Below are 115,343 nucleotides of genomic sequence, written 5' to 3' on the forward strand. Positions count from 1 at the left end.
TAAAACCATAAACAAGCCCATTACTCCACAGGCGAATGGTTTTTTTAAACCCGAAGAAACAAGCCCTTATGCCCTGTTGACCAGGCTCTGCGAGGCTTTTGGCTTTGACGAGAAGCGAGTAATGAATAAGCCTGAGACTAATCACTCAGCCGGTAATGCAGAGGTGGCCGCGGCGCCACCGTGCTAAGCCGAAGTTCAGCGTGCAGCCTGAGTCACTGTGGAAAGCTGCCTTAGGTCAGCTTATTGCGGTCTTGGAAAACGACCGTTTTTGAGACTAATCATTCATTCATGACTTGTTACTCGCGAAGTAGTGATAAAGACAAATATGTAATGGTTATGAAGGTAAAGTCAGTGCCGATGCAGCAGGAATTATTGCAACGTTGTTAGTGCTTTGCAGTCTCTCGAATAGTACACGCGAAGTCCGGTTTACTTGTGCCTATCACCTTTTGTATTTCGTAGCACAGTATCCTGAGGCTGCGGCAATCTTTGCAGCTATTGATAACGAATGCCTCGAAAGAGGGTTTACTAAAGCGTATTTTCCCCGGTTCATGATTTTGTTTCATTGGTGTTTTAATGAGGCAAAGCAGCAAAGGAAGGTGTTCTATGTGGATCAGCATCGTGGCTATTTACTTTATTGGCTTCGTACTTGAAGTGTATACATCCCATTGGCAGCAGTGGGATTGAGGCAATTAAACGGTTGACTCAGGGGTGGATATCTTTTCATTGAACGCGAATATTAAACGGTGTTCATCTTAAAGCCTTTACTATGGCCCTTTATTTCGTAACCGAAAAAATTCTTTGGAGCAATTTTCAGAATGTTACTTTAAGCATTACGGTGACAAGGGGCACACTTATTTTGGCACCGGCGGTTTAAACAATTTTTGCAATGACTTGATTCACAGAAAAGACCGCTACAGTCGATTTAAACCATTTATTTTCCATTGGCCTATTACCAATCCAGCGTGGTTTCAGGGAGTGGAGCTTAAAGACACGGAGAACAAAATCAGATACACCGCAGTCTAAGATTGTGAAGTCGATTTGAATTGGATAAATGCAATACGCTGTCTAAATCATGCTTCAATGAGTAGAGAAGCATCTATCTGAGAAAACAGAGGTATTTTTGAGCCATTTAAACAGGTAATGGCATTATCAAATCTTGAAATATAGAACCTAGTACTATACAATATAAAGAAGAGGTATGTCCGTGCGTGTATTTAAAAATAAGTGGTTTGATCGATTTTGCGGAAAACAGCTTATTGATGATGAAATGCTATGCGCACTCGTGAAAGAGATTGAAGCAAACCATATTGATGTTGATTATGGTGGCTCAGTTATAAAACAAAGAATGGCTCGAAAAAATCAAGGTAAATCCGGCGGTTATCGGTGCATTATATTGTATCGAATGCAAGATAAAGTGTTCTTTGTCTATGGATTTGCAAAAAATAACAAAGACAATATAAGCGACGAAGAGGTTAATGGGTTTAAGGCTTTGGCCTCCCAATTACTTGAATTATCAAATGAGGCTTTGAAAAAGTTAATTGAAGCAAAGGTTCTTATTGAGGTGCCATATGACAAAGAGTAACAAAACCTATAAAAGTGATGTGTTTGAAGCCATCCATGAAACGGCCAATGATTTATTCGAGGCCGGTATCATTACTAAACAGACGATGCGTCAATTTGACAAATCCTGTTTAACGGAAATACACGAATTTACGCCACAAGCGATTATCGCTCTGCGCGAGCGAGAAAGAGTGAGTCAGCCTATTTTTGCACATTGCCTAAATCTGTCTAAAGACATAATTAGCCAATGGGAGAGGGGGATTAAAAAACCTTCTGGTGCTTCGCTAAAGCTGCTTGCTCTTATTGAAAAAAAGGGCCTGGATGCTATTTTGTAGAGCGTGAAAAGTAAATTTCCCCATATGGATTTGGCAATGAGCCTCTTACTACGGTCAGATATAGGATAAGCTCGCCGTACTTAATTAGCGCAATGTATGGATTCTTGCCGCTAACAATCAGATAAATCACCATTAGGCAGCACCGTATTACATAGTATTTTAGCTGATTTTAATTGTTCTTCTGAAATATTAGAATTATATAAATTGGCTTCGGTAAAATTAACTCCGGATACATCTGTTCCTGTGAAATTAGACCCAGTCAAGTTTGTTGCTACAAATGCCGCATTTTTTAAGTTGGAAAAACTGAAATCACTGTAAGATAAATCAAAATATGAAATATTGGATACCATTCCCTTACAATTTTTAAAATTAGAAAACTGATGGTTAGCATTCATCGAAGAAAATGAAGAACGAATAAAGTTGGACTGCTCAATGTTTAAAGAACCAGAATGGTTGGTCTCTAAAAAATCTACGCTACTGAGATCACATTTTATACAATGACCAGTTAATTTAAACTGCTCTACATCTTTAGGAATTGATACACTGTTAGCCGATGTATACAGAAATATAAGCGCAATAGACAGATTTAGTTTTTTACTCATGAATAATTCCTTCATTCTTAAATTCATGAGATTGTATTTATTTTTTCAGTAATTGCTAGGTGTAATATCAATTATGGGTAATCCCACCACCATTAAATCCGGGGGCACGAATAAGAACAGAACACGTAACCTTCCGCTCGTTTATGTTCATACCGCTGCCGACCGGGTAGTTAGGAAAGATCCCAAGGATACTCAACTCTGGAGTGAGGTGTTCATTCCCGGAGCGTCCATGCTTGATTGTTCAGCATGCCGCATTTTAAAGAAACCGGCGTATTGCATAACCATTTTGAGAAGATCGTGATTAGCCCCGTCTTTGAAAAATAAATGGCCTGGGTTAGGGTTGGATTTATCCGCCTGGTTATCGCCAACTATGGCTAAGAATTGCAAGGAGGGAGCAAGCGCTGCGCTTTGCAATAGAGTATGAATTTCTTTCAATCGCGCAAGGCTTTCCTGATGAATCCTGGCCATCTCATCGGGCGAGGGGGTTGCAATGTAAAACTCAGGCATGTATACCGCCCTGTATTCTTCGAGAGCGTTCAAAAACATCGGTACGTTTTCAAGGTGTTCGGAAATGGTTTGACCAATCAGGCGAATTAAATCAAGTACAGGATCCAGATTGCCATTGCGCAAGGATTCAATTGCATGCTCAATTTGTTCAAAAGAAACAGAATCCCTTAATCTGGTAAAATCGTTGACTTGCCTTTTGTCAAGCGCAGGCATAGGGACTTGATAAATCGCTTCCATAAGTAAAGAAATAATATAATTTCTATTTTCAGTGCTTTTCTCTTCTTGAGTTTGCTCAGTTGCAATCGTTAATTCCGTTTTTAATTGAGCAGAAATGGCTTTTAATCGTGCCAGGTTTGTTTGATGAGATTCAATAAGTTGTGCTGGCTTATGAGTATAATAGTTAACTGGTCTATGGCGCGCCGCATCATAAGCAAGCTGGTATTGATATAAATGTTCATGAAAGACAGCAACATCTTTTTCGATTTTCTTAATGGATTTATCAATTTTTTCAAGAAGTGAAAGCATGGGGTTGATATCGCCGGCATCCAATGCGCCCATGGCTTTTTTAATTATCTTTGCACCGTCATACCCGTACAGAGTATTTTCACGCCATTCATGCCCTTCGGCAACGTAGTGTTTAAATCGCGTAGTGACCAGCGCTTCGTTAAGTAATTGAGCAATAAGTTCTCTGTTCATTGGTTCTTCCTTATAATCTAAGAGCATTTATTGTACTAAATGAATATTAAGTAATCATTATGTGGGCATGTGAGGCAAAAACATGGAACAAAACGAGCATGGCATTTCCACTTGTCCCTGGCTGTAAATGCGGACGCACCTGCGGTAACCAACTGGCAATGCTATCCAATAGAAAGTTGCTCGTTGTAATGTCAATGGGGCTTTCATGGCCAATAGCAAGTCAGCCATTTTCAAAACCACGGTCGTTTAAAAATTTGAAATTGCTTAACTTTATTGCAGTATTATGAAAAAATTGGCTGCAATGAACGAATTTGAACGCGTTTGGATATTAAGGATTGACAGCTATGCTCCGTACAAGGTCCACCAACGATTTACCGCCTAAAGCAAAATTGCAAGCTGACATAATGGCTTCGGAAGTAAAACAATCGCTAAAATCAGACAATGCTTTCTGCGAGTTAACTTACCGTAAAAAGCCATGGTTATTTGGATTTTTTGGGGAAAAAGACGGCACCAGTGATGCAAAATATTACAGTTTAAAAAGTGAAATAACGGCGTTCGCGAGTGAATATTATCGTCTCTTTACCGATGGTCATAGTCCAAAATACCGTTCTGTCTATACTAGACGACGCGCTTTAGTATTTGGCACCTACAGCACGCACTATCACCTGTTTGATGATTATGTTTCAGAAGGCTTTATTACTCAAAAAATTGAGAATGCGCTTACTCTTGAACAAGTTTTTATTTTTCTGAGGTCTTTGACAAAATACGATGTCCCATTTAGCGGGCCATACGTCTGGTTCTATTACGGTGAGGTTGATAAGAAAAACCATTGTGCCCATGCCAGAAAACAAATCAATGAGTGGTATGAACGTGCAATTCAGAGTACCCATGAAAAATTGGATCCCTATAAAAGGGTGATGGAGGAAAGCGGTTTCCTGGCGCTTAAAGCGAAGTTTTTGGATTATCTGGAAAAAATAAAACAGGCGTCTTTGTTAATGTTAGCGGAATATGAAACTGAGATTACCCAGGAGTGCAATTTTTCTGCTTACGAAATAAATGAAAAGTTGAGAGCATATTATAACTCCACGTTGGAGGACTTTTGTCAGAAGCAACTCGATCCCATTAAGGTTGAACTGATAAAAAACTATGAACATTACTTATTAAAAAACGGTCTACCTGAAATTATGGCAGTAAGTTACGCTTTGGGTGAATGGAGTTTTAAAGCGCGTGATATTCTTGTTGATACCAAAGAGTATAAGATTTTAAAAATTGATCACGAACGTTGCCTATGGGAAATTAGTCATAGTTTATTAGTCGATATTGGTCTGTATGAGCCAAAGAGTAGGGCAGCCATTACTAATCACCAATCCCTTTCATCCCAGGATATTGATGAGTTTCCCAAGCGAACCAATCCTCCCCGGTTTTGGCCTTCCCGTGAGGATGATAATTTTTACCCGGATTGGTTCCATAAGTTGCTTGACCAGGAAGAATTTAAAAAGCGAGCTTACACAACCTGGCTTGCTATCGTAGTCACGCCTGATCAAACGATTCGTTCACTGGGAACGCTTTTTTTTAAACCAAGCTACAGCGAAAAGATCATTGAACATGTTGTTAGGCGTAAAAATAATTTGTTGAGAGCACTCAAGCATTCAAAACAATTTGCTGAATTTATGATGCTTATCCCAGAGACAGAAATCGAATGCTTAGTTAAAGCACATAATAAACGTTGGCATAAAAACAAGGATGTTTGTGTTCCTCTGGAGGGTATGAAGCAACTTTTATCCGAGCTTAAAGATGATTTACAGCGGAGAAAAAACAAGTGTGATTCATCCATTAACCATCTCTACACCATCGAAGCACCGAGGTTATATAAGTAAAACGCCGGTGCTGTCATTCAGCACCCTAATGGGACCACTTTGTCATCACCTAAAGGGACCACCCCATTAGCACTTAATGGGACCACCTAGTCATCACATAAAGGGACCGGGCTGTCAGCAGCTAAAGGGACCACCCCACCTATCAAACTTTGGTTAAAAATGAACATAATTTTTCTCTGTTTATTCATAAATGGGGAAATGGATGTCAAACCGGAGATTTGAGATGCACGAATATATCATTATTATTAGCCAATTGCGTCAAGGCGCTACGCTCAGAGGGCTGTCCCGTGACAAACTTGCCGATAGAAAAACGCTTAGGAGGGTGCGTGACATTGCGATAGAGCAAGGCTGGTTAGAAAAGGATAAGTCAATCCCCACAGAACAGGAACTGGCGTTATTTTTTGAAAAGAGCAGTGCCAATAGCTTTTTGAGCATACAGCCATACCGGGTGAAGATTGAAGAATGGACCAGACAGGGCGTTCAGGCCAGCACTATCTATGCTCATTTACAACGAGAACATGGTTTTAAAAGTAGTTATAGCGTTGTTCAACGCTATATCAAGTCTTACAAGGAAAAACAACGAGCGGTCACCACGATATTAGAGTTTAAACCGGGCGAATCAGCACAGGTTGACTTTGGGCAAGGACCTAAAATTACTGATGGCAAAGGAGAGGAACAGAAGACCTGGATCTTTGTGATGGTGCTCTCCTGGAGCCGTCATATGTATGCAGAAATGGTCTTACATCAGGATGTTGAGACATGGCTTGCCTGCCATCGGCGTGCCTTTGAATGGTTTAATGGTGTTCCAGAAAAAATAATTATAGATAACGCGAAGTGTGCGATTACGAAAGCTTGTTACCACAACCCTTGCGTTCAAAAGGCATATGGGGAGTGCGCATCAGGCTATGGTTTTATTATTTCCCCATGTCCTCCGTATGATCCCCAGAAAAAAGGCCGAGTTGAATCCGGGGTTAAGTACGTTAAAAACCGCTTTGTTCCACTGCGCCAGTTTAGAAGCTTAAACGATGCGAACGAGCAGTTAAAGATCTGGTTAATACAAGAGGCTGGCGCGCGCAACCACGGCACTACTCATGAAAAGCCTTTGGTTCTATTTGAAATTGAACAACCTCTTCTTAAAAAACTGCCTAACCATCCGCCCGAGTTTGCGGCGTGGGAAAAGGTCAAGCTTCATGGTGATTGCCATGTGCAATACAAGAAATGCCGATATTCAGGTCCATATCGCCTCGCACGGCAAGAGCTTTGGCTTAGAGCAACGGATACAACTATCCGACTGTATTTCAATCATCAACTGGTAGCACTCCATCCGAAACTCGAAATACCAGGCACCAAACATACAATACCAGAACACCTTCCACCGAATGCTTTGGCTTACTCGATGCGAGATGCCCAGTGGTGCCTAAAGCAAGCACATGAAGTTGGAAGCCAATGCGTGATTGCTATTGAGGGACTATTAAATGATTCAGTCGTAGATTATCTTCGGGCTGCACAAAGCATTCTCGGTCTTAGGAAAAAATATGGCGATGACCGTCTGGAGGCTGCTTGCCATAGAGCGCTTGTTTTTCAAAGCGTGCATTATAAAACAATCAAGACGATGCTAGAGGTTGGGGCTGAAAAGCAAGCCTTACCGCATGAGGAAGAACCGACAACATTGGCCAAACCCTATTCGGTAGGGGGAAAGTTCTGCCGGAATACGTCCCACTTATTACACTAATACAAACAACAGGAGACAAATGATGATAAACCCGATGCCCGAGCTATCTTCGCAGTTAAAACAACTACGGTTATCGCATGTTGCTGAGAACATCCCGCTGCGTAACCGTGAGTCTATAGAAAAGAAGCTAAGCTACCCTGAGTTTCTGGGATTACTGCTTCAAGATGAGTTATTAGGAAGGGAAAACAAAAAATTAAGAACACGAATGAAGCGTGCACGTATCCGTGGTGACAAGACGATAGAATCATTCGATTTTGACTTTAACCTTAAAATCAATCGCGCTCAAATACAGGAGTTAATCTCGTGTTCATTTATTGCAGAAAAAGTTCCCATTCTCATCGTAGGACCTTGTGGAACAGGGAAATCTCATATTGCTCAAGCCATAGCTCATTGTGCGATACAAAGAGGAATCGATACACTCTGGCTTTCGCAAAATCAACTCTTTAATGAGTTGCAAGCAGCTAGAGCATCAGGTCGATTTGATAAAAAGTTCTCAGAACTGGTGAAAATGCCACTACTAATCATCGATGATTTTGGACTAAGACCATTACGCAACCCCCAGGATGAGGATTTTCACGACCTAATCTCGGAAAGATATGAGCGTGCATCAACGATCATTACATCCAATCTGGACTTTAGCGAATGGGGTTCTGCTTTCCCTAATCGATTACTTGCTGCAGCCACTATCGATAGATTAAGACATAATTCATATCGGGTTACATTAGATGGTCCCAGTTACAGAGGAGAGCGAGAAACAAAAAAGCGAAAATAACATGTATAATTAACTAAAAGTGGACAAGTTTGATAGGTACCGTTTTGACATTTTAGGCGGTCCCATTAGCTGCTGATCGACGGTCCCTTTAGCATGCTGAATGACACAAGAAAATAAAGAATTAAAAAAACGGCTGGAAATAGATGAAGAAGAACCGGTGAAAAAAATAAAGCTTCGGTGATGGATGAAATGTCAAAAGACCCTGGTAACTTATGGAAAATATATCTATTGAAATAACTATTGGAGTTATTGTCACCATTTTCGGCGGCTATTTGTTTTTTAAATTACAGAACCATATTCAAAAATCTGAGGTCAAAAAACAGAATTATCAGAATATTAAAAATTTATTTAAAAGTTATTATTCGATAATGATGGAAATGAAGGAGGATATTTGTAACCCTCAATTCCATGATGTTAGAGAGTTTTTCGTTATAGAAAAAATTGCAATTTTAACTTTCAATAAGCCAGTATTTCGATATGATTATACTGAAAAATTTTTACCATTATTAAATAGATTAGAAGAATTTAAATACATTACCAGCGTTTCTAATGAATTTTTACATTATAAGATGAGCGAAAATTTCGTAGAATTAATGAAAAATTTTAAAATTTAATGCAGTAAAACATCTACCGCTTAGATAGGAAATTTAGGCTTGATTCGACATGGCAATCCCCCGCAAAATAACTGATGCCAAAAGTAGAATTTTCTCATAATCTATGCGGGAGGAGATTCTTCATGAATCATACATATAAGAATCAGAGGTTGTTATTAGTGGTGTTAATGTCGTTTTCATGAAATGAGTCGCATTGCTAAAGGGCAGATCAACCTGCCCCGTTGCTATATGCTTAATCTGTGAGATAAATTTTTAAACAAATCCCGAAATAGCTCACAAGCCTCTTGATGAATCCCCGGACTATTCGATTCTCTGGGTCCACCAATGTTTAACACGCGAATATCATTGTCATTTATCCAGGCTTTTATATTCTGCACAGCCTCATCTTTATTATCCAGACTAATAATTAGATGGTGTTTCTTTTGACGCTCTGCATCCTCAATGGTTAACTTTGTGCCATCCTTTACCCTTTCAGGCAAAGGCCAGCTTGGCACAATAATTAAGGTTCCGTCCGAATCACGGATATTTAATTTCGTCCGCTCATCGGGATCACTGGTTGTTGCTTCTTTTAAGGCAGGGAATTGCTTTAAGACATTAACGTTGTTCTCATCCAGGCCGCCTTTCGGACACCAGCCACCGATGTCGATACCCATTTCAGTAGCAATTAATAAGGCTGCTTGATCAACGCCAGTTTGTCCACCTGAGACTATTTTCTCAATCATGCAATGATCTCCTGATGTTCTTTTGAATACTTAAAAGGGGTAAATTTCTTGGGAAAGTCATAAACATCCATTCCCGTTTTATTTTTAATGCAGTTAACAAAAAGATTTGCAGGACCTGCAAACACAATGCTGTAAATCGCTTTTATTGAAAAACTTATCGCCACCACTTTTAAGATACTGCTTAAAGGAATAGAGGCCAGTTCCATCATTAAAATGGCGAAAAAAGAGTAAAGGAGTTCTGAGAAAGTAGACGATCCCAAACTCCTTAACCAAAAATGCCGACCTTTAAGGAGTACTTTCCATCGGGTTAAAATATAAGAATTGGCTAAATTGGCGACAATATAGGCAATAAAACCACTGATGGTGATCCGCAGTAACGATAAGCCCAATACATAATTATAAAAGCCTTGTTCTTTAAAAAAGACAGGATGAGGTGAAATTAGAACGAGTTGGCATACTAGAACAAAAAATAATTGTGCCAGAAATCCAGAAACGATTAACCATTGTGTAATTTTATAGCCATACACCTCTGCAATGATATCGTCCAAAATGAATACTAACGGGGAAGTAAAGGATCCTCCCAAGACGAATAAGGCATCAGTACCTATATAGCGATTGGTTAAAACAGCATTGCAAAGCATGATGCTCATATAAAGCATGCTCAGTAACAGGAGCACTTTATAGGCTATAGGATTGTCTATAAATGTTTGTTTTCCACTTTTAGTGCTCATTAAAACTCTCTCGTTTGACTAGTCGCAGATGGCTAATTTTCGCAGGAGGCATTGGATTTAATGGAGCCGTGCTCATTTTTAAACCGGCAAGAAGGCCAATATAAAAGGCCTGTGCTGCATCAAATTCCTTAATTAACTCTCTGGATAAGGCCACCTCTTGAGGATGCATAATGCTCTGCTTTTGTGTTGGCCAATGTTCAATACCAATCAGGCCGTCCCTCGTTTGAAAAAGAAGGTTATAGCTGCCGTATCGGGATACAGAATAAGCACCAAAGGTATTTTCCTGTTTAAGTTGGCGTATTTCAGTGGAATTGGATTTAACTGTTTTTGAGTATTCGATACCGATATAGCAGCTTTGTACAGGGTGTAAGCCATGGAGAATATCTAAATCAAAAACGATATCGTTTATCGTCAGATCAATAACAGCTTTTGAATTGATGTATTGGACTTTGTAATACCCTTGGTCGTGGTAAGGATAGAAATCAACAATTTTGTAGAGGATAAACGATTTTCGCGCGCGTTTATTTTTTCGTTTAGGGTACAGAAGATTTGAAAACGTTTCAGTTAACGGCTGCAACAACATGGTACATCATCCTTGGGAGCGTATTTTCCTATTAAAAAACAGTGTTAAGAACACTACAGCGACTATCTCATGTGCATTTTTATCAAATTTCAGAATGGGTGCGCCCTGATTAATGGGATGTAGTTCCCATTCGGGGGGATCGATATATAATCCTCGTAACGTTAGTTCGTTATTTTCCCGTAAATTAACCAATACTAAATCACCATCAGCCGGGGTTAACTCCGGATCAAAAACAAAAACCGTTCCTGGCGAATAGCGCGGATACATCGAGGGGCGGCTTTCAAGAGCAAAGGCTTGAGCACTTAAACTCTGATTTTTTTCAATGGTAATAGGCAGCCACTCTTTCCACTTCTTTAGATCAACAGCGCCAGCATTTTTCGCAGTATCCCAATCAAAGACAGGAACAAAAGTAGGCCGAGAATGATTAAGATGGTGAGGATTGGTTTTAGAGTTGGGCGCAAGCAATGTATCAACAGTAACACCGAAGTAATCAGCAAGCGTTTTTAATGTATAGACTCTCGGGTCTGTGGTTTCACCGGATAGTAACCGTCTAATAGTCATTACAGGAATATTCAACTCCTGAGCGACTTTCGTTTCCGTTGTATTGCGAATCGCCATAAGTTCACTAAGGTTTTGAGCAATCGCGCAACGCTGCTCATGGTCAAGGTCTAGTTCCTCAATCTCCATAAAACACCTTAGTTTCTTCCAAAAACAAAATTGTACAGTAAGAGCAGATTTAAACAAACACTAATTTATTTACGGAACACAATCCAACAATAATGTTTGACTTTAATAACAACATTGTTATTATTTAAATCATTGTTGTTATAACAAATGACGACGATTAGCCTCAATAATTAGAAAGGAGTTCTCAGTGAACAGGAATTCACGGTTGAAGGTATATCAGGGTATGATTCAATTTTTACTTGAATCCACCAATTATACTTTTGAGACAATCGCAGACTTTACAAGCTATTCCGTTAAAGAAATCCGCTCCATCTACTTAAACCAAAAATTGCCAGAAAAATTATTATCTGAGAAGCAACTGATTAAGCTTTACCGAATTATTCTCGATATCCACACCTCCAAAACCAACGTTCAAAAATTGTTTGAATAGGAAAATTACATGAAAACACTCGATCTTGAAAAAGCAGCCGAGTTTCTGGGAGCGCATAAAGAAACCATCAGACGTTTAGTAGCAACTGGCCGATTACCAGGTGTAAAAATTGGCAGTGTCATTCAGCATGCTAAAGGGACCGTCGATCAGCAGCTAATGGGACCGCCTAAAATGTCAAAACGGTACCTATCAAACTTGTCCACTTTTAGTTAATTATACATGTTATTTTCGCTTTTTTGTTTCTCGCTCTCCTCTGTAACTGGGACCATCTAATGTAACCCGATATGAATTATGTCTTAATCTATCGATAGTGGCTGCAGCAAGTAATCGATTAGGGAAAGCAGAACCCCATTCGCTAAAGTCCAGATTGGATGTAATGATCGTTGATGCACGCTCATATCTTTCCGAGATTAGGTCGTGAAAATCCTCATCCTGGGGGTTGCGTAATGGTCTTAGTCCAAAATCATCGATGATTAGTAGTGGCATTTTCACCAGTTCTGAGAACTTTTTATCAAATCGACCTGATGCTCTAGCTGCTTGCAACTCATTAAAGAGTTGATTTTGCGAAAGCCAGAGTGTATCGATTCCTCTTTGTATCGCACAATGAGCTATGGCTTGAGCAATATGAGATTTCCCTGTTCCACAAGGTCCTACGATGAGAATGGGAACTTTTTCTGCAATAAATGAACACGAGATTAACTCCTGTATTTGAGCGCGATTGATTTTAAGGTTAAAGTCAAAATCGAATGATTCTATCGTCTTGTCACCACGGATACGTGCACGCTTCATTCGTGTTCTTAATTTTTTGTTTTCCCTTCCTAATAACTCATCTTGAAGCAGTAATCCCAGAAACTCAGGGTAGCTTAGCTTCTTTTCTATAGACTCACGGTTACGCAGCGGGATGTTCTCAGCAACATGCGATAACCGTAGTTGTTTTAACTGCGAAGATAGCTCGGGCATCGGGTTTATCATCATTTGTCTCCTGTTGTTTGTATTAGTGTAATAAGTGGGACGTATTCCGGCAGAACTTTCCCCCTACCGAATAGGGTTTGGCCAATGTTGTCGGTTCTTCCTCATGCGGTAAGGCTTGCTTTTCAGCCCCAACCTCTAGCATCGTCTTGATTGTTTTATAATGCACGCTTTGAAAAACAAGCGCTCTATGGCAAGCAGCCTCCAGACGGTCATCGCCATATTTTTTCCTAAGACCGAGAATGCTTTGTGCAGCCCGAAGATAATCTACGACTGAATCATTTAATAGTCCCTCAATAGCAATCACGCATTGGCTTCCAACTTCATGTGCTTGCTTTAGGCACCACTGGGCATCTCGCATCGAGTAAGCCAAAGCATTCGGTGGAAGGTGTTCTGGTATTGTATGTTTGGTGCCTGGTATTTCGAGTTTCGGATGGAGTGCTACCAGTTGATGATTGAAATACAGTCGGATAGTTGTATCCGTTGCTCTAAGCCAAAGCTCTTGCCGTGCGAGGCGATATGGACCTGAATATCGGCATTTCTTGTATTGCACATGGCAATCACCATGAAGCTTGACCTTTTCCCACGCCGCAAACTCGGGCGGATGGTTAGGCAGTTTTTTAAGAAGAGGTTGTTCAATTTCAAATAGAACCAAAGGCTTTTCATGAGTAGTGCCGTGGTTGCGCGCGCCAGCCTCTTGTATTAACCAGATCTTTAACTGCTCGTTCGCATCGTTTAAGCTTCTAAACTGGCGCAGTGGAACAAAGCGGTTTTTAACGTACTTAACCCCGGATTCAACTCGGCCTTTTTTCTGGGGATCATACGGAGGACATGGGGAAATAATAAAACCATAGCCTGATGCGCACTCCCCATATGCCTTTTGAACGCAAGGGTTGTGGTAACAAGCTTTCGTAATCGCACACTTCGCGTTATCTATAATTATTTTTTCTGGAACACCATTAAACCATTCAAAGGCACGCCGATGGCAGGCAAGCCATGTCTCAACATCCTGATGTAAGACCATTTCTGCATACATATGACGGCTCCAGGAGAGCACCATCACAAAGATCCAGGTCTTCTGTTCCTCTCCTTTGCCATCAGTAATTTTAGGTCCTTGCCCAAAGTCAACCTGTGCTGATTCGCCCGGTTTAAACTCTAATATCGTGGTGACCGCTCGTTGTTTTTCCTTGTAAGACTTGATATAGCGTTGAACAACGCTATAACTACTTTTAAAACCATGTTCTCGTTGTAAATGAGCATAGATAGTGCTGGCCTGAACGCCCTGTCTGGTCCATTCTTCAATCTTCACCCGGTATGGCTGTATGCTCAAAAAGCTATTGGCACTGCTCTTTTCAAAAAATAACGCCAGTTCCTGTTCTGTGGGGATTGACTTATCCTTTTCTAACCAGCCTTGCTCTATCGCAATGTCACGCACCCTCCTAAGCGTTTTTCTATCGGCAAGTTTGTCACGGGACAGCCCTCTGAGCGTAGCGCCTTGACGCAATTGGCTAATAATAATGATATATTCGTGCATCTCAAATCTCCGGTTTGACATCCATTTCCCCATTTATGAATAAACAGAGAAAAATTATGTTCATTTTTAACCAAAGTTTGATAGGTGGGGTGGTCCCTTTAGCTGCTGACAGCCCGGTCCCTTTATGTGATGACTAGGTGGTCCCATTAAGTGCTAATGGGGTGGTCCCTTTAGGTGATGACAAAGTGGTCCCATTAGGGTGCTGAATGACAGGCAGAAAATGGATTTTTATTGAACAAGACCTTGCGATGTATATTCGAAACAAGTACTTTTACGTTGACGCATCGCAGGGTGACCATAGGAGTAATACAAAATGGCACTCTACAAAAGAGAGGGAGTTTGGTGGGTTGATATCCATCACAAAGGAAAAAGAATACGAAAAACTACTGGGACTGAAATAAAAGAAGATGCCCAACGGTTTCATGATCAGTTCAAGCATGAACTGTGGGCTCAGGCAACAATCAAATCAGTACCTAAAAAATCATGGATGGATGCTGTAGTTCGTTGGTTAGAAGAATCTACACATAAGCGCAGTTTGGTAACCGATAAAATTCATCTGGCTTGGCTGGATCAATTTTTTCGGACAAAAAAGTTGTGCGAGATCGATCGTGATTTGATTGATTGGATTGCCAAAAAGAAAGAGCCTGAAAACGTTTCTCCGACTACTGTTAATCGAGTACTAGAGCTTGTTCGAGCTATTTTAAATCGTGCCCATAAGGAATGGGGCTGGCTCGAAGCAGTACCATCAATCCGAATGAAGAAAGTTGAAAATAAAAGGATTCGTTGGCTAACAAAACAAGAAGTGAATGGTTTACTGAGGGAATTACCTTCCCACTTGAAAGCAATGGCTTCTTTTACCTTAGCCACTGGCTTAAGAGAATCCAATGTTACGCAATTGAAATGGAGCCAGGTTAACTTGATTCAAAAGCATGCCCTTATCCATGCTGATGAATCCAAATCAAAAAGACCCATTCCAGTACCGCTTAACAAACAGGCCCTTACTATTTTAAAGTCACAGTTAGGTAAGCATCCCATTTTTGTGTTTACTTATCAGGGTCATCCAGTAACACGATGTAATAATCATGCCTGGCAAAAGGCGGCTCTTTCTCATTTAAGGGGGCACTTTAATCAAGTTAGTTTAAACTAACCCATTGATTTAGCGATCGAAATGGAGATTAAAGTGCCGAAACATGATCTTATCTTAAATTTACCTGGCTTTTCCATAAAAAAAGTACGGGGTTATCAACCTTTGATATTGGAACTTTCTTACAACCGATTACCAAGATGTGGCCATTGTCAAAGTAAAGAAGTGCGCAAGAAAGATTCCTACATTCGTACTGTTCATCACGAACTAGTAGGTCACAGACGCAGTCTCTTACAATTCAAAGCCTATAAGCTTTATTGCAATCGTTGTCATCGTTATGGCAACCAGCAATTTCCTGGTATTAATAAGTATCAACGTTCCACTTGGCGTCTACAAGCCGCTGTTTTTCATAAACATACCTCGGGGATTTCTCAAAGCGAGTTAGCCAGTCTATTTAAGAAGGGTAAGGCAACCATTGAACGATGGTATCAACGCCACTATAAAGAACAAGATAAGGAGCGGACCAATGCATACTGCCCATCCGTTTTAGGAATTGATGAACATTTCTTTAACCGAAAACAAGGATTCGTTACAACACTCTGTAACTTAAGAAAGAATAAAGTATTTGATATCGTCAAAGGGCGAAGTGAAACCGACCTGGCCGCTTACCTCGCTGCTTTACCGGGTAAAGAGCGGGTTAGAGTCGTCTGCATCGATTTAAGCACTACCTATCGTTCCATCGTTAAAAAGCATTTCCCCAACGCCAAAATAGTCGCTGACCGATTCCATGTCATTCGCTTAATGCAACACCAATGCATGATGACTTATAGGGAACTTGCAAGCAACGTCAAAAGCAATCGCGGCATCATGGCGCTCTTAAGAACCAAGCCTGAACGATTAACACCCTTAAAAAAAGCCAAGCGCGATGCTTTCCTGGCAGACAATCCAGCTATTGAAGCCGTCTATCAATTCCAACAACAGTTACACAATATACTCATGAAAAAAATGCTTACCAAGAACCGAGCACGTCAGTTAATCCCTCGCTTTTTGGAAATGCTCGACGAACTGAAGCAAAGCCCCTTTAAACCTCTAGCAGCTCTAGGTAAAACGCTCGATAACTGGAAAGAAGAAGTTGTTTGTATGTGGCGATTTAGTAAATCAAATGGTATCACTGAAGGCTTTCATCGGAAGATGAAACTGATTCAACGTCGTGCTTATGGTTTTAAAAACTTTGAAAATTATAGAACAAGGGTTAGAGTACTATGCTGATGATTGAGTGCCCCCGTAATTGGGAAAGACCCGAGGTAAGTGCTTGATTTTAAATGGCGCGCTCGGAGGGACTCGAACCCCCGACACCTTGGTTCGAAGCCTGATACTCAATAATAGAAAACATTATAAATCAACAACTTACGATGCATCAAATCATCGAATTACTGCCTAGAACTGCCACAAATACACTACAAACGGTCACTGTTACGGCACGATTTCGTCACTGTTGTGTCAGGCAGCGCTAGGCAGTCCCAATCAATATTTCCCTGTGCGACATACAGCCACATTAGAGTCCTATTGTTGATTATTAGTATTTTGATTAGACTGACTCTGAATGGTATAATCTCTTATTACCTGAGTTAATAAAAATACAAAACGCGTATTTGAATTTGAGAGTGGTTGCGCTATAATATAATTAACCATGCCCGTCACGCCTCTCAATGATGCGCACCACGACGGGTTATTTTTTTATGGCTGAAAAGAGTTATACGAAACCTGCACTTACTGTTAGTCAACAGCTGGAGTTTTTATTTTCTCAGGGTTTGCAGATTGAGGATCAAAAACTAGCTATTCGTGCATTGGAAACAGTAAGTTATTATCGCTTATCATCCTATCTTTTGCCTTTTAAGCAATCCCACAATGCAAAGAACCCTCGCCAGTTTAAAGAAAACGCTACATTTGAACAAGTTTGGCAGCTTTATCAATTTGACAGAGAGCTAAGGTTACTTGTTGCTGATGCAATTGAAAAAATAGAGGTGGCATTTCGAGCGGCATTAACCAATGTGACAAGTATCCGATTTAATCCTTTTTGGTATGTAGAACGAAATTATTTTAAGGCTAAAGCTGGTGCAAATAGAGAAAGAGATTTTTTTGATGATTATCTAAAAACAATTAAAACGATTAGTACCAATAAGCAGGAACTATTTATTCAACATTATCATAAGAATTATGATAAACCATATTTTCCACCAATTTGGATGATGGTTGAGGCACTCTCCTTTGGTGTCTGTTCTAAGATGTTTAATAATATCCAGTCGAAAGATGTGCGTAATGAGATTGCTTCTTTTTTAGGTCAGCATACAACTGTAATTGAATCTTGGATAAAAAGTTTAACCTATACAAGGAACCTCTGTGCTCATCATTCAAGATTATGGAATAGATGGCTTGTTATTCCTCCGCTAATACCTAAGAATGCGCCTATTAAAACCCATATTGATGGTAACTATCGTTTTCAATTAATCGCTTTTATCATAGATCAATTATTAGAAACAATTGCACCTGAATCTAATTGGAAAATAAAGCTCTTTGAGCTATTTGAAAGAAATGAGCAGTTTTCAGGAATTGAAATGGGATTTATAAATAATTGGCGGGATGATCCAATATGGCATTGTTGAATAAATCAAAATTAGGCAACATTTCACCTAACCGAATTGGTTTTACTTCACTTTCACAGAGACTGGCATACCCAGTGAAGTGATTCGTTTAAAGCACGCGTAGCAATCCCACATTCTGTTTTTTGCTGAGGTAATTCCCTTGCTTTCATGGCTGTCCCCATGACTTTTTTGTAACGCAAAATAGCTAACTCTATATGGCTGCGCAAACCATAATTGTTTTTCTTTTGCCATACCATATCCCCCTCGTCCTGCAAAAGGCGAATATGATCGTCGCGCTGAGTGTTCGCTTTCCAGCTAATCACTGCAACTGATGGAGGAGGAATGACGATCTTTGCATCAGGCTGTTTCGTCAGTATAGCCTTATTAAAAGCAAAGCTTATTAAAAGCAAAGCTTGCTTCTTTAATTGCTTTTCCAGGAGAATTATGAAATTCAGCATTATCTACAATAAAGCTCTCGTCTGTTCCTTGAAATCGACCCGCTTGAATCCATGCATCTGGAAATATTTTGGCTCTGTCCTTACCAAATAATATTAACCCTGAACTGTAGGTACTTTTTTGCCTTGATAATCCATTAAGATAACGACCGTTTCTAGATCTTTCTTATCGATCTTCCTAATTTTTTCGAATTGCTCTAAAGCAGCTCTGAAGTCTATCGCTTCGGAGTTCAATGCAGTTAAGGGTTGCTCATCAAAAGTTTGATTGCTGACTATGCGATTTAACTCTTTAATCATTTCTGTGTCAGCTTTTCTATTTGTGGTTCCAGCACGAATATATACTCCTTCTTCTGGTCCTGATTTTTTTATAATAATGATGTCTAGTCTAGCTTGGAAAGACACGAACAATTAAAAGATAAATATCCCGCCATAGAATAGTATCTATTTCGGGAAAAATGTGTGGGGCAATTGATCGCTAATAAGAATGGCAACTTTTTCTCTGATGTTTTTTGTTCTAAAATAAAAACGTAGATACCAAAAAGCTTGTCCATTGAGTCAATTGGTATTTCGAGATCTCTGGATCTTCCAGTTCAACCGCTGTAAATCGACGTTCTATAAAGTCAAGAATAAAAACTTGAGGATTGAATCTTAGGGTGGTTTGTATTTGGGGCAAAATATAATTTGGATTTTCTATTAAGGAGGTGGTTTTTAAGCCACCCCTTAGAATAATTTATGCTGCAGTACGTCCTTTATGGGTATCAACGACAGGGAAGTCGATGTCCGTCTTGAATGCTTCGTTGAAGTAGTTAGTGAAAGTGTTCATCGCTACATGCGCTAAAATTTCAACCATTTCTTCATCACTAAATCCAGCTTCACGGACAGTCTTGATGTCGAACTCACTCACCCCACCACGACGTTCAATCAGTTGAGTAGCAAAATTGAGAGCCACTTGTGTTTTCTTATCAGACGATTTTCCTGAGAGGTTTTCTTTAAGTTCATCTTTATTAATCCCTGCTTTTTCTCCAAGATAGGTATGAGCGGATGCGCAGTAGTTACAGCCATTATAACCTGCTGAGACCAATGCGATTTGTTCGCGTAGTTTAGGGTTAAGAGCACCTTTGCTAAGAGAGGTCATAATCCCAATGTAGGCTTCCAGTGCCGCTGGTGAGTTGGCAAATGTGCTGAATAGATTTAATTCAGTGCCCATAGCTTTTTTTGTGCCTTCGAGTAGCTCTTTAGCTTTGCCTTGTGCGTTAGCGATAGAGATTTTTTTAATACGTTGCACGATACCTCTCCTTATTTTTGGATAGATTGGAATACGACAGTATCCTCTTGCCCTTTATATTTGTAGCAGACCATATAACTTACGTCAAGGAAATTGACAGTTGTTCGGAATTCTGTTGTTCGGAATTCTGACTATACTTAAGAATAGAGCATTAATCAGTGAGAAACCACCATGAAGAGTATTATCAAAGGTTTGTTATTTTTTTTCATGAGTGTTGCCTCTTTGACAGCCTATGCAGAACAAGCCTATAAACGACCTTCAGATGCTGTCATCAAACAAAAATTATCAACAATTCAATATAATGTTACTCAACAACAGGGTACAGAATCCCCGTTTAATAATGCTTATTGGAATAATGAAGAGCAAGGTATTTATGTTGATGTTGTTACCGGTGAACCATTATTTATTTCGCTCGATAAATATGACTCTAAGACTGGCTGGCCGAGTTTTACCAAACCGCTAGAACCTGGAAACATAATATATAAAGATGATAGCAGCATGTTTACTAGTCGGACTGAAGTGATTTCCAAACATGGAAAATCACATTTGGGGCATGTTTTTGGTGACGGCCCTCCGCCCACCAATAAACGTTTTTGCATGAATTCTGCGGCGCTGGAATTTATTCCAGTCAAGGATCTGCAGAAAAGAGGTTATGGTAAGTATTTGCCACTATTCAAAAATGCAGGAAAATAACGTGAAGTAATATGCCATGTTTATGGCTCACAACAAGATTTGCCTTTGATAAACAGAGCTTAGGCAGTTGAGTGGTTTTGCCTGGTTTTTGCAATTTATCAATTAATCAGCTACCTTTAAGCTGGATAATATTATCAACAGGGAGCTTAAACCTGACATGAAGTTTTATCTTCATCCATCTTGTCATTTATTATCAATGCATTGGAACAGTTTTGACCTCATTAAAGCATCAAGAGATGGTTACAAGCATCCTCCTCGTCCTAAAAAAATGGCTCATTCACAATCTTTAGTCATTTGGCGCCGCCAACTTCAAATAAGATATTATCTAATGGATAAGTTAGAGCAAAATATGTTAAGCCAATCCAAAACAAGGCTTCTTTCATAGAAATTTGTGAACAATTAAGCTATGAAATGAAGGATGAGAAAGCGGCAAGCTATTTGGTAAAAAAATTGTATGTTTGGCTTGAGGAACAATTGTTTGTCCATCAATTGAATCCTTTTGTCTAAAACACTATTATGCCTCGTTTCTAGTCATTCATTAAAATCATTGGTTTTTTCTATCTGTATTTCTTTTTCTTAATGGAGGTAATAAGTAAATTATTTGCTCTAAAAGTAAAAAAGGACCATACTCAATCGGACAGCACAGAGAATTTATTTCGTGCTCCTACAAGGAAGGATACATGGACAACTCCTCAAAACCACCAGGCAAGCGCTCCATAAAAGCTGAAATGATTTAATTCAACTATTGATGCTTTTCTAATAATGGTCGCCAGGCTGCCTAAATGTGTGTAATTAAAAGTAGCATTGGATGGTTTATTATAAACAAGAGCCGCAATTTTTTTGGCAACAAAAGCGCCGCTTTGTTATGCGGCAGGTGCAAGTCCAGGGAAAGATTTTCCGTACCACTTCAATGTAAAAAGATTTAAATATGGTTAACAATTTTATAAGGATAGCAGCGATGAAAAAAATTAAATCATTGTATATACCGCAATTAATATTTATTTTTATGATGCCAGTTCTTGCCTGGGCTTCAGATATTTCCTACAGTTTGGTGGGTATTCAGGGGTATGATCCTGTGTCTTATTTTCAACAAGGTGGGCCTGTACGTGGTAGCGGAAACTACACGGGATATTATGAAGGTGTGAGTTATATTTTTTCTAATCAAGAGAACAAAAAAACATTTCTTGCAAATCCTGAAAAATATCTTCCCGCTTATGGAGGATATTGCGCGTATGGCGTATCCGTTGGGAGCAAAATAGTGAGTGATCCTTTAGCTTGGAGAATTGTGGATGGAACACTCTATCTAAATTTAAACAGCAAAACACAAGATGTTTGGGCAAAAAATATACCTGGCAACATAAAGAAGGCAAATATTAATTGGCCAAAAATTAAAGGCATCGACCCTAAAGACTTATAATAAGTTGCACTGTTTTAATATAATTCTCCTTCCCACTTAGTTTGCATCCGGATTTGTTTTGCGGTTCGAATTAAGAAGTTTGGAAGGGGAAATGATGTAATGAGTATGTATTCATTAAGTAAAGATTCGGGAAATTGTGGTGATTAATACAGACTCTATAGCCTTTAAACAGACTACCGTCAGCGGTAAGCCAGTAATCGTGGCTGGGAAAGCCTTGACATCTTTTAATATTCACCTAAACTTTTCATTAAAACGTTGAGCTTAATATATCGATAATATCATGTTCATTAGCTGAAGAAGGAATATGAAAGAAAAAAAGGAGTAAAACAAGTAAATACCTAAGTAATTTAGTTTTAATTCTTGCTCTCTCCATGATGGTTAGCTCAGCTGTGATTTCATATTTCTTTATCAGACAAAATGAGCTGCTTATATCTTCTTTGAAAATGCAAGCGCAGAACAAACAAATTCTCATTAAAGATGTATGGAACAATATAGTAAAAAAAGAAACCAGAGCTGATATCGCGATACTTCTGTCTGTTTTACCTGTAAAAGATGAGGTCGAAGTTCAGGCCATTAAAAAAGACTATTTGAGAGACTTTTCTGAGTTAACAGGAACATCAAGTACAGCGGATATTGTCAAAGAGGTTAAAAAGGAAATTGAGCGTTATGGTGAATATATTGATAATTTATATCTTGATCAAGTGACTATTCAAAATAAAGCAACTGCAATCGAAGGTAGTAATAAATTGTATTCTGAAATAGCGTTTTTCTACAAATATTTAGCGTTGTATTGATTATTTTAAGGAAGGATTTTACAGAATAATAATAGTCTCAACGATGGATCTTAATCCCAAGTTACTCCTTAACACGAAAGTTTATAAACTTGTTTAACCTTGACAGCGAATTGATCGGTGCTATATTTAAAAGATAACATATCGGATAGTCCTGAAATAATATGATTGTTTTCCAATACCATGTTATGTAACTGTTATATTAATCAAGGGGCATTAAAATGATAAAAAACGGAATTTTTACAGCAGTTGCAGCAGCGATAACTTTAACAACTAGTGTTGCATTTGCTGAAGGTGAAATGGAGAAATGTAGCGTTGTTAAAGATGGCAAGGGATTAATTAAGGAAAACAAAGCAGATTGCAAAGGTTCTTCCCACTCCTGTGCTGGACAAAATAAAGCAGGTGATTCTGAATCGTGGATCTTAGTACCAAAAGGTCAATGTGATAAAATAAATGCGGGTGATTTTAGCGCTGTTGGGCAAGACATTAAAGATAAAATCGAAGTTTCAAATTAATCGATTCGTATATTATGACTTTGAACCCGCTAATAGGTATTGGACTTCGGTACCCTCATTACACACAAGTTCTAGAGGAGCGACCTTCGATTGGCTGGTTTGAAGTTCATAGCGAAAATTTCTTCTCCAACGGCGGAAATGAGATAAAAGCTCTTTTAAATATTTCCGAATATTATCCGATAAGCCTTCATGGTGTTGGGCTATCTTTGGGTTCATCCGATGGTATCTCCAAAGTCCATTTGGATCGCCTATCGAATCTTGTTCATCAGGTGCAGCCTAAATTTGTTTCTGAGCATCTTTCATGGGGACATGTTGGTGGCATACACATGCCTGATTTACTTCCAGTGCCTTATACAGAAGAAAGTTTTAACACCTTTAAGCGCAGTATATCGATAGCACAGGATTTTTTAAAACGAGAAATTCTTATTGAGAACCCATCTTCCTATATAGAATATAAGTCATCCAGGCTCCATGAATCCTATTTTTTGGTGGAGCTTTGCAATCAAACAGGTGCCAAGATTCTGCTCGATGTGAATAACCTATTCATCTCATCCTGGAATCACGGATGGAATACCAAAGAGTACATTGATTCTATTCCATTTAATTTAGTAAAAGAAATTCATATTGCTGGTCATTCCATAAAAGAATTGTCAAACGATAGTACTCTGCGTATAGATACTCACAATAATTATGTGTGTGATGAGGTGTGGGCTCTATACGATTATACTGTTCAAAGATTTGGCCCTATACCAACTTTACTTGAATGGGATGCAGACATCCCTTCTCTCAATGTTTTAATTGAGGAAGCTTCAAAATGCGAGTCATACCTCTCGTCTTACAAAGTCAATAGGGGGGTAGCAAATGCATGAATTACTTAAATTACAAGAGTCCTTTTATCGAAATATCTTTAAAAAAGACGTTGATTTAAGTTTTATAAGCTCGGATTTCTCCCAAGAACGGCTAGATGTTTATCGTCAGACTATTTTTGAAAATATGATCAATGCTTTGAGGATTACTTATCCAGGCGTTTGGAAATTAATCGGCAATGAGTGTGCCAATAGTGTTGCCTATACTTATTGCAAAAAGGATAAGTACTTACCAAAGACAGGCTGGCTTGATGATTTTGGTGGAGATTTCCCTGACTTTCTTTCCACATTACAGCAACTGTCTGAGTTGCCCTATTTAAGTGATTATGCCCACTATGAATGGCTCAAACATTTGGCGTATGGGGCTGTAGACTCTAAGTCCATTTCCCCTCAAGATTTAATGACCATCCCCGAAGAGGAAATAGATCATATCAAACTGAATTTTTGTCCTTCAGTTTGTATTTTTCAGTCCAAATACCCGTTGTTTGATATTCATGATACCATTGAGAATTGTAGTTCAAAAGCAATTACCCTTAAGACAGAAGCAGCTTATGGTGTTATTGGCTGTAAGGAAAACGAAATACATACCTATTGGATTGCCGAAGATCAGTGGCATTTCATAAAGAAATTATTTGAAGGTGCAAAGCTTTTAGAGAGCGTCCAGTATGCACAAACAATCAATCAAAATTTTGACTTAACTTCAGCAGTTGCTTTTGTGTTACAGGAGCAGCTGGTCGACAATATCATTAAAACCGGAGGCAATAATGCTCAATAATTCGGTAGAAACTTCTATAAATAAGCCGTTCATTTCTAAAATTATTCAAATTTATCTATCAGTTACAAAGGTTTTGGAGAAAATTGCCCTTCCTGTGCTTGTTTTATTCATGCGCTTATGGATGGCTAAAATCTTCTGGTATTCTGGCATGACTAAAATATCAAACTGGCAGTCGACCGTCTTCTTGTTTAGGGAAGAATATAAAGTTCCTTTTGTGCCTCCAGAAATTACTGCTTGTCTTGCAACCTCTTTTGAGCTCGCTTGCCCTGTACTTCTTATCTTTGGGTTTGCAACAAGACTTGCAACATTGCCTTTACTGGCTATGACCGCTGTCATTCAGTTTACCTATCTCGATTTAATAGACCATCGTTACTGGGCTATGCTGCTTGCTTTGATTTTATTTTATGGCCCGGGTTCACTATCTCTTGACCACTTAATTTCTAAGAAATTTGGATTATTGGCATCTTCGCGTGGCGATGTTGCCTAAATCAAATTTGGTGTGCATAATGCTTCTGAGTATAATAAGTCCAGCGATCTCAATAATTCTTTTTCTAATAGATTGCCCGCTCAGAAAAAGTAAATACTTTGAACAGATTTATGCAGGGTAAAAAAATAATTGTTTTATCACCCGAGTTTAAAAAGTATTAAACTAATGTTCAACACCGCAAGGAAAAAAGTGCAGAAAACGTCAGAACCATTCCCCGCACACGAAATTTGAAATGCTTTTTATTATAAATAAAAGCATAAGCATGAAGAATTCTTCCCAGAATAAAATATAAGGCCAAGATGAATAGAATTACCCAATGGGCTTGATTTGCTTCAGTGCAAAGCATCAATATCAATGCAACCCGTATTTAGGCGAACGCTTACGTATATCTGCCTGTATTTAAAACTTATATGGGACACGACTCTTTTCACGAAAGGGCCTATTACCTTCGTATGACGATCGATGTGTTTCCCGATATAAAGTTGAAAATGGAGACTAGGTACCCAGGAATAATCCCTGATTTGCAAGGCGATAACGATGAAACCAACTGATTTTGCAGAATATTTTACTGAATTTCTTACTGTTTATTTACCCAAACAAAAAAATGTAAGCAAGAACACCATTTACTCTTACAGAGACACATTGAAAATAGAAAAATATTTTCAGTCCAACAACTACCACTAATTTAAGAGAAAAATGATTACTATGAATAAAGATAATTATAATTGGATTGACTTGAGCCATTTTTATAGGCAAGTTTATAGAAACAATTCACGAGCCTTTTAAACTAATGTCTGAGATCAATTACAGTACAGTACAATATTACTTAGTACTCATTCTTATTTTTATTTATTTGTCATTGTTTGTTTTAGAGAAAAAGTGGCCTTTAAGAAAAGCAACTCGCCCATTATTGCCGCGATTAGCAATTAATTTCACCTTTACCCTCTTGGTTTATGTCATCGCAAGTCTGTTTATTAGCCCCTTAGCAAAAGCCACCGTCCTTTTCACCTTTAGCCATGATTTCGGCCTTCTATCTATGCTTCCCTTTAATCAATGGGTAGTGTTTATACTTGGGTTTTTGTTAATGGATTTAAGCTTTTACTACTGGCATGCTCTAAATCATAAACTTCCGTTGTTGTGGCGATTCCATGTCGTGCATCACGCTGATCCTGACTTAGATGTTTCAACCGCCATGCGTTTTCATTGTGTGGAAATTATGTATTCGAGTCTCTTTAGGTTGGTGCAATTAGGGTTGATTGGAGTGAGTCCCTTACTCTTTTTTTGCTATGAATTTTTTTTTCAAGCACATACTTTTTTTCAACACAGCAATATCAAATTGCCTTTTCGCTTTGAACGGCTAATTAATAAAATTATCGTTACTCCAAGAATGCATGGCATTCATCATTCCAATTATCTCAATGAAACCAATAGTAATTATGGGGTTGTATTTTCATTTTGGGATAGGTTGCATCAAACAATCAAATTAGATATTCCCCAACAAGCTATAATAATTGGTGTACCTGGGTATTCCAAGCCATCAGATAATAGTCTTATACGGTTACTTTTGATGCCAATTAAAGCTCAACGCCACTATTGGCAAATAAAAAAGGATTTTCATTTTAGTCGAAAGTCAAAAACTTCTGATAAGAAAGTAAGAACGTTATGTGAATAATGAAAAGGGCATCATCTTATGAAAATTAGTGCAATAAAAACTTGGCTGCCCTTATTAATTATAATAGTTTTATTAGGTCTTTTTTTGGGTTTAGGCTTAAATAAATACGTAAGTTTTGCCAGTTTACGAGACAATCATGAATGGCTTATAGCCATAACAAAATCACATTTTTATCTGGTCTCTTTCGTTTTTATAATAATTTATACAGTGGCTGTAGCACTCTCTATCCCAGGTGCTATCTTTTTGACTTTAATAGGCGGCTTCTTATTTGGAATACTTTGGGGAACTTTTTTGGTGGTTCTAAGTGCCACTTTAGGTGCAACGATTCTTTTTTTTGCAGTCCAATCGTCCTTAGGCGAAGTGTTTTCCAAGCGTGCTTCAGGTTGGGTTAAGCGGATGCGTTCTGGGTTTAAAGACAATGCATTTTCTTATTTGCTCACCTTGCGACTTATCCCATTATTTCCTTTCTGGGTGATTAATATCGTTTCTGCCGTATTGGGTGTGAGCGCTTCTACTTTTATCATAGCCACTTTTATAGGAATTATTCCTGGCTCTATTGTCTATGTGTCTGTTGGTAATGGATTGGGCGAACTATTTGCAGCAAGCCTTCAGCCTAATCTGGGGATTATTTTTGAACCCAAATTTATTCTACCTTTATTAGGATTAGCCGCTCTTTCTTTGATTCCTGTTTTTTACAAAAAAAAGGGTAAACAGGGTACTGAAAAAATGAAAGATAAAGATTTATTTTGTGATTTGGCCATTATTGGCGGGGGTTCTGCAGGCTTAAGTATCGCTGCAGGTTGCTCTCAATTGGGATTACAAGTGGTATTGGTTGAACCAAACAAAATGGGAGGTGATTGTTTAAATTACGGTTGTATCCCTTCTAAAACGCTATTGAACACTGCCAAAATCTTTTATCAAACCAAACATTCGACTGTTTTAGGTATTCAGGCAAAATCGGTGAAAATTGATTTTTTGCAAGTGATGCAGCAGGTGCATAATGTGATAGCGTGTATTGCAAAAAATGATTCGGTGGAACGTTTTACCTCTCTAGGTGTTCAGGTTATTCAAGAAGCAGGGCATTTTATAGGGCCAAAACAGTTTAAATTAAAAAGGAAAATTATTCGGGCCAAACATTTTGTGATTGCTACAGGCTCATCTCCAGCCATCCCTCCTATCCAGAACTTAAACAAGGTCTCTTATTTAACTAATGAAACCATCTTTAACCTAAAAGTACAACCTGAGCATTTGATTGTTATCGGCGGAGGTCCTATAGGCTGTGAATTAGCTCAGGCTTTCGCAATGCTTGGGTCTAAAGTCACTATTTTAGAAGCCTTTACTATTCTTCCTAAGGATGATGCCGATTGCGTGGCTATTATTCGAAGTCAACTTGAGTCGATGCAGATAGCACTTTATGAGCAAATTAAAATTAACAAAATAGAAGAGAGTGCTGATAAGACCATTAGTGTTCATTTGGAAAACCAGGACAACCCAATTACTATCACAGGCTCGCATTTGTTGGTATCAACAGGTCGTGTGGCTAATGTGGACGGGCTCGGTTTGGAAAAAGCAGGCGTTCAATACACCACCAGAGGGATAAACACGAATGCCAGACTTCAAACCACTAATAAAAAAATCTATGCCATAGGCGATGTGACAGGGCCTTATCAATTTACGCACATGGCTAGTTATCAAGCGGGTATTGCATTGAGAAATATTGCTTTTAAATGGCCTGCAAAAGTAGATTACAAAGCGGTGCCTTGGGTGACTTATACTGAGCCCGAATTAGCCCACGTGGGCCTATTGGCGAGTGAGGCCTTAAAAGATCCTACATTAAAAATCACAGAATTTGCCTTCGCCGAGGTGGACAGAGCCCAAGCGGAAAATAAGGTAAATGGCAAAATAAAAATCATAACCGGTAAAAAAGCTAAAATTTTGGGTGTGAGCATAGTGGGCGCTCATGCGGGTGAATTAATTTTACCTTGGGTTATAGCCGTTAAAGAACGGAAAAGTTTGCGAACTTTTACCGATGCGATTGCAGCGTACCCCACTTTTAGTGAAATTAGTAAGCGAGTTGCGGGAGAGTATTATAAGCCGTTTATATTTTCTTCTAAAATTCGAACTTTCGTTCGTTGGCTAAATAAATTAGGATAAATCTATGATAGAACAACACCTTAGGCCACTGTATCAACGCCTTTGTGTCAATCCAATTACTCCTGTGTTGATAGAGCGAGTGACCCCAAATCAAGTCACCTTCTTTTCTGGCGTATTGGGTCTTTTAGTGATACCCGCACTGTGGCTAAATCTACCCTATCTGGCCATTAGTTTACTATTACTGTCTGGATATTGTGATACCCTCGATGGTACTATTGCTCGTCTAACTAACCATAGCTCTGACTGGGGTAGTGTATTGGATATTATGACTGATCGCGTGGTTGAGGTGGGTGTTGTGTTTGCCTTATGGGCTATTAATCCAAATGAGCGGGGTCTTGGGTCTTTGTTAATGATGGCGAGTATACTACTTTGTATCACGAGTTTTCTTGTTGTGGGTATTTTTAAGACTAATGATTCAGAAAAAAGTTTTCATTACAGCCCAGGATTAATAGAAAGAGCTGAAGCCTTTGTTTTTTTTATAGCCATGATGCTTTGGCCAAACCACTTCCTAAGTTTAGCAATGATCTTTTCTTTGTTAGTGATAGGGACAGCGATGCACAGGCTTTATGAATTTCATAAGCAATCTATTTAAAAAGAGTTAAATACTCTTCATAGCCTTCTTTGCTCATTTGATCTTTTGGGATAAATCGCAATGCCGCCGAATTCATGCAATATCGTTCACCGGTGGGTTTTGGGCCGTCATTAAATACATGCCCTAAATGAGATTGCGCATTTTTAGAAAGCACTTCAGTTTGCACAAAAAACAAATAGTGTCTCGCGGGTTTTAAAATAACATTTGCGGTATTTATGGGTTTTGTAAAACTAGGCCAACCGGTTCCTGAGTCGTATTTATCCAGAGAACTAAACAGAGGCTCTCCTGAAACTATGTCCACATAAATTCCGGCTTGTTCATTATTCCAATAGGGATTATCAAAAGGTTTTTCTGTAGCAGCCTTTTGAGTCACTTGGTATTGTAGAGGCGTAAGCTGTTTTAGTTTTTCGGATTTGTTAAATTCAGGCGTGTAAGCCAGGGCAGTATTTAGCATAAATACGCTTACAATAAAACTAACTAGACTTTTCATCCCATAACTCCTTGATACGAGCATCACGACCACAATTGTAACGGTAATATTTGTAACGAATTGGATTTTTTTGATAATAATCTTGATGATATTCTTCTGCAGGATAAAACGTTGTAGAGGGAATTACCTCTGTATATACCTTAGGAAATCGTTTTTTTATTTCATCAATACTAGCTAAAGCTGCCTTTTTTTGATCGTCATTTAAATAGAAAATGACGCTGCGATATTGCTTACCAACATCGCAAAATTGCTGGTTTTGTACTGTTGGGTCGATATGACGCCAATAAAAATCTAGTAATTCTTGATAGGTCACTTTATCGCTATCAAAGACAACACGCACAACCTCTACATAAGCAGTTTTACCCGATGAGACCAATGCATAACCAGGCCTAGGCTCAGTACCACCATCATAGCCTGAAATAGTCTCTAAAACCCCAGGAACTTTATCAAAATCGGCTTCAACACACCAAAAACAACCACCAGCAAAGATGGCTTCGGATGGTTTAGCAAAAAGTGGTTGGGATAGAAGAGCTATCAAAATAAAGAGGTAGCGCATACCTAACCTTGGAAGACAGTTTGTATTTTAAGTGTAGCAGAAAATTACTTTAAGGTTTTAGCTCAAATACTCATGTTACCCACGATCAATTTTAAGCAGCCATATTTTTAAGCCCCTGCCAGGCAATTTGGTTCGCTCTAACAATTAGTTTGTACTTAATGGCAAAGTGATTTAATTGGGTTTTTATCTTCAGCATTTCGAGCTTGCAGTAAGCAATAATAGACGCATAAATATGATTGCACTGTGTTATGACGATTCGAGCTGGGGACTTGGTTAAGCTTGCATTTTGCTTAATTGACTTGTGATACTCTTCAATCCGCCAGGGTACACTTCATAAAGACGTTCGGCACTACTTTGCATGTCATTTGAAACAAGATAGAGAATTCCTGTTGAGCCATTTTCGTTTTTGAAAACCTTTTTCAGGAGCCTCACGGGGAGGTCTAGGCCTTTAAGCCAGTATATCCTCTTCAAGTTCTAATGCTCTTACTTGTTGGTACCGCCCGTTTTTGGCATCGTTTTCAGATAAGGCTAATGTTAGGTTAGACTTGATTCCAATGATAAACGACTTTTGAAGGTCTTTATGGATGTGAACCATATTGGCCTTCGAGCCAAACCAGTTGTCAGCTAGCACATAATCAAACATCACCTTATTGGTAATAGCCTGTGCAATCAAGCTTTGAAATAATTGATTCTTGTTCACTGATGATTTTCTTCTGGTTTGTCTGGTTTTAATATCACAATAAGCGATATCTTTTTTAATCACCTTATATCCTATGGATACACTGAAGTCAGCGTAACGAACCATGCAATACAAGATGTTTATCCCTTTGAGTACAGCCCCTTTAGCATGAGAGTAATACCAGCAATTCACTTCATTCTCATCAGAGTAGGGCTTCTCTTCGATGGAATCATCAAGTATCAATACTCCTCCTACTGTTTCTTGTGACCTAACTGGCTTTTTGACATAGTGCCAAAGTGATTTTGAACCAAAATGTTCAAAACGAAGAAATCGTGTTACTTTGTTATGAGCAAATGCTCCATCAACCAAATCAGATAACCCGGTAGCAGTCGCATATTTGTTTTGGAAAATTAAATAATCACAATAAAGATCAAGCATATCCATTGAATTCACTCCCTAAAATTAAGGGCAAAATTCTAATGCTTTTTATTCAAACTGCAAGTTCACGTGCGTAACATGAGTGGTTTATAAAAAATCTCAGAACTATCCGTTAACATTTCACTGGTAAATCGAATTAATTAGGTTAAATGTATTAGTATCTCCCTGTATACCTCACAACACACACAATAACGCCGATAATTATAGCGTCAGTTACTTTATCAATTTTTATATTCCCCCAATTATCATTTTCGGCCCGCAATTCAAATGGATTAAATTCTTTTGATAAGGTTAGTTGTTTATATCTACGCACGATAACCTCATTTTCTTCGTTAAGCTGTGCTGCAACTAAACTTCCTGGATGCAGTTCAGAATTGGGATCAATAATCAAAATATCATTAACTCTTAATTCAGGGTGCATACTCTCATCTTTCATTTTTAGAGCAAATGCATTTTCTCCAAGACGAGTACTAAGCTCAGAAGAAATCGGTATAAAGCTTATTTCATCTGAATTATGTTCGTTCCTAACCCTTTGAATGAATCCTTTAGGATCGCAGGCTTGTTGATGATCGAGCAGTGGAACCAATGACCCTAATCCTGGAATTTTTTTTGGACGTTTCTCATCGGTTAGGCACATCAAATAAGCAGGTGAAATATCTAGTGCTCTAGCAAGTTGTTTTATTTCTTCAGGCCCTGGAGTTCTATCACCTCGCTCCCAATTGCTAATTCTTGATTGTTTAAGATCATCAGTTAACTCCTCAAGGGCCTTTCTAGTTAATCCTTTTGCTATCCGTTCTTCTTGAATTCTTTGACCAATTTTTTCTTTTATATTCATATTAACCAACCCAATTAATCCCATATTGTGAAAATATATATTGACAATGCACCAAATAGTGGTAAATTAAAATAATTATTTACACGAATCGTACGACTCAAGTAGTAGTTAATAGTAAATATACCATATAAAAAAAATAATAACGAATTTGTACACGGATTGAGAGTGAATAGTGGATTTTTTAATTAATGACAAAGAACTTGCTGCTTTATGTGGGATGCCACACCTTCAGCAACTGGCTTACCTAAGAGGGATAAGGCCATATATGGATGTCAAAACAGGATTAGTCGGCATAAAGCGCGGAATCAGCTATCAATCGATAGCAGAGCAACTTTATATTGAGCCGCATCAAGGCATTAAAAGCGGGAGCTATTCACGCATGCAAATACGCCGTGCCTTATCTGCTTTGGGGCGAGCAGGGCTTATTACACCACAATCCGAAGGTTTAAAATTAATTTTAAGATGCGAATTAGCTACAATGGGTTATTCCGTCCAAAATAAACTAGACCTAAACCAGACACAGCAACTAGACCCAGCTAAAAATCAGCAACGCCTTATAAATACTGGCTTATCAAAGACAGACCCACTAAAAGCCGGCATAGATAAATCTCCAAAAGCCGACACACCTCTAAAAGAAGATAATTATTATATTTTTTTATTATCACAATTCGAAAAATTTTGGGATTTGTACCCGCTAAAAAAATCAAAGCAAAAAGCATGGGAAGCATTTCAAGCGCTTAATCTCACACCTGAGTTGCCAATACAAATTTATTCGGCTTTACAACAACAAATCCAGTTTTATCAACAACAGCATAGCCAAGGCCAATGGGTTGCTGCTTGGAAATATCCTGCCAATTGGTTAGCACAACATTGTTGGGAAGATGAAATTCAAAGTGATACGTGTCAGGAGACAAATAATGCAGTCCATGAAACAAATTATAAGAAACAACCCATTAGAGACAGCTTCTGGGAGTCATGTAAATCAGGCATTGAAGAAGAAACCGATGACAACATCATCGACCTTAGCGCCTACCGAGGAAGGTCGCAAGCGCATTGATCGATTATTTTTGAGGTTTGCAGCTATGTACGGACAGGTTTGGCGTAGTCAATTTAAAAGCGATGAGTTTTTAGTTTTTGTTAAAGGTGAATGGCAACAAGGACTATTTACCTATGCGGATAACATTCTTGATATGGCAATTGATTTATGTCGAAAAAATAAGGAACTACCGCCAACCTTACCCCAATTTATTGATTTTTGTAAAAATTGTTCCAAGAGAAGTTCATTTTTTGTACCTGATGCAGCTCCCAAAAACAATAACCCTGAAGTGGCTAAAACCCAATTACTGAAAATGAAACACATTTTAAATATGAAAGTTAACTAAAAAGGAGAAGAAGATGTTGAGTTTAACTAGAAGAGTCGGTGAAAGCATTGTTATTGGAGAAGATATATTTATCACAGTTCTATGTTGTAAAGGGAATCAGGTACGCATTGGGTTTAATGCACCCAATTCAGTAGCCATCCACCGTTATGAAATTTATCAAAAAATTCAATCTGAAAAGCACGATGGTTTGGCTGATCCAACAAAGAAATTTTGCCCATCAATGCAGCAATCAATCCTCAATCACCATTAAAAAGGAGGGATAACATGTCTTTATTAAATCAGTTCAGAAGTAACGTGTTAAGCAGTATTAATGCTCACATTGGAAAGATTTTCATACTTATTTGCTTGCTAATAATGGCTCAAGGAACCTTTGCAGCGGATGCTTTATCCGCTGCAGAAGAAGTAGTTAAGGATACCTACAATGGTTCGATAAAAACCTATCTTTATGTCGGAGAAGCTGTAGCGGCTGTTGTTACCTTGATGTTTACTCGAAATATTAAAACGCTTGGCGGCGTTGGGGCGATGGCTATTTTTCTAAATGTCGTTGCAATGCTAGCAGGGGTTTAAGATGGAAGATCCGAGAAAATACAAAACACCCCAATATCTTAATGAGCCTTATCGATTGATTATTTTTACACTCGATGAGGTCATGGTAGGAGCACTAACTCTCTACGTATTTGGGGCTGTTTGTGGTTTTTTTGTTACCTCATTGATTCTAACCTGTGCGTTTCTATTTCTTATGAAACGCATGAAGGGTAATGAAGGTCCCTATTTTTATATCCACCTTTTTTATTGGTTCTTTTCTCTATCACCTAAGTTACGGGCAACACCACCGTCATGGATTAGAGCGTTTTTGGGGTAACAGATGAAAATAGAACAAAAAAAATCAGAATTAATGAAGGAAAAAAAGATTAGGGTTTTATTCATAGGTATTAGTAGTGTGCTGCTAGCTATGACATTCATGCAATCAATTACCATTGTGGTCTTATTGCATTATGCTCATAGCAAACATGAAACCCATTTCATCCCACCTAAAATATCTCAAGAATTTACACTTTCTGGAACAGGTGTTTCGGAAGGTTATTTAAGAGACATGACCAATTTCTTAACGCAACTTCGTTTTAATATCACTTCAAGTTCAGCCACTTACCAATTTAATGCGCTCTTAGGCTATGTAGCTCCCTCACTGTATGGGGACATCAGGGCGCAATTGGTTAAGGAAGTCGAACAAATTAATCACGAACATTTATCCAGCGTGTTTTATCCATCGACCTTTGAAATTGATATCAAACACTTGAGCGTAAAAGTAATGGGACAGATGAAGCGTTTTGTTGGCGCGGATTTGATGTCTGATGTACGGGAGACTTTTTTGATTAGGTATTCCTATGAGTATGGCCTGTTGAAACTAACGAATCTTGAGAAGGTGTAATCATGAAACAAATGGCAATGATATTCAGCTTAGGCTTATTAATAGCAACAGCAGAAGGTGCTCAAATAAAAACAGTCAGAAATTATGAAGATATTTTCATTAATGCCTCAATTAAAGAACCCAATAATCTTATGTTAGAGGATGATCGCATTCAGCAAATAAAAGCACCTGGCAACACCCTGGTTGATGCATGCAATGGGAAGGCGAATTGCAAATTAATTGATGATACGACGGGTATTCTTACTTTTTTGCCATCGCCTCTATACCACACACGAGCTTTTACTATCAATTTGCTGACTGAAAAAGGTCTTTTTTACAACGTGCGTGTAGAACCAAAGCCCATTGCGTCACAAACAATCGTTTTTAAATCCTACAGAAATCCTGTAATTCGTGCCCGCGCTCCACATACATCAAGTTATGAAAAGGTGATGGTTGGTTTTTTACGAGCGCTTGTTAATGGGTATTTGCCAGAAGGTTTTACCCAAACAATACCCAAAAATCCTTCAGTCTATAAAGCACAAAAAACACAACTAAAACGCTTATTGACAGTTAATGGCAATCGTATGCGGGGTGAAATTTTTGAGTTAAAAAACGTAACCAACCAGCCTATTGATGCCAAGGAATCCTGGTTTAATTGGCCTGGAACCAAAGGGGTGGCGCTTGCTAAAACCCATTTAGCGCCGTTTGAAACTACTCGATTGTACAGGATTAGCTAACATGTCTATTCAACTTAAAAAACAACAACAGATCTTTTTAGGGATTGTTATCGGCGTTATAGTGTTGGTGATTGCGTGCTTTGCCTTATTGGGAAACAAGACAGTTAAATCCAGAGAGGTTGATAAACCCGCTTATAAAAAACACAGCTTAGCCAGCCCGATATCTACTGCCACTAATGAATCCCATTGGATTGAGAAAACACAAAATGCCTGGCGAGCTGAGCTTGCAAAATCAGAGCTCTTTGATAAAAACCTCAAGGCATTAGGTGATGAAAAAGACAAGCAAAGCAAGCTCATTACCTCGCAAAAAGATGAACTATCTGAAATGAAATCCACACTTTCTGAATTAAAGCATCAAATAGTTAAGCTACAAATGGAGCGTACTACCCCAATAGATGGGACATTAAAAAACAATGAGCCTCAAAATGGGTTGTTACCCCGAGCAGATGAAGCGGCAGCGAGCAACTCCATGGAGATGGATTCGGGATTTATTCAATACACAGCCAAGTTAAATAAAAAATCCAAGCCACGAATCAAAACACCCAATAATTATGTCTTCTCCAACACCTTTGCTAAAGCAGTTGTTTTACAAGGTGCAGATGCATCTGCGGGAGTTTTAAGCCAAGCAAATCCCGACATTATGATATTTCAAATTGTCGATGATGGAGTGATGCCGAATAAATACAGGGCACCACTTAAAGGCTGTATGGTAAGTGCTTCTGTAATTGGCGATATTTCCAGTGAGCGAGGAAAGTTTCGTACCGAACGATTAAGTTGCATTCATTCCAATGGCACCAATATCGACATCCAGGTTACAGGCATCATTTCAGATTCTAAAAACGGAATTCGTGGGCGTGCGGTATGGCGTGATGAACCGATGGTGAAAAAAGCTTTTTGGGGGAACTTCTGGGAAAGCATGGGCAATATTGGCCAGCAATATTCCACTGATTACAGCACCTCGCCTCTAGGAAGTGTATCAACCATTCAAGCAGGAAAAATTCCTCTCGCGGCTGTTTCTAGTGGCGGATCGGGCGCTGCAAAAATGTATGCGCAATACAACATCAAGCGTGCTGAAATGTACCACCCGATTATTCAATTGCCTCCAATCGTTACAGTAGATGTAACTTTTCTTAAGGGTTTTTGGCTTGATGGGGGAACGGACACTAATGCCCCTGAACAACCAGAAGAAAGCCAAAATTCCAAAGTAGCTTTTGAAGCCCCTGCCGAGTCTGAGACTGCTGAAGAAAAAGCTGCCAACCAATTTTTCTATAAAAACCACTCTTTCTAAGGATATATAGATCATGAAAATTTTAACTACTTTATTACTGTTGCCCTGTGTTGTTTTGACCGGTTGCGCCAAATTGAATGAGGACTTTGATTGCCCAGCTCCCAATGGAGGAACGTGCAAACGTATGGATCAGGTTTATGACATGGTGAATGGTAAGGGCAAATCCCTGGCTGTAACCCCCAGCCGAAATCCTTTGGTGATGGATGGGCGACCTGGTCAGCCTGTGCGTTATGGAGAAGGGGTGATGCCTCTTTGGATAGCACCTTATGAAGACACTGATGGCAATTATCATCAAGCCAATCGAGTGTACAGCGTTGTTAAGGAAGGACAGTGGATGCAGCAGTCACAATTGGCTTTAAAATAAGGGGAGCCATTATGTTGTCAACTATAAAAAAAGCGCGTCTTGCAGTTAAAAAAACAAGCACTATTTTAAGTCATGCAACAGGCTCGCTATTGGAAACATTGCGAGAAGAGCTTGGCATGACTGATGCGCATCATAAAAAGCAAATCGAAGCGCTGTTGGATACTTATTGCTTAGCACCTTATTTACCTGACGAGGTTTACGATTCAGAAGCTGATATTTATCCTTACAAACAGGCATCTCATATGATGTTTGAATGCTCGACACTGATTGGTGCCAGTGAAGAAACAGTGACTATTCTCACCAGTATATTAACGGATATTTTGCCACCGGAAAGTTGTTTTCATGCTTTGTTTTGGGCATCGCCTAAAATTGGCCACATGATTGATGAAATGGAACATCAACGCAATCAAGGCAGTGAGGTTTTAAAAGCCCTGGCACACCGACGAGCTGAATTTTACCGCAAAGGGGTGTACAGCTCATTAACTAAAGAAAGCAATTTTGTCTTGCGTGATTTTCGTTTATTTTTATGTATTTCAATTCCGCGCAAATCCATAGAAGACGATCGCTTGTTGCTTGGTAGTTTGCGCGAAGACATCAGCAACAATCTAAAGTCAGTCAATATTATTTGTAAAGAACTGTCTATTGAAGAAGTGATTAGCTTAAAGCGGGAGTGGCTCTTTCCAACCGACAGCTTGTATGAAGAAAAAACCAATTACGATACCAATACTGAAATTCGTTTTCAACTGACTGACATTGAAGCGAGTATGCGGGTTAAATCCAATCAAATAGAGATTGAGCGAGAAGAAGATACGAGGGTGATTAAATGCTTGTCCGTTAGGCAATATCCTAAATCCCCTGTGCAATGGCAACTGGGTGATTTATTTGGAAAAATGTTTAATACCTCTTTGCAAATAAGTTGTCCCTTTCTTTTTAGTTTTGCAATACGAATTAAAGATAAAGACAAGGTGATGGCGGCATTAGATGCCAAGTATGCTGATGAAGGGCAAAATGCCAAACAACCTTTTATTGCCAAATGGGTCAAAAATTTTAACAAAAAATACGCAGAAATTGAGGAGTTAAGAGAGCGGCTCAGTGGCGATGATTCTTTGGTTGATTCCTATTATAACGTTTTATTGTTTACAACACCTGCCAATGTCCGTCGCGATGTACGACGTGCCAAGGATGTATTTCGTGGTAACCAATTTGATTTACGCACGCCAACAGGTTTGCAGTTACAAACACTTCTAGCCTCCATGCCCTTTGCACCTGCTGAAGGTATGTTTGATGATTACAAATCATTTGGACGGGTAAGACCTTTAACCAGTTTTAATACGGTTAACTTATTACCTATCCAGGGGGAATGGAAAGGGGCAGGACGATTTGCTCAGGTCTATCCACAAAGACGAGGGCAATTTACCGCTATTTATTTTTTTGACAACGTAGTCAGAAACTATAATGTCGCTATTGTAGCTCCTCCTGGAAAAGGAAAATCCTTTTTAATGAATGACTACATTCAAAGTCTGTTATCCCAGGGGGGCTTTGTTTATATCATTGATGTGGGCGGTTCATACGCTAAATCTTGTGAGATGTTGAACGGACAGCTTATTGATTTTAATCATGACACTGAAATTAGCCTAAACCTCTTTTCTACAATTGATGCACAAGCCAAAAATGATACTGCATTTAAAGACGTTCACAATCAGCTAATACAACTTGTAGGTATGATGGCAAGACCATCAGGTAACGTCAGTGATGAAGAACGAAGTCATATTGAGAAAGCCATTGAGGCGATGTGGCGACAACATCACAATGCTACAACTATTACTCTTATTGCTCATCACTTAGAAAGTAGTAACGATCCTATTTCTCAAAATATTGGGCGCCTGTTGTATAGCTATACTAAAAACGGTCGTTATGGCAGTTATTTTGAACCGCCTTGTTCGCTCGATTTTAAAAGAAATTTAGTCATTTTAGAGTTGGGTGGTCTTGATGGAAATAAGGATTTGCAGCGCATTGTATTGAAAATCTTAATGTATCAAATCACCAATGCGATGTATTACACGCCAAAGCACATTCCCAAAAGCTGCTTGATTGATGAATCCTACGAATTACTTTCAGACAATGGTACGGGTGGCAGTGCTAACTTTGTTAACGAGGGCTATAGGCGTGCGCCTAAATACGGTGGTAATTTTATTACAGTGACTCATGGCTTAGATGATTATGAAAACAATCCAACTGCCAAAATGTGTTACGACAACGCCTATTATAAAATCTTTTTAGGTGCCTCCAAAAGTACGATTGACACTTTAAAAACGAGTAATCAGTTGGATGCTTATGGCGAGCGTTTAATCCGAAGCCTTAAAATAACTAATGAATACTCTGAGTTTTTAATGATGTGTGAAGAGAATTCAACAGTGCATCGTTTGATTGTCGATCCATTTTCACGCGTCTTAAACACTACACGTGGTCCTGAAGTCGAGGCCTTGAAACGATTAATGGCAACAGGTTTGCCATTGGCTGATGCCATTTCCAAAGTTGCCCTGGAGGTGTATGGCTATGTTTAAGACAACTCAAGTATCTCTTTTGACCGCACTCATCACCAGTATCTTAGTTAATGGGATTTTTTTTAGTGCTTTGAGGCGGCCAGATATTGCAACCATTGATATCTTGTCAATCACCTCCCAATTTATCAAAGAGGAAGCGCAAAAAAATCATTCCAACCTTGAGAAAGAAGCAGAAATTAAAGCATTTTCGCATCGTTTGGAATCAGCGTTACAAGACTTGTCCCATTCCAAATCGTTGGTGTTATTACCAAGAGAAGCGGTCATTAAAGGCAGCACTGATTATACAGCCACCCTCATGACGATGATCAAATTGGAGCATAAATCGTGAAAAAGCTTCTGTTGATTATTTGCATGCTCTATCTCCCTTTTGCAGAGGCTAAAGACTATGGTGTCTTTGGCAAAACCTTTGAAATTGCTGAAATAGATTTTTTAGAGTACATCCAGCAAAAAATGAAGGGGATGCAGGTTAATGGGGAATGGAAGACCGTACAATCTGAGTTTAAAAAACGGGTAAAAGAACATGTGGCACGCCCAACACCTATTCGTTTGCCGAGAGCAGAAGACAATAGAACGTGGTTTTTTAATCCATCACTTGCTGTGCCTTACGATGTGAAGGACAGTCACGGCCAAGTGATTGTTAAACAAGGCACTGTAATTAACCCCCTGGATAGAGTGGGCTTGAGTAGCACTCTCCTGTTTTTTGACGGGGATGATGAGGCACAGGTTGCATGGGTTACCCAGGAATTAACGCAGCACCAAAAAGTAAAATTAATCCTCACCTCAGGCTCTGTAAAGGAAGTTGCGAATCAATTAAAGCAAGCTATTTATTTTGATTTAAATGGATTTTTGGTTGCCAAATTTCAAATAAAGTATTTGCCGGCGCGGGTTTTTCAAGCAGGGAAGCGGTTGCAAATTAATGAGGTGACTGTATGAAAGCCTTTTTTATTCTTATTGCTTTTTTAGCTTCTGGGTTGACCCAAGCAGGATCTTGTCATGGTCGTTTTGTAAATCCCATTACTGATGTCTGTTGGTCGTGTTTGTTCCCGTTCAGTTTAGGGCAAGCTAATCTCGTTTCCTCCAATCATTTGCCAGACACTAAAAATCCCAAACTGCCTGTTTGTGAATGCCCAGGAAATCCTATACCGAGATTGGGATTAACAATGGGTTATTGGGAGCCTGTTAACTTAGTGGATGTAACCAGAACCCCATTTTGCTTAGTTAATTTAGGGGGAATTTCTTTAAATTTTGGCAAGTATTACCGCAAAGGTGCGGTGGTGTCATTCAGCACCCTAATGGGACCACTTTGTCATCACCTAAAGGGACCACCCCATTAGCACTTAATGGGACCACCTAGTCATCACATAAAGGGACCGGGCTGTCAGCAGCTAAAGGGACCACCCCACCTATCAAACTTTGGTTAAAAATGAACATAATTTTTCTCTGTTTATTCATAAATGGGGAAATGGATGTCAAACCGGAGATTTGAGATGCACGAATATATCATTATTATTAGCCAATTGCGTCAAGGCGCTACGCTCAGAGGGCTGTCCCGTGACAAACTTGCCGATAGAAAAACGCTTAGGAGGGTGCGTGACATTGCGATAGAGCAAGGCTGGTTAGAAAAGGATAAGTCAATCCCCACAGAACAGGAACTGGCGTTATTTTTTGAAAAGAGCAGTGCCAATAGCTTTTTGAGCATACAGCCATACCGGGTGAAGATTGAAGAATGGACCAGACAGGGCGTTCAGGCCAGCACTATCTATGCTCATTTACAACGAGAACATGGTTTTAAAAGTAGTTATAGCGTTGTTCAACGCTATATCAAGTCTTACAAGGAAAAACAACGAGCGGTCACCACGATATTAGAGTTTAAACCGGGCGAATCAGCACAGGTTGACTTTGGGCAAGGACCTAAAATTACTGATGGCAAAGGAGAGGAACAGAAGACCTGGATCTTTGTGATGGTGCTCTCCTGGAGCCGTCATATGTATGCAGAAATGGTCTTACATCAGGATGTTGAGACATGGCTTGCCTGCCATCGGCGTGCCTTTGAATGGTTTAATGGTGTTCCAGAAAAAATAATTATAGATAACGCGAAGTGTGCGATTACGAAAGCTTGTTACCACAACCCTTGCGTTCAAAAGGCATATGGGGAGTGCGCATCAGGCTATGGTTTTATTATTTCCCCATGTCCTCCGTATGATCCCCAGAAAAAAGGCCGAGTTGAATCCGGGGTTAAGTACGTTAAAAACCGCTTTGTTCCACTGCGCCAGTTTAGAAGCTTAAACGATGCGAACGAGCAGTTAAAGATCTGGTTAATACAAGAGGCTGGCGCGCGCAACCACGGCACTACTCATGAAAAGCCTTTGGTTCTATTTGAAATTGAACAACCTCTTCTTAAAAAACTGCCTAACCATCCGCCCGAGTTTGCGGCGTGGGAAAAGGTCAAGCTTCATGGTGATTGCCATGTGCAATACAAGAAATGCCGATATTCAGGTCCATATCGCCTCGCACGGCAAGAGCTTTGGCTTAGAGCAACGGATACAACTATCCGACTGTATTTCAATCATCAACTGGTAGCACTCCATCCGAAACTCGAAATACCAGGCACCAAACATACAATACCAGAACACCTTCCACCGAATGCTTTGGCTTACTCGATGCGAGATGCCCAGTGGTGCCTAAAGCAAGCACATGAAGTTGGAAGCCAATGCGTGATTGCTATTGAGGGACTATTAAATGATTCAGTCGTAGATTATCTTCGGGCTGCACAAAGCATTCTCGGTCTTAGGAAAAAATATGGCGATGACCGTCTGGAGGCTGCTTGCCATAGAGCGCTTGTTTTTCAAAGCGTGCATTATAAAACAATCAAGACGATGCTAGAGGTTGGGGCTGAAAAGCAAGCCTTACCGCATGAGGAAGAACCGACAACATTGGCCAAACCCTATTCGGTAGGGGGAAAGTTCTGCCGGAATACGTCCCACTTATTACACTAATACAAACAACAGGAGACAAATGATGATAAACCCGATGCCCGAGCTATCTTCGCAGTTAAAACAACTACGGTTATCGCATGTTGCTGAGAACATCCCGCTGCGTAACCGTGAGTCTATAGAAAAGAAGCTAAGCTACCCTGAGTTTCTGGGATTACTGCTTCAAGATGAGTTATTAGGAAGGGAAAACAAAAAATTAAGAACACGAATGAAGCGTGCACGTATCCGTGGTGACAAGACGATAGAATCATTCGATTTTGACTTTAACCTTAAAATCAATCGCGCTCAAATACAGGAGTTAATCTCGTGTTCATTTATTGCAGAAAAAGTTCCCATTCTCATCGTAGGACCTTGTGGAACAGGGAAATCTCATATTGCTCAAGCCATAGCTCATTGTGCGATACAAAGAGGAATCGATACACTCTGGCTTTCGCAAAATCAACTCTTTAATGAGTTGCAAGCAGCTAGAGCATCAGGTCGATTTGATAAAAAGTTCTCAGAACTGGTGAAAATGCCACTACTAATCATCGATGATTTTGGACTAAGACCATTACGCAACCCCCAGGATGAGGATTTTCACGACCTAATCTCGGAAAGATATGAGCGTGCATCAACGATCATTACATCCAATCTGGACTTTAGCGAATGGGGTTCTGCTTTCCCTAATCGATTACTTGCTGCAGCCACTATCGATAGATTAAGACATAATTCATATCGGGTTACATTAGATGGTCCCAGTTACAGAGGAGAGCGAGAAACAAAAAAGCGAAAATAACATGTATAATTAACTAAAAGTGGACAAGTTTGATAGGTACCGTTTTGACATTTTAGGCGGTCCCATTAGCTGCTGATCGACGGTCCCTTTAGCATGCTGAATGACAGGTGCAAAGTCCAGGGGAGTAAATCAAGACGTTTGTTCAATAGTGTTTAAGCTACTATCCAACCCGCCATCGATGCATGAACAGGCTTCCTTATCATTTTTAAGATGGTAATTGTCCCGCCTTGAGACAAGTATGTATCTTAGTTTTGCATGATTTAATTGCCATTGTAGCTTTAATTTGGCATAATTGTTTTTATTTTGTTCAGTCGGTTGTAATGATGCGCAATTGCTTGCGGAATATGTCAAGATTAACCCCTTCTCAAGAACGCAATTATATCTTTTCAAATACTCATTCAATCCCAACCATATTTATAAATCTTAAGTGACTCAAATAATCTTTGTTAACCGTTTCCAGGAAACTCCATGAAACCAAACCAATTTTTATACAATAATCTTTTAATCGCCAAAGAAACAATCGGGATGCTTTTCAAGAAGCTCAATATTATTAGTGAACATGGGGCGAATGCCCGCTATGCGTTATTTTATATCACTGCAGCTCTCCCGGTGTACCAACAAAACAAGGATGCAATTCCCGAGGCTGAATTCAAGCTTTTATGCCAAATAATTCCAACCCAGCCTAAAGAAAGTACTTTACTCGGAAAGCTAATCTCTACTTTGATATCGGTTAACGATTTGTTGAATAAGCGCTCTCCTGATCCTAAGCGTTTAAAATTGATTCAAGAGAGTTTAGAAAAGCTTCCAGATTCTGTATTTAAGGAAATTAGCGCATTAAAAACCAGCTTTACAGCCGATGCGATTTGCTTTCAATTAAAGAAGCCAATTAGATTAATCGAGCCTCCGTTAAACAGTGATCATGGAATTGTCATGGTGAGAGAGGCTCTGAAAAACTCACAATCATCGGATAGCATTTCTGATGAGACGTCGTTTTTAACGGCGCTGGAAAAATCGATAAAGTCTGGAGTATGCACTGCGGAGTTTTTCAAAGAATTACTCGATTACTATTGTGATGAACGATTCAGCATAGAAGAACTTTGCTTTATAGTAGGCCTCTGCTATGAGCAAAGTAAGGATAAAAACGCTTTTTGTAAAGTGTTTCTCACCGCCTATCAAAAAATATATGATGACATTCTACGAAAATCGCCAAGAAAGAATCGTTTGCTTAACGCAATGGGCAGTATTTTACCGCTACTGAGTGAACAATTACCACCTAATCGATTAATTCCACTGTGTGACGAAATAAATTTTCAACTGGCTGACCCTAGAGCCGCAGAAAATGATAAAGCCTATTATTGTTATCAAACAATAATGTTGCTTTATAAGGAAGGGGAAGAATGGCCTCAATTATTGAACCATAACTCTACTCACAGAGCTGTTTTTTCTGTATTTGTTCTCGATACGGATCCTCGCCTTTGCTCCGCATTTCGTGACATGAGCAAGAATGCTGCGGCAGATATTCTATTATCCAGTTCGCCGCTACTAAGACAACTCCCCTTATTTATGCAAAATATGTTTTATGAGCAACCTGACTCCATTAAAAAGGAATTAATTAGTTTGATTGAGCTTTATACGCAGGTAAATAACAATGCTCCAGAACACCAGCAAAGAAATATAACCCTGTTCTTTTTTAAATATCATGAGGTAATTCAACAGCTAATTACCATTATGGGAGTGGAGGGAATACGGTATTTAAGGAGCCATTTAGCTGGTACTGTACTAAATCTTGAACGAACTATCGATTCGATGCCCTTATTACCGGAAGAGTTGCAAAAAAGATTGGCAGGTTATTTTTCCGAACACACTCTTTCTCAAAAAGAATCTCCTGAGCAAATTAAGGCATTTAAAACCTGTTTGATAGTATTAGGCGCCTTAATTAGCATGTTAGTCCATAAAACGGATAATAAAGAAGAATTAGCCCTTGCTGATTTTCATATCAGTTTCGCAAAAGGAAAGCCACAGGAATTTCTTTTAGCTCTTGCAAAAATGTTGTTACAGAAAATCCTCTTTGAGAAAGGAATCCTATTAACTCCTGAAGACATTATTAAAATTTTTAAACGAATCGATCCTGCTCAATTTGTACAACTTGCCGCTGCAAGTCAACATATGCAAAACGACCCGTACAGAGAAATTTATCTACATCTTCTGCAACTTGACTTGCTTGGAGGTGATGTCGATGGATTTTTGCATAGTGTAGAACAAGAAAATGAACTCGGCTCTGGTTTGGCTAAACATAATAGGGCAATTAGAGAAAAACTGAAACAAAAGGGTATTTCTCCAGAAAAGGCTCTCAACTATCAAAAACAGTTTGATTTTATTGCTACGGCTGGCGATGAAAAAAATTTAGGTCATGGAAATCAATTTCTGGTTTTATGGAATTACCTGGTTCAATTAAAGCAGGAGGCACAAAAGGTTCTTGATTCGCAACAGATCGAAGAGACGAAACAAGTCTTTCAGGTAAAGGCGATAATAACTTCTATCAATACCCTGGAGAAAAGTATTGATGTGAATGCGCCTAATCAGAATATGGCCATTATTGCGGCTCTACAAAAATCAATAGCCCAACCTTTAATTGAGAAGATCAATAACAATATCCAAGCTCTGGTCAATGGGAAAAATAAAACAGCAATTTCCCGCGGGTTTTATGAATTTGCCGAGCATGTGCAACAACAATGGGCTTTGATTGATAAAGAAGAAAAAAAGAAAGAGCAAGCAGAAAAAACGGGCATTCACTATTTCAGCGTCGAGCAATGGCCAAAAGAAAGACTGATGACTTTCTTTTTGGGGGATGAAGTGGGGTGTTGTCTCGCTACAACCAGTTCGCAATTTCAAGCCATGGTCCAACGACGCATGGATGATGCATTATTGTTTCACGTTGCTGTGGATAAGGTGACTGGACGGGCTGCTGCGCTTATTTGGTTATATTTGGCTGAAACCAAGGATGGAAAAATTGTATTAGTCGCAAATTTCTTTGAAGTGAATGCCAGGTACGCTGTTGATGACAAATTAAGACATTCATTACTAAACGGATTATTAACATTTACAGAGCAATATTTAAAAGATAATCCCAAAATCAGCGGATTTTATATGAATAAGCTTTCTTATGGTTGGAATAGTCAGGATTTAAATAGTTATCCTGTCGTTGATTTGCCCCTCGCAGATAAATTGGGTGGACCTTATATTCCTGGTGTAGAAATTAAGAATCTTGACTTGTCAGACAGTTCGGTTCGCGAGCAACTAACGATGCTAACGCAGCAGAAATATTATCTTGTTTCCTTGGATAAACACCAGTTTCATCAGTTTGATTCGTCTGTTTTAGCAAAAGGTCCATTCAGTCAATTATTGCAAAAAGAAACGATTATTGAGTGTGCGGTTTCTACTTTATTAAAAGATGAACAGAATATTGATAAAATTAGACTGGCAGTTATTCAGCAACATGCGCTAGAACTGACACCATTTTATAGTACCCCTGTTGAGAAGGATCCAGTGTTTGCTCAGGATGTGATTGATGCAATTAATAAAATTACACTACTGCGTAAACCATCTGTTATCGAGGGCAACCCATCCATGTTTTTCTTTTTAACCGAGCCCCTTGAGTCTAAAAAAGAAATGGATGTAGGTAACTCCCCAAAACATCATGGCAATATAAATTTTCAATAATGCATTTAACTCTCCCACCTCAGGCAGCGCTGAGGGGGAGTATGTATTAACTCAGGCCGGTGATAAGTTTTCTTGCGGGAAGAGTTGGAAATAAACGAAGTGGACAGTTATTTGTCGCATGCACATTTTTGAACCCAAGAGTTCCTTCAAAAAAAGGCTTGATTACCTGGTTGCCCGCACGTATACCAGAACATTTCTACCGAACCAGTTTTGTCATAACGTGTTGATTGATATTCCTTTATAGATAAAGATGTCTTAAACCCTTGTGAAACAGCGAGAGCCAACATCCTGCATCAGCTGAATGAATACATTAAATGATTGCAGATCGCGATTATGGTATGGCTTTTTTCTTCGAAAAATAAAACGAAATAACGCAATTTTAGATGCGCAAGCGAATACGGCTTCCTGTACTTCCATTCTATCCTGTCGCAAATAATTTAAAATGATATCAGCCTGCTCCTTGGGGGGGATGTCGAGCCGCAGAGAAGAGGACAACAAATACAATAACCAATCACGTGCCTGGGCTAAATGGATGGGCATTAGCGTACCGGGGTCGTCTTCAAAATCAACAAAAGCAACAGGCCGATCGTCCCCGGCAATCATATTACGAATAAAGGCCTGGCTTAAGTAAGCCCCTTGGTGGTGAGCATCAAGAATCGCGGCCAGTGCTTGTTCCCAATAAAAAACCGCAGGCTGCTGACCGGGATTTTTCAGAAAAAATTCAACGTTGCAGTGACCCAGACAAGACATTACAAAGTAGTTTTCCCCCACATAAACCACGCTCGGGACCGGAACACCCGCAGCAGACAACGAAATCAGGCGTTTTATTTCAATCGCTTGAGTGGGTTGGCCTCCCGGAACAGGAATACCCCGTAGAGCAGGAATGGAAAGCGCTTTTGTTATCAGGGTTAAAATGGAATATCCAATTTTACTGCGCTTCATGGCTTGCTTTTTAACAACGTAGCACCTTCCTTCATGCTCAAAATGAAATACTCTCTGTTTTGAAATGGCAGCGTGTTCCCCGGTTAATGCAATCAATTGTTCCCGTCCAGTCAAGCTTGTTCCAGCAGTAAGATTGCAATTTAATACATTGGTCATCAGAAACCTTGGTGAAGGGTTAGTTTATTTTTGAAAATCGGCTGGCAATCATTCGCCATTCTACAACAACCATCCTGACTATCAAGGTGCATAAAGGGCAAGGAAATTGGTTGTCAACATTAGGCTAGTTTCGATAAGCCTGCCATGTAGCCGGCTGCTATAGTGTATTCGTCATTGAGCGTTTATAATTCGCCTTGATCAGTTTAATGCTCCCCCCTTAAACCAACAGGATAATCATGTCAAATTTGCCTCCATGCCCCCAATGCCACTCAACCTATACTTACGAGGACGGAACCCAATGCATTTGTCCCGAATGTGCGCACGAGTGGATTCCCACCATTGAACAACAAAACACGCCATCCGAATCCATTATAAAAGATGCCCATGGCAACGTGTTGCAAGACGGTGATACTGTGACTGTCATTAAGGATTTAAAGGTCAAAGGCTCATCTCTCACTGTAAAAGTGGGAACCAAAGTTAAAAACATTCGCCTGGTGTCGGGTGAGCATGACATCGATTGCAAAATTGAGGGGATCGGTGCGATGAAACTAAAATCACAGTATGTAAAAAAATCATGACAAGGTAAATCGCCGATCGGGCAACGTCAGGCAGATTAGCGTGAAGTTGCACCGATCAGGTGGTTTTTTTTCAACACACCATTATCATGAACAGGCTCTTTCATGGTTCACCCCTCTCTGAGAAACCCAGGGTCAGCGCACGCAATAATGATTTTTCGCTGGAAAAGGGCAAATCCTGCTGTAGACTCCAGAATGACACACCGCCAAGCCGTACCGTTTCCTTTGTTTTGTTAGCCAACGAATTATTGCCTTCAACATAATCAATTTTGGCCAGCACGGATTGGGGGCTGTCGCAACTGAGGAAACGGGTTTTTGACGTATTTTCCAGTGGAATCAAACCGTAAAAAGTGGTCGCCTGCCTGCCATTTTTACTCTCATGGATTGCCTGGTTAAACAATTGGTCGCCATAACGCTGATAGGCTTCATCGTAACTGATCTGGCTGCTGATATTGGCATCAAGGACAGCAACATGAAGACCTGGATAGTGGGTATTGTCGTCTATTTGACGATTCTCCACATAATAGGAGTGGCAATAAAAAGGCAATCCTAAAATCAGCTGATCGGCCGCCAATCCCTGAGAATAATAATGCTTGATTGCTTTATTACCCGATGTACTGGGATAGGGGTAAGTCGTGTCCTCTTGACGATCAGGTTCATAGAGCGCGGCCCCAAGCTCGGTACGCGGGCCAAATGTACCGTAATGATCATAGGCCATTATCGTCGTCCAGTTCACGTAGGTTTGCCATTCTTGGGCATTGGGGTAGTGGCGCCAATAAGCGCTGGTGGCCGGCACGGCATTACTGACACAGTAACCGTCATCCTGAAGAGCTTCATGCAACTGTTTAAGCAGGGTTGTTACCCCAGCGATTTCCTTTTCACTGGCCAATAACTCGTTTTCCCAATCGACATCGACACCATCCAGTTGGTATTGGTCAAGTATTTTTTTTAGTGAATGAACAAATACCCTGATTTGCTCGTCATTTTCTAAAAAGCGAAAGCCCTCGCGGTCGCCCCAGCCGCCGATGGCGAGCATGATGGGTAAATCGGGCCTCAACTGGCGTAACTGTTGGATGGTTTTAACATCTTGCGCATGAAGTCTAACCACCGTATTCCCGGCTTCGTCTCTGGCAAAACGTGCAAAGGCATAATTCACCAGGGTGACCTTATCCAATTGCTCGTTTAATTTGGCGATGTCCTTGTCTTGTAATCCCCAGGACGAGTCAGCGCCCAGATAGGCGATGACCCGCTGGTGTTTTTTTTGTTGCACAGCGCAGTACGGTGTCCATGCCAGGGCAACCGGAGTCGCCAGGCTCAGTATCAAGGCAGTCAGGGGCAGTCGGAAACTGGTCATCGCTCATTCTCAGTCATTTGCATGGAGCCGATTGTAGTTTTTTAGACCATGGATGGGTTACTGTTCTTTTTGACAGGGTTGAAGCAGCGAGAACAAAGCCAATGGAATAACAGCCAGGGCAACAGGCGTTATCCTGGCCTTCAAAAGATTCTTCTTATCCTGTTGGCTCTGCATTCGCCATTAATGGTTAACAGGCGAGTTACCGGGTTGCTTAACTTCATCCGATGAAGAAGTTGGTTTTACCTCATGAAAAAAATTGACTTTACTGAGAGAACTTGCCACTTTCGCCTCCGCCTCAAGGACCTGAGCCACGACTTCCTTAAGCCGCAGGGTCATCTTTTGAATATCGCCAAACCCGATGTAGCCGTAATGGGCTGTGATACGAATATTATTGGGGGGTCTGGTGTCCACTTCAAACTGACCCAGTGAGCTTGGCTTTTTCAATTCTTCTTCCACAAGGCTGACATTTTTAAGTCCCTTAATGCGAAACACAAGGGTAGCCCCTCGCTCTTCGGCCTGTTCAGGGGTGATCAGTTGAATCGTATCCCCCAAATGCTTCTTGAGAAGCGCCAACAGGTAGAGGGTGAGGCATTCCGACTTGGCTATTAATTTATCCCACCCAATGTCAGCCATGGTTTTAACATAGGTTTGAATGGGTGCCAGGGCAACGGGTGAGGCATTGCTTGTCCGAAAAGCGTGTGCCCCTTGCGTGGCCATAATGGTTGGTGTAAAGCCATTAATGCAGCCAAACACTTTCCCGGACTCCGCGGCTTTCCAGCCCTGGATTGGGGGATACCTGTTGAGGTCCGTGTTTTGGTTAACATAAATACCAAAAGGACTGCCCGCCGTGCCGCTGCAATGCTTATAACTGCATCCTACGGCATAAGTGACTACCTCAAGTTTTTTAAGGTTAATGGGTCGATTGCCGACGGTGTGTGCCAAATCAAGCCCGACGATGATGTGGTTGTCCTCGATGGTTTTTTTCAGCGCCTGTAAAATAAAGGCAAGGTTCAGACGCTGCCCTGTATTAAAGACCAGGTCCGATAAGTGCAATACCTGGATTTCATGAGCGTGCTGTTTTACGAACTCGATAATGGCTTGTGAACTGTACAAACCATTTTCATCTGCTGACAATTTTAAGGTGAGTGCATCCGGGGTGGGTGCCTGGTTATCCAGAAACAAGTCAAAATTTTTGGCGGTTTGTAGTTGTCGCTTAATCACGGAATGAACAACCGCCTGATCAGAAAAAAATTCGGTTGCCAGATGGCAGATTTTTGTTTTTCCCGTTTTCCAGTCTTTTAAGGTGGGCTTGTAAAACGTATCCAGCAGATTGCCTAAATTGGTGGATAGTCCTGCCTGGGTAAAAACAAACTCGCAGGGATCGTCAAAACCCAACAGCGCTTGCATGGCTAAAACAGATTGCGGGTCTACATCGCAATCAAACCAATTACCCCCAAGGGATGCGGTGTCAGGAAAATGGCCTGAGTGAAGTTGCTCACGCTGCAATTTTAAAATGGCTTCGATGGCATGGATAGTTGGCACAAATACCGGGCCTAAGGAGTGGCCGGCAAAAGGTGTGATTGGGCCTAAATCGAATAAGGCTTTTAAATTGAGAGGATCGTGCTTATCCAGCTCTGCCGCAAACTCGGCACTCAACGCGTTTTCTTCTGTTTTAAGCCGTTCTGCAAACGCTTTCGGGTCAGAGGTTAACAATTGCTTTATTTCCGTATTGGATAACATCAACAGCTCCCTGGTTAATTAGCCGTTCTGAGACGGTGCAGTATGCTGTGTTCCCGATTCCAGAGCAACTCCTTATTTGTCATTTGTTCTATGAAGGTCAATCAGACTGCCTTACTAACCAACCCTAAACCTACTGCACATCCGCTTCGGAGAGTCATCATACAGTTCCTGCATTCGTACGCCTAAGCATTATATTTTCACTATTTATTCAAAATATAATAAAATGTCTCACAATGATTAATTTTGTTTCATTAATGGGTAAGTAGAAATCACTATGGTCTATGTTTTAATTAAAAATTTACCGGCGCTGTTAACCGGTGATTATCCCCGGCAGGCAATCAATGAAGCCATGGCCAAAGTAAAACCAAAGCTGGTTTTTGACAATTTTGAGAGCGCTCGCAACTACATGGATGGCGAATTAAAGCTCATGTCGCCTGAGTACAGGTCCACCTACAGTTATGGATTTGTGGAATTGGATTTAAAGCACAAAGACGATTTTAAAGCCATACAATCCCAGCCTGAACACCTTGGGAAGGCCATGGTTGCTTTTATTGTCAAAGAAAAAAGAATGGATGCACAGTGGCTTGACATTAAAGAGCATGAAAAACAGCAATTAATGGACATGAAGTACCACGATCTTAACTCAGAGGATTTATTGCTTAAAGAACCTTACCTGCGTGTTTTATCCAGGATGCCGGCTTCTCTGCGTTTTCTTTGTTTTATCGATTATGCGTTGTTTCATCATTTTAATGAAACCTGGACGGCTTACAATGAGCGGGAACCCGGATCCGTAATGGATTTATTCAATGCACAAGCTCAATTATGTCAACGCCTTTTTTTAGACGGGCAGTCAGAGCCATTAACCTTAAAACACATTCAGGCATTGCAAGCAGCATTGAGTCAGAATTTGTTTGCTAAAGAAGTAACGAGTCGAAGCGGTGCTCTGCGTGAAGGGCATAACTCCTTTCCCATTCTCAGGGATGCCGTATCGCTCAAGGGGTTGGTTGAACTGTTAAAAAGAATAAGAAACGATAGCAATGACGATGGTTTTATGATTGGCGAGTTAAAACAATTTGGCGTCATGAGCCAGTTTTACGCCGCGCTGTCCAATGCGTTACGCATATTCTATTTACAAACCAAAGCCCCCTTGCCGTTTACGGAATACAGCAAAGTCTTTTTGGAATTAAAAGAACGCGCTGTGAAAGACACAGTCAGGGTAATTACTCAACAGCATCCGCACGTCTCTGAATCCATGATAAGCGAAGTGATTTTATCGGAGTTGCAAATCAATCGGATTGAGGAGGAATGCCTCAACGAAGAAAAATACAAAAAGCATGGCTTAAGTCTGTTCGATTCTACGTCGTTTCACCTCCTACATCTGGCTTCACAAACCAAACTTAGACCGTCTCAGTCCGAGTTAAAAATGGAATTAATGCTTGCCCGCCAGCATTCTCTGATTAATCCTTTCGTTTTGGCAAAAAAATCGGATGAAGAACTAGAGACGATGGCCAAAACCTTAATGGCTGATTTGAGCCGGCAACCCTTGTCTATTTTAACGCCGCAAGCTAAAACAGCAGTATCTCTGGCACAAAAGGCTATTGAGGAATATAACAAGGATATCATCAACGTAAAAACCCCCGACGAGGCGATTCGCTGCATCGTATCCCTGGTGCATGAATTGGAGCTGCTCCATCTGTTCCATGATGCCAATTGCCGCACGAATTATTTCCTGCTTAACGAGGCATTGCTCAAACTCGGCCTGAAAGCCTCCATGCTCTATAACCCCAATCGTTTGGATTTGTACAGTGTTGCAGAGCTTGAAGAACAGGTAAAGCAAGGCATGCATCGTTTTGACTATGTGATTGCTGAAGCCAGTGAGTTAGGGAAAATGAATACCGAATGGTTGGGGAAAAAATCCAGTGCTGAGCATTACGAGAATCTATCAACTCAACTCAATAAAGTACTCACGGAGTTTACGCAACGGTATGAAGCGCATCTTAACAAGCTGGAAAAAATGCTCCAGCAGTCGACTTCTGATCAACGCCTGTTCTCAATGCCGAAAAATGACACGCTTCTCATTCAAATCAAGAAATCATTTGAACAATTTAAAGGCAATGGGCATTTGCTGCTGTTGACTTCAACCCTTCAGGGAATGGATAAAAAAGCAATGGAACACACCTTGGGGAAAGAATTCTTAAGCGAACTGGACGCCTGCTGGCCCTCACCCGATTGAATACCGCTTTCGTCCAGGGACTGACTGCCAGTTATTCCAAGTCACTGAATTTGTGATAAAGCCAGTCCAGGCATTGTTGGGAAGAGAAGGATTTTCCAATGATAAAAAATGGATTAATTTGATCAATAATATGTCAAGTGCTAGTATTTTAGTGATTTCATGATCCAGAGGTGATTAAGGTGAACGAGTACATTGAGCTCTATGAACATCATAAGGACGAAGGACATTCGACGATTGATTCTCTTCTGTTCACCTTAAATACCCTAAAGCAGGACCGGGAAAACTGGATTAATCAGAATAAGCTTGGGTACTTTGGGATTGGAATACGGTTTGACAAAAATCCTTTTTTTCAGCCGAAAATCACGCAAAAAAACATAGCCATTATAGGCACAGTAATTGATCAGTTACATGCCCTCAAAGCCAACCCGGATTACCAGCAGGCGAGAGAGACGGCCACAACCCGTCTTGAATTGCTTAAGATATTGGGAGATCAGTTTCACGAATTATCAAAAAAGGGCGAAACCCAGCAATTATTTAATTATGTCATAAAAGAAGAGGGTTCGATTGATTTTTCCATGCGGGAAAGTTCGCTTGTTACCCCCTCTCCCGTGGATATCCTCACAGAGAAGGAGGAGCCGTATGTCGATGAACAAACGTGGGTGTCCCTTCCGGTTCAAGAGCTCCTTGAATCCAAAGGGATTCTTGTCAATTGGTTTGATCCTGCTGAAAGGAGTTTAACGCTTGAACATGACCTTCATGAGCATGTGCAATGGGCCTACAGTCATGTTTATCAGTACGCCTATCGCATCTCGTATGAGGAAACTGCCATTGCACGGTTCCATCATGGCATCCAGCATGTGACCCGGGCGGCTAACTACGCACGCGTATTCGCTAATTTGTACAGGAAATACGGAGATGAGGAAGCACAGCATTTAAGCGAAAACGACATAAAGCTTATTCAAATTGCTTTATTATTTCATGATTCGGCGCGCGAAGGGGATAACGAGGATCTATGGGATCACGAAAGTGCGATTCTGTTGTATTGTTACCTCACCCGCGTTTTGCATGTGGATAGCCAGACGGCAAAGCAGGTGGCTGAAGCCACTGCCAATAAGGATCCCAGTCCCGAGAAAGGCTATTTTGAGCTCAATGAGGACAAAGACGGGCAACTCTCCTGGCAGTTTTCCCAATTTGAGGGGGGGGGGTTCCCCAAAAAAACCATTTATCAAAAAATAATTCATGATTGCGATTGCCTGGATATTATCAGGGCAAGAAATCAATACGATGCCAACTACCTTGATTTTTATAAGGATATTGCCAGCCACAATGAGCTGGCTTTGGAAGAAATGGCTGAACTCATTATTGAAGCCAGGGGTCTTATTCATCACCAGGGGGATTCCTACATCACCAAAGACGAGGACAGTAAGCTTGAGTACGAAAATGGCGAAGCACATGCACGCATCGTAACTGACATGGAGTCTGGCCCTTACCCTATCCTCCAGGCTTTGCACAAACGATTATTATCCATTGAAGAATTGCAAGCCCTTACCCTGGTTGATCTCACGCCTTTTGATGAAACAGCGCCGATGACGGAACAAAACCTGGCCGCGGCGCTCAGGGAAGGACGGATTCTGGCTCGCGGCGTGACTACGCCGAGCGCTTTGCCTAAACGCAAAGCCAATAAGCCGATTCTGCCCGATGAAACACTGGCTGAAAAAGAAATAAGAAAATCAATGCGCGCTGACGGGATTAATAGCAAAAGCAGAAAAGAACCGCCAAACCCGAAAGACAAAAACCCACTGCGTTCCACATCCATTCTGGGTTATGGCAGTGGCGTTTATCCCGCGGCGGGTCTGTTGATTTTTAACCCCAATTTGCAGCAGATCCGCCGCGTGTCAATCGAAGATTTTGACAGCGGCCGAGGTCAAAAAGCGCATTTGGCCCATTTGCAGGAGAAAGAATACAGCGAATCACGCGAGGTGCTGGGACAGGAGCTGTATGAGCTTCACCAGAAAATGAAATTGGGTTTATTTGGCAAAAAAAACCAGCAAGGTTCAAATTACGTTGAAATTTTATATGACATTGACAGGTACGACGCCATTTTCTTTACTAACGATCCAACCATAGGCAATTACATTGCTTATGATGATTTTAATCCTGCCCATCGGTTTTCTCCCATTTTGCAGGCGATTTATTTACAGAAAGAGTACGAAAGGCAATACGAAGCCACACGCGCGGCCTATGGCGAACGCTATGGGGAGGAAGGTGACGCCTTGTTTCTCGAGCGATTTGGTCCTAATCCACGGTTACCCGTTTATGATTATTCCGGCTTACACAACCGGTTGGTCCCTTGCGATCCGACGGTATTGACGGATGAAAACATTGTGAACATGTGGGTGGCAATGTGCTCTGACTACATGAGGGATAGTTTGCTGCGTTTGGATGAGGACACGAGCCATGCTGTGGATGATTCTTTTTTCTATGCGTTGAGCGTCGAGGACATTAAGGTGTACAGTATGTACAAGTACAAGGTAAATACCCTCGCCCAAAAAAATCAACCGGGTGATTTAAGTTACGATGAGTCTCTAAAAAAACAGGTTACGCATGCCATTGAAAAAGCAAGAGAAAACATCGTTGCTGAATACGAACAAAGCCTGTTAGAGCAACTGCAGGGCAATCAACTCTCTGCCTTATCCACAACCGGCTTTTTAGTGCTCCAGTACAGTCCGCACCTGAGGGAGCAGGCAGCAGATAAAATCAAAACCGATCTGGTTGATTTTGTTCATTCTGGTGAGTTGGATGCCTGCCAACTGGACGGTGTAATCCTACCCGATGTACCGGTTTCGACCCTGGATATTCCTCATTGCCATGCGAAAGCAAGGAATGCCTTTTGTAAAAGCAAGCTGATAAAAGCCTTTATTCTGTGTCAACAAGCAGGATTAGACAATGAAGTACAACGGATTCGCAATAAACTGGGGCAATGGGCCGAACAACTTCTGAGTAATAATGCACCGGGTGAATCGGAACTGAATAAACGGCTCAAGTTACGGCAGCTGATGATGTTAATGGATCCTGAGAATCCGTTATTACCGGCGATAAATGCCAGTGTGCAGGCGTTGGTTAGTCAATTAACCACTCAGTATTTGAGTAAAAAATCCGGTTTGCAATCCAGTTATCTGCTGATAAAAACCCTTAACGCGGCGGGCTTTCCCAGGTCACAGTATCAGGACGATTTCCGTGTTGTTTATGATAAAGTGAATGAGACGCTCCCGCAGCTGCATCCGTCAGACTGGACTTATTACGTCAGCGTGATCAAATTGCTAAGGGAAAATCCAGGCCCCGTGATTGAACGCTGGATTGTCCAGTATGAAGACAAGATTTACAATGGAGACGCGCTGCTTGAGTCCTTTCATAACTTACACTTTACCTTCAACGATGAGAACCTGGAATTGTTCAGCGTGCTGGTGCAAAAACTGCATTACAACCAAGAGCCCAGGTGGTATGTTCAACTTCCTTATTGGTTCAGGTTAGTCAAAGGATTGCAGCATTTGTGTGAGAATCACCAGTTTTCAGAATCCCAATTGAAAATCCTAAATGATCGATTGTGTGAAATCGTCGGGAAGGTGATTGAGGAAGAGGAGGCGATGGGGTCCCTTTACTACTCGGAAGAACAGAAAGCCTATCATAAAGTCACGTCTTATGCACAAGAAATAAATACCATTCTCAAAGCCAATGATTTACCCGTCCCCGATTCTCTGATTAATCAATTCAATGCCGCATTAACTGCGCTTGAGCAATGCGATTTAAACAAAATTCAATTCGATAAAGCCCGAATTTTTCTGGTCAAGGCGGTTCACAATCAATTGCCACGGCCTGAGGAGAGGGCGCACGTGCTGGAAAAGATTGCTGATTTTATGAGTTCTAAAGCGCAGGATGAAAAAGAGGCAATTAAGCCCAGTTCAGCGGCAGGTTTTTAGAAATGTCACATGAAGGCATTGCGTTACAACGTGTTGCAAGAGGGGAGGTTTAATTGCATGAAAAATGGCGCCCCCTTTAATTAACTGAACTTATTTGCTAAAATTTAAACAGATTTACTTGCAGTCGAATGTTATGCCCTCGTCAGTTAAAGACGTCACCTCCGGAGTTGATATAAGCCCTCATTATCTGGGAGGTGAGGATAAGTCGTTTAGGATTTTTCGCTACAATAAACACGTTTATGCAGTCCGTTATGACGGCGGGGAGGCGGTTGATTTTGTCCACCTCTGGGGTAGCCAGAAAGGGGAAACGCACAGTAATACTGAACTCCTGGGTGCGGGGAGTTTTGGTAGGGTATTTAAGAAAACAGACACGAAAGCGTTTAAAGAATTAGAGGATAAACGCTACAACGGGAAGGAAATTCAAAAAAACCTGACTATCCTCGAGCATAAATTTTTGCTGAAGGAACAGGGCATTGAAGAGTATTTTGTCTTAGGCCTTTGGAACATTAAAGACAAAAACCATGTGGTTTTTAATATGCCGCAGCTATTAAGGAAGAATTTACCGAGAGACATCGCGCTAGCTCAATATGAGAAGTTTGTTGTTCTTGGTCTCAAAAAATTAAATGAGCTGGGTTATCATCATCCTGATTTGGCCGATCACAACTGGCATACCAGCCCGCAAAACCTGTTCTCCACAGCGGAGGGCATTAAGGCCATTGATTTGGATGAAGGATTTCGTCCTAATGATTACAATGAAGAAAAGAAAGTGTATGGAAGGGATCAATGGTTATATGTTTATAACTATGTTCATAATCATTACTTTCCTTCTGAAAACACAGCATGGCGCCAGGAAGTTGAAAATTGGTACAAAAAACACCAGGGCGAGGCACTTTCTAATCATCCTCAAGCACTGCTAATGCTCCATCATCAGGGAAAGATTGCGCTACCTGACAGTATCGCCCATGAACTTTATCTTAAAAATTCGACCAGGGCCGTGGAGGAATACCGTTCTGGCAGCAGAAAAAACAGGCTCCATTTTTTCCATGAAGTCAGTGTGAACGATGCTTCTCATGATCGCTTTAAAAATCAATACAAGGGTATAAAGGGCGATGCCTTGAAAAGAGCTATTCTTAACGGACTTAAAGATGAACTGGCTGAGGCCGAGACAGAAGAGGCGCTTGTTGACATTATAACCCGCTTCTTAAAATCGCCCGAAATGGCCATTCTGGATAAGGCACAAGGCAAATTCACGCACAGCTTTAACCTTAAAACGGATTCCCATAAAGCCGCGGAGAAACTCTTTGAGGCAGCAAAGAAAAGAATTAATGATGCTGCTTCAGAAAAAACAGCGAACAAGCCAATTGCAGGTAAATTTTAAGCAGTCACGGATCAGGGCTGTTTAAGCGGCCTCCCCGGTGAGAGGAGTGTTGGGAAAAAGGTAAATGGATACGGAAGTGACATCCCTTTCCCAGAGCACTCTGCAAGGAGATTTCACCATGATGCGCCAAAACGATTTGCCTGACTATCCATAAACCGAGACCTAACCCCCCTTGTGATTTTTTTGAGCCCAGTTGGACGTAGCGATCAAAGATTTGTTTCTGTTTGCTTTTGGCTATACCCTGTCCCTCATCCCTGATTTCAAGTGTCGCTCCCCACTGATCCTTCGTCAGTGCAATCATGATGGGCGAACCGGGTGCGTATTTAATGGAATTGGTTATTAAATTCACAAGGATTTGTTCAATCCGCACAGGATCCCAAGCGCCATAAATTTCAGGATGGATACGGGCATTGATTTCACACCCCGCCTGCTCCCATTTTTTCGTATACCGCTCAACCACGGTCTCCATTAAAAGGGATAAATTGAAATACTGCGGTTCGATGGGCAGGCACTGTTGATTCAGTACGGTGGTGATATCGAGCAGTTTATTGATTAAGGTTTCAAGACAGAAACTCTGCTCTTTTATTTTGTGTATAAACTGCATGAATTCATCGACATGTTCCCTAATGTAAGCCTTATCTTTCAGCACCAGGCCATCAACATACAGTCTTAAGGCGGTAATGGGGGTTTTCAATTCATGGGAGGCAATTGAAAGGAAATGATCACGGCTTTTTAATGCCTCTTCCAACGCGTTTGTCCTTTCTCTAACCCGCATTTCCAGGGATTCATTCTGCTTGTGCAATTCTTCTTTTAGTAATTTAATGGTGGCATTTTCCACCATTTCCCATTGCCCGTCCTGCAGGAGCAAGGCAAATTGATGACTTTTGATCACATCAAAGATTCCTTTTGAATCACACTCCCCCGTTTTGTAACAGCACAAGGCAATGATTTGACGATGATGAAAAGCGGCGCAGACCTGATTTTCAAAACATAAAAAATCATTTTTTGCACGTTGACTGGAGAAGTTAGTAGGCCCCCCGGCAATGCGAAGGCCCCTGAAGCCTTGTTCCAGGGCCCGCTTTTCGAGCTCAAGAAGATTAGCCAGAAGCGGGGCTGCTGTCTCTGCACAGGCATTTTTAAAGCAGATTTCCCGTTCAAAAAAGAGCATTCGCCCCTGGGCTAAATGTTCCGCCATGTTGGGGATAGTGTTTAGCAACGCGGTGCGGACAGAATTAATTTCATCATGATTGATCCAGATGCACAGGTCATTGTTATCGAGCCCTGTCTTAAAATACGGGGTAAGAATATCGGTTAAATCGTCGAACGTATCAAAAAACTCACAAAAATGCGTCCCCCAGGGCAGTTTGCCGACGACAGGAATACCTGAATCAATGAAGGCTTGACTGGTATAGGTTAAAGGGCAGGGTGTTTCAATGGAATTCATGGGCATCCTTACAGGCAATTGCAGATCAACTGGCTGATCTTAAATATTTTTGCAATAGAGACAACAGAATGTGCGTATCAATTGGCTTTTTCATAAAAAATTCATTTTCTCTCTGTTCCATGCGTTCTATTCTACCGTTTGCCGAGGTCACAATCGTAGGAATGGCCGCTAAGTAAGGCCATTGAGCCTGAACGTCGCGAAATGCAAAACCATCCATCTCAGGCATCATTAAATCCAGAAGAATCAGGGAGGGGCATAGTTCATTTTTTAACAGGGTCAAGGCATGGCGGCCGTTATCAGCACAACAGACAGTGTATCCCTGTAACTCGATAAACCAGACCATGGCTTCCTTGACTTCTGGATTATCTTCCACAATAAGAATATCGATGGTTTTTAATCCATGCTTTCTGTTATCCTGCGGTTTAATAACCCGGTTATTCAATTCGCTATCCTTCTCTTTTTGCTAATCGTATCAGTTTCTCCAATCCGTTGCTGCAAAAACACAGATTAAACACTTGTTTCCAACACACGATATTAAATAATCGCAGGCCGAATCTTAAGGGGCCATCGATTTAAATTGACAATCAATAAGACGCTTCTTAAAGTTAAACGCTTAAACGCGCAGTTAGGGCAACTTCAAGCGGATACTGTATGACTAACATATGGACAGGCATAGTCTTCCCGATTACCTATCTTTACCTCGTAAGGATTATGGGTGTGCTTTTGTTTACCCCTATTTTTTCTGCGTCCATTGAACACATTCCCCACGCCACCCCCTTTCTAGTGGGTGTGGCGATAGGCATATTCGGCTTGACGCAAGCCATTCTTCAAATCCCTTTTGGTGCGTGGTCGGATAAATTCGGCAGAAAAAAATTAATCAACATCGGTTTGTCCTGCTACTTGCTGGGCAGTGTGTTGGGCATTATGGCGGGCTCCGTCTACACGCTAATCCTGGCACGCATTGTTCAGGGGTTGGGGGCCATATCAGCTGTTTTAAGTGCGTTGCTGGTGGATTTGACGCCTGAATCAGTCCGGTTAAAAGCGTTTGTTTTCCTGGGCATCATGATTGCTATCCTGTTCATGGTGTGTATGGTTATCTCACCGGTTCTCGTGGATTATTTCGGTCTGTCGGTTTTATTTTACATTCTGGCAGGGTTGTCATTGACAGGGCTTGTGATTAATCAGTATGTCATACCCAATCCGGGCAGAAACCTGACTCCGAGTATTGAGCGCGCTTCGATAAGGGGCTTGCTTAAGGATAAAAAATTATCGGTTCTTAACCACAGTATTTTGATTCAGCACCTGCTGGTGTGCTCGACGTTTTATGCCGTTCCTATTGTATTAAAACACTTGGTCCAACGAGGTGAGTTAAGCAGTGCACTTTATTTTTATGCGCCTTCGTTGAGCTTAAGCTTTGTTTTGATTGTCCCCCTCATCCGGCTTTCTGAAACATACCGGCTAGCCAAACCGTTATTCCTCGTAACCATTGCGACCTACAGTGTCATTCAGTTCAGCATGGGTTTTAAGCCGGGAATTCACACGCTCATTTTTTTATTTACGTTGTATTTTACAGCCTTTAATTTTATTGAAAGCAATTTGTACGCTTTTATTTCTAACCACTGTTCCCCTGCTACCCGCGGAACGGTGCTTGGACTATTTAACAGCTATCAGTTTTTGGGCTTTTTCCTTGGCGGGGTATGTGCCGGAGTAATTGATCAGTTTTTTCCGCTGCATACCCTTTTCATCTTTAATGGTCTGCTTGCTGTGGTGTGGTTTTTTTATTCCTTCCGCCTGTTTAAGCAGGATAATAGGCCATAGTAAAACGTTTAACAGGAGAAAGCGTTGAAAATAAAAAAAGGGGTTCAACTCATTCTCTGGATTATTGCCCTTCAGGGCATGGGATTTCTTTTGGGCCTGTTAACCAAAGCCAACATCTTCCCCTGGTATGAACACTTGGAGAAGTCCAGTTTAACGCCTCCGCCCTGGGTGTTTTCCACAGTCTGGAGCCTGTTGTATCTGCTGCTTGCCATCGTCGGCTGGGTCTTGTGGACGAATAGAAAAGAGCCTCGTGTCAGGCTGTTGTTTTACCTTTATGTGTTACAACTGCTCATGAATTGGAGCTGGACGCCTTTCTTTTTTCAGTGGCATTGGACGGGGTTTAGTCTGCTGTGGATTATCCTGATTGCCAGTCTGACGGGGATAATCATTTATCGTCTGTATCCTGAAAAAAGGACCCTTGCTGTCTTGTTAATGCCTTATCTGGTCTGGCTCGTGTTTGCCGCTTACCTCAATGGCGTTATCTGGCTGTGGAATTAGCGGAAAAGGCATTTTCAGACAGCCTTGCAGGCGCCGCTGGATTTTAAGCGGCGTCCAACTCATTAAGAAATAACAAATACACGCCATTGGTCCAGCCAAAACCAACTTCATTGCTGGTGTAGCTGTAATGGATTTTTCCGGATGTATGGATGCTTTCATCCAACACGTCGTATTTTTCAAAAACGGCCTGCGTTTTTGCAAATCCCTTGTTCACCGTATTGACAAATCGTTGGGCTAAATCCAGCGCTTCTGAGCGGTACCCATACCGTTTTAATCCCTCCACGGCAAAATAGTGCATGGGAGCCCAGCCAAAGGGAGCATCCCACTGCACTCCCTGTTTATAAGGGCTGGCCAAGAGCCCGCCTTTACCCATTAAAAGAGGCAGGTTTCTTACCACTGCCTTGGCTTGTTCCTTGGTCGCCAGGCCTGCCCACAATGGATAAAGCGTGGTAGCAAACAGGTATGGCCGTAATTGTTTGGTTTTGTGATTGTAATCAAAGTAAAAACCGCGTTGATTATCCCATAAGTATTGATTGATGCGTGCGGCACGTTGGCTCGCCCGTTTCTGCCAGACTGAAGCGGATTTGGAACGGTTCAAAAGGGTATAAATTTCACCCGTTTCTTTTTCCATTTGATAAAGAAAAACATTTAAATCAACGGGGATATAATCAACGATGGCTGCGCCAAAAGGCCCATATTTATTCGAGATATCCAATCCTGACTCCCGTACTGTCCTATCGGCTAGATAAAAGGCCGGCGTTAATGTCCCACGGTTGGCGTCGTAATACAGGGACTTGTCATAATCACGAATGTTATGGGTTTTAAAATAGCGTAACACGTTCTGATAATAGGTCTCCGATTCTTCAGGAGCAGGCCCTTCACCCTGAGCGTAATAACGCGACAACCCGGTTTCGGCATTCAAATGCGGTGGACTTACCCAGAATTGATAAAAGGTATTGATCGCAGGAAGAGTGTTTTCTAACCATTGCTTATCGTGAGTTCGGCGGTAATAAGCCAGGATCATTCCTGTTAATAAAGGGGGTTGGGATCGTTGTAAATAATACGTGCGATTCGCATTGAGGATGGTACCGTAATGATTAATTTCATATATCAGGTTGTCCACCATGCATCTGGCCAATTGTAGTCTGCCGCTTTCAAGTAATCCCAGTTGAATAAAATAGCTGTCCCAGCCATACATTTCATTAAATCGACCGCCGGGTACAACATAAGGGTGGGGTAAATAAAGCAGTCCATGCTCCTGGATATGGCTTACATCTTCAGGCAGAGTCCGAATGATCACAGGCTTCTTCGCTGATTTGGATGTGCCGGCAACACGGTTTTTAATGTGTTGCAGGTTTTCCCGGCGAGAAACATAGAGGATAGTCTGAGTTGAGTTCAATTTGTCATCTGCATGTGACCAGTCCAATTGATTCGTATCCCTGACCAGGACATCCCAGGTCGACTCCACGTAGGCTTTGACCTGTTCAGTCATCCTGTCTTTAACGGCTGCTGCCCTGCTACTGAACCCGCTGATTAGCAGCAGGATTATCCAATAGCTCATCCATTTCTGCATACTGTGACCCCATGATCTAATCCATGACCATCCAGAGTAGCTTTCTTTTAAGCAGGATAAAAGCGTTATGAATAACCCTCTTCCCGGGAAGAGGGCGGTTCAATGGGTGTGAAGCGGATGCGACTAATCTTTAAAATGGGCATTGTTGTAGTCATTTTCCTCTTTGCTTCGCTGATCTTCTCTCCAATCCCATTTTCCGGAGCCGCCAGAAACTTTTTGAAGGTCTTTTTCAGCCATTTTTTTGGTTTTATTTAAGCGATTTTTAGAGCGTTCGAGTGTCTTTTTCATACTGTTAATCCAAATTGTCTGACTTATTTAAGCATAGTATAAAAAGATGAAACGTCACTGCCCGCACTTTTCCATTTTTTGTGCCAATACGCTGTGAAGAAGCGGATCAGCCTGTTGAATAAACGGCGCTTGCTCTTGCACGGTGTGGTTAAACCGATAAAGGTATTGCACTTTAAATTTGGTGTTTACAAACAACGGTGCATCCAGTGCCTTGTAATGGCCTTTTTCAAAGAACACTGACAATTTTTTATTGCAGCCGGCTGGAAGGAAAAAACCATTAATACGGCATGCGTCACTGTGTTTCTTTTCACCCTCTTCGGCACAGGGGGCGTGCGAGAGGAAAACGGTGATGTTAATGATTTTTTGTTCGGGAAACGCGGTTTTAAATTGGCTTAGCACGTCAGGGAAACCGCGAATCAGATTTTCTTCTGCGTGATTGGACTCTGGAAATACCGCCGTTTCGTTATTTGCCAGCATGAACTGATAAAGGCGTTGTGTTTTTTCCCTCTCCTTCTCTTTGGAGATCTGGCCTGACAATGCGCTGCTGAGTGCTACCTTGGCTCTTGCCTGTTTGATCGTGGCAACCTCCGGAGATGGATTACTGCGAAAAACAAAATAAGCCTGGCCGTTTAAACTAATGATGGCAATTACTTCCTTGGGTTTGCGTTGCAAGACGGCCATTGTTTCTGAAAGGGAGCGGTACAGCTTCATTCGATTCTTCCTGTGCTATCGGTCAGTCAACGTCTAATCACTATATTGTTCTCACGCTGAACGGTCAATAGAAACACAGTCAGTTTTTTTTGATGCAGATTGGAAAGACTATCCTCACCTTTTAAACACAGTTTGCGTTTTAATTTGCAAAATGCGCGATCGCAGCCAAATAATATACCAAGGAAATCCAATTAAGTACCGCATGAAAAAATGGACTGGTTTTCTTATCGTGCTGACGATAATGGTTTTGGGGGCTTATTACGTGATGGGATGGATGGCCATGCGTACATTAAGCCAGAACATCAACGCCCTGCCTGACAGCCCTGTCTTTACCATTTCACTGGAAAAATACCATCGCGGCTGGTTTTCATCGCATGCTCTGTTGCACTTCAAGCTTCATATTCCACCCCAGACTGTCACCGAAGCGGATGGGCAGACGACGATGGGGCCGCCTGTGACGATTCGACTGGGATTTCCTTTGTTGATTCAGCATGGCCCTGTCATTGTCACTGAGACGGGCCTTCGTTTTGGAACAGCGCAGGTAACAACTCGCCCCGCCACCCACTATGGCGCGCTGATCAGTTACCTGAACAAAACCATCATGACCTATACCTTGCCTGCGATGACGCTGTACACGGAAATCAATCCTTCCCTGGGCGGCTTTCAGTTCGATTGGCAAGGACTCCGCCTGTGGCTGGGTTTGTCACCGCATTTAAATGGGTTTGAAAGTCATCTTAACGCGGGTGGTTTAACCATTGACTCAAAGGATTTTAAGTTAACACTGCAGAAAATCGTCAGTGAGACGGAATCAACACGCTATCAGGAGTGGCTGTGGGTGGGGAAAACCCGGCTTTTCCTCCCTTCCCTGACCTTTAGTACCCCTGGGCAGAAGTGGTTTGATCTGAAGCGCTTTGATTTGACCGTCACCAATCAGGTGGAGGATGACAGCCTGCGGTTTGATTGGCAATTATCCCTGCAAAAGCTGTTTGCAAACAACCAGACCTATGGCCCGGCCACGATGAAATTGAGCATTCGCAGGGTGGACATGGCCGCATTTGCGAAAATCAATCAGCAGCTGTGGAATTCCGCAGCGCAAAGCAACCCGGACAGGGCGATGATGGCTGTGATGATGGCATTGCCTGACTTGCTCGCCAAAGGGCCTGTTATCGAACTGTCGGCGCTTGATTTAACCCTGCCTGAGGGCAAAGTGCTTGGTCATTTTAAAGTGATTTTCCCTGAGGTTCATCCCAAAGACGATGCAACATTCATGAAAAAAGTGCACGGTGAAGGGCAATTCCGAGCGCCGGTGAAGGTTGTCAAAGCCTTGTTAATGCAATCACTGAAGCAGCATGTGCCACCGTCCACGCCTGCGGCTTCAAGGGAGCAGGCCCTGACGTTAGAGTCGGCGAATCCAGTCCCTGCCAATGAGCAGCTGGATGTTGAACAGCAGGCGGATCAACTGCTTAAGGATTACCTCAGCCGGGGTATTTTAAAACAGGAAGGGGACGATTACGTGTTAACCTTCAAGTTGGAAAATGAGCAATTGATGGTCAATGGCCACCCTTTCAAGCCTTAAGCCAGGCGGGCGTGAACTGATTCACGCCCAAGCGTCATTAAGTCATCAACTGCTGGGTAGCAATGGCACCCAAGGCCACCGTAATGTGGCTTATCGTGGCATTGCTTGGCAGGTAGCTTTTAAAAAAGCCATAGTACCCGGGTTCATCCGCCTGGGGGCTGCTGGTGTGCAATTCGTTGAGGTCCTCATCACTGCTTGTCTCTGATGCTTCTTCTGAGAAGCGTTGTCTGGTATCTGCCGTTTCCTCCTGTGTGGTCGGCGTTTGAATCGCCTGTTGAGCCAGTAGCTCATGGTATTGGTCCTTAAGGCGTTGCTTTTCCTCCTGCAAATCGCGCAATTGCTGGAGCAGTGCCTGATTCTTTTGTTCCTGTTGGGTTAATTTAACCTTTTGAAGTCGCTCGTGGGTTGTTTCATAATTTTTCTGTACCTCCTGAAGGTGGTATTGCAATTGATGGCGGTATCGTTCCCAATCCCTGGCTGAGGACAACGCCTCGTTTTGGCTGATGGTAATTTGCTTGAGTTCGTCGTCATTGATTTCATGATGCAGGGCTTTTTCGGCGCTTTCGTATTGCAGGGCGGAGTCTTTAAGTGATTCGATGAGTTCAACAGCAAAAAAACAGGATTTTATCCAGTAATAGCATTGGGTAAACCAGGAGAGTTGTTCCCAGCGGCTTCGGCAGGAGTAATAATGTTTACTGGCTGCGTTGAACTGATTTAATTTTTGGTCGAATGAGGCGATCTTTGCCTGAATTTCGGAGCGCTGGGACGCAAAAACGGTGAGTTTTTTTTCAAGCTTGTTGCAGGCTTCAAGTCCTGAGCTGTCTTTAGGAAGGATCAATAGAGGCTTGGGCACAATGGGTTCAATGGACACAATGGGTTCAATAGGTAAAATAGGTTCAATGGGGAGTCTTTCTTTTTCTTGCGGGGCAGGAACGGAAGCGAACAGCTTAACCAGGCGGGCAATGTAATCCTTCGGACTTTCTGTGTCGCCCCTGTCTAACTGCTCATGGATGAGAGGAATGCCATTCTGTACGCAATAGGGTTTAATCTCATCCAGAAGCGCTAAGGCTTGGCAAGCCGTCGATTTTTTCTTGTCCTCGACGGATTTAACGACAAATGAGCGAAGCATCCAAATCGAGCCTTCATACTGAACGTCACGGTAATTTTTCAGATGCTGGTAGTAGACAATGGCAAAAATTAAGCTTTCCCGGCTGGTTATTTTCGGTAAATGAAATTCATAATCCGCTTCGTCTGTCTTAAATGCGATTTTGTTGTTAAATTTCACCGCCTCGTGATGCAGGTGATTAGCCACTTCCTTAATTTCGGTAATCCCCTGGGTTTCAATCTGAAGCCCGATGCGAATTAAATTTCTGGCGATTTGAATTTGCCGTGTATACTCTGGATTGGTTTTGACCTGGGGGAGTTGGTTGACTAAGTCTTTAAAACATTGCCAATAAACAGTCATCGAAATCATCATCAGTCCTTTTAGATCATCCCTTGTTTTAATGTAAAGGGGTTAGGTAAAAAAATCTACACTTCTTTTCCAGGAGGATCGATGAAGCACCGCTAGGCAATTGAATGGAGTAACGTTCTAAGGCGAAAGGCGTCGTTGGGGGCACAACATTTTTCATCATTATCAAAATAACAGAATACCGGTTTTCCCTCGTCGTGCCAGGCTGTGATCTTGCTGGCATATCGTTTGAGCGTCTCGTTGTCGTAAGAACCCTGATAAGCCGAAGGGTTAGGGCCGTGCATGCGAATGTAGATAAAGGATCCGGTCACCAACTCCGGCGACTGGTAAGTTTTAAAATCATAAAAACACAGGCTCAAGTCATGCTGGTGCAGTAATTCGTAAAGTGGGTCACAAAACCAGCTTTTATGACGAAACTCAAAAGTGTACAGGTATTGCTTGGGTAGACTTTCAACAAAAGCCTTAAGTACCGGGATATTGACAGGCCAATAGGGTGGAAACTGGAAAAGTATGGCCCCCAGTTTTTCCTCAAAATGACTGAATGCCTGGAGCAGGTTAACGGTACTTTCAGTAATGTCACGTAAACGCTTGATGTGAGTGATGTAACGGTTGGCTTTGCAGGAAAAAATAAAGCCGGGCGGTGTCATGGCCACCCATTTCCTGACATTTTTTTCTTTGGGAACCTGATAAAAGCTGTTATTCAGTTCAACGGAAGCAAATGTCTGGGTATAACACGGCAAAACCTGATCGGGCTTGATTTTTTCAGGGTAGAAAATCCCTATCCAGCCAGGATAGCTCCAGCCTGACGTACCGATATGGACACCCTTTTTTTCCATGATGAGCCTGCAAAAGTCCTTTTTATAACTATAGACGCTGTCGCGGCCCTGCGGGCGTCTGCGCGATTTTGTTCTGTTAATAATCACATAATAATTTTTAATTACAATTAGATCATGTTTCGATTATTTTGTTGCAAAAATGAAAACAATTGCTATTGTAGGCGGCGGTCCCATCGGTTTGTATCTGGCCATCCGGTTGAGTCAAGTCTTAGGCAGTCAATTGAGTGAATTTAAAATCATCATCATTGAACCGAAACTCAATGATTACAATCGGCCGGGTATTGTGGCAAAGAATGTGCTGGACTTGATTGAACGGCACATCAAACTCGGTAATGAGGTACTGAAAGCCAGTGATGACAGTGACAGTTCCATCTTTATCAGCCGGCTGGAAGCGGCTTTGCTCAAGGAGGCAAAGCATTACCCCATCCAGTTTGTCAAAGCCTCTCTGACCGGCATGAGCCCGCAGGGGAATTTACTGCTTAATAATGGCCAGCACCTGACGTGTGATTACGCGTTTGATTGCACGGGAGCAAGACGCAAACTGATTTCTGCGGTCAATAGCCAGCTGCCGCCTGGGACCAGATTCACGGTTTCAACGGTGGGTGATAATCCCAGGAAAAATCATTTTGTTGCCTATGTGACCATGGATGCCACCAATGCCGTACGCATGGTTGCAGACACCCAAAGGGACCCTTTGCAACGTGCATTGGGGTTGCAGCGTTTGCGCAGTGAATTTAAATGGCCTGAATTTGTTGAGCCGGAACTCAGTCAACGCCGCTACACCACTGACGAGTCGGTGCTTTTTTATCTTTATTATGAAACCCCGCCGCAGTTTAATTCGATTTCCCAATCCAAACAGAAGGAGTGGTTGTCGGCGTTAATCGAATTCAAGACAGGCCATGCGCTTAAGTTCCACGTCGAAGACGATCCTCTGAAATTCAGCGCGTTTGTTGTCGATCCGGACAAGGTGAATGAAGTCTATCTGCAAACCAGTGCCTTGCCCTTCATTGCGTTACCCATGGGTGATGCACACATCAAACCGGATTTTCGCCTGGGAATAGGAATTCGAAGCGGTGTTTTAAGAGCAGAATCGTTTATTACGGCATTGGTTAAAAGCGGCGGAAATATACCTGGGGCATTAAAACCCTATGAGGTGTTGGTGCAAAATCCCATGGGATGGCATGAGCAGACCCTGCAATCGGAGTACCGCCTGGAGAAAGAAAAAATAAAAAATGCCCTGCCCCAAACCAAAAAAATGTACATGGCGGCTTTATCGCAGGTCAAAACCGATATCGACCGATTAACGCTTGAGGCCGGCCTGGATGACATCAATACTCAACTCGCACTGGAACAGCTGGCCCTGGCCAGAGAGCATTTTGCGATTGCCGCACATGAAAAAAGCAGCCAACAACCTGTACGACGAATTCGTTTATCCAAAACCAGCGCCGTTCTGCAGGAGGAAGCCTTAAGCGATTGTGAGAAAGCCTTATTGAGTGCCATGGAATTAATGCCAGCCCATAAACAGGACGTTGTTAAAGAGGAATTGCTTGATTTGGCCATGAGTTACAAGGAGGTTGCCAGCCGCCTTTATCAAAATGACCAGAAAGCGACTGCCAAGATTTATTACAAGGCTGCGGCTAGGCTGTTAGGCACCTTTTTTTCAGCGGAATACTCCCTGGAATTAGTGAAAATCTATTCAAATTTATTAATTATTGCCAAACAACAACAGCAATACAACTTGTTGGAAAATTATAAGGATCTGGCGCTACAATGGTTAAAACATCAGGATGAATCCTTACCTGAGGTTAAAAAATTAAAGGACAAGATCCGGTATAATCATTGTGAGGGCATGTTGACGCAAATAGCGAATGAAGCGAAAAAAGAAACACCCGACAAACAGGTGATGGACAAACTGGAAGAAGCAGAAATCAATTACAGCCAATTACAGAGTCAGGATCTGTTATCCGAGGCGGAAAATAAGAAGCTGGTGGCGCTTGTGGGCAAAATAAAGGAAAGCAGCTTAAAAAACACCCAGAAAATTGATAAAACCATTTAAAGGTCTGGGATACCGCTACGGCGTTAGAGCGAATCCAGCGATTCATTAAAGGCAACAACCTGGTTTCTGCCATTGTGTTTGGCGATATACAACGCTTTATCCGCGGCATTAATCAAGGGTTGAACGTCCCTGACCGGCGGGCAGCAGGCGATGCCCACGCTGAGCGTGACCACGAAGTGGTGATTGTTGGCTTCAAATTGCAACTGGGACACCTGGTGACGAAAATTGTCGCAGATGCGAATGGCATGTGCCTGCTGCACTTCAGGCAGGACGATTGCAAACTCTTCACCACCATAACGGCCGATGATGTCTGAGCGCCGAAAGGAATTCTGCAGCAGGATAGCAATTTTACGGATGACCTGATCGCCTATCGGGTGGCCGAAATTATCGTTGATTAATTTAAAATGATCGATGTCCAGCATGGCAAACGACAGGGGCATTTTATTACGCTGCGCGCGCGACACTTCATTTTCAAGACGCTGGATAATGTTGGTGTGGTTATACAGACCGGTAAAGCTGTCTTTGACCATGAGTGATCCCAGTACCCGGGCCCGTTTGGCACGGGACGTCAGGACATGAATCAAATCCTGAGGCTCCACCGGTTTTAACAGGAAATCATCACCGCCAAGATTCAATGCGGACAATTGTTTGACGCGATCGCCTTCGCTGGAGAGAAAAACAATGGGAATGCCAGTGTATTGCGGTTCCTGACGCAGCAGGACGGCCAGTTCAAGGCCGGTGCATTCCGGCATGTAGATATCCATAAGCAGCAAATCCGGTTGAAAATCTTCAATGGATTCAATGAGGGCCAGCGGATTGGTAATAAAGCGCGCCTCCATGCCGGCTTCTTTTAAAATCAGGGCATAGTATTCCGCCACCGAGCTCGAATCATCAATGATGAGGATGCGGTAAGGCTCCCGCGGTTGGCCGATGGTGATTTGAATTAATTTTTTAGCCAGCAGAAAAGGATCAAGGGGTTTTTGATAAAAATCCGTGCTGCCAAGACGGATGGCTTTAAGCCGGGTTAGGATATCCCCTTGACCCGCTAAGCAAAACAAGGGAATCGACCGTTTAAATTGGCTTAAGAAATCGCTTAGGAATTCGGTCTCTTTCTCTTTCAGCGAATCCAGATCAATGAGGATGGCCGCTGGGATCTTTTTTTCAATCATGTCCTTGAGCGACGCTGCCTGAGTGATTTTGAGTAATTTTAAATCGGATTCCTCCAGATTTTTTTTTAATTCTTGAGCGAGAGAATCGCTATTGCTCAATAAATACATCAGTAATTCCTGAGGCTTTTTTGCAACGTTCACCGCACCCGGGGAAGGGGCTTCAGCGATACAGTCAGCCAGGATCAATTCCAGGTATTTCAGTAATTGTTCTATCTCGCGTTGTTCGTGCAACGATAGAGGATCATGGCGCTCCAGCAGGGATTTTAAATACACTTCAAGCGATCGGGCGGCTTTGCCCAATTCGGTGTAGCCATAGGTGCCAGCTGAGCCGCACAGGCTGTGAACATTGCGATGAAAATCAATCAGACGTGCTTTATCCCAGTCTTTCAGCAAAGCGGTCCATTCCTCCCGCAGTTTCTCAATTTTACCGGGCAGGCTTTGGCGATACGTTGCAAATAACGCGTTTAACTTATGCTGTACATCCTCTTTCATGCCTGTCTTTCCCAGGCCGATTTAATCTTATTGGCCAATGTCATCGGATCAAAGGGTTTGGAGATCACTTCCAACGCGCCCATGGCCATGTAGTGTTGTATTTCTTCGCTTTGAATTTTTGCGGTCATGAAGATCGCTGGGATTTGCACATAACCTGGCATTTTACGCAGTTCGCTTAAAGCCGTTGGGCCATCCATGCCAGGCATCATCACGTCGAGAAGCAATAAATCGGGAGCTGTTTCCTTGGCTGCTTTAAGGACCTCAAAGCCGTTCGTGCAATAAATCACCTCAAAGCCGCCTAAATCTTCCAGCGCGATTTGCGCGATTTCCCTAATGTCCGACTCGTCCTCGGCATAAAGAATGGTATTAAGAGTTTTGTTGGACATAGTGATCTTCCTTTAAGGGTTCAGGAAACAGATTCTTAATTTTAGTCAACAGTTCATTGTTGGTGATTTTTGATTTCACCAGTGCATCGATCACATAGCGCGAGAAATCCTTATCCAGTTCGGTCGCTGAATAGACGATAACCGGAATCTGGCGCTGAGCAAGTAACGGCAGCAGTGAACTGCCATTGCCATCGGGCAGGAGAAGATCAAGAATCACCGCATCCACTTTGGTTTGCAGCAATTGGGCCTTGGCTTTTTTAAGGGTATCGACGGTGATGAGATTGACCGTTTTACTTAAGACTTCGTGAATGATTTTCTGGGTATCGGCATCGTCCTCAATGTGTAAAACCACGGGCAGACTGTTTGATTGCGGATGGTGAATGCGCGAAATGGCCTGCGTTAACTTGCCAAAATTGATGGGTTTTTCCAGCCAGTCAATGACGGAGAGTGCATCGCCATTAATGATTGCCTGGCCTGTTTCGGCGATGATGGAGAGGACAATGATGGGTAAATCATGGGTTTTCGGCGAATTGCGCAATTCACGGATAAACGTAATGCCATCCTGGTCTGGCAGGATTAAATCAAGCAGAATGGCCTCATAATTGTGTTTTTCGAGCAGCACTTTGGCCTCACCCACAGAACCGGCGATATCGCATTGCCAACCGGAAGCCTCCATAAGCAGGCTTAGATATTTCGCCTGATCCAGATCATCTTCGCAGATTAAAAACCGTTTCTCATCGGTGGCAGACGTACTGATTTCTCCTGCCGGCATGTAAGCACTGCTTGGCAATTCGAAATAGAAGGTCGTGCCCTCACCCGGCTGACTGCTGAAGCTGATGCTGCCCCCAAGCTTCTCAATAATGATTTTACTGATACTCAAACCTAAGCCGGTACCGCTTTTTCCGCGTGTGGAGGAGGAATCAGCCTGAGAAAATTTCTGAAAAATCCGGGGCTGGAATTCAAGCGGGATGCCTGTGCCCTGGTCAGCCACTGAAACCCGGACCTGCTCGCCGTGGGTGGATAAGGAAATGGACACTTTACCGCCCTGGTTGGAAAATTTAACGGCATTGGAAATTAAATTGGCCAGCACCTGCATGAGACGGTGGGGATCGGCCTGAACATAGGTATCTGGCAAGCCGTCTTTCAGTTCAATGTCAACGCCGTATTTCTCGCCATAGGCTTTGTTGGCGATGATGGCTTCGTTGACGAGTTTGTTCAATTCGACGGATTGGATGTCAAACTCCATTTTGCCGCTTTCGATTTTCTCCATGTCAAGGATGTCGTTAATCAGCAGCAATAAGCGCTCGCAGTTTTTATTGGCGATGTCCAGCAGTTTTCTAGCCTTATCTGAAAACTCTCCCACAGTCCCGCCCATGATTAAACCCAGTGAACCTAAAATGGACGTCAGTGGCGTTCTTAATTCATGGCTGACCACGGAGACAAATTCGCTTTTGATTTTTTCAGTCTGTTTCAGTTCGGTAATGTCGTGGATGGCAATCACTGCGCCCAAGGCATAGCCGTCTTCCCGGATAATGGGTTGTCCGTCGATAACCACATTGCGGGTGATGCCATTTTTGAATCGAAGCACAAGTTCCTTGCCATGGATGCGTTTTCCTCGCAGCGCCTGACAAAGTGGCGTGTCTTCCGCTGCAAGCGGCGTCTCCTTGTTTAATTCATACAGTTCAAAATAGTCAACTTGTTCCATCACCTGCGGGTTTTTCATTTCGCCGACAAATTTGTGCAGGGCCTGGTTAAAAACCGTAATCCGTCCTTGCGCATCGCAGGCGATGATGCCGTCATCCAGATTATTGAGCATGGCATTTAGAAATTCCTTCTCATTTTGTATGGCATTGAGCATTTTTCGGTAATAGGTGGAGACAGTGAGTGCCAGTGCAATGATTAAACTGGTCACTCCGGCAATAAAGAGTGCCATCCAGGTGGGGTGGATGGTGGTGGCGTGCTCCATGTCCATGCCGCCCAAGGGAGTAAAGAGAGCGGCGGCCATCCCTGTGTAATGCATGCCGCAAATGGCGATACCCATGACCAGCGCGCTGCCTGTTTTAAACAGCAACTGCTGTCTTCCGGTTCGCTTTGTGCTTTCAATGGTTAGCCACAAGGCCGCTTCCGAGGCAAAAAGGGCAATCAGAATGGAGAGGGTAAATAAACCGGGAAGGTATTGAATATTGACATGGGTTTTCATGCCCTCCATGCCCATGTAGTGCATGGTGGCAATGGCCAAGCCAATGAGCACACCACCTTTGGCCACGTCGGCGAAGGGGCGTTTTTGATCCTTTAGGATATACAGGGCAAAAGCCGATGCGGCGATGGCAACCAGCATGGATGAAATGGTCCATATCAGTTCGTAACTCATGGGCATCGCCATGATAAAAGCCAGCATGCCAATAAAGTGCATGGACCAGATGCCAGCGCCCATGGCAAAGGCACCGCCTGTTATCCAGTAAATTTTATATTGTGGTGATTTTTCCGCGCGCAGCCGGCCCACAAAATCAAGGGCAACGTAAGAAGCTAAAACAGCAATGACATAGGATAAAATAACGAGTTTCAGATCATAGCGGCCTGTTAATAGATTGTCAGGCAGGGGGCCTGTGTGGAACCAGTTCAAATCCGTTTTCATAGTTATCTCTATTGTGGCTGGCCTCATCATGAAGCCATTCTGCTTTTCTTAGTATAGCTATTTTCCAAGTGGATGAATAATTGTCCGTTTATTTCGTTTACACGCTGCTATTTCATGGCTTGAATGAGATAAATAATGCCATTGTGGTCATCTGACAGGTAAAGCTCCCCTGTTTTACCTTCCACCACATGGACTGGCCTGCCCATGACTTTTCCATCCTTTAAAAAGCCGGTTATGAAATCTTCTACGCTGATGTGTCCTTCTTTCAGGGTAAGCATCACCACTTTATAACCGACTTTCATCGAGCTGTTCCAGGAGCCATGCAAGGCGACTAAGGCTTTGCCGTACCAGGGTGATTGCCGGTTTTTAATGAAAGTCAGGCCTAAAGGCGCCTGGTGTGCGCTCAATTCAAACACCGGGGGGAGGGACTGTTTAATCTGTTGCTCATGCCCCTTACCGTAATCCGGATCGGGCACGCGGTTGCCGTTGGCATAGGGCCAGCCATAAAATTGATTTTCTAAAATGACATTAAGTTCTTCGGGGGGAAAATGATCGCCTAATAAATCGCGCCCATTTTCGGTGGCATACAGTTTGCCATCCTCAGGTGACCAGTCAAAACCCACGGAATTACGCAGACCGCGCGCATAAATGCTCAGTTGCGGCTCGCCGGGCTTAAAACGGCTGATGGTGGCGCGCAGCGGATTTTTTTCGAGGCAGGCATTGCAGGAGGAACCGATCGAGACATACGCGTACCCATCAGGTCCAAATCGAATCGTGCGCGTCCAGTGGCCGCTGCCGGAAGGTAAGCCGGTAATGAGTCGCTTATATCTCCCAACGGTAGTTGCATTGCCTTCCTGAAAGGCAATGCGTCCAATGGCGTTTTCTTCAGCCACGTACAGGTAACCGTCCCGGACATCCATGCTGTGGGGTTTTTGCAGGCCTTCAATCAAAACCCGCCGCTGTTGTGGATGTTGATAAGGGATTAGAAGCACACGGCCTTTAAAGGGTTCGCTAACCAGTAAATCGCCGGTGCTGGTGACGTGCATAAAACGTGGATTCTCTAGGTGTTTAACGTAGGGCTTAATCGCAATCTGGGCTTTTGAGTCAAGCGCTTCAGGGCTTGCTTTTAAAAAAGAAAGGGAGCTGCCAACCAGTTCTCCCGGGGCAATGTTAAATCCCAGCAGTGGCAGACTTAAATAAGTCAAGCCGCAAAGGCTGAGCGCCACCAGTGAAACAACCAGCAGTTTTTTCATGAATGCCCTCTTGATTATAACCCGGAGCAGTTAAATCCTTATCCTTTAGAGGAGCGTGGATCGTGCCCGTGGCTGTCTTTAACGGCTATTTGCCCGTTTTTGTTATGAATCACCAGTTCAGACTGGGCGCTTCGGCTCATGATTCTTGCCTGATTTACCGCTTCTTTTTTAGTTGAATAATGGCCAAGGCTTGCCTGAACATTGGTTTTTTTTATATCCCAACCGCCTTTGGTATTGGGTACGACATGGTGCTCGTTTCTCATGAGAGTCTCCCTGCTTATTCATGAATTGACTTTTCATGAACAGTATAGCCAAGCACTTTAAAAAGGAATGATCGCAGGGATGATGATCATTAATTTTAACCAAAGTGACTCTTTATAATTCAGCTATACTTTTTTAAGGATCATTGAATTCGAAGAATCAGGGATGAACCAGAATTCAAGCACATATTCGACCTTTGCCGTCTCGTTGTTAAAAAATTCACGGCTGAATCGAGGCGTTCTCAATGCCATCTTCATTCTGTCAGTCGCTGTTTTGTTGTTTATCAGCATTACGTCCTACAGGCAGGTTAATAACTTAATCACTGACAGTCAATGGGTTAATCATACCCACCGAGTCATTCAAAGCGTGGAGTCCACCCTGTACGGCATGGTGGATGCGGAATCGCGCCAGAGGGCTTATTTGTTAACCGGAGCATCCCAGCTTTTAGCCGACATCGATGTCATCAAAACGACACTGACTGCCGAATTAAACAAACTGGACAGGTTGACTAAGGATAACGCGGAGCAAAATCAGCGGGTGAAGCAGTATATCCATTTGATTGATGAGCGATTGACTCTTTTGAATCAGGTCATGCAGCTCAAAACCGGGGAAGGCATGACCACGCCATTTGCCGTTAGTCTGATGAATCAAAGCCAGGATTTTTCCAACCGCGTAAAAAGCATGGGCCAGGAAATCAAGGCGGTGGAATCAATTTTGCTGCGGGAAAGAAATGCCACCGTTCTGGAAAATGCCAATATCACCAGTTTCATTCTTATTTGCGGCAGTCTATTGAGCATGTTGTCTTTAATTGTGGCTTTCATTCTGGCTAATATTGAGCTTCTGACGCGCAAGCAAACGGAAGACCACAATCACCACATTCGCCTGCGCCTGAAAAAAATCATTGAAAGCGCGAGCGACATGATTGCTGCCTATGACAAAGAGGAGCGTTTGATTATATTTAATGAAGCCTATCAACGTGAGTTTAAACGTCTTTTTGATAAACCCTTAACCCTGCACATGTCGCTCGAGGAGGCGTTGAGTGACGTCCCTGAACAAAAATCGGTTATGGCTGAACAGTGGAAGCAATCACTCCATGGCAATGAAGGCCTGACTAATGCGGAATTTATGAATGGCGCTGAGAAAAACATTTATGAAATGAGTTCCAGTTTAATTCAGGACGAGGATAATGAAATTAATGGGGTGGTGCACAGCATCCGAAACATCACCAAACGGGTGCAGGAACACACGGAATTGCAGCGCTCGTATGAACAATTAGCCGCAGGAATGAAGGAATTGCAGGATAAGAACCAGCAGATTACCCTGCTGGTGGAAATGAGCGACATCATGCTTGCCTGCAATACCGAGGAAGAATTAAGCGTGGTAATGGCCAAATACGCCGAGCGCCTGCTGACTTTTTCAGGCGGTTATCTTTTCATCATGCATCCGTCAAAAAACTATCTGGAGAAAGCCTGCAACTGGGGAAATCCTGCCACGCATGAAGTGACGTTTACGCCTGATCAATGCTGGGCAATCCGTTTGGGACGTATCCATCAGGGCAGTTCATCCCTGCATGATTTGATGTGTACCCACATTAAGGCTGTCGACAACCCTTCCCGCGTGCTCTGTGTGCCGCTGATGGCACAAAATGACATTTACGGGTTGCTGTACATGGAGGTATCACCTGGTATTGCGCCGCTGGCGGATGAAAACCAAAGGCTGTTGATTACGGCGTTCGCGGAACTGACTGCACTTGCTTTGGCGAATGTTCGTTTAAGGGAAAATTTACGCTATCAATCCATTCGCGACCCGCTTACCGGTTTGTACAATCGCCGGTACCTTGAAGACTTTTTATTCAAACAGCTGCACCAGGCTGAACGCAGTAAATCGTCGTTTGCCGTGTTGATGCTTGATCTTGATCACTTTAAAAAAATCAATGACACCTACGGTCATGATGCCGGCGATTCGGTCTTAAAAGAACTGGGTCAAATTTTATACGAAGACATTCGTTTGGGCGATGTTGCCGCACGCTTTGGAGGGGAGGAATTCATTGTCATGCTGTATGACATTGACGAGGAAGCGGCGCTTGAGCGTGCCGAAGCGCTGCGTAATCATGTGGCTACGGTAAGACCTAAATACGGTGCGCAGCAGGTTGGACATATTACGGTATCTATTGGCGTGGCCATGTACCCTGACAATGGGAAAACCCCGCCGCAATTGATTGAAGCAGCCGATAAGGCGTTATACCTGGCAAAAAGCCGCGGTAGAAACCGGGTAGTGATGTATTCCGACAGAGAGGACGAGAAGGCAGGGCCTACTCAGAAAAGCCAGGCTTGACGTTAATAATCATTTATTTTTAATGACAAACTCTGAATGAGGAATGGCGATTTCGATTTTAACATGGTGTGCGCCGGCACGACCAGGAGTGAAAAATCGATAATAATTGACAGCTCCGGTATTTGATACGATTGATTGATTCGCCAGCATTGGGAAGTACCGCAGGGTCCGGAGGCAGTGATGCGGGCACTGGTAAGGGGTTTGGGATGAAGAATGAGCTTTTTAACTTTAATGAGTTCAAGCCTGTCCCTGAAAAAATGGTTCATTGGCCACCAGGCGGCAGGGTAGTAATTTTGTTTCACCTTGTCAATGTCTGCGGGGGTGTCGCCATAACTGGCAGACAGAGTATCCATCAGGGTTTGCTGTACCCAGGCCGTGACATTGTGAGGACCTGTTTTGGCGTGGGCGCAAAAAAGGAGGAACAGCACAATAAAGGCCATTAATTTGTGGTTCACAATTCAAATCCTTTTGTTTTGTGATAATTACAAGAATAGCCTATTTTGCACAAGGTGGGTTATGCCGTGCGAGGCCAGCCCCAAGGATCAGGAGAAGGTATGCAGCCTTATGTGATTAAAACGCAAAAGTTAGGGTTACGTCCTATCCGGGAAGAAGATGTGAAGTACCTGGAAGAAATTGACAAAGATCCGGTGGTTAAGGAATATTTTCCTGAAGGAACGTTAAGCCGGCGTGAAATCAGGGAATTTATTCAGGAAAGCCTTGAAAATCATGAAACTAAAAATTTGCCCTGCTTCGTGATTTTTCGTTTAAAGGACAGGCGTTTCGTAGGCGAAGCTTATTTTGACCAGTTAGAAAGCGGTGAAATTAAGGTTGGTTACCTGTTCCATCGTCAATTCTGGAATCGCGGTTATGCCACCGAGGTGTTAAGGGCGCTGCTCAACTGGGCGAAAAAAAACATCAAGGCGGATTACATTATTGCCTATGCGGATAAAGAGAACGTGGCCTCATTCCGCGTCATGCAAAAATGCGGCATGCGGTTTTATAAAGAAGCGCATTTTTTAGGCATGGATTGCAAATTTTATCGCATTCGCAACCGCTAACAGGCCGCTTGCCCGCAAAAAAAATGGATGACATTTTTTAAGACATGCTCACAGATGGTCAGCTGATCCAATGTCACAAATTCATTGGGACGGTGCGCCTCGGCAATGTCGCCCGGACCGCAGATAATGGTGGGAATTCCCATGTCCTGAAAGGCGCTGGCTTCGGTCGCATAAGAGACTTTAAGCCGCTCTTTCACGCCGGTAACAGTCCTTAATAAATGGGTAATGGCTGCGTCTTCACGTGCAGTAAAACCGGAAGCGTCAGAGACCTGATCAAAATAAATCGCTGCTTCCTTAAACGTCTTTTGCATCTCGGGCAGCAATTGCTCGTTAATGTGGTTCTCGACCTGGCTTCGGAAATGCTCTAAAGGAAATTCGGGAATGTAGCGAATTTCCAGCATGAATTCACAGAGTCCGGGAATGATGTTGGAGGCATTGCCACCACTGATTAAATTGGTGGACAGGGTGGAGTAGGGGATGTTAAATGCGTCATCGAAAGGCCCTATAGTTTTTAAATGATTAAATAAATCATTAATATAGGTAATCAGACGGCTGGCATACTCAATGGCATTGCAGCCTTCAGTGACCATGGAGGAATGTGCGGCTTTGCCCTGCACCTGACAATGGTAAACACGCCGCGATTTTTCTCCAACAATCGGTTTCATGCCGGAGGGTTCGCCAATGATGCAGCCTTCGGGTTGAAGTTTGATCTTTTTCAGGTGCTCGGCCACAAAATCCACCCCCAGACAGCCGATTTCTTCATCGCAGGTGAATGCGAAATGGACTGGCTTATGCAAAGTGTAGCTTTTGATTTCAGGCACCAGGGACAACATGACGGCTAAAAATCCCTTCATGTCGCAGGCGCCCCGACCGTAAATTCTGCCGTCTTTTTCAACCGCCTGGAAAGGATCCGTTTCCCAGAGTTGGCCGGCCACTGGCACCACATCGGTATGACCGGATAATAACAACCCCCCCTGGCGGTTGCCGTTACTGGCAGGCAGGGTAGCGAGCAGGTTGGCTTTATCATCCGTTGTACCAGGAATAATGGTGGTTTCGATTTGATGCGATTCAAACCAGACCGCGATTTCCTGAATGAACCCCAGGTTGCTGTTGCTGGATACGGTATTAAAACCAATAAGTCGGTGGAGCCATTCAAATTTATTCATTTTTGATCAAAGTGGTTGTTTATGAACATAAAAAATGGTATCAAGTGTGTCTACATTATCGGTTTTTCAAGGAATTGTAAAAAAATAATCACCAATCCCGTTAAAGACCCAACCATGAGGTTCGGCCATGCCAGAGATTATATCCACACCCTCAAAAGGGGTGGTTGAAGGTGAAGACAGGGAACATCATTTTGCTTACTTTGAAACCCAGAACAAGCGATCCGACCAGGAAGATGCGCTGGCCTGGCATACCCTCGGTGAAAACCAGTTGCGATCATTAAGTCCTCAACAGATAGGACAACGCCTCTGGACAACCTGCAAGCTGCTCGATGAGTGGGCAAAAGGCCTGTCTGAGGAAGCAGGGACAACCGCCTGCATGACCGTTTTTGATGGCAGGGACAGTGTGATTACTGCGTCCATTGGTGACAGTGTAGCCTTTCTGGTCGCTTATGGAAAAAAAGGCGAAGTCATCAGTGCAACCCGATTAAATGCCACGCTGCATCATCCGGCTTTACAGTCGGAGAAAGAGCGCATTCTTAAAGCCGGCGGCAGTATTGACACCTCCAACCGAATCAATGGTGTTCTCTCGGTTTCCCGCGCCATTGGCGACTACGATACCCTGGGTATTCATGGCAAAAAATTAGCGATTTCCGATGCTGCGGTGGACATCGCCAGTATCAGCCAGCTATTAAACGATGAAGAGGAATCGATCAGTAAACTCCAGCTTATTTCAACCTGTGACGGCTTTACCGATGGCGCGAAAGACAGCAGCATTGAATGCCAGGTGATGTATTTATTAACCTGTCTTGAGCGTCTTGGCAAGCCAGGCTTAAAGACAGAAGCCGAGATTGCGGCATTTCTTGCCGCCTGCGCCGTAGAATCCAAATCAACGGACAATATCTCCATCGCGGTTCAAACGCTGGTTTATGGTTTGCCGGTTCTTCTTGGACTCTATGACGGCCATGGCGGCCATCAAATCGCCCATGATGCGGCAATGTCGGGTGGGGAGATTTTTTTAGAACAATGTGCGCTTTCACAACAAGATTATGAGTTGCAATCGCTAAGTACCGCCAATCACAAAGAACGGTACAAAGAAGACAATGCGAAAGCCATTGACTTTACTGCGAATGGGTCATCTTGTTTTTTGGAAAAATTAGCGGTTGCGGTGAATGAGGCTGCCCTGAATGAAAAAATGAAAACCTTGTCTCTGAAAGAAGAGGTTTTATTGAATAAATCTGCCGCCCTTTCCCCTGGTTTTTTCAGTCATCATTACCCAAGTCAGGATGAAAAAAAGACGGTGATGAATTCAAGTTCTTTCGTCAGTTAAATTAAAAAGAAGTTCTCTTATGATTGCTAATTCCTTAATACGAAATTATGCTTATCCTGATATTCAAAGAATAGTACCAGGCAAGGGAGCGGGTAAGGCATGGAACATTATGTTGTAGTCATCGGTACATCTGCTGGCGGTTTATCTGCTTTAAAGGCCCTTTTAGGTGCTCTTCCCACTGATTTCCCGGCAGCGGTTCTCATCGTCAAGCACATTGCTGCTTCCGCAGAAAACCTGTTGCCCGCCATCCTTGGACGAGCGAGCCAATTACCGGTGGTTGACACGCATCATCGCCAACCAATAGAACCAGGCCACATTTACATCGCTCCTCCCAAGTTTCATATGGTAATTGAGGATGGAAAGATAGCCCTTCATGACGGTCCGAAGGTTAATCATTCCCGTCCGGCCATCGATCCGCTTTTTTATTCCGCAGCGCTTCACTACAAGCAAAAAACCATCGGTGTTCTGTTAAGCGGTCTGCTCGATGATGGCAGTGCAGGGTTTGTGGCAATAAAAAAATGCGGCGGCATAACCATGGTGCAGGACCCGGATGAGGCGGAGTACCCGGATATGCCGGGAAATGCCTTAAAAAATATTCAGATTGATTATTGTCTTAAAGCAAAGGAAATCGCGGTTTTGCTGGCGGATTTGGTAACTGAAAAGATAAAATCAGCACCGGTTGACCCCTCAGAAATCCATTTGCTGGAATTGGAATCATCAATGAATTACAAGCCAGGCAGCGCGATTGACATTGAAAAAATAGGCACGGCATCAGGGTTTATTTGCCCCGAGTGTCAGGGCGCATTATGGAAAATCAATGACACACGTTTTGAACGGTATCGTTGCCGTGTGGAGCATGCCTATAGCAGCGATGGTTTAGTATCAGCTTATGAGCAAAGTACCGAAGCGGCATTATGGTCGGCTTTAAGGGCATTGGAAGAGAAAGAAAAGCTGGCTCAAAATATAGCCAGGAAAGCACGGGAAAAGCAGTCAGAAAATGCGTCTTACTTTATAAAAAAAGCAGAGGAAGCTCAAAAGCATGCAGCGGCTATCCGCAGTTTATTAAGCAACAGAAACAGTTAAAATAGAGTGCTGTTTTTTGCGATTTACAGTAGGATATGACGTTTAAAAATCCTGGATAATCGTTTTGCATGCCAAAAAATAAAAACAAACCGGACAATAACCATCATCTAAATGCCATGTCAAATGAGAAAAAAACACCCGGCGAGGATTTGTTTGTTGTGACGATTGGCGCCTCTGCCGGAGGGCTTGAAACGTTAAAAACGTTTTTTTCCGCTGTGTCTATCCAGGCTAATATGGCTTTTGTGGTCATTACGCACTTAAGTCCCGCGCACACCAGCATGTTGCCTGAGCTTTTACAAAATTGCACTTCCTTAACCGTGTTGCCAATCAGCAACGACCAGAAAGTACAGGCCAATCACGTGTATGTGCTTCCGCCAGGTAAGAATGCCATTATCCAGCGAGGTATATTAAAACTCGTCGATCCGGAGACTTCCCAGGATTTAAAAATGCCCATTGATTATTTTCTTCGCTCCTTGGCAGTCGATAAAAAAAGCAAGGGAATTTGTGTCATTTTATCCGGCACAGGCAATGATGGTACGGCTGGACTCAGGGCATTAAGGGAGCAGGGGGGGATTGATTATTGTGCAGACCGCAGCGTCTGCACGCTACGACGGCATGCCTAAGAGTGCGATTAATACCGGCGTTGTTGATTATATCCTCCTGCCGGAAAAAATTTACCCTTTTTTACTGGATTACATTGCCCATTTTAATGATAAAAGCATTGTGTTGGCTGACAGTGTGGCTAAGGAAATCCATCAGATTCTGGTGCTGTTGAATAACCAGACTGGTCATGATTTTTCCCTCTACAAACCCAATACCATTTTTCGCCGCATTCAAAAGCGCTTGAATATCTTACAGATTGATGACTTGTCGTTTTACATTAAGTACCTCTATCAGAATCCCGGTGAGTTGGAAATTCTTTTTAGGGAATTATTGATTAATGTCACCAATTTTTTTCGCGATGCCGAAGCATTTGAAGTGCTTAAAGAAATCATGATTAAAAAAATGAGGGATGACAAACCTAAAGATTATGGGCTACGGGTGTGGGTTCCTGGATGCTCCACCGGAGAGGAAGCTTATTCCATTGCTATTCTGTTACAGGAATGCATGGATAGTTTGAAGCAGCGCTTTAATGTGCAGATTTTTGGTACAGACATTGATGAGGATGCCATTGAAATCGCCCGCGCCGGGGTTTTTCCAGCCACCATTAGCTCCGAGGTTTCCAAGGAACGACTGATGCGCTTTTTCGTTAAAGAAGGCGAGTCTTACAAGATCAATATCGACATACGCAAGATGATTATTTTTGCGACACAAAACTTAATTAAAGATCCTCCATTCACCAAACTGGATCTTTTAAGTTGTCGAAATTTATTAATTTATTTAACATCGCAACTGCAAAGAAGAATTCTGCCATTATTTCATTATAGTTTGAAGCCAAATGGACTATTGTTTTTGGGGACGTCTGAGACCATTGGTGGCGCCGGGGATTTATTCACTATTTTAGACAGGCGATGGAAAATTTTTGAACGGAAAGGCGGTGTCACATCGTTTCAGGCAGTGATTGACCTGCCTTCGAGCACACCCCTATCTGAATGTTCAAGTATGAAAGCTACGGAAAAAATTATGTATGAAAATGAACCCAATCTGAGATTGATTATTGAGCAATTGCTGCTTAAAAAGCACACCCCACCCTGCGTGGTTATCGATGACCAGGGAAGTATTGTTTATGTCTATGGCCGGACAAGCCGCTTTCTCGAATTCGCAGCCGGCGAAGCAAGGTTTCATTTTTTGGAGATGGTTCGTCCTGAGCTTAAAGCCAAAGTATCTCTGGCCATACGCAATGCGACGATGCAGCAAAAGGAAATTATTCTGAGTGGTCTGCAATTTAAAGAAGACGGGGAAATCAAACACATCAACCTGAAAGTCAGGCCTGTCTTTGAAGCGCAGGTGTTGCATAAAAAATTGCTGCTGATTGTGTTTGAAGAAATGGCTGTTTTTGGCCAAAGCCATGAGAAGGGACGGCGCTTGGAAACCAAGGATGAACTGGAAAAAAAGATTACTCAACTGGATCAAGAATTGAAATACACCAAGGAAAGTCTGCAGACGACAATTGAAGAGTTGGAAACATCCAATGAGGAATTGAAATCCAGCAATGAGGAACTGCAGAGTACGAATGAAGAACTGCAGAGTACGAATGAAGAAATTGAAACCTCAAAGGAGGAGTTGCAGTCGCTAAATGAAGAATTGACAACGGTCAATGCCGAACTCGAAAGCCGCATTGAGCAATTATCAAGCGCCAATGACGACATTAAAAACCTGCTTGACAATACCGAAATCGCCACGGTCTTTTTAGACAAGGATCTGTGCATCAAGCGGTTTACTCCCAAAGCCACTGAAATTATTAATTTGATTTCATCGGACGTGGGAAGACCTATCAGCCACATCGTTTCCAATCTTTATTATGATACCCTGATTGATGATGCACGGGAGGTGTTGCAGACCCTGGAACCCATCATCCGGGAGGTGATTGATAAAAGCGAACACTGGTATGTTGTACGCATTATCCCCTACCGCACGGTGACCAATGTGATTGATGGGGTAGTCATTACGTTTCTAAATATTCATGCTCAAAAAAGAGCTGAAAACAATTCCGTTGAATTGCAAAAAGAATTGCAAAAATACAATGAAATTAACAAAGTCCTGTTAAATAACCTGACACAGGCTGCGGTGCTGGTGAACTTTGACGATAAAATCGTTTTTGCTAATAAGCGGTTTGAACAGTTAGTGGGTTTGGAACTGAAAGAGCTTCTTGGCCGTATTTTATATAAATTAAAACTGAATTGGGACGCAAATAAATTGCAACAGGTATTAAATGACGCACAGACGTCCATGGAGTCTGTCCACAGCAATACCGTGGACATGGCCAATAACGCCATGGCATTGATGACTTACAAATACCCTGAAAACATGATGCTTATTTGTTTTTCTCAAACATGACGTTGATGTGCACAGTTTGACGACTGACTCAATGAATTACTCTAGATGTTAGGAATGTTGTTATGTCAGTTAATTCTTGCGAAGAAGAGAAGATTAAGGAACTGAATTTAAGACTGACTCTCTACGAAAATAGAATACAAAGGCAATCTCAACAACTTCGCTTGTTGTCGTCTGAATTGCAGGAAGTGAAACGCTGGCATAAAGAAATTCAAACCTTTAATCCCTGCGGGTACGTTGTGTTTGATGCTTCCTTTGTGATTCATCATGTGAATGTGCAAACCGCGTTACTGATCGGCAGAAAGACGAGTTGCCTGGTAGGAAGGTCATTTCTGAATTTTTTAAGCCAGAGCTCAGCTGCTAAACTGGTGAAGTGTGTTGCTCTTTTTTTAGAGGAAAAATACAGTCACAAATACGAAATGGAATTGTTGTCAGCACGAGACAACATCAAGTATGTGCAGTTACAGTTTTTTCTTTGCCGTAAGCAGCTCATCCATTGTTATTTATTTGATTTAACTCAGGAAAAATTAGATGCATCAAAGCTCCTGGAGTTAGAAAAATCGTTTAATTCCCTCAATAATATTTTCCAGAACATCAGCAGCGCGATTGCCCTTCTCGATGAGGACCTTAATCTGCGAATGCTTAACCAGCCATTTGTGCTGGCGTTTTCGAGAATTTTTTCCTGTAAAGTGAAGGCAAATGATAATCTGCTAAGAATTTTAGCTGACTTTCCTGAACTAAAAAGCAAGATCATGACAGCTTACAGCCAGGCAGTTCGTGGTCACAGGAACTTTATCCGCGTTGAGAATAAAATTCCTAAAGTGGATGCCTATTACTGCTATGAGTTGCATTTTTTTCTTCCGGATAAGGTAATACGGAAAAATGAAATTATCCTTAAAATAAAAGACTTAAGCCAGACAAAACTAAAAGATTATCAAGATGGAAAACAACGTGCTGAAATTGAACGCGTGAGCCGTTCCAACATCATGGGTGAGTTAACATCGGCCCTTGCCCATGAGATTAACCAGCCCTTGACAGCGATCAGGGCTTATACGCGAAGTTGCTTAAAAAAGATCAGAGACAGTACAATTGAACATCCCCTTGAGTTCCCACTAAAGCAAATTGAGCGGCAGGCAGAGCATGCCGGAGAGGTCATTCATAAAATGAGAAATTTTAACGAAGGGACGCTCTATCTTGAACAAGCCAATATCAATTACCTAATCCGCAAAACCATCGGCTTCCTATATCATGATTTAGCCAGGTTAAAATTTAATTTTAATTTTTTTACCAATATACCCAGCACCATGGTGGATCGGGTTAAAATCATGCAGGTGATTTTAAACCTTGGGCGTAACAGCATTGAAGCATTGAGCGGCGCGGCTGTGGAAAACCCTGAAATCAAGCTCTCTACGCAATTAAGCAATGATCACATCGTGGTGTATTTCCAGGACAATGGCCCGGGTATTCCTGCCGAAATCCAGGATAAAATTCTTCATTCCTACTTCACCACCAAACCCCAAGGCACAGGACTTGGGCTGTCCATTTGCCGGACTATTATCATGGCCCACGGCGGGGTTTTATCGGTACACAAAGTCGCACAGGGTGCGTGTTTTGTATTCACCTTGCCTGTGACGCAAATCATCAAAAAATAGATTCCAAATAAAGCGCTGATATGATTCAATATGGCAAATAAATCGCCATTCTTCTTGCTATGAAATACAATCGGACGCTCAAAAATCGCGGTGCGATAAGCAATCCTGAAGGCCGTTTTGAAAAAACAGCATCTGAGCGGTTTGATGATGGTTGGGATCGTGAAGAGGAGAACTTGCCGCCGCTTGAAACCCTGTTGCTGCCTGAGACATCCAAAAGCATCATTACCCGTAATGATTCACCGGACCTGGGGTTTAATCAATCCATAAATCCCTATCGCGGCTGTGAACACGGCTGCATTTACTGTTATGCCCGTCCCAGCCATGCGTACATGAACCTTTCGCCAGGAATCGATTTTGAAACCAAAATCTTCTATAAAAAAGACGCAGCGACAGTGCTTGGAAAAACCCTCAATGCACCGCGTTACCGCTGCGAAACCCTGGTTTTAGGCGCCAATACGGACCCTTATCAGCCGGCGGAATCAAAATTAAATATCACCCGCCGCATTCTTGAAGTGTTGCTTGAGCACCGTCATCCCGTAGCGATTATTACCAAAAATGCCATGATCGAACGCGATTTGGATCTTTTATCGGAAATGGCGCGATTTAATCTCGTGAAAGTCGCTGTCAGCGTTACTTCCTTATCCCCGCAATTAAAACACATCATGGAACCGCGTACGTCAGCCCCGGCGGGACGATTGCGTGCAATTCGCCAATTGACCGAGAACGGGATTCCTGTGCGAGCCATGGTGGCTCCAGTCATTCCCATGATCAATGACATGGAACTGGAACAGATCCTCAAAGCGGTAAAAGACGCGGGCGCCCGTTATGCCAGCTATGTGCTCGTGCGTCTTCCCTATGAAGTGAAAACCCTGTTTCGTGAATGGTTGTCGGAACACTTTCCCGACAGGGCAGAACACGTGATGAGTCTGATTAACCAGATGCGCGGCGGCAAAGATTACGATGCCACGTTTGGCAAACGCATGCGCGGGGAGGGGGAGTATGCCAATTTACTTGAAACCCGTTTTCGTCTGGCTTGCAAACGTTATCAGTTAAATGCGGAACCTGCCGCGGAATTGGCTCTGCATCACTTTAGAAAACGGCCTGAAAAGGAAGACCCGCAACAATTGAGTTTATGGGATGAGCATTGGGAGAAGGAATAACATTCATTTTTATTCCGTAATTTCATAAGATAAGGAATCAATCATGACAAGGAAAGGAAGATGGCTCAGCAACCTAAACGCAGGAAGAAGAAAGGCAACACCGATTTTGCTACCTTTGCAGAAAAAGTATCCGTGGCAGTGGGTACCTCCTGGTGCTTTTTACTGGCGTTAAGCTTCGTGTTGCTCTGGGTGGTGACAGGCCCTCTGTTTCATTTTTCCGAAGGATGGCAATTAGTCATCAATACCGGTACAACCATTGTGACTTTCCTGATGGTTTTTTTAATTCAGAACACCCAGAACCGCGAAACCAAAATAATCAATTTGAAGCTCGATGAGTTAATCAAATCCCATAAGGGAGCCAGCAATACCTCGATTGATCTGAATAAACTCAGTGATGAGGAATTAAAGTCACTCGAAAAACATTACCACACGTTGTGCAATAAACGAACCGGGCAATGATGGCAAAAGCCTGATGTATCAGGCTTTTTGCATTGGAGAGACTTTATTGCTTCAGTCCTGGGACGGGCAGGTTGGTTGTGGCAATGTTGGCATGTTTTGACGGTTTATGCGAAAAGAAAAGGCTGGAAGAAATAGTCTCGACTGTGTCGTCGTCATCCACATGCGTCGGGGGTGACAGGGTTTTAACCTGAGGATAGATGGCGGAGGATACCGGTTGCACAAAATCAGGCAGCCCCTTGGAAAACAAGTCGAGTCGCTCAAGATTCATGTCCATGATGGCGGCTAAACGGAGAGGGTTTGGCAGGGTAGTGATCGAACCATTGCTTTTCAGCGGTATTTTCAGTTCATACATTTGACCATCATACAGGCGGAGAAATAATTGAATTTTAGCAGGAATAAAATGGGGATGTTTGGTAAATATTTTTTCAATTTCATCGATGTCTTCGCGACTCCCGGTCCATAATTCAAAGACAATCCCCTCATCCGGATTATCCTGTGCTGCTTTGTAGAGTTGTGCAAAAAGCAGGGGGATGATGGAATGCCCTGCTTTTCCGTCGGCGGGATGCGGGATACTCCTGTTGTCAATCAGGCTTTTGATGGTGCGATGAAACGATTCTCCAGACGGACGTTCCTTGAGGATATCCTCCATTAACAAAGGGTCTGGCTTAGCCTTTAAGGCCTTGCTGATTGCCAGCGCTGCGGGGCAATGGCTGGGGTTAAAATCACCTTGGGTCGAGCCAATGAAGACGTTCGTTTGCGTAAAAGCCTTGCCTTCCTTTTTTAATTGTTTAAGAAGCACGTCATTGGCGGATTGAACCGCTTTGCCGATGCCTTGTTTGGAAACACGCTCTAAAAACCTCGCATTAAATAAACAGCCATTAAAAGCGAAAGATAAATACCGTATCGTCATTTTTGCACCTTAAAAGTTAACATCAAATTAGACTGGATTTTGATCGTGAGAATAGGGCGGGCGCAGTCACATTGATTTGCAATGACTGGCATTAAAGTCTTAAAAACCGGATAACTTAAAATCTCTCAATACAATCCAGCGTGATAAGAAATTTTTAATCAGTTACCCGCCCTCCGTTCGTTGACGCCCTTAAGGGATTTGTTAACGACTCGTTAATTGTTGTGGAATAGATTACCTGATTTAGATTAAGAAATTATTAATTTGTAAAAAAAATGTTAATTTCAACGGCGAGCATGACGCGCTTCGATAAGTTACCGTCGAGGTGTTCTCTACCCTTGTTAATTTGAAGCGCTAAGAAACCGTGTACCCTTAAATCATACCGTCCGATCGCCCTATTCAATTGGCTCCCCAAACCCTGTTTTCAGGATGGATTGGATTAAGTCAAACGTAATTTAATACTGGTCTTTGCGGCATAGGTACAAAGTGGCATCGTCTTCACTCTCAAAAGAGCCCTTCGCTGCAATTTGCTTGTCTCAGTAGCAGCTGTAAAATCAAATTTTTTCATAGTGTATTCTCTTAAGGGTATTTATCTTGGGATTTCTGCCCGTGGTCAGGATGATGGATGTGCTAACCAGAGAAAGGATAGAGGAGTATAAATTAAGCGATAAGGCGCGCCAAGGCATTGATTGGAAAACAGAATTTTATTCCTGGAGTTGTCCAGATGTTAAACCGCGCAGTGATACCCCACCGGAGTTTCGGCCAATTTCCTGCTGGCGCGAACCGATATGTCATGACAGCGTGATAAGGCGTTTAGGCCGGCGTTGAACAAATCTCTCGTTTGTTTGCTTGGATTAACGCCATATAGAATATAATCATATAAGACAATAATAAGGTAACCAGGGCAAGAGGCCGTGGTTGGAAAATACAACGGCTCCCTCAAGCCACTCACGATCCTGTCAAATCACCTTTAAATCAGGGTCAGGTTATGAAAAAATTAGTTTTCCCGGGGTAATAAGAAATGGTCTTTAACTCAGCGGCCGAGACAGGGGCACTGGGCTTCTGACAGCAGGGCACTCAACGCAAGGACGAGTCAATGGACAAGGAATTTCTGGAAAACATCACCTTTGAGGAGCTCATGCCTGGCCAGCAGGCCAGTTTGAGCAAAACGCTGAGTCCGAATGACATCGCCCTGTTTGCGGTGATGTCCGGAGATGTCAACCCGGCTCATCTCGATGCTGATTTTGCCAAAAGCGACATGTTTCGCGGCATCGTCGGCCACGGCATGTGGTCTGGTTCGCTCATTTCCGCGTTGCTTGGCACGGTCTTGCCGGGGCCGGGGACCATTTACCTTGAGCAGGATATCCAGTTTCGAAAGCCAGTCCGCTTAGGCGACACCGTCACCATTACCCTTACAGTACGTGATAAATTCCCCGCGAAATCCATTGTGACGCTGGATTGCCGAGGGGTAAATCAACGCGGGGAAACGGTGATTGAAGGATTGGCCACCGTGCTTGCACCGACGAAAAAAATCCGCGTGGCCAAAGCGGATTTGCCGCATGTTGAAATTCATAACCATGACCGCTTTCAGGCCATTATCCAGTCCTGTCAGACGATGAAGGCTATCCGCACAGCGGTGGTTCACCCTGTCAAGGACACGGTGCTTGCGGCGGTAGCGGATGCCGTGAAAGCCGCCCTGATTACCCCGGTGCTCATCGGACCCAGGGTTAAAATTCAGGAGGCCGCCAGACTGGCGGGTATTGATATCAGTCAATGGGAGTTGATTGACACACCGCACAGTGACGCTGCCGCGGGCAGAGCGGTGGAACTGGCGGCGGCGGGAAATGCCGATGCCATCATGAAAGGGTCGTTGAGTACGCACGAGTTATTAACCGCCGTTGTCCCGGCCAGCGCCAACCTGCGAACCAAATACCGCATCAGTCATGCCTATGTCATGGATGTTCCCTCCTACCATAAACCGCTCATTATCACCGATGCGGCGATCAATATCGCACCCACTGCGCTCGAGAAGGCGGACATCTGTCAAAATGCAATTCGTCTTTGGCGGGTTTTATTTGGCGAGGCGGAAAAGCCCAAAGTGGCCATTTTAGCCGCCATCGAATCGGTTAATCCGATTATGCAGGCGACCGTGGATGCGGCCATCCTGTGCAAAATGGCGGATCGCGGCCAAATCATGGATGGCATTCTCGATGGGCCGCTGGCCTTTGATAATGCCATCAACAGGCAAGCCGCCGAAGAAAAGGGCATCGTTTCGCTGGTGGCGGGGGATGCGGATATTCTGCTTGCTCCCGACATTGACTCGGGAAACATTCTGGCCAAACAGTTGACCTTTTTAGGCAATGCCGATGCGGGCGGTATTGTTTTGGGGGCGCGTGTTCCCATTATTTTAACCAGCCGTGCCGACTCCCTGCGCACCCGGCTTTTATCCTGCGCGTTGGCGGTTAAAATGGCCGCTGCTCGCAAAGCGGGGAAAATTAAATGAGCGACTCGATTTTAGTGATTAATACCGGGTCTTCGAGCATTAAATTTCAGGTATTCAGCCGCAGGCCCGTGTTAAAATGCCTGCTCAAGGGCAAGATTGTTGATTTAGGCTTAAACCCTTCCCTTATGGCCATGGATGGTACAAATCAGACACAGACTCTTGCCCTTCCGGCCGAGTGCAATCACGAAGAGGCCCTGCATTTTCTCTTCCGTTGGTTTCAGGAGCAGAATCAGGCCGGGCCGATTAACACGGTGACGCATCGCATCGTCCATGGCGGTGAACGCTACACATCGAGTGTGGTGATCACACCAGAAGTGATGGCTTATTTGCGGCAATTATGTCCTTTAGCCCCCTTGCACCAGCCGCACAACCTGATGGCGGTTGATATTTTCAGCGTCATTAAGCCGGAATTAGTGCAAATCGCCTGTTTTGATACCGCTTTTCACGCGGGGCATGATCCTTTATTGACAGCCTATGCGCTGCCGCAAACCCTTCGTGATCAGGGGATTCGCCGTTATGGTTTTCATGGCCTGTCCTACGAGTGGCTGGCTCACTCATTGCGCCAGAACGAACCGGAGTTGATTAAAAAACGCCTGGTCGCCGCCCATCTGGGGAATGGTGCCAGCCTGTGTGCCATGCACAATGGCTGCAGCGTGGATACCACCATGGGCATGACCGCGCTTGATGGCTTGCCCATGGGTACCCGGTGTGGGAGCCTGGATCCCGGTGCTGTCATTTACATGACCCGCGAGCTTCAACTTTCCCCGGATGAGGCCGAGTCTATCCTTTATCATGAGTCAGGATTGAAGGGCTTATCGCAGTGGACCCAGGATGTTCGTCTGCTGCAGAACAGTGAAGACCCAAAGGCGCAATTTGCACTCGACTTTTTTTGCCTGCGGACTGCGCAGTTTGCCGGCATGATGGCGGTTTCCCTGGGTGGAATCGATGGCCTGGTATTTACCGGGGGTATCGGAGAAAACGCAGACGCCCTACGCGAGCGTATTGTCCATTCCCTTGATTTTTTAAGGCCCTTTGCAGTCCGCGTCATCGAGGCGAATGAAGAACACATGATGGCATTGCACACACTGACAGTGCTTGAAAATCAGAAGGAGAAACGCACATGACCCATTTAAAAGGACTGATTGTCGGCATAGCCAATAAAGACTCCATTGCCTGGGGATGTGCAAAAGTCCTGCATGAGGCAGGCTGTGAACTTGCGGTAACCTATCAGAATGAAAAAACCAAACCCTATATCGAACCCTTGGTTAATGAATTAGCCTGTCCCATAGTCATGCCGCTGGATGTCAGGGAGGAGGAGCAGATGGATGCGTTGTTTCAGCGCATCCAAACGCATTGGGGGCGTCTGGATTTCCTGATCCATGCAATTGCGTTTGCACCTAAAAGCGATTTGCAGGGACGTGTGGTCGATTGTTCCCGTGAAGGATTTATGATCGCCATGGACATTTCCTGCCATTCGTTTATTCGTTTGGCCAGGGCGGCGGAACCCTTGATGAGTCATGGCGGAAGCCTTATCACCATGAGCTATTATGGATCAGAAAAAGTCGTGCAGAATTACAATGTGATGGGACCGGTGAAGGCGGCATTGGAAGCCACGGTGCGCTATCTGGCGACTGAACTTGGCAGTAAAAAAATAAGAGTCAATGCCATTTCGCCAGGACCGGTCAGTACCCGTGCAGCCTCAGGCCTTACTGATTTTGATGAGCTCATGGAAAAAGCCGCGCAGAAAGCCCCGCTGCATCAGCGATTGACCATCGAAGCCATTGGTGAAATGGCGGCTTTTCTCGTTTCCGAAAAAGCACAATCGATTACAGGTCAAATCCTCTATGTGGATGGCGGGTATAATATTCAGGATTAAGCCTGGATTTGGCGCGAGACGCTTATTTTCTGTTCAGCGGTTTGGCTTGACGGAAGAAATGGTTGAACAGGAAATAGAGTATCCCCATGCGGCTTAACGGCATGTTTTTCAGGCTTTTATTTTTAAAAAAGGTAGCCAGAAGGTGGCCAATCAGTTTGGCCTGGAAATAGCGGAATAAAAAACGGTATACCATCGGTCGATTTCTCCATAGACATTCACATCAGTAAGTATAGTTGCTTATGGATGAAATTGTACTAATTTTGTGCTATTTTGAAGAGGATTTCCTGGTTCCTTTGGCTGTTTTACTGGCGTTCTGTTTGTCGGTTTTCCCTTTCCCCTTTTTTTCCATGCTTTGCTTAAGCAGTTCCATGAAATCAATGACATCATCACTGGCTGTTTTCTTCGCTTTTTTAGACGGTTTGGCACTGGTAATGCCCTGCATTTTCTTGTCTATCCAGGCAATGAGCGCGTCGCGGTACTCGTCATGGTATTTTGCAGGCTCCCAGGACGTGCTCATTTCAGAAATCAGGTCCTGAGCCATTTTGATTTCTTTGTCATTGATTTTATAGTCTTTTAAGTCATGAGTCGGAAAATTAAAATCCTCTTCTTCGCGGATTTCCTGTTGAAAGCGAATGATGTATAAAATCAGAGCCTTGTCATGGGGAAGGATAAGACTCAAGTATTCACGGGTTCGAATGATGATTTTGGCTACGCCGACTTTATTGGATTTTTTCAACGCTTCCCGCAATAACACGTAGGCTTTCTTATTCTTGCTTTCCGGGAGAATATAGTAAGGTTTATCGAAAAAAAGATAATCAATGTCCTTTAGATTAACGAATTCCTCGATATCAATGGATTTATAGGCTTCAGGACTTGCTTTTTTGAAGTCCTCTTCGTCCAGGACGATATAACTGTCCTTGTCATATTCATAGGCTTTAACAATCTCATTCCAGGGCACTTCCTTGCCTGTTTCGGAATTGACGCGTTCATAGCGAATGCGGGAATGGTCACGTGAGTCCACCAGGTGAAAGTGAATATCCTGTTTTTCTTCAACTTGCACGAGGCTGACAGGGATGGCAACCAGACCGAAGGAAATGTCGCCTTTCCACACAGGCCTTGGCATGGTTTTCTCCTTGTTTTTATCTTTCTTTAAGTATAGGTAAAAATACGTGTCTGTTCTTTTATTGAACTACAATTAAAGAGTTAAAAGGACGAGCCAAGGATTGCCATGGGCCTTGAAACCTATCATAAAAAGAGAAATTTTAAAAAAACGCCCGAACCGCGCGGTCGTGTGCATCGGCAGAAGCATTTTCTTTATGTCATTCAAAAACATGCCGCGAGCCACCTGCATTATGATTTCCGCCTGGAACTGGATGGTGTGCTGAAAAGCTGGGCGGTGCCGAAAGGTCCCTGCCTTGACAATACTGTCAAACGCCTCGCGGTGCATGTGGAGGATCATCCCATTGAATACGGCACGTTTGAAGGGATCATTCCCAAAGGTGAATACGGCGGGGGTACGGTGATGCTTTGGGATCAGGGTGAATGGATTCCACTGGACAAGGATCCGCGGGCCGGTTATGAAAAAGGCCATTTACGTTTTGAATTAAAAGGAAAAAAACTGAGAGGGCGCTGGGATTTAATCCGGTTCAAAGACGATAAAAACTGGTTCCTGATTAAGTTCAAAGACGATTATGCCAAGCCGGCCGACTACGACATAACCACCGATAAACCCTTGAGTGTATTAAGCGGGCAATCCATGGAAGGCCTTTCTGATCACTACGAGCGGGTGTGGAGCAGTAAGGGAAAAAAAAACAGGGGGCGTAAAAAATCCATGATGGCGGCGCAAGGATTACAATTGAACCTTCCCGAATCGCCCTTTCTTAAGTCTGTCTCCGTCCAATTGGCGACGCTGGTGAACAAACCACCGCGAGGGGAGGATTGGCTACAGGAGTTAAAGCTCGACGGTTACCGTATTTTAGCATTGAAAAACAATAAAAAAATCCATCTGTTAAGCCGAAACCACAATGACTGGACCTCGGTTTTTCCGGCAGTGGTTGACGCCATTGGCGAATTACCGGTTAAAAAGGCCATTTTTGACGGCGAAGTGGTGGTTTTAAACGACGAGGGACGGCCTGACTTTCAGCGTTTGCAGAATTCCATTAAAGAAGGCTTAAAAGCGCCATTTATCTATTATCTGTTTGATTTGCTGTACCTTGAACAATACGATTTACGCCCCTTGCCGCTGATTGAGCGGAAAAGCCTGCTGGCGCCATTGATCGCAGCGTCTGCCTCATCCACTCTGCGCTACAGCGACCACATCATTGGTCAGGGCAATGAGGTCTTTCAACAGGCCTGTGACATGGCGTTGGAAGGCATCATTGCCAAGCAGATTCACAGCCCTTACGAAGGTAAGCGTTCCTTGTCCTGGCTTAAAATCAAATGCTGCCAGCGGCAGGAATTCGTCATTGGCGGTTTTACCCAGCCCAAAGGCTCACGCACCTGTTTTGGATCGCTGTTTATTGGTGTATTCAATGAGCAGGGCGAATTGGTGCATACGGGTAATGTAGGCACCGGTTTTACTGACAAATCCATCAAATCCCTGTATGAGAAAATAAAACCCCTCATCACTGACAAAAACCCTTTTAAAAAACGACCGCCGGATGCCAAAACGGCGACCTGGGTGAAGCCTGAACTGGTCATTGAAGTTGAATTTTCACAATGGACAGAGGATGGCCGATTAAGGCATCCGAGTTTCAAGGGCTTACGCTTGGATAAGCCAGCCATTGAGGTGACTAAGGAAAAGGTCAAACCAGTAGAATCCATTGAGAAAAAGGGGGCTAAAATCAAAAGCACAGCCATTATTCTGTCTAATCCGGACAAGATTCTTTACCCGGAAGATAAAATTACCAAACAGGATCTTTTCGCGTATTATGACGAAGTCAGCGATTATATCCTGCCTTACATCCGCAACCGGTTTTTATCCCTGGTGCGTTGTCCTTCAAGCTACACCGAATGTTTTTATCAGAAACACTTAAACCAGAAGTCAGATCACCTGCTTTCCCTGCCTGTTCAGGATAAAAACGGCGATTCCGAGCAATACCTGTATCTTGATGACAAGGAGGGGCTGTTAACTCTGGTGCAAATGGGTGTTCTTGAAATTCATCCCTGGGGCAGTACGGTAAAGCAGTACGAGTACCCGGATATTCTTATTTTTGATTTGGATCCCGGGGTCGGGGTGGCATGGAGTCAGGTGGTCGATGCCGCCTTCGATATCCGCGATCGCCTGGCGAGTTATTCGTTGCGCTGTTTTGTAAAAACAACCGGAGGAAAGGGTTTGCATCTGGTGATTCCCATTAAGCCTGACCATGATTGGGAAATGATAAAAAACTACACCCATGTGTTTGTTGAATACCTTGAAAAAATCAATCCTAAAAACTACATCAGCACCATGGCGAAAGTGAAGCGCAAGGGGAAAATTTTCGTTGATTACCTGCGCAATCAGCGCGGAGCCACGGCCATTGCCCCGTTTTCAACGCGAGCGAGGCCGCACGCACCGGTAGCAGTGCCTTTGCATTGGGAGGAGTTAAGCGGGCGATTTGATGACAATTTTTATACTATCCAGACGCTGCCAAAGCGGCTTAGGCAGTTAAAACACGATCCCTGGGCGGATTTCTGGACAATTGTGCAATCCCTGCGCATTGAAAACTAGTCAGGCATTTCGGATTGGATGGGATGTTAGGCTGTGGTATCCTCGCTCTTTCATCAAGACACAGGGAGCGAACGTGACGACCTTACTGATTTGCCTGTTTATTGCAGCATTACTACCCTATCTATCAAAGCTGGCAGTAGTCTATGCCATTAAAAAAGAAGGCCGCTACGATAATCATCATCCTCGCCAGCAGCAGGCCGGACTCACCGGCTTGGGTGCTCGGGCTGTGGCGGCGCATCAGAACAGCTTTGAAGCCTTGCTGGTTTTCTCCACGGCGGTTCTTGCGGCATTAGCGACTGAGCACACCTCAACAGTCAATCAATATTTAGCCATTGCCTTCATTGCGGCAAGGCTCGCCTACCATGCCATTTATCTGTTGAATTGGTCGACATTACGATCCACCATCTGGTTTGTGGGATGGTTGTGTTCAATCAGTATTTTGTGGAATTGCATTCCTTAAAGACTCTGGTAACAAGCCCACAGCCTGTCTACAACCCCAGCCAGCGTATAAAATGGGCAGTTGTTTTCAGAGTTGCTGTGGGGCGACTGTCAAAAGAAATCAGGTAGTCGTCCGTGCCCGGGTTTTCCTCGCTGTCGTCTCGTTTGTTAATGGTTTTAATCTTCCCAAGATTCATCAGCTTCATTTCGGTGATGTAATAGCCGCGCAGACGCTTCACCTCAGGAATGACAAAATAAAAGTGGCTGAAATCAGGTCGCGGTTGCTGGGTGTTGCCAAGCAGGGTGGTGAATTCATCCTGGCTTAAGGCAATGTATTCAATTTTATCAATCTGTCTTCTCAGCATGCGTTCCAGCGGCGGCGGGCGATGAAAGAATCGCAGGTAATTATCGGCGGTAATCACCACAATCGGTTCATTTTCTTCCCGCTGATTGTTTTTATTGAGATCTACGAAAAGAATTCCATCGCGCGTTTCATGCTTTGGTGGCAAGAGGTTTTCCTCCACCGTCTGAATGGCACTGCGGCGGACAGGAGAGAGATTGTCGCAATTTAAAAATTTGGATTTGAGAAACCAATTGTCGCTGGGATAATAAATCACCATAAGGGAATTGTCCTTGATGGTATCAATGATGGGTTTCGCCAAATGCATGGGCAATGCCGGGCAGCCCCAACTGCGGCCTGCACGGCCATATTTTTTGATAAAATCCTCATCGACATACCAGCCGCTGTGCATGACTAAGTAACGCCCAATGGCATTGTCGTTAAACCCCTGATCAAGTCCCGCCAGACGTAAGGACAACCCTTCGCGTCCGTAATAAGCCTGTTCGGTTTTATAGACCCCGATGCTGCTGGCTTTGCTGTCGTACTGATTGGAAAAGTATTGTGTTAACAGGGTGCCGGAGCGGATGCCATGGGAAACGTAAGTATGAAATAGCAATTGATTGGTGCTTAAATCAAAAACCCAGAGCCGTTTTTCGCTGGAAGGCAGAGAATAGTCAATGATGGTTAGCACCGGGTTGTGCTCAATGTGATAAGTATCCAGGCACTTTAAGGTAGTCAATACCTTGTTAATGACCGCTTCACTGAGGTGTGGGCTTTGCTGACGCAAAAGCGCATGAATGCTTTGCAAGGTGTGTCCATTAATCGGCGGTTGATTGTTGATAACCGAAATGACTTCGCTCAATACCGGTTCTTCCTCCGGCCTGGCTCTCTCTTTGAGAAACTGCAGAGGGGTCAGTGAGAAACAGGGAAGTGTCACTGCCAAAAGCAATAACAGGCTTTTTCTCATGGGAATTCCTTGGTCTATACTTTCTTATTCTTCCTCGTTATAACTAACTATAGCTCAAACTATTTAGGGGTGCGGGATGATCGATACTGCGAAAATAGTGGAAAGAATACAGGCTTTTGGGGAGCTTAGCTTTAATAACAAAGCACTTTGTGGCATGGATACTCTCTCGGCCAAAACCATCGAGGAGGCACGCGGATTATTTGCTTTCCTTATCCCTTTAAGTCACGAACAATTCAAGTCATTTAAAACATGGTTTGGTGAAGACCGTTTTTGTGAATACAGTCTTTCGCTGGATATCAGTGCCTATGCGATTAAAGATCACCGTGGGCGTGACGTACTGACCATTAAACAATCACAAAGCAAATTTACCCACAATCAGCGCCTAACCCTGTTCACGGTTGAATACCTCGATGAGAAAAAAAGACAGAAAACACATTACCTTGCCAAAAATAAACCTGAATTGAATGACGCATTCCGTGCCTTGCGTCTTCAGTTACCCATTCAGCAGATTGAAGAAAAACTGAAGCGTTATTATCGTCTGCGGGCAAAGCCCCACCCCAGTTCCTTCTGGGGAAAGGAATGGGGGCTGGAAAAGTACACGACACCTTACAGTGCGCCGGGGGGAATTGATGCGGTCACCGTCGATGCTTTTCGAAACCACATGACCAATCAGGCTTTATCCGAAGCCCTGGTGCTTGATGTGGGCGGGGGCAAAGGGAGGCTCGCTGATAAATTATTGAGTGAAGCCCAGTGTCTGGGCATTGATGTTCGCTACATCTTAATTGAACCCGATTTGTCTCAATGCGAGGCCGCCGAAGCATTACTCAAAACCTACCCTCAGGTGATGGTTTTTCATGGCACCCTGCAGGATTTTATGACCCGTATTAAGGATAAGGCAGTTCAGGATGGGTTATGTCAAGCCCAGTTGGACGAGCCAGGCATCAAGGGTGGTGTGGATTTAATCATTTCCTGCGGGGGGCCCCTAAACAATCAAGTGGTTTCATACGACACCGCTCATGCCAATGCCTGTGATTATTTAGCGATGTTGGCTGAGGGTGGTGCTGTGATTGCAACGGGACTTACGTCCCTGCTGTTATCAAAAAAAAACCTCGAGTCCATCGGTTTTCGGGTTGAAAGCTGCGTGGCGGCCAAGCGCGATCAAACCATCAGCGAGAGCACGACGTACCATCCGGCGTACGTGATGTGCAAGCCTGAGAAAGGCGAGGCCATTGTCGAGGGCGGCCATTTTGGCGGACATGGGATGTCCGGTTGATGACATTGCGGTTAAACCATCCCGGAGTTCAGTAGGCTCGGCGGTTCTTTTTTATCCTCCTTGACTTTCTCTGGCAAGGAGAAGAATGTGTTTTCAAAACTATAGAACAATGGGTTTGATTCGCCAGCGTCTTTATCCAGGGAGATTTCTTCCTTCCCATGGGTGTTTTCAATGCCCAATACCAGGTAAAGGCTTTGGGGATGGGTAAAGGCAGTTGCAATGGATCGGCAGTCAAAACGGGATATAAATTCCTTTTCCAGAACAGTTAAATTTTTCAGAGTGGTTCCCACATCGTTTGCACAATGGACTGCAAGGACAAAATTAGCAAAAAGGGCCATGCCCAATTCTTCCCTTAACTCTTTCGGCAATACCGGAGAACCGGTGTTTTTACACAATACCGCGGCGAAGAGCAGGAATTGACCAGGCAGGCGATCAGGGAAGGTCGGGTGCAGAAGCTCGTTAAAAAGCGCGGTGATTTTTGTCGACAGAACATCCAATTTCGGTTTGCAACGGACGAGCTCTGCCTGGTGAGCCAGTTTCAGCAAGGTTTGATAAAGGGTTTTTCTATGGTTGCGTTGGGATGGTGATTTATCGTCTGATGTCAGTTCCTTATCAAAATCAAAGCAATCTGAAATGTCTTTAACTAATTCAGGGTCATGGCCCAACTCGTGGGCAATGGTGGTGAAAATGTAAGCTGAACGTGGACTGTAGCTTGGATCATCATTCCAGCTTAATTCATTGGTTCGCCCGCTTCGTAATAAAAAGCTGGCTAGCTGAAGGCAATTCAGTTCTTCCGTCCCGAGATTTTTGGCGAGGGTTTTTACATCGTCACTGCCCCATTGTTTTAGCAATGCCCATCCACTTCGCACCAGGATCATGGTGCGTAATCCTGAGACGGTGCCATGATTGATGTGAAAGGCAATCTTGTTGTGACGCACCTCATAATTGTGAGGGTCATCAAGGTAAGGGTGTTCAATCAGTTCCCGCGATAACTGTTGCCATAACAAAGACCCCTCCGCATTTTGATCCTGCCAATAGTATTTGAAACGTGAAAGATCGCTGTAAGTCACAATCACCGGGTATTTATTTTCTTTGGATAAAGTCAATTCATCTGGAAAATCAATGGATTTTTTTTGCTGATGAATCAAAATGTTGAGAAGATGGGCTTCATCATCTCGAGACAAATCCACCATCATCGGCTCAGGCTGGAATAGGTTAAAGGACAAGAGCGAATGCAGCTCTGTTTCATTGGCAAAGTGATGAATCTTTAATTGAAGTTCATCCATTTCTATTTGAGTAACATAACGTGTAAAACGATCATTCACGCGCAGCGCAAAAATTTCCGGACTCAGCCGGTTGGTCTGAATTTTAAGCATAATTTAAGACCCAGAAATGAAAAAGGCAATTTTACATTAAATGAGCAAAATGCGCATGTGTTTGTCGAATTGCCTGTCTCTGTTAATAAGGAAAACCATTGGATTGACTGGTCATTTCACTCTCAGATTCCGAGCTGGAATGCGGAGCATCCGTGGTGGCCTCGTTTTCAGCCGGGGTGAAGAAATCAAAAAACCAGTCATCCGATACTTCAACCTGCTTTTTAGGTTTAACCGGCGTTAACGGAATCTCAACGCGGGTCAGTGAACTTAAGAGGTTAAACGAATAAGACGCTTTTTCCTGGATTTCAACTTTTTTCTTAACACCTTCGGTTGGACCTGAATAGGCCATTCCCGCCATGACCCCCACCTTGCTTTTCAGTGTGTCATGCAGTCCGGTCGGCATATTGACATGATTATGCACCTGAATGGATTTCGCAATGTCGGGATTAATCACTTTAGACACCAGCAAACGCACCTGCAGGGTGTGGTGATTGGGTGCCTGCTGCGCAGGTGTTTTTAATTTAAGCAGAGTGTTTAAAGCGCTGGGGTTGCTCGGGTCGTAAATCCCGTTTTCTTTGGAAATGTAAGCTATTTCATCCACCAGATGATGAGGAATCATGAATTGATAAATAACCCCCTGGCTGCCAAAAGTCGGATCATTGACTAACTCATTAAAGTCATCCACCAATTTTTTACGTAAATCGTCCTGCCCGACCAGCAAGCCTTCTTTATCCAATAGATCATGGAGGATGGTTTTAAAATCCAGGCGGGTGACTGAACTGTTATTGTAGAAGTAATCCACGGTGGATTCTTCAGAGGCGAAATCCGCGTTTTGCCACAGGCTTGGGCTGCAGGATAACAGATTCCAACTGATGTTTTCACTGTTGTCGACAGAGCGTCCATCACTCATTTTGCCTTTAATTTCTTCAATTTCGGTGTAAATGCGGCCGCGTGGTTTCGAGTGGAAATCCCTTAACCAGGCGACATGATTGGCTCCGTCTGTCAGGCGTTTCAATTCACGGCAAAACAGGTCGAGAGCATAGCTGGCTTTGGTCGTGGCATGGTAAATGCTGACATGGGTTTCCGCCAACTGCAGTTCTTCTTCAATGCAGGGTTTAGTCGGAATCGCCTGAATGCTTTGAGGAGTCCAGCTGTCTTTCAGGAGGATTTTATTAGTGCCGGAGTGGCCCCAGATTAAAAAATGACCTGTTGTACTGCGTTGAAAGGGCCTTTGTTCCTCCTGTACCGATTCTTTTTCTGTTTGAAGAGAGGGGGTGCCTTCTTCTGTTGAATAGGTATGCTCGTCAGACTCTATCCATAAAGCGGTGGCAGAAGTAAAGCCTGGGAAAATAGCAGGGCTGAGTTCAAGCAGGCGATAATAAGTTTCGCGTAATTCATTGGCGGATTTAGCCGCTATCACCTGGTTGCCGGTCATGGACGGATTCATGCCTTTTCGGATGGATTTTAATTCGTTAAAGGATTGAGTGACTCGTGCACGTAAACTGCCATCGGTAATGGGTGCACCGGTTTCAGCACACAATTGGCCTGCGTACAACAACAGGGCGTCGGCCACGCTGGTCACGTCATTTTTCTCACCGAGTAACGTCGTAAGTTCTGCGACAATCGGTTCACGTTGCATGGCATAGCCATCCATATTGACCCGGATTAAATCACTTTCATGGCTTAATTTTAAGATACTGGTGAATAAATCAAGCTTGTTTCGGGTCTCTTGCATGGTATGATACGGCAAAGGATTAATGTGTTCGTTTTTGCTATGATAATCAAAACACAGCGCGATTAAATCCACAATCGCTGTGTTAAACCCCAAATCAATAGCGACCTGCTTGAAAATAACGGCCGAACGCTGGCCGTAAGTCGCATCATCCCGCCAGCTCAATTCGTTCGTGCGTCCTGAGCGGAATAGGAAGGCAGCCAGTTGCAGACAGGCCTCTTCCTCGCTTGTCAGTGAGTTGGCTGTTTTTAGAGTAACCGCATTGCCTTGCTCCTTAATCAGCTGCAAGTAGGCAACGGATAATTTATCCTGTCGAATGCCATGGCACGTACCATGGTTGGTATGGTAGGCAATAACGTTCTGACGCTCGATGTAATCGCGGGGATCATCAACATAAGGCGTTTCGATAAGATCGGTAGACAAGACTTGATAAAGCATGGTTTTTTTATCGAGGGATGGGTTTTGCCAATAGTTTTGAAACTCGCCAAGGTTGCGGTAGGAAAAAACCACCGGATTGTCTTGGGCAGAGGTCGCCAAATTCTGGGGAAGCTCTACTTTGTGTTTATTGGGTCCTGTTTCCAGCAGGGTTCTTAAGAGCTCTTCCTGAGGTTCATCAAGATCTCCCAGATCGTATTCGGACTGGGCTGTTAACGTGAGGGATTGGGATGGGTCGTCGAGATTAACCAGATCCTGACTCAAAAGAAACCCATTCACTCCCTGGCTAAGAGCAGGCAGATCACTGCTCTTTACATAGCGGACAAAATGGCCATCGATGTGAAGTTCAACCAGATTACTGTTTTGCGCATTGGCGATTAGCTTTAGTAACATGAGTCCCGAATCCTGTATTAAAAGTACAACTTATGTCCAAAAATAGTACTATTTATTTCTTAATGAAATATTAAGGAAAGGAAAAAAGAAAAGAAAAAATCAGTAAAATTTCTGTTTACCGCCCGAGGAGCGTCTGAATGGATGTCTTTAATCCATGGCAATTTCTGAGATTGAAATGAACGCTCTTTTTTGACAGCAAATTGATCACAAGGTACTATTTTGCGCTTTTGGCCTACCTTGTTGAGTCACCATGCAAACTAAAGTCGAAAGCAGTGTTAATCATGGCATTCTCTGTCCCCTAACCGGAAGACCTTTCCGTCATCCGGTGCTGGCTTCCGATGGCCATCATTACGAGCTTAAAGCCCTGAATGAGCGTCTTAAAGCCGGTAACAGAACGGGTTTTCATGACCGCGAGGCGATTTTTTTCGCCAGTTATGATTTACCGCTTCGAAATGAGCTCGATAACATGGATTTACCCGATCGCCATGACGAGTATGAGCGCCAGCCTTATCTTGAGCAATTAACCGAATGCCTGAACGCACCCTACAAACCCTGGAAGCAGGATGCCTATAAGGCTTTTTTAACCGCGGATGCTCTCCTTTTGATGGTTGTTGCCTTTAGTCTACTCAATCAATGCAAGACCTTAAACGCGGATGGTCTGCTGGTGTTGATGCTTGCCACCAGTATTCTGGACTATGGTATTCGTCTCGCGAGCAGTCACGAATATGGTCTCGCCGAAGGGTTGAAGAAATTCCCCCGTTTCCTTTATTGGATGGGGGAGGTGGTTACTTCCATTGATCCAGAGGAACACGAAAGTATTTTGCGCTTGTAGCAGGAGTCATCAATGAAAAAAAACCATGTGCCGACCACGGTTTGCTGCCCTATCACGCATGAGCCGATTCGTCATCCGGTGTATGTTTATCCTCATCACTATGAATTATCCGCTTTGCTGGATTGGTTTAAGCAGGGGCACAGGACTTCGCCCCTAACCCGGGAGCAGGTGACTTATGTAATTTATGATAAGGACTTCAAGCAGAAACTGGATACGCTCAATCCGGTTGATCGTTATCAGGAGTATGATGGCGCGGCGGCTTTTAACGAATTGCTGGCCTGTCTAAATCATCCTTATGGTGCTTACCGCCAGGAGATGAATAAAACCGGGGCCTTGTTGTTTTTCACCGCTGCCTTTTTTGCTCTGCTGATGAAAACAATGAGCAGCAAAGACGGACAGGCGCCGCAGGCTGATTTGGCGGATCTGTTGTTGTGCCTTTTTCTGGTAGCAGGCTGCCGTTCGCTGTACAAACTGGTTGAACACAGGGCGCCAGGTTTTTTCAAGCCGCAGCCACCCATGACGCCTTCCCAAGCTGAAACAGCGCCTGATCGGAATGGAAGGGATGAGGAACCCCTCGGCATCGATTACAACGGCTGATTCTTTACTTCATGAACAAATCCTGATAATAAACAAGGTTTTAAAAAAGGATTTCGCATGAGCAGGATGTTAAAAGCCAATCTGGCCCTGGTGAGCGTACTCTGGACTGCCGCAGCGCCAGCCGCCGTTTATTTTAATCTGGGGGCCGGCGGGGCTTTTTCCTCGACCAGCAATCGCTTTACCGGCAATTCAACCACGGTCCTGTATGGCCCGACGGCCATAGGCACCAGCCTGTTTTCATTGCCGGATGTGAACTGGCGTAATGAACTAAAAAATGGTTTTGATTTAAACGCAGCCCTGGGTTATCGCCTGAATGACACCTGGCGAGCCGATGTTGAATTTTTGTATCAAAACCTGAAGCGTCACAGTCAAGGCAACTATGACTGGCAAGAACAAAATCCCGTTACCGGTGCCATTTACGCACGACAAGCCAATAATCCCATCAGCGACAAAAGCAAGCGGGCTCATGTGTATTCGCTGCTGACGAACATCGCGTATGATTTAACCCCGCATGGTCAATGGACTCCCTTCTTAAATGGTGGGGTGGGTGTGGCCTGGTTGCAATCGGGTCGGGTAAAAACCAATAACACCCTCGATATCGATGATCCGGCCACACCCCTGATTGAAACCGCACCCGCGACGCAAACCAGTCCTTGCCTTTACGGTACGGCATTCGCCTGGCAATTTAAGGCGGGCGCCGCGTATGCAGTGAATGATAAAACCACTGCGATCCTGCAATACCGTTTATTGGGTACATCCAGCTTCAAAGCCAGCGGCAGCGTCATCACCAGCAATCCCGGCACGTTGGGGCAAGCGTCGTTTTACATTGCCGAGCACGATATTAAAGGCTTGCTCACTCAGGCCATTGAATTCACGCTGCGGTTAAATGTCTGACATCAAGGCCGTGACACGGCCTTGATGGTTAAAACATGCCATTGCTGTTGGCGGCATTCTCGGGAATGCTTTGCACAACATCCCAATGCTCGACAATTTTATTGCTTTCCAGCCTGAAAATGTCGATGATGGCCTGGCCGCGGGTGCCCGGCTCTTTGATGGAATGGACATGAAGAATCACATAATCCCCTTCCGCCAGGACCCGTTTGATTTCGCTGTGCGACTCAGGATAGGTGCTTTTCAGGTAATCAACGTATTGCTTAAAGCCCTCGATACCGTCTTTTGCCAGGGGATTGTGCTGGATATACCAAGGGCCCATGTACGTTTCTGCGGCGGCAAAATCCTTGTCATTAATGGCTTTTTGATAAAACCGGGTCACGACGTCTTTATTCATCTCCTGTTCATTTTTTGCAGCAAAAGCCAGACTGGAAGCGGCCAGACAGAGGGCCAGTGTAATGCCTTTTTTGCTCATGTTATTCTCCTTTATTTATTGATTAAATCGATTATAATTGGCATTTTTAAATAAAAAAGCGTGATTTTTTGAGTAAATCAATCAGTTTTTTAGATAAATAAGGAGCGTAATGGCTAGAATTACTCTGGAACAGTGGAGGGTTTTGCAAGCCGTGGCGGATGAAGGGACCTTTGCCAAAGCCGGGGAAAAGCTGCATAAAAGTCAATCAAGCATCAGTTACACCGTGGGTAAATTACAGGATATTCTCGGTATTCGACTGTTTGATTTGCAGGGCCGAAAGGCTGTGCTTACCGAGCAAGGCCTGCATATTCTCAATTCGTCACGGCAATTAACACGGGCAGCCAGGAATCTGGAACAGAGCGTTCACCAGTTTAAATCCAACCATGAAAAAACCCTGCGTCTGGCGGTGGATGAAATTTTTCCCCCCAATCGCTTATTGCAGGTTTTAAAAGCCTTTAGCCTTCAGAATACGCCTACCCGTATTATTTTAAATCAAGGGCTGTTATCCGGTCCCAGCGACGCGTTAGAGCAGGGTGAAGCCGAGATGGTTATAGTTTCTCGTATTCCTGAAGGTTACATGGGGGAGAAATTAATGGACATTAACTCCATTCCCTATGCGCACATTGACAGTCCCCTGCACCAAAAAAACATAGGCCTTGAGGAACTCTGCGAGGAACGATACATCATCGTTCAGGATTCGGGCCGACATAAAAAAAGGAACGAAGGCTGGTTAGGCTCGGAATTTCACTGGAAGGTCAGTTCCATGGAAATGAAAATTCAATGCGTGGCGCATGGCATTGGTTTTTCCTGGTTGCCTGAAGCGCTGGTTGAGGGTAGAAATTTACCCATCAAACCCCTGCGATTACCGCAGGAGAATGTGCGTACTTACCAACTGTATCTGGTGCATCACAATCCCCAGAACATGGGGCCTTCCGCACGCGCGCTGACGGACCTGTTCAGGCAGTACAGTCAATCGCCAGTACCGTAAATTCCGTTGACAGTCGGCAGGGAATACACTAATTTTACCAGCCTGTTGCGGGCGTGCTGCACAAGGATATTTGAATGAAGCCGCTTTATGTTGATCCGGATATTAGAAAAGCGTCCACCTTGTCTTCGGACTTTTATACTTCACCCGACTGGTTTGAGCAAAGCAGGGAAAAAATTTTTGCGAGAACCTGGCAATTTTGCCTGAGTTCGGAGGCTTTACGGCTTCCCGGTCAATTGGTTCCTCATACCCTGCTGCCTGGCTTGCTCGATGAGCCCTTGCTGTTTGTACGCGATGAGCAGGATGCCCTGCACTGCTTAAGCAATGTCTGCACCCACCGCGGTAATCTTCTGGTTGAAGCCCCCTGCACCGTCATGCAGAAAATCAAATGTGCCTATCATGGCCGCCGTTTCAGTCTTTGTGGTGAGATGCTGCACATGCCAGAATTTGAACAAACGCAGAACTTTCCTTCTGAGCGCGACAACCTGCCAGCCATTCCCTTTGATACTCTGGAGCCGTTTTTATTTGCCTCGCTGGCGCCTGCCGTGCCATTTAAGGAGGTTTTTACCGAAATTCGCGAGCGTTTATTCTGGCTGCCCATGGAAAACATGCGCCTGGATACACAGCGGTCTCGTGATTACCTGGTTAAGGCCCATTGGGCCCTTTACTGTGAAAATTACCTTGAAGCCCTGCATATTCCCTTTGTCCATCCCGGTTTAAGGCAGGTGATTGACTGCACCACGTACACCACTGAACTTTACCGTTATTGCAATTTGCAATTGGCGCTGGCTGCCAATGGCGAACCGAGTTTCAATTTACCGAAAGACGCGCAGGATTATGGCAAGGAGGTGGCGGCTTATTATTACTGGGTATTCCCCAACACCATGCTCAATTTTTACCCCTGGGGATGCTCGGTGAATGTGGTCAAACCCATGGCGCCGGATGTCACGAAAGTCTCGTTTTTAACGTTTGTGCTTGATGAAAGTCACCTGGGTAAAGGGGCCGGTGGCGAACTGGATGTGGTTGAGCGGGAAGACGAGGCTGTGGTGGAGGCTGTACAAAAAGGAATACGGTCCCGTTTTTATGATAGCGGTCGTTTTTCACCGACCAAAGAACAAGGAACTCATCACTTTCAGCGCTTACTGTGTGAATTCCTCAATGACTAGCCAAGGACAATGATGCAGGATGCGTCATCACCGCCGGGTTTGCAGTGTCAGCTGAGTGGCCGCCGGCGGTCTCGCTTTTTGATTAAGGCGATTTGTCAATAACAGCCAAGCCGGGTAAAGTGTCATTTTAGTATTGCATCAATGGATTGCTGCATGAATGGTGTTTATCAAGCCTTACTGTTTCGCTGCCTGCTGGCCTTTGTCATTTTTCCCCTGCAAGCCAGCGAGGTGCCACTTTGCAGTGGCGAAAACCGCCTGTTGTCATTGGTGGACAGGCCTTCCGAGGCCTTAAGCGCCTGCATCGTCCCTGCCAGGTCGTTACTTATTGAATCCGGGTATACTTACCAGCAAACCACACCCAATGGCTTCAGTCAAAATCTCCCGCAGATGGAGTGGCGGTTCGGTTTGGGACGCCATACCGAAATTGATATGTTACCCCCCACTTACAACTGGCAATCCACACCTCGTCAGGTCGGCTACAGTGGTGTGACAGTAGGGGCTAAACGCATTGCCTATCATGACGACCATCAGTTGGTTACGCTGCAGGCGGCCATTTCACCACCCTCAGGAGGTAAAAATTTTGGCAGCCGTAAAAATGGCTGCATGGTGAATGGCATTTACAATTACAGTTTTGATTCCGGGTTTGGGATTGCGGCGCAAGTGGGTTTTGCTTCATTCGTGACTCAACCGGTGGATGGCAATCAACGCTACTTCAGCATGAATCCCCTGATTCTTGCCGGATGGCCATTGCAGGATAAAATTAACCTGTATGTTGAAGCCTATGCCCAAAGCCGCACAGCGCCGAATCAGGGTTGGGGTGTGAATGCCGATACCGGGTTGGTTTTTCTGGTAGCAAAAAATCTGACGGTGGATGTGGTTTACAACCAGCGCCTTTACGGTGCTTTAAACAGCCTGGAACGATCCATTGGCGGCGGTCTGGTCATTGGTTTTTTCTAGTTGGCCCGGGCATTTTCCAGAGGCCCATGAATTAACTCATCGCCATCCTCTTTTTTTAAAGAAATAAAAACAGCCACGGAGCACAAGGTTAATATCCCCAAGGCGATAAACGATTCATGAAAGGTTTTAAGGCTTAATAAAGTTTCGTTGTTGGCGGCTGCAAAAATCCGCACCAAAACGGCAGCTACCGCCACCCCGAAGCTTTGTGCGAGTTGCTGGGTCGTGCTCATGATGCTGGTGGCAGCACTGATGTCATCGGGGGCAAGATTGGCATAAGCTAAGGAATTCATGCCCGTGTATTGCAGTGAGATTAAAAATCCGTAAGCGAAAGTCAGGGTGGTAATAAGGTAAAGGGATGTTTGTTGATTAACCAAGGCAAAGGAAAACAGCCCCAGCGCCACCAGGACTGTGTTGAGGATCAACAGCTTCTTATAGCCAAAGAGTCTCAAAATCGCAAGCGACAATGGCTTAACCAGTAAAACCCCTAAGGCGATCGGCGCCAGAAGCAGCCCTGAAAGCTCCGGGGAAAATCCAAGGCTAAGCTGAAACAGCAGGGGAAGCAGAAAGGGAATACCACCAAAGCCCAGCCGTGCCAGAAGATTCCCGGTGATGGAAACCCGAAAGGTACGCAGGCGAAGCAGACTTACCTTAACCACCGGATGCGTTTTATTGCGCGAATGCCAGCTATAAAATAACAGCAGCAGCACCGCCATGGCGAGGGTCAACAGCGAATGCGAGTTTCTGGTGTGGGATTCGCTCAACGTGGACAAGCCAAAGGTTAACGTGGCCAGTCCACTACCGAACAGGATAAACCCGATCTTATCCAGGCTGGGTACCGGCCTTGGCGGCATAGACGGCAGCAATTTCCGGGCAAGCACTAAAGCCAGTGCGCCGATGGGCGCATTCACCCAGAATATCCACCGCCAGGAAAAGTGACTGGTGATGAAACCGCCAACAACCGGACCAAGCATCATGCCAATGGCCGCCACCATCACCACAATGCTCATTTTGGCAACCAGTTCGTGGCGCTCACAGGTGCGGATAATAATCAGACGACCGACGGGCATGGTCAATGAACCACCCAGGCCCTGCACAATGCGGGCTGCAATCAGTTCCGGCAGGCTTTGGGTAAAGCCACACCAGATGGAGCTTAACGTAAACACGGCAATGGCACACATGAAGACTTTTTTAACCCCGAATTTATCCGCAATCCAACCACTGATGGGGATAAAAATAGCCAGGCTGAGCAGGTAGCTTATTAACGCCAGTTTTAAATCGATGGGATAGACCTTAAGGCTTTTGGCCATCACTGGAATGGCGGTGTTAATGACCGTGGTATCCACGGATTCCATGAACATGGCAAAGGACACGAGCACGAGGATAAGATTTTTTCTCATCATAACCAACCTAGCGGGCAATGACTGCCGC

The 115,343-nt window shown here is 43.3% G+C and carries 109 protein-coding genes and 1 pseudogene (2 of these 110 only partly in view); 68 read left to right on the top strand and 42 right to left on the bottom strand.

Annotated features, from left to right (window positions below; all coding sequences use genetic code 11):
- From GH742_RS03270 to GH742_RS03285, 4 genes are all read left to right on the top strand, one after another.
- Window positions 1-187, top strand: partial view of a hypothetical protein gene (locus GH742_RS03270; RefSeq protein WP_203456106.1) — the 3' portion only. Its footprint begins 1,232 nt before the window's first position; only the last 187 of its 1,419 coding nucleotides appear in the window; the start codon falls outside the window, past its left edge; its stop codon occupies window positions 185-187.
- Window positions 188-386: 199 nt separating this feature from the next.
- A complete protein-coding gene (locus tag GH742_RS15835; RefSeq protein ID WP_370569543.1) occupies window positions 387-650 on the top strand; it encodes a hypothetical protein in 264 nt (87 codons plus the stop codon).
- Between the two features lie 554 nt (window positions 651-1,204).
- Complete coding sequence (locus GH742_RS03280; protein ID WP_203456107.1) at window positions 1,205-1,582, top strand: type II toxin-antitoxin system RelE/ParE family toxin; 378 nt, start codon at window positions 1,205-1,207, stop codon at window positions 1,580-1,582.
- Window positions 1,569-1,895, top strand: coding sequence for a DNA-binding transcriptional regulator (locus GH742_RS03285; protein ID WP_203456108.1), 327 nt, complete (start codon window positions 1,569-1,571; stop codon window positions 1,893-1,895). The genes GH742_RS03280 and GH742_RS03285 overlap by 14 nt, the downstream gene beginning before the upstream one ends.
- A 110-nt stretch (window positions 1,896-2,005) precedes the next feature.
- On the opposite strand, the gene GH742_RS03290 is transcribed toward GH742_RS03285, so the two are convergent.
- Together GH742_RS03290 and GH742_RS03295 are read right to left on the bottom strand one after the other, a co-directional pair.
- Window positions 2,006-2,497, bottom strand: coding sequence for a pentapeptide repeat-containing protein (locus GH742_RS03290; protein ID WP_203456109.1), 492 nt, complete (start codon window positions 2,495-2,497; stop codon window positions 2,006-2,008).
- 192 nt (window positions 2,498-2,689) lie between these two features.
- The gene (locus GH742_RS03295; RefSeq protein ID WP_203456110.1) at window positions 2,690-3,562 is read right to left on the bottom strand and encodes a hypothetical protein; all 873 of its coding nucleotides are present in this window, start codon (window positions 3,560-3,562) and stop codon (window positions 2,690-2,692) included.
- A gap of 473 nt (window positions 3,563-4,035) precedes the next feature.
- Between GH742_RS03295 and GH742_RS03300 the strand changes: the two genes are divergently transcribed.
- The 4 genes from GH742_RS03300 to GH742_RS03315 all read left to right on the top strand — a co-directional run bounded on the left by GH742_RS03300 (window position 4,036) and on the right by GH742_RS03315 (window position 8,695).
- Window positions 4,036-5,577 (top strand): hypothetical protein, encoded by a 1,542-nt coding sequence (locus GH742_RS03300; RefSeq protein ID WP_203456111.1) that lies wholly within the window; start codon window positions 4,036-4,038, stop codon window positions 5,575-5,577.
- A gap of 223 nt (window positions 5,578-5,800) precedes the next feature.
- Window positions 5,801-7,309: an IS21 family transposase gene (gene istA / locus GH742_RS03305; RefSeq protein WP_151298575.1), complete on the top strand. Its 1,509-nt coding sequence runs from the start codon at window positions 5,801-5,803 to the stop codon at window positions 7,307-7,309.
- A gap of 19 nt (window positions 7,310-7,328) precedes the next feature.
- Window positions 7,329-8,081 carry an IS21-like element helper ATPase IstB gene (gene istB / locus GH742_RS03310; RefSeq protein WP_272927805.1) on the top strand — a complete coding sequence of 251 codons (753 nt, stop codon included), beginning with the start codon at window positions 7,329-7,331 and terminating at the stop codon, window positions 8,079-8,081.
- A 212-nt stretch (window positions 8,082-8,293) separates the two neighbouring features.
- The gene (locus GH742_RS03315; protein WP_203456112.1) at window positions 8,294-8,695 is read left to right on the top strand and encodes a hypothetical protein; all 402 of its coding nucleotides are present in this window, start codon (window positions 8,294-8,296) and stop codon (window positions 8,693-8,695) included.
- 224 nt (window positions 8,696-8,919) lie between these two features.
- On the opposite strand, the gene GH742_RS03320 is transcribed toward GH742_RS03315, so the two are convergent.
- The 4 genes from GH742_RS03320 to GH742_RS03335 are packed head-to-tail and all read right to left on the bottom strand — an operon-like array spanning window position 8,920 to window position 11,418.
- The gene (locus GH742_RS03320; protein WP_203456113.1) at window positions 8,920-9,417 is read right to left on the bottom strand and encodes a putative molybdenum carrier protein; all 498 of its coding nucleotides are present in this window, start codon (window positions 9,415-9,417) and stop codon (window positions 8,920-8,922) included.
- On the bottom strand, window positions 9,414-10,148 hold the full coding sequence (locus GH742_RS03325) for a queuosine precursor transporter (protein WP_203456114.1): 735 nt from the start codon (window positions 10,146-10,148) through the stop codon (window positions 9,414-9,416). The genes GH742_RS03320 and GH742_RS03325 overlap by 4 nt, the downstream gene beginning before the upstream one ends.
- Window positions 10,138-10,731, bottom strand: coding sequence for a hypothetical protein (locus GH742_RS03330; protein WP_203456115.1), 594 nt, complete (start codon window positions 10,729-10,731; stop codon window positions 10,138-10,140). Before GH742_RS03330 ends, GH742_RS03325 begins: the two co-directional genes overlap by 11 nt.
- A gap of 6 nt (window positions 10,732-10,737) precedes the next feature.
- On the bottom strand, window positions 10,738-11,418 hold the full coding sequence (locus GH742_RS03335) for a S24 family peptidase (RefSeq protein WP_203456116.1): 681 nt from the start codon (window positions 11,416-11,418) through the stop codon (window positions 10,738-10,740).
- Between the two features lie 187 nt (window positions 11,419-11,605).
- Between GH742_RS03335 and GH742_RS03340 the strand changes: the two genes are divergently transcribed.
- Both GH742_RS03340 and GH742_RS03345 read left to right on the top strand, forming a co-directional pair.
- Window positions 11,606-11,848, top strand: coding sequence for a hypothetical protein (locus tag GH742_RS03340; RefSeq protein WP_203456117.1), 243 nt, complete (start codon window positions 11,606-11,608; stop codon window positions 11,846-11,848).
- Window positions 11,849-11,857: 9 nt separating this feature from the next.
- Window positions 11,858-12,061 (top strand): helix-turn-helix domain-containing protein, encoded by a 204-nt coding sequence (locus GH742_RS03345; protein ID WP_203456118.1) that lies wholly within the window; start codon window positions 11,858-11,860, stop codon window positions 12,059-12,061.
- 9 nt (window positions 12,062-12,070) lie between these two features.
- Here GH742_RS03345 and istB (GH742_RS03350) read toward each other — a convergent pair whose 3' ends face one another.
- Window positions 12,071-12,823 (bottom strand): IS21-like element helper ATPase IstB, encoded by a 753-nt coding sequence (gene istB, locus GH742_RS03350; RefSeq protein ID WP_272927805.1) that lies wholly within the window; start codon window positions 12,821-12,823, stop codon window positions 12,071-12,073.
- 19 nt (window positions 12,824-12,842) lie between these two features.
- Window positions 12,843-14,351, bottom strand: a complete 1,509-nt coding sequence (gene istA / locus GH742_RS03355) for an IS21 family transposase (RefSeq protein WP_151298575.1) — start codon at window positions 14,349-14,351, stop codon at window positions 12,843-12,845.
- Between the two features lie 313 nt (window positions 14,352-14,664).
- On the opposite strand from istA (GH742_RS03355), the pseudogene GH742_RS03360 reads away from it, so the two are divergent.
- From GH742_RS03360 to GH742_RS03370, 3 genes and pseudogenes are all read left to right on the top strand, one after another.
- Window positions 14,665-15,450 (top strand): annotated as a pseudogene (locus GH742_RS03360) (tyrosine-type recombinase/integrase); the annotation flags it as partial.
- 81 nt (window positions 15,451-15,531) lie between these two features.
- Entirely contained in the window at window positions 15,532-16,704 is a 1,173-nt protein-coding gene (locus GH742_RS03365) for an ISL3 family transposase (RefSeq protein WP_203456831.1), read from the top strand.
- A 440-nt stretch (window positions 16,705-17,144) separates the two neighbouring features.
- Window positions 17,145-18,098, top strand: coding sequence for an Abi family protein (locus GH742_RS03370; RefSeq protein ID WP_010947828.1), 954 nt, complete (start codon window positions 17,145-17,147; stop codon window positions 18,096-18,098).
- Between the two features lie 53 nt (window positions 18,099-18,151).
- Here GH742_RS03370 and GH742_RS03375 read toward each other — a convergent pair whose 3' ends face one another.
- From GH742_RS03375 to GH742_RS03385, 3 genes are all read right to left on the bottom strand, one after another.
- Window positions 18,152-18,535: a transposase gene (locus GH742_RS03375; protein WP_010947827.1), complete on the bottom strand. Its 384-nt coding sequence runs from the start codon at window positions 18,533-18,535 to the stop codon at window positions 18,152-18,154.
- Between the two features lie 93 nt (window positions 18,536-18,628).
- A complete protein-coding gene (locus GH742_RS03380) occupies window positions 18,629-18,934 on the bottom strand; it encodes a hypothetical protein (protein WP_016356980.1) in 306 nt (101 codons plus the stop codon).
- Between the two features lie 328 nt (window positions 18,935-19,262).
- Window positions 19,263-19,817 (bottom strand): carboxymuconolactone decarboxylase family protein, encoded by a 555-nt coding sequence (locus tag GH742_RS03385; RefSeq protein ID WP_029345413.1) that lies wholly within the window; start codon window positions 19,815-19,817, stop codon window positions 19,263-19,265.
- 171 nt (window positions 19,818-19,988) lie between these two features.
- On the opposite strand from GH742_RS03385, the gene msrB (GH742_RS03390) reads away from it, so the two are divergent.
- The 7 genes from msrB (GH742_RS03390) (at window position 19,989) to GH742_RS03420 (ending at window position 25,361) form a co-directional block, all read left to right on the top strand.
- Window positions 19,989-20,510: a peptide-methionine (R)-S-oxide reductase MsrB gene (gene msrB / locus GH742_RS03390; protein WP_010947824.1), complete on the top strand. Its 522-nt coding sequence runs from the start codon at window positions 19,989-19,991 to the stop codon at window positions 20,508-20,510.
- 958 nt (window positions 20,511-21,468) lie between these two features.
- A complete protein-coding gene (locus GH742_RS03395; RefSeq protein WP_015444234.1) occupies window positions 21,469-21,927 on the top strand; it encodes a YHS domain-containing (seleno)protein in 459 nt (152 codons plus the stop codon).
- 371 nt (window positions 21,928-22,298) lie between these two features.
- The gene (locus tag GH742_RS03400; RefSeq protein ID WP_239005263.1) at window positions 22,299-22,721 is read left to right on the top strand and encodes a hypothetical protein; all 423 of its coding nucleotides are present in this window, start codon (window positions 22,299-22,301) and stop codon (window positions 22,719-22,721) included.
- A gap of 218 nt (window positions 22,722-22,939) precedes the next feature.
- Window positions 22,940-23,233: a DUF2282 domain-containing protein gene (locus GH742_RS03405; RefSeq protein WP_010947821.1), complete on the top strand. Its 294-nt coding sequence runs from the start codon at window positions 22,940-22,942 to the stop codon at window positions 23,231-23,233.
- Between the two features lie 14 nt (window positions 23,234-23,247).
- Window positions 23,248-24,102 (top strand): DUF692 domain-containing protein, encoded by an 855-nt coding sequence (locus tag GH742_RS03410; protein ID WP_010947820.1) that lies wholly within the window; start codon window positions 23,248-23,250, stop codon window positions 24,100-24,102.
- Window positions 24,095-24,874 (top strand): DNA-binding domain-containing protein, encoded by a 780-nt coding sequence (locus tag GH742_RS03415; protein ID WP_010947819.1) that lies wholly within the window; start codon window positions 24,095-24,097, stop codon window positions 24,872-24,874. Before GH742_RS03410 ends, GH742_RS03415 begins: the two co-directional genes overlap by 8 nt.
- Entirely contained in the window at window positions 24,864-25,361 is a 498-nt protein-coding gene (locus GH742_RS03420; protein ID WP_010947818.1) for a DoxX family protein, read from the top strand. Before GH742_RS03415 ends, GH742_RS03420 begins: the two co-directional genes overlap by 11 nt.
- A gap of 169 nt (window positions 25,362-25,530) precedes the next feature.
- On the opposite strand, the gene GH742_RS03425 is transcribed toward GH742_RS03420, so the two are convergent.
- Window positions 25,531-25,707, bottom strand: a complete 177-nt coding sequence (locus tag GH742_RS03425) for an MAPEG family protein (RefSeq protein ID WP_010947817.1) — start codon at window positions 25,705-25,707, stop codon at window positions 25,531-25,533.
- Window positions 25,708-26,214: 507 nt separating this feature from the next.
- Between GH742_RS03425 and GH742_RS03430 the strand changes: the two genes are divergently transcribed.
- Genes GH742_RS03430 through GH742_RS03440 form a run of 3 tightly spaced genes read left to right on the top strand, consistent with a single transcriptional unit; the run spans window position 26,215 to window position 29,779 of the window.
- Window positions 26,215-27,033: a sterol desaturase family protein gene (locus GH742_RS03430; protein WP_239005264.1), complete on the top strand. Its 819-nt coding sequence runs from the start codon at window positions 26,215-26,217 to the stop codon at window positions 27,031-27,033.
- Between the two features lie 18 nt (window positions 27,034-27,051).
- Window positions 27,052-29,187: an FAD-dependent oxidoreductase gene (locus GH742_RS03435; RefSeq protein WP_010947814.1), complete on the top strand. Its 2,136-nt coding sequence runs from the start codon at window positions 27,052-27,054 to the stop codon at window positions 29,185-29,187.
- Window positions 29,188-29,191: 4 nt separating this feature from the next.
- Complete coding sequence (locus GH742_RS03440; RefSeq protein WP_010947813.1) at window positions 29,192-29,779, top strand: CDP-alcohol phosphatidyltransferase family protein; 588 nt, start codon at window positions 29,192-29,194, stop codon at window positions 29,777-29,779.
- Here GH742_RS03440 and msrB (GH742_RS03445) read toward each other — a convergent pair.
- The 4 genes from msrB (GH742_RS03445) to GH742_RS03460 form a co-directional block, all read right to left on the bottom strand.
- A complete protein-coding gene (msrB, locus tag GH742_RS03445) occupies window positions 29,772-30,233 on the bottom strand; it encodes a peptide-methionine (R)-S-oxide reductase MsrB (RefSeq protein ID WP_370447313.1) in 462 nt (153 codons plus the stop codon). The two genes, GH742_RS03440 and msrB (GH742_RS03445), sit on opposite strands and share 8 nt — an antisense overlap.
- 19 nt (window positions 30,234-30,252) lie before the next feature.
- Window positions 30,253-30,825 carry a peptide-methionine (S)-S-oxide reductase MsrA gene (gene msrA / locus GH742_RS03450; RefSeq protein ID WP_010947811.1) on the bottom strand — a complete coding sequence of 191 codons (573 nt, stop codon included), beginning with the start codon at window positions 30,823-30,825 and terminating at the stop codon, window positions 30,253-30,255.
- Between the two features lie 448 nt (window positions 30,826-31,273).
- Complete coding sequence (locus GH742_RS03455; RefSeq protein WP_016356978.1) at window positions 31,274-31,948, bottom strand: transposase; 675 nt, start codon at window positions 31,946-31,948, stop codon at window positions 31,274-31,276.
- A 148-nt stretch (window positions 31,949-32,096) separates the two neighbouring features.
- Window positions 32,097-32,777 carry a S24 family peptidase gene (locus GH742_RS03460; RefSeq protein WP_015444237.1) on the bottom strand — a complete coding sequence of 227 codons (681 nt, stop codon included), beginning with the start codon at window positions 32,775-32,777 and terminating at the stop codon, window positions 32,097-32,099.
- Window positions 32,778-32,949: 172 nt separating this feature from the next.
- On the opposite strand from GH742_RS03460, the gene GH742_RS03465 reads away from it, so the two are divergent.
- The 16 genes from GH742_RS03465 to GH742_RS03540 all read left to right on the top strand — a co-directional run bounded on the left by GH742_RS03465 (window position 32,950) and on the right by GH742_RS03540 (window position 48,008).
- A complete protein-coding gene (locus GH742_RS03465; RefSeq protein ID WP_010947808.1) occupies window positions 32,950-33,834 on the top strand; it encodes a hypothetical protein in 885 nt (294 codons plus the stop codon).
- Between the two features lie 25 nt (window positions 33,835-33,859).
- Complete coding sequence (locus GH742_RS03470; protein ID WP_015444239.1) at window positions 33,860-34,159, top strand: hypothetical protein; 300 nt, start codon at window positions 33,860-33,862, stop codon at window positions 34,157-34,159.
- A gap of 13 nt (window positions 34,160-34,172) precedes the next feature.
- Window positions 34,173-34,409 (top strand): carbon storage regulator CsrA, encoded by a 237-nt coding sequence (gene csrA / locus GH742_RS03475; protein ID WP_010947807.1) that lies wholly within the window; start codon window positions 34,173-34,175, stop codon window positions 34,407-34,409.
- Between the two features lie 14 nt (window positions 34,410-34,423).
- Entirely contained in the window at window positions 34,424-34,726 is a 303-nt protein-coding gene (locus GH742_RS03480; protein ID WP_010947806.1) for a fimbrial protein, read from the top strand.
- Between the two features lies 1 nt (window position 34,727).
- The gene (gene traL / locus GH742_RS03485) at window positions 34,728-35,021 is read left to right on the top strand and encodes a type IV conjugative transfer system protein TraL (RefSeq protein ID WP_010947805.1); all 294 of its coding nucleotides are present in this window, start codon (window positions 34,728-34,730) and stop codon (window positions 35,019-35,021) included.
- A gap of 3 nt (window positions 35,022-35,024) precedes the next feature.
- Window positions 35,025-35,588 (top strand): type IV conjugative transfer system protein TraE, encoded by a 564-nt coding sequence (gene traE / locus GH742_RS03490; protein ID WP_010947804.1) that lies wholly within the window; start codon window positions 35,025-35,027, stop codon window positions 35,586-35,588.
- Window positions 35,589-35,590: 2 nt separating this feature from the next.
- Window positions 35,591-36,304, top strand: a complete 714-nt coding sequence (gene traK / locus GH742_RS03495) for a type-F conjugative transfer system secretin TraK (RefSeq protein ID WP_010947803.1) — start codon at window positions 35,591-35,593, stop codon at window positions 36,302-36,304.
- Between the two features lies 1 nt (window position 36,305).
- A complete protein-coding gene (locus tag GH742_RS03500; protein ID WP_015444240.1) occupies window positions 36,306-37,592 on the top strand; it encodes a TraB/VirB10 family protein in 1,287 nt (428 codons plus the stop codon).
- A 13-nt stretch (window positions 37,593-37,605) separates the two neighbouring features.
- Window positions 37,606-37,956 (top strand): type IV conjugative transfer system lipoprotein TraV, encoded by a 351-nt coding sequence (gene traV / locus GH742_RS03505; RefSeq protein ID WP_010947801.1) that lies wholly within the window; start codon window positions 37,606-37,608, stop codon window positions 37,954-37,956.
- On the top strand, window positions 37,923-40,520 hold the full coding sequence (gene traC / locus GH742_RS03510; RefSeq protein WP_010947800.1) for a type IV secretion system protein TraC: 2,598 nt from the start codon (window positions 37,923-37,925) through the stop codon (window positions 40,518-40,520). The genes traV and traC overlap by 34 nt, the downstream gene beginning before the upstream one ends.
- Window positions 40,507-40,848, top strand: coding sequence for a TrbI F-type domain-containing protein (locus tag GH742_RS03515; protein WP_027223818.1), 342 nt, complete (start codon window positions 40,507-40,509; stop codon window positions 40,846-40,848). Before traC ends, GH742_RS03515 begins: the two co-directional genes overlap by 14 nt.
- Window positions 40,845-41,453, top strand: coding sequence for a type-F conjugative transfer system protein TraW (gene traW / locus GH742_RS03520; RefSeq protein ID WP_010947799.1), 609 nt, complete (start codon window positions 40,845-40,847; stop codon window positions 41,451-41,453). The genes GH742_RS03515 and traW overlap by 4 nt, the downstream gene beginning before the upstream one ends.
- Window positions 41,450-41,854 carry a TraU family protein gene (locus tag GH742_RS03525; protein WP_239005265.1) on the top strand — a complete coding sequence of 135 codons (405 nt, stop codon included), beginning with the start codon at window positions 41,450-41,452 and terminating at the stop codon, window positions 41,852-41,854. Before traW ends, GH742_RS03525 begins: the two co-directional genes overlap by 4 nt.
- 153 nt (window positions 41,855-42,007) lie before the next feature.
- The gene (gene istA, locus GH742_RS03530) at window positions 42,008-43,516 is read left to right on the top strand and encodes an IS21 family transposase (protein ID WP_151298575.1); all 1,509 of its coding nucleotides are present in this window, start codon (window positions 42,008-42,010) and stop codon (window positions 43,514-43,516) included.
- 19 nt (window positions 43,517-43,535) lie between these two features.
- Window positions 43,536-44,288 (top strand): IS21-like element helper ATPase IstB, encoded by a 753-nt coding sequence (gene istB / locus GH742_RS03535; RefSeq protein ID WP_272927805.1) that lies wholly within the window; start codon window positions 43,536-43,538, stop codon window positions 44,286-44,288.
- Between the two features lie 468 nt (window positions 44,289-44,756).
- Entirely contained in the window at window positions 44,757-48,008 is a 3,252-nt protein-coding gene (locus GH742_RS03540; protein ID WP_203456120.1) for a hypothetical protein, read from the top strand.
- A 255-nt stretch (window positions 48,009-48,263) separates the two neighbouring features.
- On the opposite strand, the gene GH742_RS03545 is transcribed toward GH742_RS03540, so the two are convergent.
- Window positions 48,264-49,106 (bottom strand): hypothetical protein, encoded by an 843-nt coding sequence (locus tag GH742_RS03545; protein ID WP_203456121.1) that lies wholly within the window; start codon window positions 49,104-49,106, stop codon window positions 48,264-48,266.
- Between the two features lie 236 nt (window positions 49,107-49,342).
- On the opposite strand from GH742_RS03545, the gene GH742_RS03550 reads away from it, so the two are divergent.
- Complete coding sequence (locus GH742_RS03550) at window positions 49,343-49,684, top strand: zinc ribbon domain-containing protein YjdM (protein WP_203456122.1); 342 nt, start codon at window positions 49,343-49,345, stop codon at window positions 49,682-49,684.
- A gap of 100 nt (window positions 49,685-49,784) precedes the next feature.
- Here GH742_RS03550 and GH742_RS03555 read toward each other — a convergent pair whose 3' ends face one another.
- The gene (locus GH742_RS03555; RefSeq protein ID WP_203456123.1) at window positions 49,785-51,035 is read right to left on the bottom strand and encodes a glycoside hydrolase family 18 protein; all 1,251 of its coding nucleotides are present in this window, start codon (window positions 51,033-51,035) and stop codon (window positions 49,785-49,787) included.
- A 180-nt stretch (window positions 51,036-51,215) separates the two neighbouring features.
- Window positions 51,216-52,775 carry a hypothetical protein gene (locus GH742_RS03560; protein WP_203456124.1) on the bottom strand — a complete coding sequence of 520 codons (1,560 nt, stop codon included), beginning with the start codon at window positions 52,773-52,775 and terminating at the stop codon, window positions 51,216-51,218.
- A 274-nt stretch (window positions 52,776-53,049) separates the two neighbouring features.
- On the opposite strand from GH742_RS03560, the gene GH742_RS03565 reads away from it, so the two are divergent.
- The 3 genes from GH742_RS03565 to GH742_RS03575 all read left to right on the top strand — a co-directional run bounded on the left by GH742_RS03565 (window position 53,050) and on the right by GH742_RS03575 (window position 60,363).
- A complete protein-coding gene (locus GH742_RS03565; protein WP_203456125.1) occupies window positions 53,050-55,008 on the top strand; it encodes a hypothetical protein in 1,959 nt (652 codons plus the stop codon).
- Between the two features lie 179 nt (window positions 55,009-55,187).
- On the top strand, window positions 55,188-58,985 hold the full coding sequence (locus GH742_RS03570) for a SidE phosphodiesterase domain-containing protein (protein WP_304607789.1): 3,798 nt from the start codon (window positions 55,188-55,190) through the stop codon (window positions 58,983-58,985).
- A gap of 133 nt (window positions 58,986-59,118) precedes the next feature.
- Window positions 59,119-60,363, top strand: a complete 1,245-nt coding sequence (locus GH742_RS03575; protein ID WP_203456126.1) for a hypothetical protein — start codon at window positions 59,119-59,121, stop codon at window positions 60,361-60,363.
- A 4-nt stretch (window positions 60,364-60,367) separates the two neighbouring features.
- On the opposite strand, the gene GH742_RS03580 is transcribed toward GH742_RS03575, so the two are convergent.
- Window positions 60,368-61,807, bottom strand: coding sequence for an ATP-binding protein (locus tag GH742_RS03580; RefSeq protein ID WP_203456127.1), 1,440 nt, complete (start codon window positions 61,805-61,807; stop codon window positions 60,368-60,370).
- A gap of 25 nt (window positions 61,808-61,832) precedes the next feature.
- The gene (locus GH742_RS03585) at window positions 61,833-62,249 is read right to left on the bottom strand and encodes a response regulator (RefSeq protein ID WP_203456128.1); all 417 of its coding nucleotides are present in this window, start codon (window positions 62,247-62,249) and stop codon (window positions 61,833-61,835) included.
- Window positions 62,250-62,458: 209 nt separating this feature from the next.
- Between GH742_RS03585 and GH742_RS03590 the strand changes: the two genes are divergently transcribed.
- Window positions 62,459-63,625 (top strand): MFS transporter, encoded by a 1,167-nt coding sequence (locus GH742_RS03590; RefSeq protein WP_203456129.1) that lies wholly within the window; start codon window positions 62,459-62,461, stop codon window positions 63,623-63,625.
- Window positions 63,626-63,649: 24 nt separating this feature from the next.
- Window positions 63,650-64,123 (top strand): TspO/MBR family protein, encoded by a 474-nt coding sequence (locus tag GH742_RS03595; protein ID WP_203456130.1) that lies wholly within the window; start codon window positions 63,650-63,652, stop codon window positions 64,121-64,123.
- 43 nt (window positions 64,124-64,166) lie between these two features.
- Here GH742_RS03595 and GH742_RS03600 read toward each other — a convergent pair whose 3' ends face one another.
- The 3 genes from GH742_RS03600 to GH742_RS03610 all read right to left on the bottom strand — a co-directional run bounded on the left by GH742_RS03600 (window position 64,167) and on the right by GH742_RS03610 (window position 66,695).
- Window positions 64,167-65,696 carry a trehalase family glycosidase gene (locus tag GH742_RS03600; RefSeq protein WP_370569517.1) on the bottom strand — a complete coding sequence of 510 codons (1,530 nt, stop codon included), beginning with the start codon at window positions 65,694-65,696 and terminating at the stop codon, window positions 64,167-64,169.
- A gap of 123 nt (window positions 65,697-65,819) precedes the next feature.
- The gene (locus GH742_RS03605) at window positions 65,820-65,984 is read right to left on the bottom strand and encodes a hypothetical protein (RefSeq protein WP_203456131.1); all 165 of its coding nucleotides are present in this window, start codon (window positions 65,982-65,984) and stop codon (window positions 65,820-65,822) included.
- 54 nt (window positions 65,985-66,038) lie between these two features.
- Window positions 66,039-66,695 carry a hypothetical protein gene (locus tag GH742_RS03610; RefSeq protein WP_203456132.1) on the bottom strand — a complete coding sequence of 219 codons (657 nt, stop codon included), beginning with the start codon at window positions 66,693-66,695 and terminating at the stop codon, window positions 66,039-66,041.
- 202 nt (window positions 66,696-66,897) lie between these two features.
- On the opposite strand from GH742_RS03610, the gene GH742_RS03615 reads away from it, so the two are divergent.
- On the top strand, window positions 66,898-68,271 hold the full coding sequence (locus GH742_RS03615; RefSeq protein WP_203456133.1) for a YdgA family protein: 1,374 nt from the start codon (window positions 66,898-66,900) through the stop codon (window positions 68,269-68,271).
- 37 nt (window positions 68,272-68,308) lie between these two features.
- Here GH742_RS03615 and GH742_RS03620 read toward each other — a convergent pair whose 3' ends face one another.
- Both GH742_RS03620 and GH742_RS03625 read right to left on the bottom strand, forming a co-directional pair.
- Window positions 68,309-69,748 carry a hypothetical protein gene (locus GH742_RS03620; RefSeq protein WP_203456134.1) on the bottom strand — a complete coding sequence of 480 codons (1,440 nt, stop codon included), beginning with the start codon at window positions 69,746-69,748 and terminating at the stop codon, window positions 68,309-68,311.
- An 89-nt stretch (window positions 69,749-69,837) separates the two neighbouring features.
- Complete coding sequence (locus GH742_RS03625) at window positions 69,838-70,578, bottom strand: DUF72 domain-containing protein (RefSeq protein WP_203456135.1); 741 nt, start codon at window positions 70,576-70,578, stop codon at window positions 69,838-69,840.
- Window positions 70,579-70,717: 139 nt separating this feature from the next.
- Between GH742_RS03625 and GH742_RS03630 the strand changes: the two genes are divergently transcribed.
- Window positions 70,718-72,634, top strand: coding sequence for an NAD(P)/FAD-dependent oxidoreductase (locus GH742_RS03630; RefSeq protein ID WP_203456136.1), 1,917 nt, complete (start codon window positions 70,718-70,720; stop codon window positions 72,632-72,634).
- 23 nt (window positions 72,635-72,657) lie between these two features.
- Here GH742_RS03630 and GH742_RS03635 read toward each other — a convergent pair whose 3' ends face one another.
- From GH742_RS03635 to GH742_RS03655, 5 genes are all read right to left on the bottom strand, one after another.
- Window positions 72,658-74,295: a diguanylate cyclase gene (locus tag GH742_RS03635; RefSeq protein ID WP_203456137.1), complete on the bottom strand. Its 1,638-nt coding sequence runs from the start codon at window positions 74,293-74,295 to the stop codon at window positions 72,658-72,660.
- Window positions 74,292-74,681: a response regulator gene (locus GH742_RS03640; RefSeq protein WP_203456138.1), complete on the bottom strand. Its 390-nt coding sequence runs from the start codon at window positions 74,679-74,681 to the stop codon at window positions 74,292-74,294. Before GH742_RS03640 ends, GH742_RS03635 begins: the two co-directional genes overlap by 4 nt.
- Complete coding sequence (locus GH742_RS03645) at window positions 74,662-77,316, bottom strand: MHYT domain-containing protein (protein ID WP_203456139.1); 2,655 nt, start codon at window positions 77,314-77,316, stop codon at window positions 74,662-74,664. Before GH742_RS03645 ends, GH742_RS03640 begins: the two co-directional genes overlap by 20 nt.
- 107 nt (window positions 77,317-77,423) lie before the next feature.
- Window positions 77,424-78,569, bottom strand: a complete 1,146-nt coding sequence (locus tag GH742_RS03650; RefSeq protein WP_203456140.1) for a sorbosone dehydrogenase family protein — start codon at window positions 78,567-78,569, stop codon at window positions 77,424-77,426.
- A 38-nt stretch (window positions 78,570-78,607) separates the two neighbouring features.
- A complete protein-coding gene (locus tag GH742_RS03655) occupies window positions 78,608-78,832 on the bottom strand; it encodes a DUF2188 domain-containing protein (protein WP_203456141.1) in 225 nt (74 codons plus the stop codon).
- Window positions 78,833-78,995: 163 nt separating this feature from the next.
- Here GH742_RS03655 and GH742_RS03660 point away from each other — a divergent pair, with 163 nt between their 5' ends.
- Window positions 78,996-81,164 (top strand): diguanylate cyclase, encoded by a 2,169-nt coding sequence (locus GH742_RS03660; protein ID WP_203456142.1) that lies wholly within the window; start codon window positions 78,996-78,998, stop codon window positions 81,162-81,164.
- Window positions 81,165-81,166: 2 nt separating this feature from the next.
- Here the strand turns inward: GH742_RS03660 and GH742_RS03665 are convergent, their stop codons facing one another.
- The gene (locus tag GH742_RS03665) at window positions 81,167-81,619 is read right to left on the bottom strand and encodes a hypothetical protein (protein ID WP_239005266.1); all 453 of its coding nucleotides are present in this window, start codon (window positions 81,617-81,619) and stop codon (window positions 81,167-81,169) included.
- Between the two features lie 99 nt (window positions 81,620-81,718).
- Between GH742_RS03665 and GH742_RS03670 the strand changes: the two genes are divergently transcribed.
- Window positions 81,719-82,222 (top strand): GNAT family N-acetyltransferase, encoded by a 504-nt coding sequence (locus tag GH742_RS03670; RefSeq protein WP_203456143.1) that lies wholly within the window; start codon window positions 81,719-81,721, stop codon window positions 82,220-82,222.
- Here the strand turns inward: GH742_RS03670 and argE are convergent.
- Window positions 82,219-83,388 carry an acetylornithine deacetylase gene (gene argE / locus GH742_RS03675; protein WP_203456144.1) on the bottom strand — a complete coding sequence of 390 codons (1,170 nt, stop codon included), beginning with the start codon at window positions 83,386-83,388 and terminating at the stop codon, window positions 82,219-82,221. The genes GH742_RS03670 and argE overlap by 4 nt on opposite strands.
- Before the next feature lie 127 nt (window positions 83,389-83,515).
- Here argE and GH742_RS03680 point away from each other — a divergent pair, with 127 nt between their 5' ends.
- The 7 genes from GH742_RS03680 to GH742_RS03705 all read left to right on the top strand — a co-directional run bounded on the left by GH742_RS03680 (window position 83,516) and on the right by GH742_RS03705 (window position 92,063).
- Window positions 83,516-84,715: a PP2C family serine/threonine-protein phosphatase gene (locus GH742_RS03680; protein WP_203456145.1), complete on the top strand. Its 1,200-nt coding sequence runs from the start codon at window positions 83,516-83,518 to the stop codon at window positions 84,713-84,715.
- Window positions 84,716-84,814: 99 nt separating this feature from the next.
- Complete coding sequence (locus GH742_RS03685) at window positions 84,815-85,798, top strand: chemotaxis protein CheB (RefSeq protein ID WP_203456146.1); 984 nt, start codon at window positions 84,815-84,817, stop codon at window positions 85,796-85,798.
- 68 nt (window positions 85,799-85,866) lie between these two features.
- A complete protein-coding gene (locus tag GH742_RS15725) occupies window positions 85,867-86,421 on the top strand; it encodes a chemotaxis protein CheB (protein ID WP_255536118.1) in 555 nt (184 codons plus the stop codon).
- Window positions 86,381-88,795: a CheR family methyltransferase gene (locus GH742_RS15730; RefSeq protein ID WP_255536175.1), complete on the top strand. Its 2,415-nt coding sequence runs from the start codon at window positions 86,381-86,383 to the stop codon at window positions 88,793-88,795. The genes GH742_RS15725 and GH742_RS15730 overlap by 41 nt, the downstream gene beginning before the upstream one ends.
- Window positions 88,796-88,857: 62 nt before the next feature.
- Window positions 88,858-90,444, top strand: a complete 1,587-nt coding sequence (locus tag GH742_RS03695; protein WP_203456147.1) for an ATP-binding protein — start codon at window positions 88,858-88,860, stop codon at window positions 90,442-90,444.
- 59 nt (window positions 90,445-90,503) lie between these two features.
- Complete coding sequence (locus tag GH742_RS03700; protein WP_203456148.1) at window positions 90,504-91,604, top strand: PA0069 family radical SAM protein; 1,101 nt, start codon at window positions 90,504-90,506, stop codon at window positions 91,602-91,604.
- A 60-nt stretch (window positions 91,605-91,664) separates the two neighbouring features.
- Window positions 91,665-92,063 carry a low affinity iron permease family protein gene (locus GH742_RS03705; protein ID WP_203456149.1) on the top strand — a complete coding sequence of 133 codons (399 nt, stop codon included), beginning with the start codon at window positions 91,665-91,667 and terminating at the stop codon, window positions 92,061-92,063.
- 43 nt (window positions 92,064-92,106) lie between these two features.
- Here the strand turns inward: GH742_RS03705 and GH742_RS03710 are convergent, their stop codons facing one another.
- On the bottom strand, window positions 92,107-92,973 hold the full coding sequence (locus GH742_RS03710) for a hypothetical protein (RefSeq protein WP_203456150.1): 867 nt from the start codon (window positions 92,971-92,973) through the stop codon (window positions 92,107-92,109).
- Window positions 92,974-94,066: 1,093 nt separating this feature from the next.
- Between GH742_RS03710 and GH742_RS03715 the strand changes: the two genes are divergently transcribed.
- Genes GH742_RS03715 through fabI form a run of 3 tightly spaced genes read left to right on the top strand, consistent with a single transcriptional unit; the run spans window position 94,067 to window position 97,349 of the window.
- Window positions 94,067-95,473 (top strand): bifunctional enoyl-CoA hydratase/phosphate acetyltransferase, encoded by a 1,407-nt coding sequence (locus GH742_RS03715; protein WP_203456151.1) that lies wholly within the window; start codon window positions 94,067-94,069, stop codon window positions 95,471-95,473.
- A complete protein-coding gene (locus GH742_RS03720; protein ID WP_203456152.1) occupies window positions 95,470-96,597 on the top strand; it encodes an acetate/propionate family kinase in 1,128 nt (375 codons plus the stop codon). The genes GH742_RS03715 and GH742_RS03720 overlap by 4 nt, the downstream gene beginning before the upstream one ends.
- Window positions 96,594-97,349, top strand: coding sequence for an enoyl-ACP reductase FabI (gene fabI, locus GH742_RS03725; RefSeq protein ID WP_203456153.1), 756 nt, complete (start codon window positions 96,594-96,596; stop codon window positions 97,347-97,349). The genes GH742_RS03720 and fabI overlap by 4 nt, the downstream gene beginning before the upstream one ends.
- Window positions 97,350-97,371: 22 nt before the next feature.
- Here the strand turns inward: fabI and GH742_RS03730 are convergent, their stop codons facing one another.
- Both GH742_RS03730 and GH742_RS03735 read right to left on the bottom strand, forming a co-directional pair.
- Window positions 97,372-97,542, bottom strand: coding sequence for a hypothetical protein (locus tag GH742_RS03730; protein ID WP_203456154.1), 171 nt, complete (start codon window positions 97,540-97,542; stop codon window positions 97,372-97,374).
- 72 nt (window positions 97,543-97,614) lie between these two features.
- Window positions 97,615-98,472, bottom strand: a complete 858-nt coding sequence (locus GH742_RS03735; RefSeq protein WP_203456155.1) for a Ku protein — start codon at window positions 98,470-98,472, stop codon at window positions 97,615-97,617.
- Window positions 98,473-98,577: 105 nt separating this feature from the next.
- On the opposite strand from GH742_RS03735, the gene ligD reads away from it, so the two are divergent.
- Both ligD and GH742_RS03745 read left to right on the top strand, forming a co-directional pair.
- Window positions 98,578-101,058 (top strand): DNA ligase D, encoded by a 2,481-nt coding sequence (gene ligD / locus GH742_RS03740; protein ID WP_203456156.1) that lies wholly within the window; start codon window positions 98,578-98,580, stop codon window positions 101,056-101,058.
- A 73-nt stretch (window positions 101,059-101,131) separates the two neighbouring features.
- Window positions 101,132-101,518 carry an MAPEG family protein gene (locus GH742_RS03745; RefSeq protein WP_203456157.1) on the top strand — a complete coding sequence of 129 codons (387 nt, stop codon included), beginning with the start codon at window positions 101,132-101,134 and terminating at the stop codon, window positions 101,516-101,518.
- A gap of 28 nt (window positions 101,519-101,546) precedes the next feature.
- On the opposite strand, the gene GH742_RS03750 is transcribed toward GH742_RS03745, so the two are convergent.
- A complete protein-coding gene (locus tag GH742_RS03750; protein WP_203456158.1) occupies window positions 101,547-102,803 on the bottom strand; it encodes a murein L,D-transpeptidase catalytic domain family protein in 1,257 nt (418 codons plus the stop codon).
- A 76-nt stretch (window positions 102,804-102,879) separates the two neighbouring features.
- Between GH742_RS03750 and GH742_RS03755 the strand changes: the two genes are divergently transcribed.
- Window positions 102,880-104,076: a hypothetical protein gene (locus GH742_RS03755; protein ID WP_203456159.1), complete on the top strand. Its 1,197-nt coding sequence runs from the start codon at window positions 102,880-102,882 to the stop codon at window positions 104,074-104,076.
- 11 nt (window positions 104,077-104,087) lie between these two features.
- On the opposite strand, the gene GH742_RS03760 is transcribed toward GH742_RS03755, so the two are convergent.
- Together GH742_RS03760 and GH742_RS03765 are read right to left on the bottom strand one after the other, a co-directional pair.
- Entirely contained in the window at window positions 104,088-105,452 is a 1,365-nt protein-coding gene (locus tag GH742_RS03760) for a SidE phosphodiesterase domain-containing protein (RefSeq protein WP_203456160.1), read from the bottom strand.
- An 82-nt stretch (window positions 105,453-105,534) separates the two neighbouring features.
- Window positions 105,535-108,012 (bottom strand): SidE phosphodiesterase domain-containing protein, encoded by a 2,478-nt coding sequence (locus tag GH742_RS03765; protein WP_203456161.1) that lies wholly within the window; start codon window positions 108,010-108,012, stop codon window positions 105,535-105,537.
- A gap of 250 nt (window positions 108,013-108,262) precedes the next feature.
- Between GH742_RS03765 and GH742_RS03770 the strand changes: the two genes are divergently transcribed.
- From GH742_RS03770 to GH742_RS03780, 3 genes are read left to right on the top strand one after another with little or no spacing between them, the layout of a single operon-like run.
- A complete protein-coding gene (locus tag GH742_RS03770) occupies window positions 108,263-108,844 on the top strand; it encodes a hypothetical protein (RefSeq protein WP_203456162.1) in 582 nt (193 codons plus the stop codon).
- 12 nt (window positions 108,845-108,856) lie between these two features.
- Entirely contained in the window at window positions 108,857-109,441 is a 585-nt protein-coding gene (locus tag GH742_RS03775) for a hypothetical protein (protein WP_203456163.1), read from the top strand.
- Between the two features lie 57 nt (window positions 109,442-109,498).
- The gene (locus GH742_RS03780) at window positions 109,499-110,335 is read left to right on the top strand and encodes an outer membrane protein (protein ID WP_239005267.1); all 837 of its coding nucleotides are present in this window, start codon (window positions 109,499-109,501) and stop codon (window positions 110,333-110,335) included.
- Window positions 110,336-110,363: 28 nt separating this feature from the next.
- Here GH742_RS03780 and GH742_RS03785 read toward each other — a convergent pair whose 3' ends face one another.
- Window positions 110,364-110,807, bottom strand: a complete 444-nt coding sequence (locus GH742_RS03785) for a nuclear transport factor 2 family protein (protein ID WP_203456164.1) — start codon at window positions 110,805-110,807, stop codon at window positions 110,364-110,366.
- Between the two features lie 109 nt (window positions 110,808-110,916).
- Here GH742_RS03785 and GH742_RS03790 point away from each other — a divergent pair, with 109 nt between their 5' ends.
- The 3 genes from GH742_RS03790 to GH742_RS03800 all read left to right on the top strand — a co-directional run bounded on the left by GH742_RS03790 (window position 110,917) and on the right by GH742_RS03800 (window position 113,915).
- Window positions 110,917-111,795, top strand: a complete 879-nt coding sequence (locus tag GH742_RS03790) for a LysR family transcriptional regulator (protein WP_203456165.1) — start codon at window positions 110,917-110,919, stop codon at window positions 111,793-111,795.
- Window positions 111,796-111,869: 74 nt separating this feature from the next.
- Complete coding sequence (locus GH742_RS03795) at window positions 111,870-112,958, top strand: SRPBCC family protein (protein WP_203456166.1); 1,089 nt, start codon at window positions 111,870-111,872, stop codon at window positions 112,956-112,958.
- 153 nt (window positions 112,959-113,111) lie between these two features.
- Window positions 113,112-113,915, top strand: coding sequence for a hypothetical protein (locus tag GH742_RS03800; protein WP_203456167.1), 804 nt, complete (start codon window positions 113,112-113,114; stop codon window positions 113,913-113,915).
- On the opposite strand, the gene GH742_RS03805 is transcribed toward GH742_RS03800, so the two are convergent.
- Together GH742_RS03805 and GH742_RS03810 are read right to left on the bottom strand one after the other, a co-directional pair.
- On the bottom strand, window positions 113,912-115,312 hold the full coding sequence (locus GH742_RS03805) for a DHA2 family efflux MFS transporter permease subunit (protein ID WP_203456836.1): 1,401 nt from the start codon (window positions 115,310-115,312) through the stop codon (window positions 113,912-113,914). The two genes, GH742_RS03800 and GH742_RS03805, sit on opposite strands and share 4 nt — an antisense overlap.
- 10 nt (window positions 115,313-115,322) lie before the next feature.
- Window positions 115,323-115,343, bottom strand: the 3' portion of a protein-coding gene (locus GH742_RS03810) for a hotdog fold thioesterase (RefSeq protein WP_239005268.1). 408 nt of this gene lie beyond the right edge of the window; 21 of the gene's 429 nt are visible here — the last part of the coding sequence; the start codon falls outside the window, past its right edge; it ends in the stop codon at window positions 115,323-115,325.

It is taken from the genome of Legionella sp. MW5194 (genome assembly GCF_016864235.1).
Lineage (GTDB): Bacteria > Pseudomonadota > Gammaproteobacteria > Legionellales > Legionellaceae > Legionella_C.

What these genes read in the sequence shown, in the direction of transcription:
- GH742_RS03285 (WP_203456108.1), top strand. Translation starts at nt 1,569, where the DNA reads ATGACAAAGAGTAACAAAACCTATAAAAGTGATGTGTTTGAAGCCATC.
- GH742_RS03290 (WP_203456109.1), bottom strand. Translation starts at nt 2,497, where the DNA reads ATGAGTAAAAAACTAAATCTGTCTATTGCGCTTATATTTCTGTATACA.
- GH742_RS03295 (WP_203456110.1), bottom strand. Translation starts at nt 3,562, where the DNA reads ATGGGCGCATTGGATGCCGGCGATATCAACCCCATGCTTTCACTTCTT.
- istA (WP_151298575.1), top strand. Translation starts at nt 5,801, where the DNA reads ATGCACGAATATATCATTATTATTAGCCAATTGCGTCAAGGCGCTACG.
- istB (WP_272927805.1), top strand. Translation starts at nt 7,329, where the DNA reads ATGATGATAAACCCGATGCCCGAGCTATCTTCGCAGTTAAAACAACTA.
- GH742_RS03315 (WP_203456112.1), top strand. Translation starts at nt 8,294, where the DNA reads ATGGAAAATATATCTATTGAAATAACTATTGGAGTTATTGTCACCATT.
- GH742_RS03320 (WP_203456113.1), bottom strand. Translation starts at nt 9,417, where the DNA reads ATGATTGAGAAAATAGTCTCAGGTGGACAAACTGGCGTTGATCAAGCA.
- GH742_RS03325 (WP_203456114.1), bottom strand. Translation starts at nt 10,148, where the DNA reads ATGAGCACTAAAAGTGGAAAACAAACATTTATAGACAATCCTATAGCC.
- GH742_RS03330 (WP_203456115.1), bottom strand. Translation starts at nt 10,731, where the DNA reads ATGTTGTTGCAGCCGTTAACTGAAACGTTTTCAAATCTTCTGTACCCT.
- GH742_RS03335 (WP_203456116.1), bottom strand. Translation starts at nt 11,418, where the DNA reads ATGGAGATTGAGGAACTAGACCTTGACCATGAGCAGCGTTGCGCGATT.
- GH742_RS03345 (WP_203456118.1), top strand. Translation starts at nt 11,858, where the DNA reads ATGAAAACACTCGATCTTGAAAAAGCAGCCGAGTTTCTGGGAGCGCAT.
- istB (WP_272927805.1), bottom strand. Translation starts at nt 12,823, where the DNA reads ATGATGATAAACCCGATGCCCGAGCTATCTTCGCAGTTAAAACAACTA.
- istA (WP_151298575.1), bottom strand. Translation starts at nt 14,351, where the DNA reads ATGCACGAATATATCATTATTATTAGCCAATTGCGTCAAGGCGCTACG.
- GH742_RS03370 (WP_010947828.1), top strand. Translation starts at nt 17,145, where the DNA reads ATGATGCGCACCACGACGGGTTATTTTTTTATGGCTGAAAAGAGTTAT.
- GH742_RS03375 (WP_010947827.1), bottom strand. Translation starts at nt 18,535, where the DNA reads ATGCTGAATTTCATAATTCTCCTGGAAAAGCAATTAAAGAAGCAAGCT.
- msrB (WP_010947824.1), top strand. Translation starts at nt 19,989, where the DNA reads ATGAAGAGTATTATCAAAGGTTTGTTATTTTTTTTCATGAGTGTTGCC.
- GH742_RS03395 (WP_015444234.1), top strand. Translation starts at nt 21,469, where the DNA reads ATGAAAAAAATTAAATCATTGTATATACCGCAATTAATATTTATTTTT.
- GH742_RS03400 (WP_239005263.1), top strand. Translation starts at nt 22,299, where the DNA reads ATGATGGTTAGCTCAGCTGTGATTTCATATTTCTTTATCAGACAAAAT.
- GH742_RS03405 (WP_010947821.1), top strand. Translation starts at nt 22,940, where the DNA reads ATGATAAAAAACGGAATTTTTACAGCAGTTGCAGCAGCGATAACTTTA.
- GH742_RS03410 (WP_010947820.1), top strand. Translation starts at nt 23,248, where the DNA reads ATGACTTTGAACCCGCTAATAGGTATTGGACTTCGGTACCCTCATTAC.
- GH742_RS03415 (WP_010947819.1), top strand. Translation starts at nt 24,095, where the DNA reads ATGCATGAATTACTTAAATTACAAGAGTCCTTTTATCGAAATATCTTT.
- GH742_RS03420 (WP_010947818.1), top strand. Translation starts at nt 24,864, where the DNA reads ATGCTCAATAATTCGGTAGAAACTTCTATAAATAAGCCGTTCATTTCT.
- GH742_RS03425 (WP_010947817.1), bottom strand. Translation starts at nt 25,707, where the DNA reads ATGCTTTGCACTGAAGCAAATCAAGCCCATTGGGTAATTCTATTCATC.
- GH742_RS03435 (WP_010947814.1), top strand. Translation starts at nt 27,052, where the DNA reads ATGAAAATTAGTGCAATAAAAACTTGGCTGCCCTTATTAATTATAATA.
- GH742_RS03440 (WP_010947813.1), top strand. Translation starts at nt 29,192, where the DNA reads ATGATAGAACAACACCTTAGGCCACTGTATCAACGCCTTTGTGTCAAT.
- msrB (WP_370447313.1), bottom strand. Translation starts at nt 30,233, where the DNA reads ATGCTAAATACTGCCCTGGCTTACACGCCTGAATTTAACAAATCCGAA.
- msrA (WP_010947811.1), bottom strand. Translation starts at nt 30,825, where the DNA reads ATGCGCTACCTCTTTATTTTGATAGCTCTTCTATCCCAACCACTTTTT.
- GH742_RS03455 (WP_016356978.1), bottom strand. Translation starts at nt 31,948, where the DNA reads ATGGATATGCTTGATCTTTATTGTGATTATTTAATTTTCCAAAACAAA.
- GH742_RS03460 (WP_015444237.1), bottom strand. Translation starts at nt 32,777, where the DNA reads ATGAATATAAAAGAAAAAATTGGTCAAAGAATTCAAGAAGAACGGATA.
- GH742_RS03470 (WP_015444239.1), top strand. Translation starts at nt 33,860, where the DNA reads ATGTACGGACAGGTTTGGCGTAGTCAATTTAAAAGCGATGAGTTTTTA.
- csrA (WP_010947807.1), top strand. Translation starts at nt 34,173, where the DNA reads ATGTTGAGTTTAACTAGAAGAGTCGGTGAAAGCATTGTTATTGGAGAA.
- GH742_RS03480 (WP_010947806.1), top strand. Translation starts at nt 34,424, where the DNA reads ATGTCTTTATTAAATCAGTTCAGAAGTAACGTGTTAAGCAGTATTAAT.
- traL (WP_010947805.1), top strand. Translation starts at nt 34,728, where the DNA reads ATGGAAGATCCGAGAAAATACAAAACACCCCAATATCTTAATGAGCCT.
- traE (WP_010947804.1), top strand. Translation starts at nt 35,025, where the DNA reads ATGAAAATAGAACAAAAAAAATCAGAATTAATGAAGGAAAAAAAGATT.
- traK (WP_010947803.1), top strand. Translation starts at nt 35,591, where the DNA reads ATGAAACAAATGGCAATGATATTCAGCTTAGGCTTATTAATAGCAACA.
- GH742_RS03500 (WP_015444240.1), top strand. Translation starts at nt 36,306, where the DNA reads ATGTCTATTCAACTTAAAAAACAACAACAGATCTTTTTAGGGATTGTT.
- traV (WP_010947801.1), top strand. Translation starts at nt 37,606, where the DNA reads ATGAAAATTTTAACTACTTTATTACTGTTGCCCTGTGTTGTTTTGACC.
- GH742_RS03515 (WP_027223818.1), top strand. Translation starts at nt 40,507, where the DNA reads ATGGCTATGTTTAAGACAACTCAAGTATCTCTTTTGACCGCACTCATC.
- GH742_RS03525 (WP_239005265.1), top strand. Translation starts at nt 41,450, where the DNA reads ATGAAAGCCTTTTTTATTCTTATTGCTTTTTTAGCTTCTGGGTTGACC.
- istA (WP_151298575.1), top strand. Translation starts at nt 42,008, where the DNA reads ATGCACGAATATATCATTATTATTAGCCAATTGCGTCAAGGCGCTACG.
- istB (WP_272927805.1), top strand. Translation starts at nt 43,536, where the DNA reads ATGATGATAAACCCGATGCCCGAGCTATCTTCGCAGTTAAAACAACTA.
- GH742_RS03540 (WP_203456120.1), top strand. Translation starts at nt 44,757, where the DNA reads ATGAAACCAAACCAATTTTTATACAATAATCTTTTAATCGCCAAAGAA.
- GH742_RS03545 (WP_203456121.1), bottom strand. Translation starts at nt 49,106, where the DNA reads ATGACCAATGTATTAAATTGCAATCTTACTGCTGGAACAAGCTTGACT.
- GH742_RS03550 (WP_203456122.1), top strand. Translation starts at nt 49,343, where the DNA reads ATGTCAAATTTGCCTCCATGCCCCCAATGCCACTCAACCTATACTTAC.
- GH742_RS03555 (WP_203456123.1), bottom strand. Translation starts at nt 51,035, where the DNA reads ATGACCAGTTTCCGACTGCCCCTGACTGCCTTGATACTGAGCCTGGCG.
- GH742_RS03560 (WP_203456124.1), bottom strand. Translation starts at nt 52,775, where the DNA reads ATGTTATCCAATACGGAAATAAAGCAATTGTTAACCTCTGACCCGAAA.
- GH742_RS03565 (WP_203456125.1), top strand. Translation starts at nt 53,050, where the DNA reads ATGGTCTATGTTTTAATTAAAAATTTACCGGCGCTGTTAACCGGTGAT.
- GH742_RS03575 (WP_203456126.1), top strand. Translation starts at nt 59,119, where the DNA reads ATGCCCTCGTCAGTTAAAGACGTCACCTCCGGAGTTGATATAAGCCCT.
- GH742_RS03580 (WP_203456127.1), bottom strand. Translation starts at nt 61,807, where the DNA reads ATGAATTCCATTGAAACACCCTGCCCTTTAACCTATACCAGTCAAGCC.
- GH742_RS03590 (WP_203456129.1), top strand. Translation starts at nt 62,459, where the DNA reads ATGACTAACATATGGACAGGCATAGTCTTCCCGATTACCTATCTTTAC.
- GH742_RS03600 (WP_370569517.1), bottom strand. Translation starts at nt 65,696, where the DNA reads ATGCAGAAATGGATGAGCTATTGGATAATCCTGCTGCTAATCAGCGGG.
- GH742_RS03605 (WP_203456131.1), bottom strand. Translation starts at nt 65,984, where the DNA reads ATGAAAAAGACACTCGAACGCTCTAAAAATCGCTTAAATAAAACCAAA.
- GH742_RS03610 (WP_203456132.1), bottom strand. Translation starts at nt 66,695, where the DNA reads ATGAAGCTGTACCGCTCCCTTTCAGAAACAATGGCCGTCTTGCAACGC.
- GH742_RS03615 (WP_203456133.1), top strand. Translation starts at nt 66,898, where the DNA reads ATGAAAAAATGGACTGGTTTTCTTATCGTGCTGACGATAATGGTTTTG.
- GH742_RS03620 (WP_203456134.1), bottom strand. Translation starts at nt 69,748, where the DNA reads ATGATGATTTCGATGACTGTTTATTGGCAATGTTTTAAAGACTTAGTC.
- GH742_RS03625 (WP_203456135.1), bottom strand. Translation starts at nt 70,578, where the DNA reads ATGGAAAAAAAGGGTGTCCATATCGGTACGTCAGGCTGGAGCTATCCT.
- GH742_RS03630 (WP_203456136.1), top strand. Translation starts at nt 70,718, where the DNA reads ATGAAAACAATTGCTATTGTAGGCGGCGGTCCCATCGGTTTGTATCTG.
- GH742_RS03635 (WP_203456137.1), bottom strand. Translation starts at nt 74,295, where the DNA reads ATGAAAGAGGATGTACAGCATAAGTTAAACGCGTTATTTGCAACGTAT.
- GH742_RS03640 (WP_203456138.1), bottom strand. Translation starts at nt 74,681, where the DNA reads ATGTCCAACAAAACTCTTAATACCATTCTTTATGCCGAGGACGAGTCG.
- GH742_RS03645 (WP_203456139.1), bottom strand. Translation starts at nt 77,316, where the DNA reads ATGAAAACGGATTTGAACTGGTTCCACACAGGCCCCCTGCCTGACAAT.
- GH742_RS03650 (WP_203456140.1), bottom strand. Translation starts at nt 78,569, where the DNA reads ATGAAAAAACTGCTGGTTGTTTCACTGGTGGCGCTCAGCCTTTGCGGC.
- GH742_RS03655 (WP_203456141.1), bottom strand. Translation starts at nt 78,832, where the DNA reads ATGAGAAACGAGCACCATGTCGTACCCAATACCAAAGGCGGTTGGGAT.
- GH742_RS03660 (WP_203456142.1), top strand. Translation starts at nt 78,996, where the DNA reads ATGAACCAGAATTCAAGCACATATTCGACCTTTGCCGTCTCGTTGTTA.
- GH742_RS03670 (WP_203456143.1), top strand. Translation starts at nt 81,719, where the DNA reads ATGCAGCCTTATGTGATTAAAACGCAAAAGTTAGGGTTACGTCCTATC.
- argE (WP_203456144.1), bottom strand. Translation starts at nt 83,388, where the DNA reads ATGAATAAATTTGAATGGCTCCACCGACTTATTGGTTTTAATACCGTA.
- GH742_RS03680 (WP_203456145.1), top strand. Translation starts at nt 83,516, where the DNA reads ATGCCAGAGATTATATCCACACCCTCAAAAGGGGTGGTTGAAGGTGAA.
- GH742_RS03685 (WP_203456146.1), top strand. Translation starts at nt 84,815, where the DNA reads ATGGAACATTATGTTGTAGTCATCGGTACATCTGCTGGCGGTTTATCT.
- GH742_RS15725 (WP_255536118.1), top strand. Translation starts at nt 85,867, where the DNA reads ATGCCAAAAAATAAAAACAAACCGGACAATAACCATCATCTAAATGCC.
- GH742_RS03695 (WP_203456147.1), top strand. Translation starts at nt 88,858, where the DNA reads ATGTCAGTTAATTCTTGCGAAGAAGAGAAGATTAAGGAACTGAATTTA.
- GH742_RS03700 (WP_203456148.1), top strand. Translation starts at nt 90,504, where the DNA reads ATGAAATACAATCGGACGCTCAAAAATCGCGGTGCGATAAGCAATCCT.
- GH742_RS03705 (WP_203456149.1), top strand. Translation starts at nt 91,665, where the DNA reads ATGGCTCAGCAACCTAAACGCAGGAAGAAGAAAGGCAACACCGATTTT.
- GH742_RS03710 (WP_203456150.1), bottom strand. Translation starts at nt 92,973, where the DNA reads ATGACGATACGGTATTTATCTTTCGCTTTTAATGGCTGTTTATTTAAT.
- GH742_RS03715 (WP_203456151.1), top strand. Translation starts at nt 94,067, where the DNA reads ATGGACAAGGAATTTCTGGAAAACATCACCTTTGAGGAGCTCATGCCT.
- GH742_RS03720 (WP_203456152.1), top strand. Translation starts at nt 95,470, where the DNA reads ATGAGCGACTCGATTTTAGTGATTAATACCGGGTCTTCGAGCATTAAA.
- fabI (WP_203456153.1), top strand. Translation starts at nt 96,594, where the DNA reads ATGACCCATTTAAAAGGACTGATTGTCGGCATAGCCAATAAAGACTCC.
- GH742_RS03730 (WP_203456154.1), bottom strand. Translation starts at nt 97,542, where the DNA reads ATGGTATACCGTTTTTTATTCCGCTATTTCCAGGCCAAACTGATTGGC.
- GH742_RS03735 (WP_203456155.1), bottom strand. Translation starts at nt 98,472, where the DNA reads ATGCCAAGGCCTGTGTGGAAAGGCGACATTTCCTTCGGTCTGGTTGCC.
- ligD (WP_203456156.1), top strand. Translation starts at nt 98,578, where the DNA reads ATGGGCCTTGAAACCTATCATAAAAAGAGAAATTTTAAAAAAACGCCC.
- GH742_RS03750 (WP_203456158.1), bottom strand. Translation starts at nt 102,803, where the DNA reads ATGAGAAAAAGCCTGTTATTGCTTTTGGCAGTGACACTTCCCTGTTTC.
- GH742_RS03755 (WP_203456159.1), top strand. Translation starts at nt 102,880, where the DNA reads ATGATCGATACTGCGAAAATAGTGGAAAGAATACAGGCTTTTGGGGAG.
- GH742_RS03760 (WP_203456160.1), bottom strand. Translation starts at nt 105,452, where the DNA reads ATGCTTAAAATTCAGACCAACCGGCTGAGTCCGGAAATTTTTGCGCTG.
- GH742_RS03765 (WP_203456161.1), bottom strand. Translation starts at nt 108,012, where the DNA reads ATGTTACTAAAGCTAATCGCCAATGCGCAAAACAGTAATCTGGTTGAA.
- GH742_RS03770 (WP_203456162.1), top strand. Translation starts at nt 108,263, where the DNA reads ATGCAAACTAAAGTCGAAAGCAGTGTTAATCATGGCATTCTCTGTCCC.
- GH742_RS03775 (WP_203456163.1), top strand. Translation starts at nt 108,857, where the DNA reads ATGAAAAAAAACCATGTGCCGACCACGGTTTGCTGCCCTATCACGCAT.
- GH742_RS03780 (WP_239005267.1), top strand. Translation starts at nt 109,499, where the DNA reads ATGAGCAGGATGTTAAAAGCCAATCTGGCCCTGGTGAGCGTACTCTGG.
- GH742_RS03785 (WP_203456164.1), bottom strand. Translation starts at nt 110,807, where the DNA reads ATGAGCAAAAAAGGCATTACACTGGCCCTCTGTCTGGCCGCTTCCAGT.
- GH742_RS03790 (WP_203456165.1), top strand. Translation starts at nt 110,917, where the DNA reads ATGGCTAGAATTACTCTGGAACAGTGGAGGGTTTTGCAAGCCGTGGCG.
- GH742_RS03795 (WP_203456166.1), top strand. Translation starts at nt 111,870, where the DNA reads ATGAAGCCGCTTTATGTTGATCCGGATATTAGAAAAGCGTCCACCTTG.
- GH742_RS03800 (WP_203456167.1), top strand. Translation starts at nt 113,112, where the DNA reads ATGAATGGTGTTTATCAAGCCTTACTGTTTCGCTGCCTGCTGGCCTTT.
- GH742_RS03805 (WP_203456836.1), bottom strand. Translation starts at nt 115,312, where the DNA reads ATGAGAAAAAATCTTATCCTCGTGCTCGTGTCCTTTGCCATGTTCATG.